Source organism: Comamonas sp. FG99 (assembly GCF_057808605.1).
The window spans coordinates 1-86,701 of sequence record NZ_JBMDII010000025.1; the positions used below are offsets into that span (position 1 = coordinate 1).

At 66.1% G+C, this 86,701-nt stretch carries 78 protein-coding genes; 48 read left to right on the top strand and 30 right to left on the bottom strand.

Annotated features, from left to right (window positions below):
• Positions 1-299 precede the first annotated feature (299 nt).
• Positions 300-2,036, bottom strand: coding sequence for a DEAD/DEAH box helicase (locus tag ACODRX_RS16850; RefSeq protein WP_488872687.1), 1,737 nt, complete (start codon positions 2,034-2,036; stop codon positions 300-302).
• Between the two features lie 254 nt (positions 2,037-2,290).
• Here ACODRX_RS16850 and ettA point away from each other — a divergent pair, with 254 nt between their 5' ends.
• The 5 genes from ettA (at position 2,291) to recD (ending at position 14,521) form a co-directional block, all read left to right on the top strand.
• Positions 2,291-3,952, top strand: a complete 1,662-nt coding sequence (gene ettA, locus ACODRX_RS16855; RefSeq protein ID WP_488872688.1) for an energy-dependent translational throttle protein EttA — start codon at positions 2,291-2,293, stop codon at positions 3,950-3,952.
• Between the two features lie 102 nt (positions 3,953-4,054).
• Positions 4,055-5,050, top strand: a complete 996-nt coding sequence (locus ACODRX_RS16860) for a tripartite tricarboxylate transporter substrate binding protein (protein WP_488872689.1) — start codon at positions 4,055-4,057, stop codon at positions 5,048-5,050.
• Between the two features lie 183 nt (positions 5,051-5,233).
• A complete protein-coding gene (recC, locus tag ACODRX_RS16865) occupies positions 5,234-8,698 on the top strand; it encodes an exodeoxyribonuclease V subunit gamma (RefSeq protein WP_488872690.1) in 3,465 nt (1,154 codons plus the stop codon).
• Position 8,699: 1 nt separating this feature from the next.
• Positions 8,700-12,464 (top strand): exodeoxyribonuclease V subunit beta, encoded by a 3,765-nt coding sequence (gene recB / locus ACODRX_RS16870; RefSeq protein WP_488872691.1) that lies wholly within the window; start codon positions 8,700-8,702, stop codon positions 12,462-12,464.
• A complete protein-coding gene (recD, locus tag ACODRX_RS16875) occupies positions 12,461-14,521 on the top strand; it encodes an exodeoxyribonuclease V subunit alpha (protein WP_488872692.1) in 2,061 nt (686 codons plus the stop codon). The genes recB and recD overlap by 4 nt, the downstream gene beginning before the upstream one ends.
• A 13-nt stretch (positions 14,522-14,534) precedes the next feature.
• Here the strand turns inward: recD and ACODRX_RS16880 are convergent, their stop codons facing one another.
• The 3 genes from ACODRX_RS16880 to ACODRX_RS16890 all read right to left on the bottom strand — a co-directional run bounded on the left by ACODRX_RS16880 (position 14,535) and on the right by ACODRX_RS16890 (position 20,827).
• Entirely contained in the window at positions 14,535-16,757 is a 2,223-nt protein-coding gene (locus ACODRX_RS16880; RefSeq protein ID WP_488872693.1) for an Ig-like domain-containing protein, read from the bottom strand.
• Positions 16,758-16,783: 26 nt separating this feature from the next.
• Positions 16,784-18,910, bottom strand: a complete 2,127-nt coding sequence (locus ACODRX_RS16885; protein WP_488872694.1) for an Ig-like domain-containing protein — start codon at positions 18,908-18,910, stop codon at positions 16,784-16,786.
• A 324-nt stretch (positions 18,911-19,234) separates the two neighbouring features.
• A complete protein-coding gene (locus tag ACODRX_RS16890) occupies positions 19,235-20,827 on the bottom strand; it encodes a multicopper oxidase family protein (protein WP_488872695.1) in 1,593 nt (530 codons plus the stop codon).
• Positions 20,828-20,998: 171 nt separating this feature from the next.
• Here ACODRX_RS16890 and ACODRX_RS16895 point away from each other — a divergent pair, with 171 nt between their 5' ends.
• The 3 genes from ACODRX_RS16895 (at position 20,999) to ACODRX_RS16905 (ending at position 23,444) form a co-directional block, all read left to right on the top strand.
• A complete protein-coding gene (locus tag ACODRX_RS16895) occupies positions 20,999-21,334 on the top strand; it encodes a hypothetical protein (RefSeq protein WP_488872696.1) in 336 nt (111 codons plus the stop codon).
• A gap of 29 nt (positions 21,335-21,363) precedes the next feature.
• Positions 21,364-22,884: a 23S rRNA (uracil(1939)-C(5))-methyltransferase RlmD gene (gene rlmD / locus ACODRX_RS16900; protein ID WP_488872697.1), complete on the top strand. Its 1,521-nt coding sequence runs from the start codon at positions 21,364-21,366 to the stop codon at positions 22,882-22,884.
• Between the two features lie 152 nt (positions 22,885-23,036).
• The gene (locus ACODRX_RS16905) at positions 23,037-23,444 is read left to right on the top strand and encodes a GlcG/HbpS family heme-binding protein (protein ID WP_488872698.1); all 408 of its coding nucleotides are present in this window, start codon (positions 23,037-23,039) and stop codon (positions 23,442-23,444) included.
• A gap of 119 nt (positions 23,445-23,563) precedes the next feature.
• On the opposite strand, the gene ACODRX_RS16910 is transcribed toward ACODRX_RS16905, so the two are convergent.
• The gene (locus tag ACODRX_RS16910; protein WP_488872762.1) at positions 23,564-24,013 is read right to left on the bottom strand and encodes a winged helix-turn-helix transcriptional regulator; all 450 of its coding nucleotides are present in this window, start codon (positions 24,011-24,013) and stop codon (positions 23,564-23,566) included.
• 83 nt (positions 24,014-24,096) lie between these two features.
• Between ACODRX_RS16910 and ACODRX_RS16915 the strand changes: the two genes are divergently transcribed.
• The 18 genes from ACODRX_RS16915 to ACODRX_RS17000 all read left to right on the top strand — a co-directional run bounded on the left by ACODRX_RS16915 (position 24,097) and on the right by ACODRX_RS17000 (position 41,482).
• Positions 24,097-25,644: a class I adenylate-forming enzyme family protein gene (locus tag ACODRX_RS16915; RefSeq protein WP_488872699.1), complete on the top strand. Its 1,548-nt coding sequence runs from the start codon at positions 24,097-24,099 to the stop codon at positions 25,642-25,644.
• Positions 25,645-25,719: 75 nt separating this feature from the next.
• Positions 25,720-26,448 carry an SDR family oxidoreductase gene (locus ACODRX_RS16920; protein ID WP_488872700.1) on the top strand — a complete coding sequence of 243 codons (729 nt, stop codon included), beginning with the start codon at positions 25,720-25,722 and terminating at the stop codon, positions 26,446-26,448.
• Positions 26,442-27,209, top strand: a complete 768-nt coding sequence (locus tag ACODRX_RS16925) for an enoyl-CoA hydratase-related protein (protein WP_488872701.1) — start codon at positions 26,442-26,444, stop codon at positions 27,207-27,209. The genes ACODRX_RS16920 and ACODRX_RS16925 overlap by 7 nt, the downstream gene beginning before the upstream one ends.
• A gap of 32 nt (positions 27,210-27,241) precedes the next feature.
• Positions 27,242-27,859, top strand: a complete 618-nt coding sequence (locus ACODRX_RS16930) for a 2-hydroxychromene-2-carboxylate isomerase (RefSeq protein WP_488872702.1) — start codon at positions 27,242-27,244, stop codon at positions 27,857-27,859.
• Between the two features lie 58 nt (positions 27,860-27,917).
• Positions 27,918-28,892 (top strand): NAD(P)H-dependent flavin oxidoreductase, encoded by a 975-nt coding sequence (locus ACODRX_RS16935; protein WP_488872703.1) that lies wholly within the window; start codon positions 27,918-27,920, stop codon positions 28,890-28,892.
• A gap of 95 nt (positions 28,893-28,987) precedes the next feature.
• A complete protein-coding gene (locus ACODRX_RS16940) occupies positions 28,988-29,965 on the top strand; it encodes a tripartite tricarboxylate transporter substrate binding protein (RefSeq protein ID WP_488872704.1) in 978 nt (325 codons plus the stop codon).
• Between the two features lie 52 nt (positions 29,966-30,017).
• Complete coding sequence (locus tag ACODRX_RS16945; protein WP_488872705.1) at positions 30,018-30,875, top strand: enoyl-CoA hydratase-related protein; 858 nt, start codon at positions 30,018-30,020, stop codon at positions 30,873-30,875.
• 179 nt (positions 30,876-31,054) lie between these two features.
• Positions 31,055-32,017: a YncE family protein gene (locus tag ACODRX_RS16950; protein WP_488872763.1), complete on the top strand. Its 963-nt coding sequence runs from the start codon at positions 31,055-31,057 to the stop codon at positions 32,015-32,017.
• A 12-nt stretch (positions 32,018-32,029) separates the two neighbouring features.
• Positions 32,030-32,833 (top strand): polysaccharide deacetylase family protein, encoded by an 804-nt coding sequence (locus tag ACODRX_RS16955; RefSeq protein WP_488872706.1) that lies wholly within the window; start codon positions 32,030-32,032, stop codon positions 32,831-32,833.
• Between the two features lie 7 nt (positions 32,834-32,840).
• On the top strand, positions 32,841-33,824 hold the full coding sequence (locus ACODRX_RS16960) for a sterol desaturase family protein (protein ID WP_488872707.1): 984 nt from the start codon (positions 32,841-32,843) through the stop codon (positions 33,822-33,824).
• 29 nt (positions 33,825-33,853) lie between these two features.
• Positions 33,854-34,717 carry an EI24 domain-containing protein gene (locus tag ACODRX_RS16965; protein ID WP_488872708.1) on the top strand — a complete coding sequence of 288 codons (864 nt, stop codon included), beginning with the start codon at positions 33,854-33,856 and terminating at the stop codon, positions 34,715-34,717.
• Complete coding sequence (locus ACODRX_RS16970) at positions 34,714-35,550, top strand: competence/damage-inducible protein A (RefSeq protein ID WP_488872709.1); 837 nt, start codon at positions 34,714-34,716, stop codon at positions 35,548-35,550. The genes ACODRX_RS16965 and ACODRX_RS16970 overlap by 4 nt, the downstream gene beginning before the upstream one ends.
• 144 nt (positions 35,551-35,694) lie before the next feature.
• Entirely contained in the window at positions 35,695-37,110 is a 1,416-nt protein-coding gene (gene glnA, locus ACODRX_RS16975; RefSeq protein ID WP_488872710.1) for a type I glutamate--ammonia ligase, read from the top strand.
• Positions 37,111-37,285: 175 nt separating this feature from the next.
• Positions 37,286-37,807: a hypothetical protein gene (locus ACODRX_RS16980; RefSeq protein ID WP_488872711.1), complete on the top strand. Its 522-nt coding sequence runs from the start codon at positions 37,286-37,288 to the stop codon at positions 37,805-37,807.
• A 53-nt stretch (positions 37,808-37,860) separates the two neighbouring features.
• Positions 37,861-38,895 (top strand): nitrogen regulation protein NR(II), encoded by a 1,035-nt coding sequence (gene glnL / locus ACODRX_RS16985; RefSeq protein WP_488872764.1) that lies wholly within the window; start codon positions 37,861-37,863, stop codon positions 38,893-38,895.
• A gap of 34 nt (positions 38,896-38,929) precedes the next feature.
• Positions 38,930-40,507: a nitrogen regulation protein NR(I) gene (ntrC, locus tag ACODRX_RS16990; protein WP_488872712.1), complete on the top strand. Its 1,578-nt coding sequence runs from the start codon at positions 38,930-38,932 to the stop codon at positions 40,505-40,507.
• A 182-nt stretch (positions 40,508-40,689) separates the two neighbouring features.
• Complete coding sequence (locus ACODRX_RS16995) at positions 40,690-41,160, top strand: guanylate cyclase (RefSeq protein WP_488872713.1); 471 nt, start codon at positions 40,690-40,692, stop codon at positions 41,158-41,160.
• A gap of 67 nt (positions 41,161-41,227) precedes the next feature.
• Positions 41,228-41,482 (top strand): helix-turn-helix domain-containing protein, encoded by a 255-nt coding sequence (locus ACODRX_RS17000; protein ID WP_488872714.1) that lies wholly within the window; start codon positions 41,228-41,230, stop codon positions 41,480-41,482.
• A gap of 54 nt (positions 41,483-41,536) precedes the next feature.
• On the opposite strand, the gene ACODRX_RS17005 is transcribed toward ACODRX_RS17000, so the two are convergent.
• Positions 41,537-42,469, bottom strand: coding sequence for a hypothetical protein (locus ACODRX_RS17005; protein WP_488872715.1), 933 nt, complete (start codon positions 42,467-42,469; stop codon positions 41,537-41,539).
• A gap of 19 nt (positions 42,470-42,488) precedes the next feature.
• Entirely contained in the window at positions 42,489-43,601 is a 1,113-nt protein-coding gene (locus ACODRX_RS17010) for a hypothetical protein (protein WP_488872716.1), read from the bottom strand.
• A 437-nt stretch (positions 43,602-44,038) separates the two neighbouring features.
• Here ACODRX_RS17010 and ACODRX_RS17015 point away from each other — a divergent pair, with 437 nt between their 5' ends.
• The 4 genes from ACODRX_RS17015 to ACODRX_RS17030 all read left to right on the top strand — a co-directional run bounded on the left by ACODRX_RS17015 (position 44,039) and on the right by ACODRX_RS17030 (position 47,107).
• A complete protein-coding gene (locus ACODRX_RS17015; protein ID WP_488872717.1) occupies positions 44,039-44,947 on the top strand; it encodes a LysR family transcriptional regulator in 909 nt (302 codons plus the stop codon).
• A 108-nt stretch (positions 44,948-45,055) separates the two neighbouring features.
• Positions 45,056-46,441 carry an 8-oxoguanine deaminase gene (locus ACODRX_RS17020; RefSeq protein ID WP_488872718.1) on the top strand — a complete coding sequence of 462 codons (1,386 nt, stop codon included), beginning with the start codon at positions 45,056-45,058 and terminating at the stop codon, positions 46,439-46,441.
• Between the two features lie 92 nt (positions 46,442-46,533).
• Positions 46,534-46,815, top strand: a complete 282-nt coding sequence (locus ACODRX_RS17025; protein ID WP_488872719.1) for a type II toxin-antitoxin system RelB/DinJ family antitoxin — start codon at positions 46,534-46,536, stop codon at positions 46,813-46,815.
• Positions 46,787-47,107 (top strand): type II toxin-antitoxin system YafQ family toxin, encoded by a 321-nt coding sequence (locus ACODRX_RS17030; protein WP_488872720.1) that lies wholly within the window; start codon positions 46,787-46,789, stop codon positions 47,105-47,107. The genes ACODRX_RS17025 and ACODRX_RS17030 overlap by 29 nt, the downstream gene beginning before the upstream one ends.
• A gap of 14 nt (positions 47,108-47,121) precedes the next feature.
• On the opposite strand, the gene ACODRX_RS17035 is transcribed toward ACODRX_RS17030, so the two are convergent.
• Positions 47,122-48,156: a LacI family DNA-binding transcriptional regulator gene (locus ACODRX_RS17035; RefSeq protein ID WP_488872721.1), complete on the bottom strand. Its 1,035-nt coding sequence runs from the start codon at positions 48,154-48,156 to the stop codon at positions 47,122-47,124.
• 151 nt (positions 48,157-48,307) lie between these two features.
• Here ACODRX_RS17035 and ACODRX_RS17040 point away from each other — a divergent pair, with 151 nt between their 5' ends.
• Genes ACODRX_RS17040 through ACODRX_RS17050 form a run of 3 tightly spaced genes read left to right on the top strand, consistent with a single transcriptional unit; the run spans position 48,308 to position 49,523 of the window.
• Complete coding sequence (locus tag ACODRX_RS17040) at positions 48,308-48,685, top strand: solute carrier family 23 protein (RefSeq protein ID WP_488872722.1); 378 nt, start codon at positions 48,308-48,310, stop codon at positions 48,683-48,685.
• Complete coding sequence (locus ACODRX_RS17045) at positions 48,682-48,810, top strand: hypothetical protein (protein ID WP_488872723.1); 129 nt, start codon at positions 48,682-48,684, stop codon at positions 48,808-48,810. Before ACODRX_RS17040 ends, ACODRX_RS17045 begins: the two co-directional genes overlap by 4 nt.
• Entirely contained in the window at positions 48,807-49,523 is a 717-nt protein-coding gene (locus ACODRX_RS17050; RefSeq protein WP_488872724.1) for a sulfite exporter TauE/SafE family protein, read from the top strand. Before ACODRX_RS17045 ends, ACODRX_RS17050 begins: the two co-directional genes overlap by 4 nt.
• Before the next feature lie 97 nt (positions 49,524-49,620).
• On the opposite strand, the gene xth is transcribed toward ACODRX_RS17050, so the two are convergent.
• Positions 49,621-50,397, bottom strand: a complete 777-nt coding sequence (gene xth / locus ACODRX_RS17055) for an exodeoxyribonuclease III (protein WP_488872725.1) — start codon at positions 50,395-50,397, stop codon at positions 49,621-49,623.
• A gap of 293 nt (positions 50,398-50,690) precedes the next feature.
• On the opposite strand from xth, the gene ACODRX_RS17060 reads away from it, so the two are divergent.
• Positions 50,691-50,996, top strand: coding sequence for an addiction module antidote protein (locus ACODRX_RS17060; RefSeq protein ID WP_488872726.1), 306 nt, complete (start codon positions 50,691-50,693; stop codon positions 50,994-50,996).
• A 33-nt stretch (positions 50,997-51,029) separates the two neighbouring features.
• On the opposite strand, the gene ACODRX_RS17065 is transcribed toward ACODRX_RS17060, so the two are convergent.
• The gene (locus tag ACODRX_RS17065) at positions 51,030-51,935 is read right to left on the bottom strand and encodes a LysR substrate-binding domain-containing protein (protein ID WP_488872727.1); all 906 of its coding nucleotides are present in this window, start codon (positions 51,933-51,935) and stop codon (positions 51,030-51,032) included.
• A 168-nt stretch (positions 51,936-52,103) separates the two neighbouring features.
• On the opposite strand from ACODRX_RS17065, the gene ACODRX_RS17070 reads away from it, so the two are divergent.
• From ACODRX_RS17070 to ACODRX_RS17090, 5 genes are read left to right on the top strand one after another with little or no spacing between them, the layout of a single operon-like run.
• The gene (locus ACODRX_RS17070; RefSeq protein ID WP_488872728.1) at positions 52,104-52,871 is read left to right on the top strand and encodes an ABC transporter permease; all 768 of its coding nucleotides are present in this window, start codon (positions 52,104-52,106) and stop codon (positions 52,869-52,871) included.
• On the top strand, positions 52,868-53,896 hold the full coding sequence (locus tag ACODRX_RS17075; protein ID WP_488872729.1) for an ABC transporter ATP-binding protein: 1,029 nt from the start codon (positions 52,868-52,870) through the stop codon (positions 53,894-53,896). The genes ACODRX_RS17070 and ACODRX_RS17075 overlap by 4 nt, the downstream gene beginning before the upstream one ends.
• Positions 53,897-53,945: 49 nt before the next feature.
• On the top strand, positions 53,946-55,028 hold the full coding sequence (locus ACODRX_RS17080; protein WP_488872730.1) for an extracellular solute-binding protein: 1,083 nt from the start codon (positions 53,946-53,948) through the stop codon (positions 55,026-55,028).
• Positions 55,025-55,855: an ABC transporter permease gene (locus tag ACODRX_RS17085; protein WP_488872731.1), complete on the top strand. Its 831-nt coding sequence runs from the start codon at positions 55,025-55,027 to the stop codon at positions 55,853-55,855. The genes ACODRX_RS17080 and ACODRX_RS17085 overlap by 4 nt, the downstream gene beginning before the upstream one ends.
• A complete protein-coding gene (locus ACODRX_RS17090) occupies positions 55,836-56,384 on the top strand; it encodes a TIGR00725 family protein (protein WP_488872732.1) in 549 nt (182 codons plus the stop codon). Before ACODRX_RS17085 ends, ACODRX_RS17090 begins: the two co-directional genes overlap by 20 nt.
• Before the next feature lie 10 nt (positions 56,385-56,394).
• Here ACODRX_RS17090 and ACODRX_RS17095 read toward each other — a convergent pair whose 3' ends face one another.
• Entirely contained in the window at positions 56,395-57,426 is a 1,032-nt protein-coding gene (locus ACODRX_RS17095) for a site-specific integrase (RefSeq protein WP_488872733.1), read from the bottom strand.
• Between the two features lie 155 nt (positions 57,427-57,581).
• Between ACODRX_RS17095 and ACODRX_RS17100 the strand changes: the two genes are divergently transcribed.
• The 3 genes from ACODRX_RS17100 to ACODRX_RS17110 all read left to right on the top strand — a co-directional run bounded on the left by ACODRX_RS17100 (position 57,582) and on the right by ACODRX_RS17110 (position 61,627).
• Positions 57,582-58,631 (top strand): DNA-binding protein, encoded by a 1,050-nt coding sequence (locus ACODRX_RS17100; RefSeq protein ID WP_488872734.1) that lies wholly within the window; start codon positions 57,582-57,584, stop codon positions 58,629-58,631.
• A 65-nt stretch (positions 58,632-58,696) separates the two neighbouring features.
• Entirely contained in the window at positions 58,697-59,908 is a 1,212-nt protein-coding gene (locus ACODRX_RS17105) for an ATP-binding cassette domain-containing protein (RefSeq protein ID WP_488872735.1), read from the top strand.
• 39 nt (positions 59,909-59,947) lie between these two features.
• Positions 59,948-61,627 (top strand): ABC transporter permease subunit, encoded by a 1,680-nt coding sequence (locus ACODRX_RS17110; RefSeq protein WP_488872736.1) that lies wholly within the window; start codon positions 59,948-59,950, stop codon positions 61,625-61,627.
• A 396-nt stretch (positions 61,628-62,023) separates the two neighbouring features.
• On the opposite strand, the gene ACODRX_RS17115 is transcribed toward ACODRX_RS17110, so the two are convergent.
• The 4 genes from ACODRX_RS17115 to ACODRX_RS17130 form a co-directional block, all read right to left on the bottom strand.
• Positions 62,024-62,269 (bottom strand): type II toxin-antitoxin system RelE/ParE family toxin, encoded by a 246-nt coding sequence (locus tag ACODRX_RS17115; RefSeq protein WP_488872737.1) that lies wholly within the window; start codon positions 62,267-62,269, stop codon positions 62,024-62,026.
• Positions 62,269-62,535: a CopG family ribbon-helix-helix protein gene (locus ACODRX_RS17120; RefSeq protein WP_488872738.1), complete on the bottom strand. Its 267-nt coding sequence runs from the start codon at positions 62,533-62,535 to the stop codon at positions 62,269-62,271. The genes ACODRX_RS17115 and ACODRX_RS17120 overlap by 1 nt, the downstream gene beginning before the upstream one ends.
• A 308-nt stretch (positions 62,536-62,843) precedes the next feature.
• Complete coding sequence (locus ACODRX_RS17125; protein ID WP_488872739.1) at positions 62,844-63,362, bottom strand: GNAT family N-acetyltransferase; 519 nt, start codon at positions 63,360-63,362, stop codon at positions 62,844-62,846.
• Entirely contained in the window at positions 63,363-63,641 is a 279-nt protein-coding gene (locus ACODRX_RS17130; RefSeq protein WP_488872740.1) for a type II toxin-antitoxin system TacA family antitoxin, read from the bottom strand.
• Between the two features lie 444 nt (positions 63,642-64,085).
• On the opposite strand from ACODRX_RS17130, the gene ACODRX_RS17135 reads away from it, so the two are divergent.
• Positions 64,086-65,243: an IPTL-CTERM sorting domain-containing protein gene (locus ACODRX_RS17135; protein ID WP_488872741.1), complete on the top strand. Its 1,158-nt coding sequence runs from the start codon at positions 64,086-64,088 to the stop codon at positions 65,241-65,243.
• 2 nt (positions 65,244-65,245) lie between these two features.
• On the opposite strand, the gene ACODRX_RS17140 is transcribed toward ACODRX_RS17135, so the two are convergent.
• Both ACODRX_RS17140 and tssJ read right to left on the bottom strand, forming a co-directional pair.
• Positions 65,246-65,908 carry a LuxR C-terminal-related transcriptional regulator gene (locus ACODRX_RS17140; protein WP_488872742.1) on the bottom strand — a complete coding sequence of 221 codons (663 nt, stop codon included), beginning with the start codon at positions 65,906-65,908 and terminating at the stop codon, positions 65,246-65,248.
• A 150-nt stretch (positions 65,909-66,058) separates the two neighbouring features.
• Complete coding sequence (tssJ, locus tag ACODRX_RS17145; RefSeq protein ID WP_488872743.1) at positions 66,059-66,574, bottom strand: type VI secretion system lipoprotein TssJ; 516 nt, start codon at positions 66,572-66,574, stop codon at positions 66,059-66,061.
• A 75-nt stretch (positions 66,575-66,649) separates the two neighbouring features.
• On the opposite strand from tssJ, the gene tssA reads away from it, so the two are divergent.
• The 5 genes from tssA (at position 66,650) to ACODRX_RS17170 (ending at position 71,381) form a co-directional block, all read left to right on the top strand.
• Positions 66,650-67,675, top strand: a complete 1,026-nt coding sequence (gene tssA, locus ACODRX_RS17150) for a type VI secretion system protein TssA (protein ID WP_488872744.1) — start codon at positions 66,650-66,652, stop codon at positions 67,673-67,675.
• A gap of 34 nt (positions 67,676-67,709) precedes the next feature.
• Positions 67,710-68,231, top strand: coding sequence for a type VI secretion system contractile sheath small subunit (tssB, locus tag ACODRX_RS17155; protein ID WP_488872745.1), 522 nt, complete (start codon positions 67,710-67,712; stop codon positions 68,229-68,231).
• 35 nt (positions 68,232-68,266) lie between these two features.
• The gene (gene tssC, locus ACODRX_RS17160; RefSeq protein WP_488872746.1) at positions 68,267-69,766 is read left to right on the top strand and encodes a type VI secretion system contractile sheath large subunit; all 1,500 of its coding nucleotides are present in this window, start codon (positions 68,267-68,269) and stop codon (positions 69,764-69,766) included.
• Positions 69,767-69,850: 84 nt separating this feature from the next.
• Positions 69,851-70,327, top strand: a complete 477-nt coding sequence (locus ACODRX_RS17165) for an Hcp family type VI secretion system effector (RefSeq protein ID WP_488872747.1) — start codon at positions 69,851-69,853, stop codon at positions 70,325-70,327.
• A 67-nt stretch (positions 70,328-70,394) separates the two neighbouring features.
• Positions 70,395-71,381 carry a hypothetical protein gene (locus ACODRX_RS17170; protein WP_488872748.1) on the top strand — a complete coding sequence of 329 codons (987 nt, stop codon included), beginning with the start codon at positions 70,395-70,397 and terminating at the stop codon, positions 71,379-71,381.
• An 18-nt stretch (positions 71,382-71,399) separates the two neighbouring features.
• Here the strand turns inward: ACODRX_RS17170 and ACODRX_RS17175 are convergent, their stop codons facing one another.
• From ACODRX_RS17175 to tssG, 13 genes are all read right to left on the bottom strand, one after another.
• Entirely contained in the window at positions 71,400-72,113 is a 714-nt protein-coding gene (locus ACODRX_RS17175) for a sensor histidine kinase (RefSeq protein ID WP_488872749.1), read from the bottom strand.
• Between the two features lie 244 nt (positions 72,114-72,357).
• Positions 72,358-73,146 carry a PP2C family protein-serine/threonine phosphatase gene (locus ACODRX_RS17180; RefSeq protein ID WP_488872750.1) on the bottom strand — a complete coding sequence of 263 codons (789 nt, stop codon included), beginning with the start codon at positions 73,144-73,146 and terminating at the stop codon, positions 72,358-72,360.
• A gap of 28 nt (positions 73,147-73,174) precedes the next feature.
• Complete coding sequence (tagH, locus tag ACODRX_RS17185) at positions 73,175-74,713, bottom strand: type VI secretion system-associated FHA domain protein TagH (protein WP_488872751.1); 1,539 nt, start codon at positions 74,711-74,713, stop codon at positions 73,175-73,177.
• Between the two features lie 25 nt (positions 74,714-74,738).
• Complete coding sequence (locus ACODRX_RS17190) at positions 74,739-74,921, bottom strand: hypothetical protein (RefSeq protein WP_488872752.1); 183 nt, start codon at positions 74,919-74,921, stop codon at positions 74,739-74,741.
• Between the two features lie 10 nt (positions 74,922-74,931).
• The gene (locus ACODRX_RS17195) at positions 74,932-76,242 is read right to left on the bottom strand and encodes a TIGR02270 family protein (protein ID WP_488872753.1); all 1,311 of its coding nucleotides are present in this window, start codon (positions 76,240-76,242) and stop codon (positions 74,932-74,934) included.
• Positions 76,232-77,116 carry a hypothetical protein gene (locus ACODRX_RS17200; protein WP_488872754.1) on the bottom strand — a complete coding sequence of 295 codons (885 nt, stop codon included), beginning with the start codon at positions 77,114-77,116 and terminating at the stop codon, positions 76,232-76,234. The genes ACODRX_RS17195 and ACODRX_RS17200 overlap by 11 nt, the downstream gene beginning before the upstream one ends.
• A gap of 20 nt (positions 77,117-77,136) precedes the next feature.
• Complete coding sequence (locus tag ACODRX_RS17205) at positions 77,137-78,252, bottom strand: PAAR-like domain-containing protein (RefSeq protein WP_488872755.1); 1,116 nt, start codon at positions 78,250-78,252, stop codon at positions 77,137-77,139.
• A gap of 18 nt (positions 78,253-78,270) precedes the next feature.
• The gene (locus ACODRX_RS17210) at positions 78,271-79,299 is read right to left on the bottom strand and encodes a hypothetical protein (RefSeq protein ID WP_488872756.1); all 1,029 of its coding nucleotides are present in this window, start codon (positions 79,297-79,299) and stop codon (positions 78,271-78,273) included.
• Positions 79,296-80,414, bottom strand: a complete 1,119-nt coding sequence (locus ACODRX_RS17215; RefSeq protein ID WP_488872757.1) for a DUF2169 family type VI secretion system accessory protein — start codon at positions 80,412-80,414, stop codon at positions 79,296-79,298. Before ACODRX_RS17215 ends, ACODRX_RS17210 begins: the two co-directional genes overlap by 4 nt.
• A 15-nt stretch (positions 80,415-80,429) precedes the next feature.
• Positions 80,430-80,927, bottom strand: a complete 498-nt coding sequence (locus ACODRX_RS17220) for a DUF6484 domain-containing protein (protein ID WP_488872758.1) — start codon at positions 80,925-80,927, stop codon at positions 80,430-80,432.
• Positions 80,928-80,944: 17 nt separating this feature from the next.
• Positions 80,945-83,323, bottom strand: a complete 2,379-nt coding sequence (locus ACODRX_RS17225; protein ID WP_488872759.1) for a type VI secretion system Vgr family protein — start codon at positions 83,321-83,323, stop codon at positions 80,945-80,947.
• Between the two features lie 19 nt (positions 83,324-83,342).
• Positions 83,343-86,042: a type VI secretion system ATPase TssH gene (gene tssH, locus ACODRX_RS17230; protein ID WP_488872760.1), complete on the bottom strand. Its 2,700-nt coding sequence runs from the start codon at positions 86,040-86,042 to the stop codon at positions 83,343-83,345.
• On the bottom strand, positions 86,035-86,701 hold a 667-nt coding region (gene tssG, locus ACODRX_RS17235; protein WP_488872761.1), incomplete at its 5' end, for a type VI secretion system baseplate subunit TssG. The genes tssH and tssG, both read right to left, overlap by 8 nt.

The following is an 86,701-nucleotide window of genomic DNA, read 5'->3' on the forward strand; positions in this document are numbered from 1 at the left end:
AGGCGCTGGGGTCACGGATAGCCGGGGCGCCTTTCTTTGGGTACTTTCTTGTGGCCGGCACTCCGGTGGCGGGACAAGAAAGTACCTCGCCCGCCGGGGCGAGACCCGGCCTCCGGCCTCAAAACAAGGCTCCACGCTTGCCCGCTACGCTGGGTCTCCCGAGGGATTCATGCAGTTCACCGGTCCAATTGAAAAGCATTACATCGAGAGGGGCGCTTTTTATCTTGGGGTGGCCCGCGATAAAAAACTGCCAGCGCCTGTTGGAAAGCGCTGGCAGCCTTGGCTTTTAGCTGGCGGCCTTAACGGCGGCCAAAACCGCCGCCGCCGCCACCGCTGCGGCCCCGGCCGCCGCCGAAGCCGCCGCGGCGGTTGCGGTCGGCCATGCTGTCGACGCTGGTGCGCATCGGGTCGGGCTGTCCGCCGCCGCTGCGGTTGCGGCTGCGGCCGTCCACCGTGCCGCCGAACTGTGTGCCCAGGTGGGCATCGGCGCGAGGCTGGTGGTGGTCGTCATAGCGCGGGCCGGCGCTGCGGCCGCCGCCATTGCTGCTGCCGCTGCCGCCGCGGCGGCTGCCGTGGCTGCCGGCCGGCGTGCCGCGGCCCAGGCCATTGCCCGGGCGTTGCGGGCGCGGCGTGCGTTCGCCGCGAGGCTGAGCCTCGCCTGCTGCGGCCTGGCCCTGGGCGCCATCGGCCTGGGCCGGGCGCGGCGCGGGCTTGCCGCCGCTCTTGGCGGGGGCGCTGCCGCCACGCGGTGCCTTGTTGGCGCGGATGCGCTCCATCATCTCGCTGCGGGCGGCCTTGGCTGCCGCCTGCATCACTTCGCGGCTCGGCGGCTTGCCGGCGCCGCCCCAGATGGTTTGGCGGCCCATGGCGATGGGCTCGGCCTTCTCGCCTTCGTCGGGGCCGAAGCCTTCGAGGCGCTGCACCGCAATCTCCTGCTTGGTGAAGCGCTCGATGTCCATCATGAAGCCTTCCTCGTCCATGCAGACCAGGCTCACCGCATGGCCCTCACGGCCGGCGCGGCCGGTGCGGCCGATGCGGTGCACGTAGTCTTCGGGCACGTTGGGGATTTCGTAGTTGACGACGTGCGGCAGGTCATCGATGTCGATGCCGCGCGCGGCGATGTCGGTGGCCACCAGGGCGCGGATGTCGCCGGTCTTGAAGCCCGACAGCGCCTGCGTGCGGGCGCTCTGGCTCTTGTTGCCGTGCAGCGCCATTGCCGAGACGCCATTCTTGGTCAGGAACTCGGCCACGTTGTTGGCGCCGAACTTGGTGCGGGTGAACACCAGCACCTGGCTCCAGTTGTGTTCGTTGACGATGTGCAGCAGCGCCTGCTTCTTCTTGCCGCGGCCGACCGGGCAGATGAGCTGGCTGATTCGCTGCACCGTGGTGTTGCGCGGCGTGACCTGGATGTGCTGCGGATCGCGCAGCAAGGTGCCCGCGAGGTCGCGGATCTCGTCGCTGAAGGTGGCCGAGAACAGCAGGCTCTGCTTGGCCTTGGGCAGCAGGGCCAGCACCTTCTTCACGTCGTGGATGAAGCCCATGTCGAGCATGCGGTCGGCTTCGTCCAGCACCAGGATCTCGACGCCGGACAGGTCCAGGAAGCCTTGCTGCTGCAGGTCGAGCAGGCGGCCGGGCGTGGCCACGAGTACGTCCACGCCCTTTCTGATGCGCTCGATCTGCGGGTTCATGCCCACGCCGCCGAAGATCACGGTCGACTGGATGGGCAGGTGCTTGGCATATTCGCGCACGTTCTCCTCGACCTGGGCCGCCAGCTCGCGGGTGGGGGCCAGCACCAGGGCGCGGATGCCCTTGCGGCCCTGGCCCTGCTGTGCGGTGGGCGACTGGCTCAGCAGCTGCAGCATCGGCAGCGTGAAGGCCGCCGTCTTGCCGGTGCCGGTCTGGGCGCCGGCCAGCAGGTCCTTGCCCTGCAGCACGGCGGGAATGGCCTGGGCCTGGATGGGGGTGGGGGCTTCGTAGCCTTGCTCGCGCACGGCCTGCACGATGGCAGGCGCCAGATTCAGTTCTTCAAATGTCATTGATAGATGTGCGTCCAGCCTGGACGCCGGGTATCGGCCTTGTCAAAGCAATTTTTGGTTTTATTGCCTGCCAGTCACAGACCGATGGGTTCAGAGAGTGGAGCCTGGAGCGAGTCCTTCGTCCGCAGCAAAAGCGCTGGTTTCAGGCAACTGGAACCTGAAATTCCCGGGTATTGTCGCATGCAACGATAATCCTAGGGTTCAGAAATCCATTTGGATATCCATTTTTTACTGTTTTTCGACACCAAGACTACATGGCTCAATACGTTTTCTCGATGAATCAGCTGACCAAGACCGTGCCGCCCAAGCGGCAGATCTTGAAGGGCATTTCGTTGTCGTTCTTTCCCGGCGCCAAGATTGGCGTGCTGGGCCTGAACGGCTCGGGCAAGTCCTCGCTGCTCAAGATCATGGCCGGCGTGGACAAGGAGTTCGAGGGCGAGGCCATCCCGATGCAGGGCCTGTCCATCGGCTACCTGCCGCAGGAGCCGCAGCTCAATCCCGAGCACACGGTGCGCCAGGAGATCGAGGAGGCGATGGCCGAGGTCAACAACGCCAAGAAGCGCCTTGACGAGATCTACGCCGCCTATGCCGAGCCCGATGCCGACTTCGACGCGCTGGCCGCCGAGCAGGGCGAGCTGGAGGCGGTGATCGCCGCCGCCGGCACCGACTCGGAGCACCAGATCGAGATCGCCGCCGACGCGCTGCGCCTGCCGCCCTGGGATGCGGTGGTCGGCAAGCTCTCGGGGGGCGAAAAGCGCCGCGTGGCGCTGTGCAAGCTGCTGTTGTCGAAACCCGACATGCTGTTGCTCGACGAACCCACCAACCACCTGGATGCCGAATCGGTGGAGTGGCTGGAGCAGTTCCTGCACCGCTTCACCGGCACCGTGGTGGCCATCACCCACGACCGCTACTTCCTCGACAACGCGGCCGAGTGGATCCTGGAGCTGGACCGCGGCCACGGCATTCCGTACAAGGGCAACTACTCCGAGTGGCTGATCCAGAAGCAAAGCCGCCTGGAGCAGGAGCAAAAGGGCGAGGAGGCCCGCGCCAAGGCCCTGAAGAAGGAGCTGGAGTGGGTGCGCCAGAACGCCAAGGGCCGCCAGGCCAAGAGCAAGGCGCGCATCGCCCGCTTCGAGGAGCTCTCCGACTACGAATACCAGCGCCGCAACGAGACGCAGGAAATCTTCATCCCCGTGGCCGAGCGCCTGGGCACGCAGGTGATCGAGTTCCACAACGTCACCAAGAGCTTTGGCGACCGCGTGCTGATCGACAACCTGAGCATGAATATTCCGGCTGGCGCCATCGTCGGCATCATCGGCCCGAACGGCGCCGGCAAGTCGACGCTGTTCAAGTTGATCGCCGGCAAGGAGCAGGCCGATTCGGGCAAGGTGATCGTCGGCCAGACCGTGAAAATGGCCTTTGTCGACCAGTCGCGCGATGCGCTGGCGAATGAGAAAACGGTGTGGGAAGACATCTCGGGCGGCCTGGACATCATCAACGTCGGCAAGTTCCAGATGGCTTCGCGCGCCTATGCGGGCCGCTTCAACTTCAACGGCCAGGATCAGCAGAAGAAGGTCGGCAACCTCTCGGGCGGCGAGCGTGGCCGCCTGCACCTGGCCAAGACCCTGATCCAGGGCGGCAACGTGCTGCTGCTGGACGAGCCCTCCAACGACCTCGACGTGGAAACCCTGCGCGCGCTGGAAGACGCGCTGCTCGAATACGCCGGCACCGTGCTGGTGATCAGCCACGACCGCTGGTTCCTCGACCGCATCGCCACCCACATCCTGGCGGCCGAAGGCGATTCGCAATGGGTGTTCTTCGACGGCAACTACCAGGAGTACGAGGCCGACAAGAAGAAGCGCCTCGGCGAGGAAGGCGCCAAGCCCAAGCGCATGCGCTTCAAGGCCCTGAAGTAAGCCTGCCAGTCTCCGCCGCCGCGCGCCCTTGGGGTCTGTGCGAATGGGCGCGCTCCGCACTTCCATGCTACGGTGCGCGGCCATTCATTGACGGAGATTTGCATGCAGAAAAACACCAGCATCCGGCGCACCACGATCCTGGGTCTTGCGCTTGCCGCCGCGGGCCTCTTGGCCGCGCCGGCCCAGGCCGCCGATGCCAGGAAATACCCCGACAAGCCGGTGCGCATCGTCGTCGGCTTTTCCGCCGGCGGCACCACCGACGTGGTGGCGCGCATCATGGCCAAGGAGCTCACGGCCGCGCTCGGCCAATCCTTCGTGGTCGACAACAAGCCCGGCGCCGGCAGCAACATCGCCACCGAGATGGTGGCCCGCGCCGAGCCCGACGGCTACACGCTGCTGTTCGTCGCGGTCACCAGCGCGATCAACCAGACGCTGTACCCGGGCGTCAAGTTCGACCTGGTCAAGGATTTCGCGCCGGTGGCGCTGGGCGCCAAGGTGCCCAACGTGCTGGTGGTCAACCCCAGCGTGCCGGTCAAGAACGTGCAGGAGCTGATTGCCTATGCCAAGGCCAACGAGGGCAAGGTGTCGTATGCCTCGTCGGGCAGCGGCACCTCGATCCACATGGCGGGCGAGCTGTTCAAGCTGCGCACCGGCCTCAAGACCCAGCACATTCCCTACAAGGGCAGCGCCCCGGCGCTCACCGACCTGATCGGCGGGCAGGTGCAGTTCATGTTCGACAACATGCCCTCGTCGTGGCCGCATGTGATGAGCGGCAAGCTCAGGGCGCTGGCGGTCACCACCGCCAAGCGTTCGCCCACAGCGCCCGATCTGCCGACCATGGAGGAAAGCGGCATCAAGCCCTTCGACGTGTCGTCGTGGTTCGGCCTGATCGCGCCGGCCGGCACGCCGCCCGAGATCGTGAACCAGCTCAACGCGGCGATGAACCACGCCTTCGACAAGCCCGAGGTCAAGGAAGCCTACGCCAAGCTCGGCGCGGTGTCCGAGAAGAACACGCCGCAGCAGTTCGGCGCCTTCATCAAGTCCGAGGTCGCCAGCTGGGCGCCAGTGGTCAAGTCCTCGGGCGCCAAAGTCGATTGATACCGATTCGCCTTCAAAGCGATAACTGCGTTGCCTCGCCTTGCCGTATGCCAATACTGTCTGCGGCTTCGCGCCTGGTTCTCGCTTCGAATGCAAACCGGTATGAGTTGGCATTCGATGCGCTAGACTACCCTGCAGTCTTTATCCCGGGCCGCCATCGCGGCCCTTTTCGTTTGACCATCCATGCATGAACTGTCGCCCGGCCTGATGGTGCTCCACGGCAACCAGCCCGAGAAGCTGCTCGATGTGCTGGTGGGCTGGATGCGGCGCCACCCGCTGCCGCCGCTGGCCAGCGAGACCGTGCTGGTGCAAAGCAACGGCATCGCGCAGTGGCTCAAGTTCTCGCTGGCGCGGCCCGAGGAGCAGGGCGGCTGCGGCGTGGCCGCGGCGCTGCAGTTGCAGCTGCCCTCGCAGTTCCTGTGGCAAGCCTACCGCGCCGTGCTGGGCGCGCATGAGGTGCCCGAGGTTTCGCCGCTCGACAAGGCGCCGCTCGCCTGGCGGCTGCTGCGCTTGCTGCCGCCGCTGCTGGCGCAGCCCGCGTTCGCCGGGCTGCGCCAGTTCCTCGCGGGCGACGACGAGCTGCGCAAGCACTACCAGCTGGCCGAGCGCGTGGCCGATTTGTTCGACCAGTACCAGGTCTACCGCGCCGACTGGCTGGGCGACTGGAGCCAGGGCCGCGACCAGCTGCGCAACGCCAGAGGCCAGGCCGCCCCGCTGCCGCCCGAGCAGCAATGGCAGCCGCTGCTGTGGCGGGCGCTGCTGGCCGATGCGGGCGCGGCTGCCATGCAGCTGGCGCGCTCGGGCGTGCACCAGCGCTTCATGCAGGCGCTGGCCGGCCTGGCCGAGCGGCCGGCGGCGCTGCCGCGGCGCATCGTGGTGTTCGGCATCTCCGCCATGCCGGCGCAGGCCCTGCAGGCGCTGGCGGCCATGGCGCGGCACAGCCAGGTGCTGCTGTGCGTGCACAATCCCTGCCGCCACCACTGGTCCGATATCGTGGCCGACCGCGACCTGCTGCGCCTGCCTTACCGGCGCCAGGCGCGCAAGCCCGGCCTGCCGCAGGAGCTGAGCGAAGAGCTGCTGCACCAGCATGCCCATCCGCTGCTGGCGGCCTGGGGCAAGCAGGGGCGCGACTACATACACCTGATAGACGAATACGACGATCCGCAAAACTACCGCGAGCGCTTCGGCCCGGTGTCGGGCGGGCGCATCGACCTGTTCGAGGGCGCGGGCACGGCCACGCTGCTGGCCCAGCTGCACGACGACATCCTTGAGCTGCGGCCGCTGCGCGAAACCCAGGCCGAGTGGCCGGCGGTGAACGCGCGCACCGACGCATCGATACGCTTTCACATCGCCCACAGCCCGCAGCGCGAGGTCGAGATCCTGCACGACCAGCTGCTGGCGCGGCTCGATGCCGACCCCACGCTGTCGCCGCGCGACATCATCGTCATGGTGCCCGATGTGGACAGCTACGCACCGCACATCGCGGCGGTGTTCGGCCGCATCGCGCCGGGCGATCCGCGCCACATCCCCTATACCGTGGCCGACCAGCAGCGCCGCGGCAACGAGCCATTGCTGCGTGCGCTGGAGCAGCTGCTGCAGCTGCCGCAAAGCCGCGCCACCGCCAGCGAGGTGCTCGACCTGCTCGAAGTGCCGGCGCTGCGCGCGCGCTTTGGCATCGCCGAGGCCGAGCTGCCGCTGCTGCAGCGCTGGCTCGAAGGCTCGGGCGTGCGCTGGGGGCTTGATGCGCGCCAGCGCGAAAGCCTGGGCCTGGCCGAGGCGGGCGCGGTCAACAGCTGGGAATTCGGCCTGTCGCGCATGCTGCTGGGCTATGCGGCGGGGCAGGGTCCGGCATTCGCCGGCATCCAGCCCTACGACGAAATCGGCGGCCTCGACGCCGCGGTGCTCGGCCCGCTGCATGCGCTGCTGGCGCGCCTGCGCGAGCATGGCGAAACCCTGGCCACGCCCGCCACGCCGCTGCAGTGGGGCCAGCGCTTTCAGCAGCTGCTGGCCGACTTTTTCGCGCCCGAGGCCGAAGGCGATGCGCTCTTGCAGGCGCAGCTCATGCAGCTGCTTGAGGGCTGGCTGCAGACCGTGCAGGATGCCGGCTTCGATGCGCCGCTGCCGCTGGCGGTGGCGCGCGAAGCCTGGCTTGCCGGCCTTGACCAGAGCCGGCTGCAGCAGCGCTTTCTGGCTGGCGCGGTGAGTTTTTGCACGCTGATGCCGATGCGCGCGATACCGTTTCGCATGGTCTGCCTGCTGGGCATGGACGACGGCGCCTTCCCGCGCCCGGCGCAGCGGCTTGATTTCGACCTGATGGCGCAGGACTGGCGCCCCGGCGACCGCTCGCGCCGCGACGACGACCGCTACCTGCTGCTCGAAGCCCTGCTGTCGGCGCGCGAGCAGCTCTATGTGAGCTGGGTGGGCCGCAGCGTGCGCGATGGCAGCGAGCGCGCGCCATCGGTGCTGATCGGCCAGCTGCGCGACCACCTGGCCGCCGGCTGGCGGCTGGAGGGCGGCGGCGAGCTGCTCGCCGCGCTGACCACCGAGCACCCGCTGCAGCCTTTCAGCAACCGGTATTTCTCGGGCCAGGGCGAGGCGCAGCTTTTCACCTACGCCCATGAATGGCGCGAAGTGCACGATGGCGTCCTGCCCGCCGAGGCCGGCGCGGCGCTGCCGCCCATGGCCCCGCAGGCGCCGCTGGCGCTGCGTGCGCTGGGCGATTTTCTGGCCCAGCCGGTCGACGCCTTCTTTCGCCAGCGGCTCAAGATCGTGCTGCGCGGCGACGCTACCGCCAGCCTCGATGCCGAGGCCTTCGCATTCGACGGGCTCGAGGCCTGGCAGCTGCAGGCCGCGCTCACCGGCCCGCTGCGCCCCTGGGCCGAGGCGCATGCGGCGCTGCCGGCCGACGCCTTCCAGCAGGCCCTGCACGAGCCCTGGCAGCAGGCGGTGCAGCAGCTGGCGCGCGAGGGCCGATTGCCGCTGCGCGCCTTTGCGCAATGCGCGGTGGACGACGTGCGCGCCAAGGTCTGGCGCGCGCTGGCGCACGATGCGCGGATTGCCGCCGCCTGGCCCCAGGCGCTGGCGCAGCCGGTGGAGTTCGATTGGCAAGATGCGGCCAGCGGCCTGCAGCTGCAAGACTGGATCAGCGGCCTGCGGCGCAATGCCGGCGGCACGCTCGCGCGCTGGGTGGCGGTTGACGGCGCCTTGCATGCCGGCGGCTCCAAGCGCTGGTCGGCGCTGCTGCGCGTATGGGTGGAGCACCTGGCGCTGCAGTACGCGCTCGGCCCCACGGCCACGCTGCTCAGCAGCGAAAGCGATCCGCTGCAGCTCGCGCCGCTCGCGCGCGGCGAGGCCGCCGGCCAGCTCGCCACGCTGGCCGCGCACTGGGCCCAAGGCATGCGCCGCCCGCTGCCCATCGCTAGCAAGACGGCCCTGCGCTGGCTGGAAACCCGCGACCTGGCCAAGGCCAGGGCCTGCTACGAGGGCAGCCAGCAACGCGATGGCGAGCTGCAGCGCAGTGCCGCGCTGCAGCGCACCTACCCGCAGTTCGACGCCTGGTGGGGGCCGGACAGCGAAGCGCTGGCCGAGGCCTTGTACGCCCCGCTGATGGCCGCGCTGCAGCCCCTGCAGGGCGAGGAGGGCGCATGACATGACCGAGCCCTTGCTCCCGCTGCAATTCCCGCTGCACGGCAGCCGGCTGATCGAGGCCAGCGCCGGCACCGGCAAGACCTATACCATCGCCATGCTCTACCTGCGCCTGGTGCTGCGCCACGGCGGCGAGCAGGCCTTCGAGCGCGCACTCATGCCGCCCGAGATCCTGGTGGTGACCTTCACCGATGCCGCCACGCAAGAGCTGCGCGACCGCATCCGCCAGCGCCTGAACCAGGCCGCGCAGGCCTTCGACGGGCTGCCGTGCAAAGACCCGCTGCTGCTCGCGCTGTGCGAGGAATACGCGCCCGAACGCTGGCCCGGCTGCGCCCGCCAGCTGCGCCTGGCCGCCGAATGGATGGACGAGGCCGCCGTCTCCACCATCCACAGCTGGTGCTACCGCATGCTGCGCGAACATGCCTTCGACAGCGGCAGCCTGTTCCAGCAGGAGCTGGTCACCGACGACAGCGAGCTCTTGACCGAGGCGGTGCAAGACTACTGGCGCCGCCATGCCTATCCGCTGCCGCTGGCGGCCGCGCGCGCCGTGCGGCGCTGCTTTCGCGGCCCGCAGGAGCTGCAGGCCGCGCTGCGCCCGCTGCTGGCGCGCGGCGATGCCCAACTGCGCTACGACGACGCAGCGCTGAGCGACGCGGATGTCTTCGACGCCCTGGCGCGCCATGCCGAAGATATGCAAAAAAGCGAGCAGCTAGCGCAGGCTGCACGGGTGTTGTGGCATGAAAACAATCTGGAAGTGGCTTGCATACTGCGTGAGCTGCTCCCTTATTTGAACGGCAACACCTACCGCAACAAAGACCGCGAAGGCGAGTTCGACAGCTGGATGCAGGCCATGCGCGCCTGGAGCGAAGGCGGCGATGCGCCTGACAACATCCGGCGCTACGGGCAGGACGGCATCAAGACCAAGGGCGGCCACCCGGTGCCGCAGCATCCGGCCTTCGCCGCGATCGACGCCTGGCTGGCCAGCGAGCCCGATGCCGACGTGCTGGCGCAGCTGCAGGCCCGGCTGCTGCGCCACGCGCTGGTCGAAGTGCGCGCCAGCGTGCAGCAAGAAAAGCGCCGCCGCGCCGAGCTCGGCTTCGACGACCTGCTGGCGCGGCTGGACGCGGCGCTGGCCGAAGAGGCCGCGCGCGGCGGCGATGTGCTGGCCACGCGCATCCGCCGGCAGTTCCCGGTGGCGATGATCGACGAGTTCCAGGACACCGATCCGCTGCAGTACCGCATCTTCGAGCGCATCTACCGCATTGAAGACAACCGCCAAGACTGCGCCCTGCTGCTGATCGGCGACCCCAAGCAGGCCATCTACGCGTTTCGCGGCGCCGACATCCACACCTACCTGCGCGCCCGCGCCGCCACCGCGCCGCGCCACTATGCGCTGGGTACCAACTACCGCTCCACCAGCGCCATGGTCGAGGCGGTCAACCACTGCTTTGCGCAGGCCGAGGGCTATGCGCAAGGCGCGTTCCGCTTTGCCGGCGCGCATGGCAACCCGGTGCCATTCGTGCCGGTTGCCGCGCGCGGGCGCGAGCTGCAATGGCGGCGCGCCGGCCAGGGCGCGGCCGCGCTCACGCTGTGGCGCATGGACCCCGCGGGCGAGCTGCCGGTGCGCCCGGCCGACTACCGCCAGCACATGGCCCAGGCCGCGGCCAGCGAAGTAGTGCGCTGGCTGGCCGAGGCGCGCCAGGGCCGCACCGGCTTTGCCGAGGCCGGCTCGGAGCAGCTCACGCCGCTCAGGCCCGGCGACATCGCGGTGCTGGTGCGCCAGAAAAGCGAGGCCGAGGCCATGCGCGCGGCGCTGGCCCAGCGCGGGCTGGCCAGCGTCTATCTGTCCGACCGCGACTCGGTCTTCGCCACGCCCGAGGCCGCCGATCTGCAGCACTGGCTGGCCGCCTGCGCCCAGCCCGGCGACGACACCGCGCTGCGCCGCGCACTGGCCAGCGCCTGCATGGGCTGGGACTTGGGCGCACTGGAGCGCCTGAACACCGACGAAGCCTTCTGGGAGGCGCAGACCCTGCGCATGCGCGAGCTGCACGCGCTGTGGCAGCGCCACGGCCCGCTGCCCATGCTGCGCCAGTGGCTCACCGCCTACGGCCTGCCCGCGCGCTGGCTGCAGCAGCCCGGCGGCGAGCGGCGCCTGACCAATATGCTGCACCTGGCCGAATGGCTGCAGCGCCAGGCCGCCCAGCTCGATGGCGAGCACGCGCTGCTGCGCGCCTATGCCGAGCAGCTGCAAGGCCAGGGGCGCGATGAAGACATCGTGCGGCTGGAAAGCGATGCCGAGCTGATCCAGATCGTCACCATCCACAAATCCAAGGGGCTGGAATACCCGCTGGTGCTGCTGCCCTTCATCTGCGGCTGGCGCGACTGGCGCAGCAATGCCGGCAGCTACCCGCAGTTCCACGACGGCGAGGCCGGCCAGCTGGTGGTGCAGCTCAACCGCGCCAATGCCGAGGCCGTGCAGCGCTACAACGACGAACGCCTGGCCGAAGACCTGCGCCTGCTCTACGTGGCGCTGACGCGCGCGCAATACGCCACCTGGCTGGGCATCGCGCCGCTGGCCCCCGGCCAGGCCAAGGCCAACCAGTTGGAGAAAAGCGCCTTCGGCTACCTGCTGGCCGGCGGCAGCCCGGTGGCCGATGCCGAATTGCCCGGCCGGCTGCAGCAGTTTTGCGCCGGCTGCGCCAGCATGGCGGTCGAGCCGGCGCCCGCCATCGGCACCGAGCGCTACCAGCCGCCCGTGCCGCCGCCGCTGGCCGCGGCGCGCAGCGCCCGGCATGCGCGCCGGCCGCACTGGTGGATCGCCAGCTTCTCGGCGCTGACCGAAAAACTCGCCCCCGCAGCGGCGCTGGCGCTGGAGCTGCCGCCAGACCTGCTCCCCGTGCCCGAGCCCGAAACCGCCGGCCAGGACCAGTACCTGGAGCTGGCCGGCGATGCAGCGCCCGGGCCGGGCGACGAAGCGGCTGGCCATGCCGACGAAGCCACCCCCACCATGGCCCTGCCTGCGCCCGGCAGCATCCACGCCTTTGCCAAGGGCGCCGATGCCGGCAACTTCCTGCATGGCCTGCTCGAATGGTGCGGCAGCCAGGGCTTTGCCTGCGTGTCGGCCACACCCGAGGGCCGGCAGGCCCTGCGCCAGCTGATCGAGCGCCGCTGCCTGGTGCGCGGCTGGCAGGAATGGAGCGCGCCGCTTGAGCAATGGGTGCTGCAGTGGCTGGCCGAGCCGCTGCGCCTGCCGAAGGCCCGGCAGCCGCTGCGCCTGGACCAGCTGGCCGGCTACCAGGTGGAGATGGAGTTCTGGTTCAGCATCGCCCAGGCCTCGGCGGGCGCGCTCGATGCGCTGGTGCGCCGCCATGTCGCGCCCGGCCAGAGCCGGCCGGCGCTGGCGCCGAACCAGTTGAATGGCATGCTCAAGGGCTTCATGGACCTGGTGCTGTGCCACGAGGGCCGCCACTATGTGGTGGACTACAAATCCAACTGGCTGGGCGAGAGCGACGCGGCCTATACCGCCGATGCCATGCGCGCCGCCGTGCTCGCCCACCGCTACGACGTGCAATACACGCTCTACCTGTTTGCGCTGCACCGCCTGCTGCGCCTGCGCATCGCCGACTACGACTACGAGCGCGACCTGGGCGGCGCGGCCTACTGGTTCCTGCGCGGCGCGGGCGCACCCAGCCAGGGCCTGTATCTGGAGCGGCCGCCGCGCGCGCTGATCGAGGCGCTGGACCAGCTGTTCGCGGGGGCCCAGCCATGATGCGCATGCCCGCCGCCGAACTGCTGCAGGTGCTGCGCCAATGGGTGGAGCAGGGCTGGCTGCGCCCGCTGGATCTGGCCTTTGCGCAGTTCCTGCACCAGCTGTCGCCCCAGGCCGGGACTGGCGGCGCGCCGGTGCTGCTGGCTGCGGCGCTGGCCAGCCACCAGCTCGGGCGCGGCCATGTCTGCATCGATCTGGCCGCGGCGCTGGCCGACAGCCGCTTCGTGCTCTCGCTGCCGCCCGACGGTGCGCAGCAGGCCGGCGTGCCGCTGCCGGCAGACCTGCTGCTCGGCTGCACGGCAAGCCAATGGCAGCAGGCGCTGGCGGCCTCCGAGCTGGTGGCGCCCGCAGCCCAGGCCGGCGCTACGGGCACGCCCCTGGTGCTGCAGGGCACGCGGCTGTACCTGCGCCGCTACTGGCAGTACGAGCAGGACGTGGGCCAGGCGATTGCCGCGCGGCTGGGGCAGGCTGAGCTGCGGCGAGAGGCCGGCGCCGAACTGCGCCGCAGCCTGGATGCATTGTTCCCGCCCGGCGCCGCAGGCAGCCAGCCCGACTGGCAGAAGATGGCCTGCGCGCTGGCCGCATCGAGCGGCTTTGCCATCATCACCGGCGGCCCCGGCACCGGCAAGACCACCACCGTGGTCAAGCTGCTGGCGCTGCTGCAGGCCAGCGCGCTGCAAGCCCAGGGCCGGCCGCTGCGCATCGCGCTGGCCGCGCCCACCGGCAAGGCCGCGGCGCGGCTCACCGAATCCATTACCGGTGCGCTGGGCCGGCTGGGGCAGGGACAACTGCCACCGGTGCCCGCAGGCGCTGCGCCGTTGCATACCCTGATCCCCAGCCAGGCCCAGACCCTGCACCGCCTGCTGGGCAGCCGCCCCGACAGCCGGCATTTCCGCCACCATGCCGGCCAGCCGCTGGCCTGGGATGTGGTGGTGGTCGACGAAGCCTCGATGGTCGATCTGGAAATGATGGCCGCGCTGCTCGCTGCCCTGGCGCCGCAGGCCCGCCTGGTACTGCTGGGCGACAAGGACCAGCTCGCCTCGGTGGAGGCCGGCGCGGTGCTGGGCGAGCTCTGCCGCCACGCCGACCAGGGCCTGTACTGGCCCGAGACCGTGCAGTGGCTGCAGGCCGCCACCGGCGAGCAGGTGCCCGCCGCGATGCAGGACTTGATGGGCCAGCCGCTGGACCAGTGCGTCGCCATGCTGCGCCACAGCCACCGTTTCGACGGCGAAAGCGGTATCGGCCAGCTGGCCGCGGCCGTCAATGCCGGCGATGTGCGCCGCATGCGCCAGGTGCTGCGCCATGGCCATGGCGACCTGGCCGTATACACGCTGGCCGATGCCACAGGCCCCTTGCTCGCCGAGCTGGTGGTGCAGGGCGGCGGCCGGCATTTTGCGCCCGCGGCCGTACAGGCCGATGGCGCCGGGCCGCAGGGCTATGCCCACTACCTGGGCTTGTTGGCCAGCATGCCGCAGGGCGAGGATCAAGCGGGCCAGGACGCGCGCGATAACTGGGCGCGGCAACTCCTGCAGGCGCATGGGCGCTTTCAGCTGCTGTGCGCGCTGCGCAGCGGCCCCTGGGGCGTCGAGGGGCTGAACGCCCGCATCGCGCAGATCCTGCACCGCCACCAGCTCATCGCGCAGACCAGCGGCTGGTATGCCGGGCGGCCGGTGCTGGTCACCCGCAACGACTACGGCCTGGGACTGATGAATGGCGACATCGGCATCACCGTGGCGCTGCCAGGCCAGCCGGCTGCGCTGCGCGTGGTCTTCGCCACCAGCGAAGGCATACGCTGGGTACTGCCCAGCCGGCTGCAGGCGGTGGAGACGGTCTACGCGATGACGGTGCACAAGTCGCAGGGCTCCGAATTCAGCCATGCCGCGCTGGTGCTGCCGCCCACGCTCAGCCCCATCCTCACCCGCGAGCTGGTCTACACCGGCCTGACCCGCGCCCGCCAATGGCTCACGCTGGCGACGGCCGGCCAGGGCCTGCGCACGCTGGAAGCCGCGGTGCAGCGCCGCGTGGAGCGCTCCAGCGGCCTGCGCGAAGGGCAATGAGCCCGGGCTGCGCTCAATGCGGCTTGCCTCGCCGCCTGCCGCGAGCAGGCAAGGCAGCCAGGGCGGCGAGCACCAGGGCCAAGGCCAGCACCGCGGCGGGCTGAAGGCCGGGAACCGGCACCACGGCGGCGCTCGGCGGCGGGGGAGGTGGCGGCGGAGGCGGCTGCTGGTTGACGGTGATGTTGACCGTGGCGGCCGCGGAATCCTCCTCGCCGTCATTGGCGATGAAACTGAAGGAGTCCGGCCCCACATAGCCGGCGGCGGGCTGGTAGGTCACCGCGCCGGTGGCTGGGTCAAGGCCGGTGAGGCTGCCGTGCTGCGGGGGCGAGGCAATCGCAAAGCTCAGCGCATCGCCATCGGTGTCGCTGCCGGCCAGCACGATGGCCAGCGGCTTGTCCTGCTCGGTCTGCAGGTCTTGCGCCGTGGCCTGCGGCGGCTGGTTGCCGAGCGCGAGCGGCGGGCCGGATATGGTGGAGCTATCCCGGGTGGACAGCCGGGTGGCGATCGCGGTGACCGTCGCCAGCTTGCCCGATGGCATGGCGGCATCCAGCTGCAGCAAGGCCTGGCCCGCTGCGTCGGTGGATACCGTCTGCACACCCAGCAGCGTCTTGGCCGCATAGGCCGCGGGCGAGCCGTCGCTCAGCCGGGGGGTCGAGAAATACTCGATGCGAAAGCTCTCGCTGGCGGGACCATTCAGTGTTCCGCTGACGCTGTTTTTCGTGATGCCGCTCAGGGCTGGCCGGACCTGGCCGCGGTTGGCCGTATTGCCGTTCTTGTCTTGCGACATGGCTATGCCGCCCCTGGCGTTGCTGTAGATGCTGTTGCCCAGTATGGAGGTGCCCTGGACGGTCACCGAATACAGCACGATGCCAAAGCCCGGGCTATTGGCGATGATATTGCCATCCGAGGCCGATTCACCGCCGATGAGGCTGTGTTTGAGCTCGCCGCTCGCGCTGCTCCACAGCCCAATGCCGCTGCTCTCGTTGGGCATGGTTTCGCCGCGCGAGTTGATGCCCACCAGGTTGGCCTGCACCCTGTTGCTGTTGCCCGGCCCCTTGAGGTCGATCCCGGTTCCCTGGTTGCCACCGACGATATTGCCGCGCACGATCGCGCCGTCCGTATGTTTGATGCCGATGCCGTTGCCCTTGTTCGGCAGGGGCTTGCTCTCGTCGGCGCTCAGGCCGACGATGTTGCCGACGACCTGCATGCCCGGGTTGCGGGTGTCGGCATCGCCATCGCTGCCGATCCCGTCCCTGTCATGCCCGGAGACGAGGTTGGCGCGGATTTCCTGGCCTCCGCCTTTGGAATAGTAGGCCTGGATCCCGAACTCCTGGGTTCCAAGTATCTCCATGCCCGACGCATTGGTGCCCACGCGGTTGTTGGTCACGATGGTGCGGCTCCCGCCCGTGGCGATGCCGCCAAAGCGGTTGGCGGATACCAGGTTGCGGTCGATGGTCACGTCATCATGCCCGCTTGAGAGCTTGATCCCGGTATTGTTGCCCAGCGCGGCATTGCCGCTGATGTCGGTGCCTATGTAGTTGCCCTGGATGACGGTGTTCTGGCTTTTCTTCAAGAAGGTGAAATTGATTCCGGGGCCGTTTGCTGCGGCGGAGATGATGTTGCGCCCGCCTTCATCCAGGCTGCCGATGCGGTTTCCAGCGCCTGTATTGATGACGATGTTGTAGCTGCTGCCCATGCCCTGGGTGCCCGATGCATCCACGCCGACATGGCAGCCGAGAATGGCGTTCGCATCGCCGTCGATGGTAATGCCGCCAAAGCCGAAATTGACGATCGCCAGCCCGCGCACGGTGGTGTGGCCGGAGATGGCTATGCCGCGGCTGCTTTTGTCGCCCTGCACGGTGATGAGCGGCCGGCGCGGCGTATGGCCCGCATAGCCCGGCTGGGTGCTGCCATCGAGCGTGAGCGAGCGGGCTGGCGCGGCCGGGGCGAGGAGGGCGGGCAGCAGCTCGGAGCCGAGCGCAATCGTGTGCTCGCCCCCACCTGCGATGTTGAATTCGATGCGGTTGTCCTCGCCGACTGCATGGTTGGCATTGGCGTAGGTGAACGCATCGCGCAGCGTACAGGCGCCGGCTCCGGTGGTGGCGCAACTGCCGGTGGTGTCGGCGGCATCGTTGACGATCACGGTCCATGCATGCGCATGGGCGGTGATGGCGAGCATGGCTGCAGCCGCAGCCATGCGGCCCCACGGGGGGCGGTTGGTATTCTTGGTCAGCACTTTTTTCCCTCTCGTTGTGAAACTCTTCATGCCCTGCGGCGCACGGCGGCGAGGCCGGCGAGCAGCAGGGTCAGCAGCAGCACGGTGCCTGGCTGCAGGCCCGGTACCGGTACCGCAGCCTTGGGTGGAACCACTGGCGGCTGCGCCTTGTTGACGGTGATGTTCACCGTTGCGGGCGTCGAATCGCCTTCGCCATCGTTGACGATGAAGGTAAAGGAGTCCGGGCCCACATAGCCGGCGGCGGGCTGGTAGGTCGCGGCGCCGGTGGCCGGGTCGAGGCCGCTGAGGCTGCCATGCTGGGGCTGCGAGGCAATGGCGAAGCTCAGCGTATCGCCATCGGGATCGGTGCCGGTCAGCACAATGGGCAGCGGCTTGTCTTGCTCGGTTTGCAGGTTTTGCTCCAAGGCTTGCGGCGCCTTGTTGGCCACGGCCATGGGCTTGGAGATACGCGAGCTGTCGTGGGTGGACATGCGGGTGGCAATGGCGCTGACCGAGGCTGCCTTGCGCGGCGGAACCGCAACATCCAGCTTGAGGTCGGCGTGGCCACTGGCATCGGTGGTCACCGTCTGTGCGCCCAGAAGCTTCTTGGCCGCATACTGATCCGTCGAACCATCGCTCAGATGCGCGCTGGCGAAATACTCGATGCGGAATTGCTCGTTGGCAGCGCCTTGCAGCTTGCCGCTGATGCCATCTTCGGTGACCTTGGTCAGCTCTGGCTCGGCGTGGCCGAGGTTGGCGTCAGCGCTCATGGCGATGCCTGCGCCATTGTTTTCGTAGATGCTATTGCCAACGATGGTAGCGCCTTGGACCTTATTGAACAGGGCAATGCCGTAGCGCTGGCTATGCGCGATGACGTTGCCCTCGACGGTATTGTTCTTTGCGTTTTGCCACATCGAGATGCCGACCAGATTGTGCATGGGCTTGTCGTCCGAGTTGAGGCCCAGGCGGTTGCCCTTGATCACGTTGTCGCGGCTGTCGCCTTGCAGCTGAATCGCGGACTGGGGGGTGCCGACCACGGTGTTGTCCTGGATGGTTGCGCCATCCGTGTTCTTGAGCAGAATGCCGATATAGTTTGGTAGGACGGTGTTGCCATCGGCGCTCAGGCCAATGCGGTTGTTGCTGACCAGCAGGCCAGGGTTGCGCCCGCCGGCATTGCCATTGGTGACCACGGCAGCTTCGCTGTGGCCGGCGATCTGGTTGTTGCTGACCTCGTGGCCGCTTTTGTTGGTGAAGTCAATCGAGACACCAAACTTTTGCTCGCCAAGAATGGCCGAGCCTGCTGCATTAGTGCCCATGCGGTTGTTGCTCGCCTTGACGCCACGAGTGCCCTGCGTCTGCACCGCGCCCCAGCGGTTGTCGGCGAACAGGTTGCCGTCGACCAGCACGTCTTCATGGTTCTGGTAGATGGAAACGCCGTAGTGCCTGTTGCCCAGGGCTATCTCGCCGGTGATGTCGGTGCCAATGTAGTTGCCCTGAACAATATTGTTCTTGCCTCCCCCCGCCGAGGAGAAGAAGATGGCGTCACCTTCCGTGGCCCCCGAGATGATGTTGCGCCCACCGGCTTCCAGGCTGCCAATGCGGTTGTTGTTGCCGGAGACGACGATGATGTTGTAGTTGTTGCCGGGGGCCTCGGTACCCAAGGCATTCACACCGATGTGATTGCCCACGATGGTGTTGCCATCACCAGTGATATAGATGCCGCTTTGCCCGAATTTGACAATGGACAGGCCGCGCACCGTGGTGTTTTTGGCGGCGCTGATGCCGCGCCCGCTTCCGCCCCCTTCGAGGGTAATCAGCGGGCGGCGTGGCGTGTTGTTCGCATAGCCTGGCTGGGTGGTGCCATCGATGGTGAGCGAGCGCATCTCTTGGAGAACGGGCAGGTTGGAGGCGGTGAGCTTGATGGTGTGCTCGCCTCCGCCGCCAATATTGAACTCGATGCGGCTGTCTCCGGCGGCGGCATTGTTGTTATTGGCGTAGATAAAGGCGTCGCGCAGCGTGCAGCTACCCGTGCCGGAGGTGGCGCAGGCGCCGGTGGTGTCGCCCGCGTCGTTGACGATCACGGTCCATGCGTGCGCATGGGCGGTTGCGGCCAGCAGTGCGGCAGCCGCAGCCTTGCGGCTCCAGCTGGCGTGGATGATGTTCTTGGTCAGCACTTTTTCCTCTCTAGTTCCAAAACCCTTCACGCATCTGCGCCGGGCGGCATCCGGAGCGCATACATGAATTAAATCTATTAAATTTTTGTTAACGATTCTATTTATTATTTTGTTGTTTGCAACTGATGAGGCCCGTGTGGTGCAGGGTTTCCTGTCGCCTAGAGGAAATGGCGAGGCAATTGCACAACAGCCGCGACGCAAATCGCACGCTGCGACGGGTGGACGCCGGGCGTGCCCAGGCCATCGCCAGCCGCAAATGGGCAAGGTGGCGTTGAGGGCGGGATATGAATTGGGGGACGAGGGCGGGCGCCGGCCCCGGGAGGCTCAGGGCCGGTAGACCTCGACGGTCTGCATCATGCCCATTTCCTCATGGTTCATCATGTGGCAGTGGAGCATGAAGACGCCGGTAAAGTCGAGAAAGCGCGAGCGGAACACGACTTCGCCGCCCTGGCGGTCGACGATCACCGAGTCGCGCCACTGCGGCACGGCCAGCGGCTTGCCGTTGACCGAGACCACCTCGAACGGGTTGGTGTGGATGTGGAAGACATGGTCGTCATGCTCGTGGGTGTTGACGATTCTCCACTCCTCGACTGCCCCGAGCCTGACCCGGTGGTCGATGCGCCGGGGATCGAATTTCTTGCCGTCGATGAAAAAGCCGAACTCCTGCCAGTGGCCGGCGGCATCCGCCTCGGGCGCGGTGGCCGAGAAGGTCAGCGTGCGGCGGTTGGTGATTTCGGCATCCCTGATGCTTTGCAGAGGCGGCCGCGGCAAGGCGCGCGGCAGCGGCATGTCCATGGGCTCGCCGGACACCACCACCCGCGCCAGTGCCCCGGTGGGTGAGGGATGCCCCTGGTCGTACGGCATGGCGTTGAGCCCATAGGTGCCGGCCGGACCCGCGCGCACCAGCAGGTCGGCTCGCTGGCCCGGTGCGATCAGCAGCTGCTTGAGTGTTTGCACCGCGCCGAGCTGGATGCCGTCGTAGGCCACCGCATGCAGCCCGTGCTGCTCCAGCTCAAGCAGCATGTCATCCTGGTAGGCGGCGTTGAGTATGCGCCAGCGCTGCACCTCGCCGGGGCGCATCGCGATCATGGGCCGCCGCTGCCCGTTGATCGCCAGAAAACGGGTCGCCGTCTCGGGAAACAGGGTCTCGAAGTTCTCGACCATGCCGTTGGCATCGAACACGACCTGGGTCAACACCAGCAGGCGCTCGCGGGCGGCGGTGATCTCCGGCACATCGGCGAAGTCGCCTTCGATGACGATGGCGCCCACCATGCCGCTGGACATCTGGATGTCGGCGCTGCCGTGGTGGTGGGGGTGGTACCAGTAAGTGCCGCGGGTGTGGTCCTTGGGCAGCTTGATTTCTATGTCGTAGGCATGGCCGGGGGCCATCGAGCGCATGACGTTGTCCGCGATGCCGCCGGGGCTGGCGTGCGCGCCGTGGAAGTGGAAGTTGGTGTTGTTGAACTGGTGCGGCCGGCTGATGTCGGCCGGCATGGCGTCGCGGTTGGGCGGCAGGTCGTTGATAAGCCTGATGCGCAGGGTTTCGCCGGGCTTCATGCGCAGGGTCGGCCCGGGGCTGCCACCCTCATAGCCTCTCATATAGAGTCTGACGCCGCCGATCTGCCGGTAGCCGTAGGCCACGCGCAGGCTGGTATCCAGCACGCCATTGACCGAGCGCCGCAGCTCGGGCTCCGCCAGCGGCTGGTCCATGGCTGGCAGCGGCTGGTCGGGCACCATGCCGAAGGTGGGGGACATGTCCATGCTGGCGCCGCCGGCGTGCATCCCGTGCATTGCGTCATGGGCCCGGGCCATCCCTGCGCCCAGCAGCAGCGCGCCGAGCCCTATGCCGCCATCGAGCAGCTGGCGCCGCGACAGTTTCCTGGTGCCGTCAGGCTTGTCTTCCCGGTGCTGCAGCATTTGAACCTCTCTTGATCCGGTGCCACGATGGCGCATGCAGTGAATTCTAGGGAGGGTTTAATATAAAAGTAAAAAATGATTCAAATTGCATCATCCGCTCGATAGCCGCCACCCATATACCGCAAGACAGGCCCACAGTACACTTGCTGCATACAAAAGAGGAGAGGGACCATGGCATTTCAAAGCCAAGGACGGGCGGGGCTATTGCGGCCACTGCTATCGGCGCTGATGTTGACGGCAGGCGCTGCGCAAGCGGCGTGCTACACCATCTACAACGCCAAGAACGAAGTCATCTACCGCGACACAGTGCCGCCGGTGGACATGTCGCGCGCGCCAAGCGAGAACCTGCCGGATATTGCGCCCAAGGGCAGCCGGCTGGTGTTCTCGCCCGACGCCAGCATCTGCACCGACCGCGTCGACCAGCTCAGCCCCGGCAGCCGCGATCTAGGCACTGCCGGCCGCGAGACCGAAGGCCTGCGGCTGCGCCCGGCGATTTCGCCGCCCTGAGAGCGGTCCGCGCCTGAGACAATAGCGGGATGAGCGACATATACAACGACAAGATTCCCACGGACAGCGAAGCCCCGGCTGCGGCCGCTGAACCCGCGCATCCCGCCGACTGGCTGCAGATCATCTCCATGGACATGGATGCCCAGGGCGTGGCCCGGCGTCCTGACGGCAAGGTGGTGTTCGTCGACGGAGCGCTGCCGGGCGAGCTGGTCAGCGCCAACACGCACCGCAAGAAAAACAACTGGGAGCAGGCCAGCCTGACGGCCGTGCACCGCGAATCCAGCCAGCGCGTGCGCCCGGGCTGCCCGCATTTCGGCCTGCACTCCGGCGCCTGCGGCGGCTGCAAGATGCAGCACCTGCATGTGGGCGCGCAAGTGGCGGTGAAGCAGCGGGTGCTCGAGGACAACCTCTGGCACCTGGGCAAGGTGCGGGCCGAAACCATACTGCGCCCCATTGAAGGCCCGGCCTGGGGCTACCGCTATCGCGCCCGCCTGTCGGTGCGCCATGTGGCCAAGAAGGGCAAGGTGCTGGTGGGCTTTCACGAGCGCAAGAGCCGCTACATCGCCGACATGGAGACCTGCAAGATCCTGCCGCCGCACGTGGATGCGATGCTGCTGCCGCTGCGCGCGCTGATCGCCAGCCTCGATGCGCGCGAGACCTGCCCGCAGATCGAGCTGGCCTGCGGCGACACGGTCACCGCGCTGGTGCTGCGGCACCTGGAGCCCCTGTCCGCCGGCGACCTGGACCGGCTGCGGGCCTTTGCCGCCGGGCATGCGGTGCAATGGTGGCTGCAGCCCAAGGGGCCGGACACGGTGCACCTGCTCGATGAAGGCGGCCCGCAGCTGAGCTACGGCCTGCCGGATTTTGGCATCACCATGCCGTTCAAGCCCACCGATTTCACCCAGGTCAATCCGCACATCAACCGCGTGCTGGTCACGCGCGCGCTGCGCCTGCTGGATGCGCGCAAGAGCGAGCGTGTGATCGACTGGTTCTGCGGCCTGGGCAATTTCACGCTGCCGATCGCCACGCTGGCACGCGAGGTACTGGGCATCGAAGGCAGCGAGGCGCTGGTGGCGCGCTCGCGCGAGAACTATGAGAAGAACCAGGCGTCGGCCCAGGCGGGCAGGGTGCTGGCCGCCACCAGTTTCGTGGCGCGCAACCTGTTCGAGATGACGCCCGAGCTGCTGGTGGCCGACGGCGCCGCCGACAAATGGCTGGTCGATCCGCCGCGCGAGGGGGCGTTTGCGCTGTCCAAGGCGCTGGCCGACATCCACAAGGCCCGCCACGGCGTGGAGGGGGCCGCGCCGCTGCCGCCTCAGGCGGCCGGCTGGACGCCGCCCCGGCGCATCGTCTACGTGAGCTGCAACCCCGCCACGCTGGCGCGCGACGCCGGCCTGCTGGTGCACCAGGCGGGCTACCGCTGCAGCGCGGCGGGTGTGGTCAACATGTTTCCGCACACCGCGCATGTGGAGAGCATGGCGGTGTTCGAGTGGGATGGACATGCGCCTTCGGTCAAGTCGGAAGAAGCCGTACTAGCAGCGGCCGCATAGATTGCGCGCCAGACCCTGCCATAATTTCGGCATTTGTGCTGGAATTACTGTTATTTGAGGCACAAATGCTTTGCCTTTGCGATAGGGCATACCCGCATGCGTGGCGGTTATGCTCTGCGCACTATTGCTGGAAACCAAGGATTGGATAGACCATGAAGACGAAACCCGAACTGGAACTGGCCGACGTGAAAGCCATGCTGGCAGCCGCCGAGGCCGAGGCGCAGAAGAACCACTGGCTGGTGAGCGTGACGGTGGTGGATGACGGCGGCCACCTGCTGGGCATGGTGCGCCAGGACGGCGCCGCGCCCGTGTCCGCGCACATCAGCGTCTCCAAGGCCCGCACTGCGGCGCTGGGCCGGCGCGAAAGCAAGGGCTACGAGGACATGATCAACGGCGGCCGCACTGCTTTCCTGAGCGCCCCGGCCATCGACGGCCTGCTCGAAGGCGGCGTGCCGGTGATGAAGGACGGCCAGTGCCTGGGTGCCATTGGCGTGAGCGGCGTCAAGGCCAACGAGGACGCCCAGATCGCCAAGGCTGGGGTGGCGGCGCTAGGCCTGTAGTTCGGCCGGCGTTCCTGCCAAGGCAGCGCGTTTGCGCTGCCTTTTTTGCATTTCAGGACTTGAGTATCGGGCTTCGCTGGAGCAAGTCGCAGCCAGATGGAGCCAGCAAGGCCGAGCCGCTAGGCTCCCGGCCCCTTTTCCACGATCACATCCTTGGCGCAGATCTGTGCCGCGCACTCAGAGCACACGACCACGGGATCAAACAAGTGCCCGCAGCCGGCGTGCCGATGCAGCACGGGCCTTCCAGCGGCGCCCGCCATGTGGATATCTCCCCAGTGCACGATCGCCATGATGATCGGATGAAGGTCCATGCCCTTGGAGGTCAGCCGGTACTCGTATCGCGCAGGCGACTCCTGATAAGCGACCTTTTTCAGCACCCCGACCTCCACGAGCTTGCCCAGTCGGTCCGCAAGCATGGGGCGTGAGATCTTGAGCCGCTGCTGAAACTCTTCGAAGCGGCGTACACCGAGAAAGCAATCGCGCAGCACGAGCAGCGTCCACCGATCTCCGATCACGGAGACCGTGCGTGCGACCGAGCAATGTTCCTGTTCAAGATCATTCCATTTCATTCCGCCAATTTTAGCGTTGACGAGTTCAATTTTCAAACTTATGATCGCATCAGTTTAAAAACAGAACTTAGTAGACCCTCAGGATGCAACTCTCTTCAGACGATCTGGATGCCTTGGCCACAGCGCTTCCGGCGCGCATGCATCAGGTGATTCAACCTTGGGCGCGGAGCACTCCGGATGCCATTGCCGTCGCTGAGGGCCCGCGCGCCCTGACGTACGCCGAACTGGCGCAGGCCATTCGGCAGGCCGGGCAGTGGCTCGAATCGCGAGGTGTTCGTGCTGGAGATCGGGTCATGCTGCTTGGCGAAAACTCGATCGCGCTGGCCGTGCTGGTCTTGGCGATCGGGAGCATCGATGCCTGGCCCCTCGTGGTCAATGCCCGTATCAGTGAGCGCGAAGTCTCGGCAATTCGTGCCCATAGCGGGGCGCGCCTGGTGATTGCAACGAGTTCCGCCTCTCCCGATGCAGCCCTTCACGGACAAAGGCTCGGCGCAGCCGTTCACGAGGTGCCGGGAGTCGGCCAGGTGGCGGTGACCGAAGCGGATCTTGCCGCGGTTGCCGAACCTGTCCACGCCGACGGCGCGGCTCAGGTCGGTGCATTGCTCTATACCTCGGGGACGACCGGGGCCCCGAAGGGCGTGATGCTCAGCCACCGCAGTGTGCTGTTCACGGCGTCGATCGGAGGCGTGATGCGTGGACTGGGACCAAGCGACGCCATCTATGGCGTGCTGCCGATGTCCCATATCGTGGGGTTCTCGTCCGTGCTTGTTGGCACGCTGATGTTTGGCGCCCGGCTGGAGCTCGTGCCCCGCTTTGATGCCAGGGCCGCACTCGACGCGCTGAGCGCCCAGGGCGTCACCCGGTTCCAAGGCGTTCCCACGATGTACCAGCGTCTTCTTGACACCTCTGGCGGGCTTGTCTCATGTCCCACGCTGCGCAGCATCGGCGTGGCTGGAGCTCCGCTGGACTTGACCCTCAAGACAGCCGTGGAGGCTGCCTTTGGGCTGCCGTTGCAAAACGGCTATGGCATCACCGAGTGCGCACCGACTATTTCCTTCACCCGCGCCGACGACCCCCGCGGGGACACCACGGTCGGCCCCGCCATCCCTGGGATCGAGATACGCCTAGTAGGCCGGGCAGGCGAGTTGGCGGCGTCCGGCGAGGTGGGCGAACTGCATGTGCGCGGGCCGAATGTGATGCTGGGCTACTACAAGGCACCGGAGGTGACCGCAAAGGTCGTCGATCCAGAAGGTTGGTTCAACACGGGAGATCTGGCGCGGCTGGATGGCTGCTATCTGCACATTGTCGGCCGTACCAAAGAGCTGATCATCCGCTCGGGCTTCAACGTTTATCCCCCGGAGGTGGAGGCCGTTGTGGCGGCGCATCCGGCCGTTGCCAGCTGTGCGGTGGTCGGCAGGCGCGTTCCGGGGAACGAGGAGGTGGTGGCCTTTGTCCAGCTCAAGCCTGGAGCCACCGCCACGCCAAAGGAAATCGGGTTGTTTGCGGCCGAACATCTGGCGCCCTACAAGCGGCCGGCCGAAGTGCTTATCAAAGCATCGCTGCCTACCACTTCCGCGGGAAAGATCCTCAAGCACGAACTTGCCAGGGAAGCAGGACAAGACGCCGCTTGAACGATGCCCGAAAACGCAGCAACGGCCATTCCGTTGCCCGAGGTACTGATGCCTTACATCCAAAAGGAGAAACCCATGGCAGAAAAGAAAGCGATCCTGGTCATTGGCGCGGGAGACGCTACCGGCAGCGCGATCGCCCGGCGGTTCGCACGCGAGGGCTATGTCGCCTGCGTCACCCGGCGCACGGCCGACAAGCTGCAGCCGCTCATCGATCAGATCCGAGCAGAAGGAGGCGAGGCGCATGGCTTTGGCTCCGATGCGCGCAAGGAAGACGAGGTGGTGGCCTTGGTGCAGAAGATCGAGGCCGAGATCGCGCCCATTGAAGTGGCGGTTTTCAATATAGGCGCGAACGTGCGCTTCGGCATTACCGAGACCACGGCGCGGGTGTATTACAAGGTCTGGGAGATGGCCTGCTTCGGCGGCTTCCTGATGGGCCGTGAAACGGCCAAGGCCATGCTGCCGCGCGGTCGTGGCACCATCATTTTCACCGGTGCCACCGCTAGCCTGCGTGGCCGCGACGGCTACGCGGCCTTCGCCGGCGCAAAACACGCGCTGCGCGCGCTGGCGCAGAGCATGGCACGGGAGCTTTGGCCCAAGGGCATCCATGTGGCACATCCGGTCGTGGACGGGGCGATCGATACGGAATTCATCCGCACCACATTTCCCGAGCGCTATGCATTCAAGGACCAGGGTGGGATCGTCAACCCCGAGCACATCGCCGATACCTACTGGCAACTGCACATGCAGCCACGCGACGCATGGACGCACGAAACAGAAATCAGGCCTTGGATGGAGCCATGGTGATGACACGCAATGACCTAGGTATCCGCCGTGCTCTCGACAACGGCATTCTGCAGCTGTCGTTCGAGCGGCCGGAGCGCAAGAATGCCATCACGCAAGCCATGTATACGGCGCTTGCCGACGCATTGCTCGAGGCCGACGATGCAGATGAGGTGCGTGTGGTTGTTCTGCATGGCAGCGAAACGGCTTTCACTGCCGGAAACGACATCGCTGATTTCGCCACAGCGCAAGCGGCCGAAGGCGAGCGCCCCTCGGCTCGTTTCATGCATGCCGTGGTCCAGTTGCGAAAGCCGCTGATCGCTGCGGTGAACGGCCCTGCGGTGGGCATCGGTGCAACGGTGCTGCTGCACTGCGACTTGGTTTATGCCGGCAGCAACGCAACGCTGCTCTTCCCCTTCGTCAAGCTGGGGCTGTGTCCGGAATTCGGCTCCAGCCTTTGGCTCGCGCGCCGCGTCGGCCTGCAGCAGGCCGCGCGCCTGCTTCTGCTGGCCGAACCCTGCAAGGCAGAGCAGGCGCTTGCGCTGGGCTTGGTGACCGAGGTGTTGGCGCCTGGCGAGTCGCTCGCGCATGCACTGGCCGCCGCAGCCCGGCTGGTAGCCGCCCCGCCTGACGCGGTGATGGCTACGCGCTGGCTGATACGCCAGTCCTTCGGGGATGAAACGCTGGCCCGCATCGGACTGGAGAACGAACACTTTGGCCGCTTGCGGCAAACCCCGCAGGCCCAGGCGGCGTTCGCCGCCTTCCTGAGCAAGGCCCGCCCCTGACACATAGCGCCGAAATCTTCTGAGGACACACCATGCATCCTGTAACCGTTCAATTCCTGTTCGACTTTGGCAGCCCGAATGCCTACCTGTGCCACAAGGTCCTGCCGCAGATCGAGGCCAGAACTGGCGCCAGCTTCGAGTATCTACCCATCCTGCTTGGCGGACTGTTCAAGATGGCCAACAACCGCTCGCCGGGGGAAGCCTATGCGCATATTCCCAACAAGCTTGCCTATGAACGCTTGGAAGTGCAGCGCTTTGTCGATCAACACGGCCTCGCCCGCTTTCAGCGCAATCCCCATTTCCCGGTCAACACGCTACAAATCATGCGCGGCGCGGTAGCGGCAAAGAAGCTTGGATGCTTTGAGCGCTATGTGGATGTGGTCTACGCAAGCATGTGGGAGCGTGGGCGCGATATGGCAGACCCGCAGATCATCGCCGCCGAGCTAGAAGCCGCCGGCCTCGATGCGCAGGCGCTTTTGGCGACTAGCCAGGATCCCGACGTCAAGGAACGCCTGCTACTGAATACCCAGGATGCGTACCATCGCGGCGCTTTCGGCAGCCCGACCTTCTTTGTCGGCGACGAGATTTTCTTCGGAAAAGACCGGCTGCGCGAAGTTGAGAACGAAATCATCCGCGCAAAAGCAGCCTGACCTTGATCCGCAGTGCGCCGCATTTGAGCGCGCGTTTCAACTCAATGAGGAGACCGTCATGGCACTTCCAAATATCCTTAGGAACAGGCTGCGAATTCCAGTGATCGCATCGCCCTTGTTCATTATCTCCAACCCAGATTTGGTGATTGCGCAATGCAAGGCTGGAGTCGTTGGCTCATTTCCGGCCCTTAACGCGCGCCCGGCTGAGCAGCTAGAGGTTTGGCTGGAGCGTATCACCACGGAATTGGCGGAATATGATCGCCAAAATCCCGATCGCCCATCAGCGCCATTTGCGGTTAACCAGATCGTGCATCGTTCCAATGATCGGCTGGAGCACGACATGCAGATTTGTGCCAAATTCAGGGTTCCGATTGTGATCACCTCTCTCGGGGCGCGCCCCGAGATCAATGCTGCCGTGCATGAGTGGGGCGGTATTGTTCTGCACGACGTCATTGACAATGCCTTTGCTAGAAAGGCCATTGAAAAAGGGGCAGATGGCCTGATTGCCGTGGCGGCGGGTGCGGGCGGGCATGCAGGGGGGCTTTCTCCCTTTGCATTGATCCAGGAAATCCGCGAGTGGTTTGATGGCCCTCTGGCTTTATCTGGAGCAATTGCCTCCGGACGTTCCGTTCTGTCAGCTCAAATCATGGGTGCTGACCTTGGTTATATGGGGTCGGCATTTATCGCCACCCAGGAAGCGAATGCCGCCCAGGGCTATAAAAAAATGATTGTGGATAGTGCCGCTGAGGATATTGTATACACAAATCTGATCACTGGGGTACACGGAAATTACCTTCGGCCGTCGATTGTCAACGCAGGCATGGACCCAGATAATCTGCCAACCAGCGATCCATCCAAGATGAATTTTGGATCTAATCGGGATAAACCAAAGGCATGGAAAGAAATATGGGGCTGTGGTCAGGGAATTGGCACAATTCGAGAAATCATGCCGGTCAAGCAATTTATTGATCAGCTGGTGAATGACTATTCGCAGGCCTGCACATCGGCTGCCAATATTGTCCGTGCAATTTAAGTGACTCTATGCGATCAGATATGGTAAGCTCAATTTATACGCTGGATTGATCATGGCTTTTTGAAATGCAATCAAATATTTTCGGAGACAATAGAATGAATTTTCAAAAGCGATCTATGGCTTGTCTACTATGGATGGCCATCGCAGGGGTGCCTGCCGCCAACGCACAGGATAAAACCGCTGCAGCCTGGCCTGTGCGCCCGATCAAGATCATCATTGGCTTTGCTCCTGGAGGCTCCACTGATACACCGATGCGTGTATTGGCCGAGTCGGCTTCGCGCATTCTTAAGCAAGCTGTTGTCATTGAGAACAAGCCGGGAGCAGGCGGCACTTTGCCTGCCATTGCAATGCAAACGGCTCCCAATGATGGTTATACGCTTGGCATTGCTTCACTCGGTGTGTATCGCTTGCCATATACAACGGAATTGAAATGGGATCCCGCTACGGATCTCACTTATATCATTGGCCTGACCGGTTATGCCTTCGGTGTGGTGGTCCCAGCGGCCTCGCCCATCAAAACTTGGAGCGACTATCTGGCTGCGGCCAAAGCCAGGCCTGGTCAACTGACCTACGGCACGCCCGGTGTCGCCACGACCAACCACTTGACGATGGAGCGCATTTCACGGTTGAGTGGCATCCAGTTGAATCATATTCCATATAAAGGAACCGCTGACTCCATTCAGGCCCTGCTTGGCCAGCAAATAGATTCAGCGGCAGAAACTTCCGCTTGGGCCCCCTATGTAAAAGATGGCAAGATGCGCCTGCTGGTCACTTGGGGGGGCAAGCGCATGGCCAGCTTCCCTGATGTACCCACTCTCAAGGAGGTCGGCATTCCCCTTGTGCAGACCTCGCATTGGGGGCTTGTCGCTCCCAAAGGGACTGACCCTGTCATTGTGGCCAAAATTCACGATGCGTTCAAATCGGCTATGGAGCAGCCGGAGTTCAGGCAGACGCTTGCGCGTTACGACATGGAGCCGGAATACCGCAGCCCCAAGGATTTCCATAAATTTGCAGTTGAAACCATGAGGCAAGAGAAGGAAATTCTGGATACTTTGCATTTAAGCAAGAAATGAGAATTCAAATTAAAACAAGAATGCCTATTCGGTGCTTTACTTGAGGAGTCTCATGAAAGACGTTTCAGACCGCACAGATGCTGGCCGGGCTTTGCCCACGGGCGCTGCAGTGATCGATACCGGCACAGCAGAGCTGCTTTGCGAGATTGTCGACCGGGTCGCTATTCTCACGATGAATCGTCCTGGGGCGCGCAATGCACTGTCTGGCAACATGTCCCCCGCCTTGCGGCGGATAATTGGCCAGTTGGGGCGCGATCCGTCCATTGGCGCACTGATTCTGACTGGCGCGGGAGCGGCATTTTGCGCCGGCGGGGACGTCAAGCGCATGGGTGATGCGGGCGAACCAGCTGTATCCATGTCGTTCGATGAACGGGTAATGCAATTGCAGCAGCGCCAGCAAACCCTCACGGGGGCACTGGCGAGCTTGCGCATTCCCACCATCGCATTGCTGGCTGGGCCAGCGGCTGGCGCCGGCCTTGCGCTGGCGCTGGCATGCGATCTTCGGATTGGGTCGACCTCGGCGTTTGTCACAACAGGATATGCGCGCATAGGCCTCAGCGGAGACTATGGCATCTCTTACCTTCTGACCCGCGCGGTCGGGTCGGCGCGGGCACGGGAACTTCTGTTTCTCTCCCGCCGTATTTCAGCAGAGCGCTGCGAGGCCATTGGCCTGTTCAATCAAGTGGTTGCGCCTGATGCGCTCTGGCGTACCGGCTTTGAGCTGGCACGAGAACTGGCCAACGGGCCAACATATGCCTTGCAGGCGATGAAAGACAATCTGGATGAGGCATGTCAGCTCGACCTTTCGACATCCCTGGACCATGAGGCCGAAAGAATGCTCCATTCCATGAGTCACCCCGACCACGCGAAGGCAGTGCGAGCCCATCTGAAAAGGAGAACGGCCCAGTGAATCACGCCGCTGCCCATCTGCACAAACGACTTGGCCATGGCCAATTCCCGCGGCGAGCGTTTTCACCCGCAGCATAGATGTTTACATAGCCATGCCCAAGCGCCACAAGCGCCTAAGGGCGCAGCGGCTACACTGCGTACTTTCCGCTATTGGATTGGTGTTTTGTGACATTTCCTTCGATGGCGCGCGCAGCCGCCGCCACTGCCGCCATGCTGTGCTGCTGGGCCGCACAGGCCGCCACACCGGTTTTCGTGCTCAATTCGCTGGACGCCAGCATCAGCGTGATCGATCCCACGCAGTGGAAAGAGATCAAGCGCATTCCCACCGGCAAGGAGCCGCACCATCTCTACCTCACGCCTGACGCCAAGTCCGTCGTGGTGGCCAATGCGCTGGCGGATTCGCTGACCTTCGTCGACCCCCGCACGGCCGAGGTGCAGCGCGTCATCCCTGGTATCTCCGACCCCTATCACCTGCGCTTTTCGCCAGACATGAAGTGGCTGGTCACGGCCGCCAACCGCCTGAACCATATCGACATCTACAGCTGGAACGGCACCGAGCCCAAGCTAGTCAAGCGGGTGGAGACGGGCAAGACGCCCAGCCACCTGTGGATAGACAGCAAGAGCACGACGATCTATTCGTCGATGCAGGACAGCGATGAGCTGGTGGCGATCGACATCCGCACCGGCGCGCTCAAGTGGCGCACCAAGACCGGCCCCATGCCAGCCGACATCTATGGCAGCCCGGACGGCAAGCTGCTGTTCGTGGGCCTGACCGGCAGCGATGGCGTGCAGGTGTTCGATGTGTCCGGCGCCGAGCCCAAGCTGGTGGTCCAGATCCCGACCGACAAGGGGGCGCACGCCTTCCGCGCCGCCGGCGACGGCCGGCATATCTATGTCAGCAACCGCGTGGCCAACACCATCAGCAAGATCGACATGCAGACGCTAAAGGCGGTGGACAAATACCCTGGCCCGAGCGGCCCGGACTGCATGGATGTGTCGGCCGACGGGCGCTACATCTATCTCAGCTCGCGCTGGGCCGGCAAGATGTCGGTGATCGATACGCAGACCCGCAAGGTGGTGAGCCAGGTCAAGGTTGGCAAATCGCCGCACGGGGTGTGGACCCTGGAGCACGCGGCACGCTGAGCGGAGGCAGGCATGCATGCAAGGCATTGGATTGCTGTGCTGGCAGCAGTTGTTTGCGCAGGCAGCGTGTGGGCCGAAGGGCAGCCCGCCGCCTGCACCAAGCCGGTGTACCTGACGCTGGACACCGGCCACATGGGCGTGGCCAACCAGATTGCCGAGGTGCTGCGGCGCGAGCAGGTCAAGGTCACCTTCTTCGCCGCCAACGAGCGCACGCAGCAGGGCGACGGCAGCCTGGGCGACTACTGGGCGCCGTGGTGGAAGGCGAGGGCGGCCGAAGGCCATGCTTTCGCATCGCACACCTGGTCGCATACCTATTGGCGCAGCGATGTGAAGACGGCCGCCGGGGCGCAGCCGCGCTTTCGCGTGCGGCCGTCGGCGGGCGAGCGGGCGGGGCAGGGCTTCGAGATGACGGCGGCGCAGTACTGCGCCGAGATCAAGCATTCGCAAGACCGGCTGCAGCAGATCACCGGAGCCAGGCCGCTGCCGCTGTTCCGGGCCCCGGGCGGCAAGACCTCGCCGGCGCTGCTGAAGGCGGCGCAGGCCTGCGGCTATGCGCATGTGGGCTGGTCGCCGGCCGGCTTCCTGGGCGACGAGCTGCCCAGCGACCGCTATCCGAACGCCCAGCTGCTTGCCAAGGCGCTGCGCGATATCCGGCCCGGCGACATCCTGCTGGCGCACCTGGGCATCTGGGACCGCAAGGACCCGTGGGCGCCCGCGGTGCTCGAGCCGCTGATCCAGGGATTGAAGCAAAAGGGTTATTGCTTTGCCACCTTGCGCGATCACCCGCAATATCGCGACTGGTTAGCTCACCACTGAAACGACCATGGACTGGTTCTCGACCCTTTTCGACAGCACCCAGCAATGGCTGTTCGAGCAGGTGCTGCAGCCGCTGATGTTCGCCGCCGGCCTGGCCAGCTACCTGGAGGACGGCTACACCGCCACGGGCTGGTTCCTGGTGGGCTGCCTGCAGCTGGCGGTGATGCTGGCGGTGATTGCGCCGCTGCAGCGCTGGCGGCCGGTGGAGCCGGTGACGGACCGCTGCGCCATCCGGGTGGACGTGATCTACACCCTGGTGCACCGGCTGGGCCTGTTTCGCGTGGCGCTGTTCTTCCTGGTCGATCCGCTGTGGGACCGCCTGGTGGGCGCGTTGCGCATGCAGGGCTTCCAGACCTGGCAACTCGACGGGCTGTGGCCGGGCGTGACGGATGTTGCCTGGGTCAGCCTGCTGCTCTACCTGGTGGCGTTCGACTTCGTGGAGTACTGGATTCACCGCGGCCAGCACCATTTCCGCTGGTGGTGGCAGCTGCATGCGCTGCATCACTCGCAGCGCCAGATGACCATGTGGAGCGACAACCGCAACCATCTGCTCGACGATCTGATCCATGACAGCATCATCGTGCTGGTGGCCCAGCTGATCGGCGTGCAGCCCGGCCAGTTCGTGGCGATCGTCGCGCTCACGCAGCTGAGCGAAAGCCTGCAGCATGCGAACCTGCGCCTGTGGTTCGGCCGCATCGGCGAGCGGCTGTGGATCAGCCCGCGCTTTCACCGTCGCCACCATGCGATCGGCATCGGGCACGAATCGGCGCAGCCGGGCACGGCCGCGCCGCGGCTCGGCGGCTGCAACTTCGGCGTGCTGCTGCCCTGGTGGGACATGCTGCTGGGCACCGCCAATTTCGATCTGCGCTACGACCCCACCGGCGTGCGCGACCAGGTGCAACCCAACCGCCAGGGCCGGCTGCGCGACTATGGCGGGGGCTTCTGGAGCCAGCAATGGCGCGGCATGCTGCGCCTGATCAACCGCGCTTGAGGAAATCCATGGCCAAAGGCTCGAATCTGATGTTGGACGCCTTCTGGCGCGCCGCCGCGTATTGCTTTCGCCCACCAGTGATCCTGCTGTCGCTGGCACCGCTGCTGGTGATGCTGGTGGTGGTGGGCGGCTGGAGCTATTTCTTCTGGTCGGCCAGCGTGGCCGCGGTGCAGCAGGTGATCGAGGGCAGCAGCTGGCTGGGCACGGTGCTGGGCTGGTTCGGCAGCGGCAGCTCGGCCGGCTTTGCCGCGGCGGTGGCGCCGTTCGCGGTGCTGGTGCTGATGACGCCGGCCGCGGCCATCCTGGCGGTGCTGGTGATCGCCTTCCTGATGTCGCCGGCGCTGGTGCGCATGGTGACCGAGCGGCGCTTTGCGCAGCTGGAAAAAAAGCGCGGCACCGGGCTGGTGGCCAGCGTGCTGTGGGCGCTCTATGCCACGCTGCTGGCCGGCATGGCCTTTGTGGTCACGATTCCGCTGTGGCTGATACCGCCGCTGGTGCTGATCGTGCCGCCCGTGATCTGGGGCTGGCTGACCTACCGCGTGATGAGCATGGACGCGCTGGCCGAGCATGCGAGCAAGGCCGAGCGCGATGCCATCTTGCGGCGCTACCGCTGGCCGCTGCTGCTGATGGGCGTGATCACCGGCTACATCGGCATCGCGCCCAGCATCGTCTGGGCCTCGGGCATCGTGTTCACCGTCGGTTTCGTGGTGCTGGTGCCGCTGGCGATCTGGATTTACGCGCTGACGTTTGCATTTTCTGCGCTCTGGTTCATCCACTTCTGCCTGGGCGCGCTGCAGCAGATGCGCGCCGATGCCGAACCACCGGCGCGAGAGCTTCCCGCCGCGCCTGTAGCGCCTGTAGCACCTGCATCCCGACTGCCTCCATCCCCATGAGCTACCGTTTTTCCGTTCTCATCATCGGCGATGAAATCCTGTCTGGCAAACGCCAGGACGGGCACTTGGCCAAGGCCATAGAAATCCTGGCCGAGCGCGGTCTGCAGCTGACGGGCGCCGAGTATGCCGGCGACGACCTCCAAGGCATTGCCGCGCGGCTAGCGCGCCTGTTCGCCAGCGGCGAGCAGGTGTTCAGCTTTGGCGGCATAGGCGCCACGCCCGACGACCACACCCGCCAGGCGGCGGCGCTGGCGCTGGGCCAGCCGCTGGCCTTGCACCCGCGTGCGGCCGAGCGCATCCGCGAACGCATACAGGACATGGCGCGCGAGAAGGGCGAGGCGTTCGAGCCCGAGCGCGCCGACAACCGCCAGCGCCTGCAGATGGGCGTGTTTCCCGAGCGGGCGCAGATCATCGAGAACCCCTACAACAAGATCCCGGGCTTCAGCTGCGCCGGCGCAACGGTGGGCGGCGTGGGCGGCTGGATCCATTTCCTGCCGGGCTTTCCGGTCATGGCCTGGCCGATGATGGCCGCGGTGCTCGATGCGCGCTATGCCGATGCCTTCCACCGCCAGGCGCTGACCGAGCGCTCGGTCAAGCTCTATGGCGCGATGGAGTCGGCGCTGGCGCCCTGCATGGTGGCGCTGGAGGCGCAGTTTCCGGCGGTCAAGGTGTTCAGCCTACCTTCCGTCGGCCATGCGGGCGAAGAGCCGCATATCGAGCTGGGCGTCAAGGGAGAGCCGCAGGCGGTCGCACAGGCCTGGCCGGTGCTGCGAGCACAATTGAACCAAAGTGGTGCAAGAATCGGCGCCGAAATGGTGCGAGAACTCAAATGATCAAAAAAACCATCAATCCGCACCATGTTGGTGCATATGATGGGTGGCAACCGCCTTGATGCCGAGTCATCGAGCTGGCACGCAAACTGCTTAAGATACCGCATACCAATTTTCAACCGAGCATATTCTTTTTTGGAGAATTCGATGGCCAAGACCGTTGCAGATGTGATGAGCATGGTGCAAGAGAACGAAGTCAAGTTCGTGGACTTCCGCTTCACCGATACCCGCGGCAAGCAGCAGCACGTGAGCGTGCCTGTGTCGCACTTTGACGAAGACAAGTTCACGTCTGGCCATGCATTCGACGGTTCGTCCATCGCCGGCTGGAAAGGCATCGAAGCCTCCGACATGCAGCTCATGCCCGATCCCAGCACCGCGGTGATCGACCCCTTCTTCGAAGAGCCCACGCTGGTGCTGACCTGCGACGTGATCGAGCCGGGCGACGGCAAGGCCTATGACCGCGATCCGCGTTCCATCGCCAAGCGCGCCGAGGCCTACCTGAAGGCCTCCGGCCTGGGTGACACCGCCTTCTTCGGCCCCGAGCCCGAGTTCTTCCTGTTCGACGGCGTGCGCTGGAGCACCGATCCGAACAACACCTTCTACGAAGTCGAAGAGTACGAAGCCCCCTGGAACACCGGCACCAAGCTCGAAGGCGGCAACCGCGGCCACCGTCCCACCGTCAAGGGCGGCTACTTCCCGGTGCCGCCGGTCGACAGCACGCACGACATGCGCGCCGAAATGGCCCTGGTGCTCGAATCCGTGGGCATCCCGGTCGAAGTGTTCCACCACGAAGTGGCCGGCGCCGGCCAGAACGAGATCGGCACCCGCTTCTCCACGCTGGTGGAGCGCGCCGACTGGACTATGCTGCAGAAGTACGTGATCCACAACGTGGCCAATGCCTACGGTAAGACCGCCACCTTCATGCCCAAGCCCTACCATGGCGATAACGGCTCGGGCATGCACGTGCACCAGTCCGTCTGGAAGGACGGCAAGAACTTGTTCGCCGGCGACGGCTATGCCGGCCTGTCGGACTACGCGCTGTACTACATTGGCGGCATCATCAAGCACGCCCGTGCGCTCAACGCCATCACCAACCCCGGCACCAACAGCTACAAGCGCCTGGTTCCGCACTTCGAAGCCCCGGTCAAGCTGGCCTACTCGGCCAAGAACCGCTCGGCCTCGATCCGCATTCCCTACGTGGCCAACCCCAAGGCGCGCCGCGTGGAGGCGCGCTTCCCCGATCCGCTGATGAACCCCTACCTGGGCTTTGCCGCACTGCTGATGGCTGGCCTGGATGGCGTGGAAAACAAGATCCATCCCGGCGAAGCCGCCACCAAGGATCTGTACCACCTGCCGCCCGAGGAAGACAAGCTGGTGCCCACCGTGTGCCACAGCCTCGACCAGGCGCTGGAAGAGCTGGACAAGGACCGTGCCTTCCTGACCAAGGGCGGCGTGTTCAGCGACAGCATGCTCGACGCCTACATCGAGCTGAAGATGAGCGAAGTCACGCGCATGCGCATGTCGGTGCACCCGGCCGAGTACGACATGTACTTCTCGCTGTAAACGCGGCGCAGATCCTCGAAGAAGCGGCCTTGTGCCGCTTTTTTCGTTGTGGCATCCGCCGCGCGGAACTGTCTTCGGCCCCGCGCCTCTTTACCCATACACTGTGCTTATTTGCAGTTGGGCCACCAGGCTTGATGGATACTTGCGGCCTGAAGTAGCGAGGGCATATGCCGTTATGTACAAGAAATTGCTGTTATTGGCCGCGATGACGGGCTGCGCGCATGCCGTGCTGGCCCAGGACAGGATCTACCGCTGCGGCAATGAGTACACCAACGACACCTCGCAAACCCGCAACCGCAACTGCAAGCCCATCGAAGGCGGCAATGTCACCGTGGTACAGGGCACGCGGCCAGCGGCGCATTCCGCTGCGGCCAAGCGGCCCGCGGGCGCCGCGCCGCGCCCGGCATCCGCAGGCGCACCGGCCAGCCCACCCAAGGCCAGCGCCGCCGAGCAGCGGGCGCGCGAATCCGATGCCCGGCTGATCCTCGACTCGGAGCTGCGCAAGGCCGAGACCCGCAAGGCCGAGCTGCAGCGCGACTACAACAATGGCGAGCCCCCGAAGAATGCCCTCGAAATGCGCAACCCCGCGCTCTACAGCCAGCGCCTTGCCGAGCTGAAGGCTGAGATAGCGCGGGTGGACAGCGATATCGCCGGCATCCAGCGCGAGCTCTCGCGCCTGCCGGCACCTTCGAACTGAATATGCCCCTACTCATACCACCGGCCGACCCTCTCTGGCTCGGCCTCGAGCAGATGGCGACGCTCGCCGCCGTGATCGGCCTGGACGGCACGGCGCTGCGCGTCAATGCCGCGCTGGAAGATGTGCTTGGCGTCTCGCGCCGGCAGATACTGGGCCACGACCTGGGCCTGTTCTTCCAGGACGACGAGCTGCTGTACCGCGCGCTGGTCGATGCGCGGGGGCAGCGTTTTTCGTCGCTGCGCTTCGAAGGGCAGCTCAGGCGCAGCCTGAATGAGGGCACGCCGGTGCACGTCAACCTGTCGTGGTGGCGCGAGGGCACGGAAATCCTGGTGGAGATGTGGCCCTTCGAGCAGCAGGTGCGCCAGGACCGCGAGGAGCGTGTGCGCGAACAGGCCATGGCCAACAAGGAGCTGATCCGCAACCTGGCGCACGAGATCAAGAACCCGCTGGGCGGCATCCGCGGCGCGGCCCAGCTGCTCGACATGGATCTGCCCGACCCGGCGCTCAAGGAGTACACCGAGGTCATCATCCACGAGGCCGACCGCCTGCAAAGCCTGGTCGACCGGCTGCTGGAGCCGCACCGCCACCCCCACACCGTGGACGACATCAACATCCACGAGGTCTGCGAGCGCGTCTGCCAGCTGGTGATGCTGGAGTACCCGCGCCTGCAGCTGGAGCGCGACTACGACGCCTCGCTGCCCGAAATCCGCGGCGACCGCGAGCAGCTGATCCAGGCGATGCTCAACATCGTGCGCAATGCCGCGCAGGCGCTGGAGCCGCAGATGCAGGACGACAGCGGCCCGGGCGCGGCCCGGATCACGCTGCGCACCCGCATTGCGCGCCAGCTCACGCTGGGGCGCAAACGCCATAAGTTGGCATTGGAATTGCATGTGATCGACAACGGGCCCGGCATTCCAGCGGAGATCAAGGAGCGCATCTTCTATCCCCTGGTGACGGGCCGCGAGGGAGGCACGGGGCTGGGCCTGCCGCTGGCACAGACCTTTGTGCAGCGGCACGAAGGCCTGATCGAATGCGAGAGCGAGCCGGGACATACGGACTTTCGCATCCTGCTGCCATTGACTGGATAGCCGTAGTTAGTAACAGGGAAGGGCAAGCCAAGCGATGAAACCGATCTGGATAGTGGATGACGACCCCTCGATCCGCTTCGTACTGGAGAAGGCCCTGGCGCGCGAGCACATGCCCACGCGCAGCTTCGTGCATCCGCAGGAGGTGCTGGCGGCCCTGGAAAGCGCCAGCGACTCCGATCCGCAGTCAGGCCGGCCCTCGGTGCTGGTGAGCGATATCCGCATGCCTGGCGGCAACGGGCTGCAACTGCTGGAGCAGGTGCATGCCCAGCATCCGCACCTGCCGGTCATCATCATGACCGCGTTCTCCGACCTGGACAGCGCCGTCTCGGCCTTCCAGCGCGGCGCATTCGAATACCTGCCCAAGCCTTTCGACGTGCCCAAGGCGGTCGAGCTGATCCAGCGCGCGGTGCAGGAAAGCCAGACCCAGGTACAGGCCGCGCCGCGCCTGGGCAATGGCGCCGAGATGCTGGGCCAGGCGCCCGCGATGCAGGACGTGTTCCGCGCCATCGGCCGCCTGAGCCAGAGCGCCGTCACCGTGCTGGTCACCGGCGAATCGGGCACCGGCAAGGAGCTGGTGGCGCGCGCACTGCACAAGCATTCGCCGGTGTCGGGCGGACCCTTCGTGGCCATCAACACCGCGGCGATCCCGAAGGACCTGCTCGAATCCGAGCTGTTCGGCCATGAGCGCGGCGCGTTCACCGGCGCGCAGACGCAGCGGCGCGGCCGCTTCGAGCAGGCCGAGGGCGGCACGCTGTTCCTCGACGAGATTGGCGACATGCCCTTCGATCTGCAGACGCGCCTGCTGCGCGTATTGTCGGACGGGCACTTCTACCGCGTGGGTGGCCACGTGCCGGTCAAGTCGCATGTGCGCGTGATCGCCGCCACCCACCAGCACCTGGAAGAGCGCGTGAAGAACGGCGCATTCCGCGAAGACCTGTTCCACCGCCTGAACGTGATCCGGCTGCGGCTGCCGCCGCTGCGCGAGCGCCGCGACGACATTCCCATGCTGGCCCACCACTTTCTGCAGGCCAGCGCGCAGCAGCTGGGCGTGGAGCCCAAGCTGCTGTCCGATGCCGCGGTGCAGCGGCTGTCGCAGTTCGGCTTTCCGGGCAATGTGCGCCAGCTCGAAAACATCTGCCACTGGCTGACGGTGATGGCGCCGGCGCAGCGCGTATCCGCCCAGGACCTGCCGCCCGAAGTACTGCAGTCGCCGGCCGTGGCGGTGGACGGCGGCCTCGAGAGGAATGCGGCCCTGGCGCCCGACGCTCCGGCATCGGACATGCCCAAAAGCGTGCCCATCCACGCCCTGCCGCCCGAGCCCGGGCCTGAGCCGGCGGCAGCGGCAGCAGCAGCAGCAGCGCAGTCAGGTGAAGGGGCTGGCAACGGCGCCTGGGAGCCGCTGCTGGCCCGCGAGGCGCAGGCCTTGCTGCGTGCCGGGCGCAACGATGTCTGGGATGTGCTGTCGCGCAGTTTCGAGTCGCAGCTGATCCGCACCGCGCTGGCGGCCACCCATGGCCGCCGCACCGAGGCGGCGCAGCGCCTGGGCATAGGCCGCAACACCATCACGCGCAAGATCCAGGAACTGGGACTGGACGCGGGCGACGACGAATGAATCCGTACCAAGCGGCCGGCGAGCGGATGCAAGGTACAGGGGTGGGGGAGGCGGCTTGCCGGGCGTCTGCAAGATGCCACCGACTTGCATTGCCATTGCTTGATAAATCCCCATCCGCGCCATAAGATGCCAGGAGGTTGCCTCGCGCTCGTCCAACGGGGGCAACGCCACTAATGAGGTTTATGGTGAGTCCCTCCAATACATCGTCTGAAGTTCTGCGCTCCTTGGAAAAGATACTTGAACAGGATGGAGTCCAGGCCGGAATCGAATTTCTGAACGCCAGGGTTGCGCACCGCTACACCTGTGTCTTCGAGCTCAAGGGCGATATGCTCAAAAGCCGCTATGTCTACGACAAGCTGCAGCGGATAACCCCGGAGTCATTGAAGCAAGTCAAGCTCAAGGATAGCTTTTGCCAATTCGTGCTGCGCGATGGGATTTTCGCAACCTTCAGCTCCAGCCACGATGAAAGAGTCGAAGACGTCAAGGCCACTGAAAAATTCGATGCCTATGTCGGCGTGCCGCTGATGGATGGATCGGGCGAGCTTTTTGGCACGCTTTGCCATATCGATGCGTCTGCGCTTGATTTGCCCGCGGAAGAATTCCTGATTCTTGAGAATGCTGCGTTGATCTTGCCCAGGTTCATGCCGCAATAAGAGGGTGTAGACGAAATCAACTGGCCTGAACATTGCGAGTCAATTGCTATCTGAGCAGGAGATGGCAATGACGAAGAACAGTCTTGGCGACGGCGGGTTGGACACTGTCAAGCGAGGAGGCAGGCCTGCGGCGTTGGCGCCGAAGCACATCCTCTTGCTGTGCCAGATCGTCTCTCGGATGCCTCGTGCAACGCTTGACGAACTGGCTGCCGAACTCGATCACCTCGGTGGGGTGCGGGTCTGCACTGCAACCATCCGCAGGACACTGTGTGCGCAAGGCATCATGCGGTCGATGCCAGTGCGGCAAGCTGAGGTGCCCTAAGGCCAACGAGGCTTTTGGCAGTCCGTCCACCCACACCAGCCTTGAGATGCATGACTATTGCCGCGAGTGAAGTACATCCATGGCTTGGTTGAAGAACATGTGTTCTTGAGCGCCATCATTTTCACTCAATTTCCTGAGTTGTTGCAGCCTGCCCCCAACTCTGGCCTGCGCGTCATTCATTGCAGCCCTGCTTAAGTTATTCCTCTTGAATTCATCTGTAAGAACGTAGACCACAGCATATTTAGGATCGGTTTTTTCATTCATTACATATTCAAGCATGGCATCACTGGGATTTTGATTTTTAATGCGCGAATTAATGTACCCGTAAGACCGAAGCCAACCCTGCATGGCATGGTAGTCAATTATATTGATGCCACTATTTTTCACTATCAGCGCAGGTTGATTTTCCTGGATGTAATCATGGTATTTTTTTAAAACCGGAGCGGATAGCATTTCTATGATGAATGGCTCTTGGTTTTGGGTTAAAAAAATATGATTGCCATAACTGTTTTTGGAAATGGATAATGCGTCTATTATTCTAATTTTTTCTTTATCACTGATTGATTCATTGAAAAAAGTGGCGAGGATTCCATAGTATTTATCATCATCAATAAGTCCATTGGATTTTGCGTATTCGAGCATTTCCATTGTATCGGCGGCGCCATTTTTTGCATTCATGGCCTGCAATGCTGCCGATCTACGCAAATCCATGGAATGCCTTTTGTCTTTAGCAATGGCCGACAACGCCTTGTATGCCATTTCTTTTATTTTTTTATCGTCTGACATTTGCGATGTTCCAAGTGTGTCAACTATCTCGTATTTATTCAGGGTGCTTATTTCGGTTTGTATTCTTGATTCGTAATTCTTGATTGATTTTTCCGAGAGCTTTGCCTCAGGCCGCACAAATACCGTCTGTGCATAGCTTGCGACAGCTGAAAGCAGCGCCAAACCTGAAATATATGAGATTGATTTTAATGAGGTGCGCATGATGAAATCTCCGTTTTATTCAATAAGATGGTGAATTTTTGAGATCGTTGTAGAGACTGGCAGGAGTTGAGAACATTCCCCTTGATGTAATTGTTTCAAAACTCCTGTGCCATTGTGGATGAGGGCTTCTTTCGATGCCATATGCAGGCTTATCCGTGTGATGCCATATATAGTTATTGGGCGCATTTTTTCGTGGAACGGTCCAAGCCAAAGCATCCACCACAAATGAATCACATCGGTAAATTCCCACGATAGCCTTTTTAAGAACGAATGCTTGATTTAGCCGACTTCTTACCTCGGGCTGCATTGGCGTATAAAGGGGGCTGAGTGTGTATACAATCTTGGGCGAAGCCCAGATCTGGTATGCCCTCCATGGTGCAGCTTCTCGCCTGATTACTCGATGTGAGTTTGCTGGTACTGCATAATCTCCAGCACCTTGAACTCCTCCTATGGCTGGCGTTGTGTAACATTTTTGAGGATCGAAGCAGGTATAGACTGTTCCTGAGTATGGGATTTTGTTTAATAAGGCGTTCCAAACTCTGGTTTTTAAAGTAAAACTCTCCCAGCTGTTATAAAAAGCAACTCTTCCTTCATTCAATACTTCCCATACATGGCCAAAGTTATATAATCCAATATGACCAGCAGGCCCTCCATAATAGGATTCGAGATCTCTAGCAACAATACTTGTTTGATCTATTGGCATTACCAAAGATGGGTTTTTGAAAAAGAATTTTCTGTTGGACCAAGTTTCAATATTTTCACTCACTGAATTAGGATATAATACTCTAGCTTCTACATTGTAGGCCCCATTGTCCAAAGCCGAATTGACTAGTGCAATGGAAGCGCTGAAGCCATGGTTTGAATGAGAGCTGCCACAGGCTGCACCTACGGCGTTTTCCCTGGGGTTGGATGCAATGACAGTACCTAAAATTTGCCTGGCATTGGGATTGTCCGCAGGTGCTTTGTAGATTTGAATCTGGGCAAAGCTATCGGGCTGTAAAGAGCTGCAGCCCCAGCCATGGATCGAGAGCGTTGATCCACTCAGCGATATTCCATCAATCCACCCGGCTGAATATGACGAAAAATGCAATGAGCCCAATAAAAATGCGAATACTAAACCTTTTACCTTCATTGCCACTCCCTCCCTATTTTTGATGTTTAAAATACTAGAGTAAATTTCTCAAGATAGTTGTTTTGTTTTGTATCTGGCGTGGTGATTGGTCGAGTGTCTACCAGTGAGAGTATCGAGAGTCATTGATGAGCCAGGTGATAAATTGGGGAGAGCTTGTGAATATTGGACGTATTGTTCCTTTCGTGCCTTCCGCCAGCCTTTGTTCCTATCCCGTTCCTATTTGGGCTATGGGGTGTACGCTTCGTTTGCCGAGTATCCGATTGGCGAACCCAGCTATGTATAAGAAATACAGTTTTCAGTTCTGTTGGGGTTGCAGCAACCCGATGCTTTACCAGGCACCTCCTCTTGAACAATCCCCACAGTAGCTGGCAATATCTGTTGCACGTATGCCGTACCGCACGGTTGGCATGTGCAGAAACGGCGAGGAGGCTGAGCCCATGCATGCCAGAGTCCTGAAATACTTCGACGAGGTGGTGCGGCGCGGCTCGATCCGCAAGGCCGCCGAGCACCTGCACGTGGCTCCCACCGCGGTGAACCGCCAGATCCTCGAACTCGAGGCCGAGCTGGGCGCGCCCTTGTTCGACCGCATCAACCGGCGCCTGCGCCTCACGCCCACCGGCGAGATGGTGCTGGCCCACGTGCGCAGCACCTTGCGCGAGTACCAAGCCCTGGGCGAGCGCATCGAGGAGTTCAAGGCGGCGCGCCGGGGGCGGATCGCGATCGCGGCCACCGCCGGGCTGGCGGGCTCGCTGCTGCCGTCGCTGGTGCACGATTTCCGCCAGCGCTATCCGGGCATCGCGGTCAGCGTCGTCGACCTGCCGATCACGGATATCGTTGCCGCACTGGTGCGCGGCGACTGCGACCTCGGCCTGGGCTATGACCTGGCTGCCAGCGCGTCACTGCGCCGGCTGGCGGTGAGCGAATGGCCGATTGGCGCGGTGGTGCCGCCGCAGCATCCGCTGGCTGGCCAGCCCTCGGTGCTGCTCAGTGAGTGCGTGGGCCATCCCTGGATACTGCCGGCGCCGGTGCTGAGCATACGCACCATCCTCGATGCGGCTTTCGCGCGCCATGCCATCGAGGTCACGCCAGTGGCCGAGTCCACCTCGATGGCCTTCATCCAGAGCCTGGTCATGCAGGGCGGCGGCATGGCGCTGCTCAATCCGCTGGACATCATGGAGGAGCGCCAGCGCGGCACCCTGGTCTATGTGCCGCTGCGCGGCCACGACCTGCCACGCCAGACCCTGGTGCTGGCCGCGCGGGCCCAGGCCAGTCTCGGCACCGCAGCCGAGTTGATGGCGGCCAGCATCGCCGATACGTTGGCGCGGTTGTTCCACACCAGCCTATAGGACTCAGGTGTTCACTTTTTGTGGACATGCACGGCAAAATTCTGCGCTATCGCGAATACGCGATTTCTCCTAGAGTGGCGAGCATCGAAACTTTGGAAGACGCACAGCATGACGCTGATAGCCTTGAACGCCGATGTGCTGGTGACCATGGACGCGCAGCGCCGCGAGATCCGCGATGGCGCCCTGGTGGCCGACGGCCCCGCCGTGCAATGGGTGGGGCCCACGGCCGATTTGCCCGAGCCGTATCGCCGCATGGCCGATGAGGGCGGCGCCCGGGTGCTGGACCTGCGTGGCCGCGTGGTGCTTCCCGGCCTGGTCAACACCCACCACCACATGTACCAGAGCCTCACGCGCGCCGTGCCTGCCGCACAGGATGCCGAGCTGTTCTCGTGGCTCAGTAACCTGTACATGCTGTGGTCGCACCTGACGCCCGAGATGATCCATGTCTCCACGCAGACCGCCATGGCCGAGCTGATGCTGTCGGGTTGCACCACCACCAGCGACCACCTGTACCTGTACCCCAACGGCGCGCGCCTGGATGACTCGATCGCCGCCGCGCAGCAGATGGGCATGCGCTTTCACGTTGCGCGCGGCTCCATGAGCCTGGGCCGCAGCAAGGGTGGCCTGCCGCCCGATGCCGTGGTGGAGGAGGAAGAGGCCATCCTGTGCGACAGCCTGCGCCTGATCCAGCAGTACCACGACAGTGCGCGCCACTCCATGCTGCGCGTGGTGCTGGCACCGTGCTCGCCGTTCTCGGTCACGCGCGAGCTGATGCGCGAATCCGCCGTGCTGGCACGCGCGCATGGCGTGTCGCTGCACACCCACCTGGCCGAGAACGACAACGACGTGGCCTTCTCACGCGAGAAATTCGGCCTCACGCCGGCGCAGTACGCCGAAGACCTGGGCTGGGTGGGCCGCGACGTATGGCATGCGCACTGTGTCAAGCTCGATCCCGAGGGCATTGCACTGTTCGCGCGCACCGGCACTGGCGTGGCGCATTGCCCCTGCTCCAACATGCGCCTGGCCTCGGGCATTGCACCAATCCGCGGCATGCGCGATGCGGGCGTGCCGGTGGGCCTGGGCGTGGATGGCAGCGCATCGAACGATGGCGCCCACATGCTGGGCGAGGCGCGCCAGGCCCTGCTGCTGCAGCGCGTGGGCCATGGCCCGGCGGCGATGGGCGCGCGCGAGGCGCTGGAGATCGCCACGCTGGGCGGCGCGCGCGTGCTGGGCCGCGACGACATCGGCGCGCTCGCGCCCGGCATGTCGGCGGACTTCGTCGCCTTCGACATGTCCCAGGTCGGCTACGCCGGCGCCGGCCACGACCCGGTGGCCGCGCTGGTGTTCTGCACGCCCACGCAGGTGGACACCAGCGTCATCAACGGCCGCGTGGTGGTGCAGGGCGGCAGCCTGCTCACCGCCGACCTGGCGCTGGTGCTGGGCCGCCACCGGGAGCTGGCGCGCACGCTGTTCGAGCGCGCTGGCCAGCGGTGACGACCGCCCCGACGCGGGGTCAGGGCAGCGAGCTGGTTTTGCTAGAATCTCAAATGAGATACAGAAATCAACCCCGCCCAGGAGCATTGACCATGCCGGTACGCACTTCCATGCTGCATGTCCGCGTCGACGACAGCATCAAGGCCCAAGCCACCCAGGCGCTTGACGCGATGGGGTTGTCGATGTCTGACGCAGTGCGCCTGTTCCTGCACCGTGTGGTGGCCGAGCAGGCATTTCCGCTGGAACTCAAGGTGCCCAACGCCGAAACCCGCGCCGCGATAGAAGAATCACGCGCAATGATGGCTGCGCGCAAGCGGCGCTTTGCTTCGGCCGAGGCTCTGTTCGATGCCCTTGAAAAAGACCGCCCGCAGTAAGCGTGCCGGTCTGCCCCGTGCCGCAGACTACTGCAAGAGCTTCCGCAAGGATTGGGAGCGCCTGTCGCACTCTGGCCGGTATGACATGACGCGGCTCAAGGAGGCGATGCTATTGCTCATTGCCGCAGATGCCCCGCTTGGGCCGGAGTGGCTTGACCATGCCCTCAAGGGTGAATGGGCAGACCACCGGGAATGCCATATCGGCGGCGATTTCCTGCTGATCTACCAGGTTGAAGGCAATGCCATCAATTTTGTGCGCACCGGCTCGCATGCCGACCTGTTTGACGAGTAGGGCTTTACCCACCGTCAGCGCGCCAGCTCGGCGCGGTTCGACGACTCGCGCACCACCAGTTCGGCCAGCGGGCCGGGCACGGCCACCTGGGCGGTCTCGCCGCGCAGGTGGTCGAAGAGCAGGGCGATGGCCTGGTGGGCGACCTCGTCCAGGTGCAGGTTCACGGCCGTCAGCGGCGGCTCGCAGCTGCGCGCACGGATGCCGTCGTAGCGGGTGGCGACCATCACGTCCTGCGGTATGCGCCGGCCCAGCGCATGCAAGGCCTTCACCGCGCCGACCGCGAACGCATCGATGGGTACGCACAGCGCGTCGATATCCGGATGAGCGGCCAGCAGCGCATGGGCCGCTTGCTCGCCGCCGGCCTCGCCCTGGGCCTCGTCGGCCACCGCGAGCAGGCGGGGCAGGCCATGCTGGCTCACGAAGCGCTCGTAGCAGGCGCTTGCCTCCGCGTAGGAGTTGCGCTGTTCGGTGCCCAGGATCATCGCGATCCGGCGCGCGCCCTGGGCATGCAGGTGGTCGAGAAGCAACTGCGTGGTGTGGGTGGAGTGGATATCCACGTAGGGCACGGCCTCGGGCTGGCTGCCAGGCCGGCCGATCGTCACCACCGGCAGGCCGCGGCGCTGCAGGTAGGCGAGGTTGGCATCGTCGGCCAATGGCTCGATCACCAGGGCGCCATCCACCTCCAGCAGCTCCAGCGCCACGGTGCCGTTTTCCATCGGCGGCGCCAGCACCAGGGCCAGGCCGCGGTCCAGCGCGGCGGCGGCGGCGACGGCGGCCACTTCCATCATGAAGCCCAGGCGCGACGGCCCGCCCGCCACCGCGAACGGCATCGACGACAGCAGCACGATCATGTGCGCCTCGCCGGTGCGCAGCCGCTGGGCGTGGCGGTTGGGCCGGTAGCCGAGCCTGAGCGCGGCCTGCTGCACGCGGGCGCGGGTCTGGGCATCCACCTGGCCGCGTGCATTGAGCGCGTGCGACACGGTGGTGGGCGAGACGCCGGCTTCACGGGCCACGTCCTTGATGGTGACGCGCTGGGGAAAATCAGGCATTGATCTTTCCAAGGTTTGATGCTTCAATTGTGCCCGTCACCCAAATCGTTTTGGGAAACCTGGATGTTGAAAAATATACACCCCGCCTGCCGGCGGTTTTTTTGAACCCTTTCCCAAATCGTTTTGGGCACGAATTTTGGAGGAAGCAACCATGTCCCGAGAGCAAGCGCCTGTGGATGCCGTGCTGCCCTGGTCGCAGATGCTGCTGTTCGGCCTGCAGCATGTGCTGGTGATGGCGGCGGTGCCGATCACCTCGGTGTTTCTGGTGGCCAAGGCGCTGGATCTGCCAGCGGCGCTGACGGTGAACTTGATCAGCGCCGCCTTCCTGCTGTGCGGGCTGGGTTCGCTGCTGCAGTCGCTGGGGCCGTGGAAGCTGGGCGCGAAGCTGCCCTTCATGATGGTGCCGGCCAATGGCGTGGCGATGGGCTCGCTCACCGCCATCGTGCTCAATATCGTGTTCCATCACCTGCCTTCGCGCCACAATCACCACCAGGCCGCCGCCGCAGGGCAGGCGCCCACCGCACTATGAAACCATCCACTGAATCCTCCTGCGCAGACCCGGCCCGGGCGCTGCTGGCGCCCATCCAGCGCCTGCACCTCCCGGCGGCCGAGCACCGCCGCCTGCACCGCGTGCCGGCAGGGGAGGCCGCGTGACCGCGAGCCATCTGCTGCTGCTCTCGCTGGTGGTGCTGGGCGCCGCCTTTGTGCAAGGCGCCACCGGCATGGGCTTTGCGCTCATCACCGCGCCGGTGATCGGGCTGGTGCTGCCGGAGCTGCTGCCGGTGTGCGTGCTGGTGCTGATGCTGCCGCTGAACCTGTACGTGCTGTGGCGCGAGCGCAGCGCCATCGACTGGCCCGGGGCCAACTGGATCACCGCTGGCCGGGTGCTGGGTACCGGCGGCGGGCTGTGGGTGCTGGCTGCGCTGAGCGCGGGCCACCTGGCCTGGTTTGTGGGCCTGTCCACGATTGCCGCCTCGCTGGCGACGCTGGTGATGCCGGCCTTCTCGCCGGGCCGCAGCGCCTTCGCGACGGCTGGCCTCATCACCGGCGTGACGGAGACCGCCACCGGCATCGGCGGGCCGCCGCTGGCCCTGGTCTACCAGCATCAGCCGCCGGCCACCATGCGCGCCACGCTGGCCTTTTGCTTCCTGGTGGGCGAGTTGATGTCGCTGGCCACGCTGCTGGCCACCGGCCATATCCAGGGCCCGCAACTCATGGCCACGCTGTACCTGCTGCCCGCGCTGGTGCTGGGCGCGCTGGCCAGCCGCCTGGTGCACTACCGCATCAACGCGCGCTTTCTGCGCATCTTCGTGCAGGTCTTCGCGATCGCCTCGGGCCTGGTGCTGATCGTGCGGCAGATCTGGTAGCCATAAAAATATAGCTGCTAGCGCTTTCCATTGCTTGTTTTCAATATGAAAAGTATTTGAAAACCATACAGGTAAAGCGCTAGCAGCTCACTTTTTATCAGCCCAGCTCCACTACCACCGGTGCGTGGTCGCTGGGCTGCTTGTTCTTGCGCGGCACGCGGTCGATGCTGCAGGCCGACACCATGCCGCGCAGCGCATCGCTGACCAGCACATGGTCGATGCGCAGGCCGCGATTCTTCTGAAAGCCCAGCATGCGGTAGTCCCACCAGCTGAAGCTTTTCTCCGGCTGCTCGAACATGCGGTAGGCATCGTGCAGACCCAGCGCCAGCAGCGCCTTGAAGTGGTTGCGCTCCTCGGTCGTGTGGTGGATGGTCTCGCGCAGGCCCTCGGGGTCGTAGGAGTCGCGGTCTTCCGGCGCGACGTTGAAATCGCCCACCAGCACCAGTCGCGGGTTGCCGGCCAGCTCCTGCCGCAGCCAGGCGGCCAGCGCATCCAGCCAGCGCATCTTGTAGGCGAACTTTTCCGAGCCGGGCTCTTGCCCGTTGACGAAATAGCCATTGATGACCCGCAGCGGCCCGGCCGCGCTGGGCACGGTGGCGGCGATCACCCGGGCCTGCTCGTCGTCGAAGCCGGGAATATTGCGTACCACCTCGGCCGCGGGCTCGCGCGACAGCAGGGCCACGCCGTTGTAGGTCTTCTGCCCATGGGCCACCGCGTGGTAGCCGGCCTGGGCGAAGGCGTCGTGCGGAAACTTGTCGTCGGTGAGCTTGAGCTCCTGCAGCGCCAGCACATCGACCGGATTGGCCGCCAGCCAGTCCAGCACCTGGGGCAGGCGGACCGACAATGAATTGATGTTCCAGGTGGCAATTTTCATGGATGGCATATCTTGTTGATTTTATGGATATCGTTTCTGAGCCTTGAATGCATGGGACAGATGCCACGCGCGTGGAAGCGGGCTGGGCATCAGGGCACGGAGTGCGCAATGATTCTAGTCGGCGCTGGCGGCATCGATTGGCCTGCGCTTACAAAGCATGTGAACGATCGATTACAATCAGTGCATGCTCACGGTCAAGCGCACCCCGCAATTCGATGCTTGGTTTGACAGCCTGCGCGACACCATGACACGCATTCGTCTGGCCAAACTGCATCCCTGGAGGATTGATAGCGATGACCAAGAAGATCAAAGTTGCAGATCTGCCAAGCTTTGATATGGCAGAGCACCTGAAGACAGAAGAAGATGTTGCGGCCTACCTTACGTTGGTGCTGGAGGAAGAAGATCTGGCAGAGCTGGCGCATGCCCTCGGCGTGATTGCCCGGGCCCGTGGCATGAGCGACATTGCGCATGCCAGTGGCTTGACGCGGGAAGCGCTCTACAAGGCGCTGCGCCCAGGCAGCCAGCCGCGCTTCGACACCATTCGGCGGGTATGCGGCGCACTGGGCGTGCGGCTGGTGGCGCAGCCGGTTCATGCGTAGTGCAGGGGGCTCGTGCAGGCGTGTCTGCAGCCCTCAATCGCTCTGGCCCGGTCCCCCGCCCTCGCGCAGCAGCCACTCGCGCAGCTGCACGAAGGCCGGAAAATGCATGCGGTCGGGGCGGTAGCACAGGTAGTGCCCGTGCTCTACGGAGGTCGCCCCGCCAAATGGGGTGATCAGGGTTCCGTCGGCGAGCTCGTCTTCCACCAGCAGCAGGGGAACGAAGGCAATCCCCAGGCCGCAGCGCACGGCCTGGATCAGGGCCGAGTACTGGGCAAACCGCGGGCCGGTGATCAGCGGCTGGCCGCCGATGCCATGGGCCACGGCCCACTGCGACCAGGCGAGCTGGGCTTCTTCGTGGTGCAGCAGCGTGTGCGCCAGCACGCCGGCTGGCTCCCGTATCCTGTGGCCGCCCTGCATCAGCGCGGCCGAGGCGATCACCACGAACTCGCGGCCAGCGATGTACTCGTTGACCACGCCGGGGTATTCCGCCGGGTTGTAGCGGATGGCGGCATCGACATGCGCCGGCAGGTTCTCCAGCGGCGCCAGGTGGCGGCTGAAGCTCAGCGTAACGCGGGGATGCGCCTGGCGGAACTGCGGCAGGCGGGGGATGAGCCAGCGGGTGAAGAAGGTCGGCACGCAGCTGAGCATGAGCGTCGCATTGCCATCCGCGCCGGCACGCACTTCGTAGGTGGCGGTTTCGAGCGCGCGCAGGCTGGCGGTGGTCTTGAGCCAGTAGGTGCGTCCTACCGGCGTCAGCTGCACCCCGCGGCCCGCTTTCTGCAGCAGGGCCACGCCCAGAAAGCCCTCCAGCGAAGCAATCTGCTTGCTGACCGCGCTGGTCGTCACGCACAGCGCGGCGGCGGCCTGGGTCAGGCTGGAGTGGCGGGCCACCGCGTCGAGCGCCAGCAGTTCCTGGATGGTGGGGCAGTCGCGTTTCATGCTTCTCGGCTTGGTTCGGCGCTTGGGTCTGTTGATGAAAAGTATGCCAAACACTTTCCATTAATTCAACGAATAGGGCGTTTTGTCATCGTATGGCCATATTCATTTTGCCTGCGATTGCTACACTAAGCCTGTCTTAAAAGGAAAGTATCAGTCTCAGGAGACAAGATGGTTCGAGGCATTGCCATCGTCTACGGTCTGTACCTGCTGCTGCCCATGGCATTGCTTGCCCTGGGCAGTTTCGGGCAGAACTGGACCAACACGCTGCTGCCCTCGGGGCTCACCGGGCAGTGGTACGCGGATTTATGGAGTGATCCGTCGTTTCGCAGGGGTTTCGCCTCCAGCCTGGTGGTGGCGCTGTCGGCCTGCGCGATCAATGCGCTGCTGGCCCTGCCGCTGGCCTATTCGCTGCACCAGAGCGCGCTGCGGGGCCGGGCCTTCGCGGCCCGCATCGTGAGCGCCATGCCGGTGGCTGTGCCGGCGATCACGCTGGCTTTCGGCTACATGGTCGTCTTCAACACCGACGCGCTGCCCTGGCTGGGCAGCACGCCGCTGCTGATTGCCGCGCATGTGATCGCCACGCTGCCTTATCTCACCAATGCCTTGCTCACCGACCTGCGCCACCTCGGCATCGAGCGGCTGGAGCAGGCGGCCGCCACGCTGGGCGCCGGCGAATGGCAGCGCTTTTACGGCATCGTGCTGCCCAGCCTGCGCCAGAGCATGCTGTCGGGGCTGGTGATGGTGGCGGCGTTGTCCATCGGCGAGTTCAACCTCTCCAACCTGCTGGTCGGTTTCCAGAACCGCACCTATCCGGTGGTACTGCTGCAGGCCTTCTATGGCGCCACCGGCTTTGCCTGCGCCGCCACGGTGATCCTGCTGGTGCTGGCCAGCCTGGCGGCGCTGCTGTCTTCCTCTCTTTTGCGCAAATCCCCATGAGCCTGACTTTCGAGCACGTCAGTTACCGCTACCCCGGCAGCCAGCAAGGGCTGCACGAGGTGTCCTTCGATATCGGCCAGGGCGAGCTGGTGGCGGTGATCGGCCCCAGCGGCTCGGGCAAGTCCACGCTGCTCAAGCTGGTAGCCGGCCTGGAGACCGGCTACCAGGGCCGTATCGCGCTGGCCGGCCAGGACCTGGCGGGCACGCCGGTGCACCAGCGCGGCATCGGCATGGTGTTCCAGAGCTATGCGCTGTTTCCGCACCTGTCGGTGCGCGACAACGTGGCCTACGGGCTGGCGCTGCGCAAGATGCCGGCGGCGCAGCGGCATGCGCGGGCCGCGCAGCTGCTGGAGGTGGTGGGCCTGTCGGACTTCGCGCAGCGCGGCATCCATCAGCTTTCGGGCGGGCAGCAGCAGCGGGTGGCCCTGGCGCGCGCGCTGGCCATCGATCCGCGGGCGCTGCTGCTGGACGAGCCGCTGTCGGCGCTGGATGCCAGCGTGCGCGGCCATCTGCGCGACCAGATCCGTGCTTTGCAGCGGCAGTTCGGCGCCACCACGCTGCTGGTCACCCACGACCAGGAAGAGGCGCTGGCCATGGCCGACCGGGTGGCGGTGCTGAAAGACGGCCGGCTGCTGCAGATCGCCACGCCGCAGGACATCTACGAAAGCCCGAACTGCCGCGCGGTGGCGGAGTTCGTGGGCCTGTCCACGCTGCTGCAAGGGCGGGTGGCCGCCAGCGACCGGGTGGATTTCGGCTTTGCCGAGCTGTCGGTGCCCACGGGGGCGTACCGCCGCGGGCAGGCCGTGCATGCGCTGATCCGGCCCGAGCACATCGAGCCCGACCCGCAGCCTGGGCGGCCCAATACGCTGCCAGGCCGCAGTGGCGCCTGCCGCTACCTGGGATCGCTCACGCGCTACGACTTCGAGGTGGCGGGCGCTCCGCGTGCCTTCCTGGGCGAAGGCCGGCAGCCTGCGCGCCAGGCCATTGCAATTGCACCCGAACATATCCGCCTGCTGGACGCGTGAGCGCAGCACACCTATTCGACACCACACTTTTCAGCGAAGGGAAACCGATATGCAACGCCGACATCTCATCCAGACCGCAGGCGCCTTGCCGCTGGCCGTGCTCGCCCAGCGCAGTGCCTGGGCGCAAGAGGGCGCGGAACTCTATGCAGGGGAAAAAGCCCTCTATGAAAAAGCCAGGAAAGAGGGTTTTTGCGTGTCTTTCGACACCGGCCCGGAATGGGCCAACTGGAAGGCGCTGTTCGCCGAGTTCAAGAAGCGCTACCCCGACGTCGAGCTGAGCTACAACGACCTGGGCTCGGCCGCCACGGTGGTGGCGCTGGAGAAGATGCGCCGCCGGCCCCAGGCCGACACCGCCTACTACTTCGCGGCCTCGGCAGTGGATGCCGCGAAAAAGGATGTGGTGGCGCCATTCAAGCCCATCCATTTCAATGAACTGCCCGAGGTGTTCCGCGAGGCCGAGGGGCGCTGGTTCACCATCCACACGCTGAACATCGCCTTCCTCGTGAACAAGAAGCTGGTGAAGAATGTGCCTTCGAGCTGGGCCGATCTGCTCAAGCCCGAGTACAAGAACAGCGTGACCTACCTGGACCCCCGCAGCTCCGGCGTGGGCCAGGTGCTGACGCTGGCCGCAGCCTACGGCAACGGCGGCAGCGTGGACAACGTCAAGCCCGGCACCGACTACCTGGGCAGGCTGCATGCCGCCGGCAATGTGCAGCGCGTGGAGGGCACCACGCCGTACGCCAAGTTCATCAAGGGTGAAATCCCGATCTGGATCGGCTACGAGAACGACGGCCTCAAGGCCAAGTACCTGGACGGCATGGGCGACGCCTGCGAGGTCGTCATCCCCAAGGAGGCCAGCGTGGCCGCGCCGTACGCCATCAGCCTGGTGAAAAACGGCCCCAACCCGAACGCGGGCAAGCTGTGGCTGAACTTCATCATGAGCGAGATCGGCCAGCAGCTCTTTGCCAAGGGCTTCGTGCGCCCCGCGGTGCCGGGCGTCAAGCTGCCGGCGGACGTGGCCGGCAAGCTGCCCGCCGCGGCGCAGATCAAGCCGCTGGATGTCATCAAGGCTTCAGCCAAGAAGGCCGAGATCGACCAGCTCTGGGCGCAGGCCACGCTGGGCCGCCCATGAGCGGCTGGATCCGCCGCTTTGGCGCCTGGCCCGCCTGGTGCTTCATGGCGCTGTTTTTCGCGCTGCCGCTGGCAGCGCTGGTGCCCGAGGCCATGGTGGACGGCGGCAGCGCCTTTGCCCGCCTGTGGGCCAATCCGCTGCTGGGCCAGGCCTTTGCGAATACCCTGGTGCTCGGGCTGACCGCTGGCGCGCTCTCGGCGCTGGTGGGCACGGTGGTCGCGATCGAGCTGGCGCGCCAGCCGCAGCAGCGCCGCCGCTGGATGATGACGCTGCTCGGGCTGCCGCTGGCGTTCTCGGGCCTGGTGATCGCCTATGGCTTCATCCTGGCCTTCGGGCGCTCGGGATTCGTCACCCAGATCCTGGTCGCGCTGGGCTTCGATGGCGCCACCGTCGGCAGCTGGATCTATGGCGCGGTCGGCCTGGGCTGCGCCTATGCCTACTACCTGGTGCCACGGGTGGCGCTGTCGCTGTACCCGGTGTTCGCCAACCTCGACCTGCGGCCCATGCTGGCGGCGCGCACGTTGGGGGCCACGCGCTGGCGCGCGTTTTGCGACACGGTGGTGGCCGAGGTCGCGCCCTCGGTGCTGTCCAACGCCTGCCTGGTGGCGGCCATCGCCATGGGCACCTACGGTACCGCGCTGGCCCTGGTGGGCACGCAGCTGAACATTCTTCCGCTGATGCTGTTCGCGCAGGTCAGCGACGGCGGATCGGACCTGAGCGTCGCATCCGCCCTGTCATTGCTTCTGATGGCGCTGTGCGTCATCGTCATGGGATTAGGAGATGCGATTGCACGCCAACGCGAACGCCATGCCGCAGGATCACATTGAGGCGCTTGGCCTGTCGCCGGAGTTGACCGCGGCGCTGCAGCAACTGGCCTGGCGCCAGCGCAGCCCGGCGCGCCACCGCCGGCCGGTGGGCGTGATCGGGCCTGGCGATGCCGATGGGCAGGTCTATGCCGACGCGCGCCTGATCGGCCGGGCGCTGGCGGCCGCTGGCATGGCCATCGTCTGCGGCGGGCGCGGCGGCGTCATGGCCGCGGCCTCGCAGGGCGCGGCCGAGGCCGGCGGGCTGGCCATCGGCATCCTGCCGGAGGAGGACGAGCGCAATGCCAATCCCTACCTGGGCGTCGTGTTGCCCACCGGCATGGGCGAGATGCGCAACGCGCTGATCGCCCGCAGCGCCGTGTGCCTGGTGGCGGTGGGCTACAACCTGGGAACGCTTTCCGAGATGGCGCTGGGCCTGAAATGGGAGCGCCCGCTGTTCGTACTGCACGGCCAGCTTTCGCTGCCCGGCGCGGTCGAGGTCGGTAGCGCGCAGCAGATGCTGGAGCGCGTCGTCGAGCACCTGCTGGGCTAGAGCGGGCCCGCTATTCGCCCTCCAGCAGCCGGGCCGCGGGGTTTTGCAGCGGCGCTTCGGCGCGGAAATAGCCCAGCACCGACTGCACGCTTCGGTGGCCGGTCAAGGCCATGGTATCGGCCAGCGGCATGCTCTGGCGCCCGGCTTCGGTCACAAAGCCCGAGCGCAGCGAATGCGCTGAAAAATCCCCCTCCACCTCCGCCAGCGCGCAGCGCTGCTTGACGATGGCCGACACCGACATGTCGCTCAGCGCCTCGCTCCCCACACGCCCGCCCTTGTAGACCCTGCGAAAGATCGCGCCGCTGGCGATGCCCGCCGCCGCCAGCCAGGCCTGCAGCGCCTGGCCGGCCACGCCGACGATGGGCTTGCGGTTTTCCGGCAGGTCGCGGCCGCTCTGGTTGGTCTTGGAATGGCTCAACTCATACAGGTACTGGCCGGGAGCGATCGGATGCAGCTGCTCCACGCGGGCCTGCGCCACCTCGGAGCGGCGCCGGCCGCCGCTCGCCCAGGCAAATAGCAGCAGCGCGCGGTCGCGCCGGCCGATCAGGCTGTCGTCGCAGGTGGCCAGCAGCAACTCCAGCGGCGCGCGGGTGAGGGCGGCCTTCTTCTGCGCCCGCTCGCCGCGGCGCGCATAGGCCTTGCGCGCCATCGTCAGCGCATGGCGTACCTGCTCGTCCTGGCAGGGGTTGGGCAGCTGCCGCACCTGGTGCAGCTTGGACAGCACCGCCAGCCGGTGGATCACCGTATTGAGCGCCAGCGGCCCCGGCTTGCCCTTGGCGCCGCAGGCCACCAGCGCCGCATCGATCTCGGGCGGCAAGGCCTGCTGCAGGCCCGACTCCGCCCGGTGCTGCACATGGTCCACCACAAACTGCAGCACCACCGCCACCGGCAAGGGCAGGGCCAGCGCCTGCCGGTAGCGCAGCCGCACCCAGGCATGCCAATAGCGCAGCGCCGCATGGTAGCTGCTGACGGTATGGGGCGATTCGCCTTCGGCCAGCAGCGCGGCCAGGGCCTGCGCCCCGCCAGCGTCGAGTTCGGCCACGCCAGCTGGCGCAGAGGCGCCCAAATGCGGCAAATCACTGGATACGAAATTTAATTGTTGAATTTCATACATATGACGTATAAAATATTACGCAATACACAAATTTAACTTCGATAAATATCACTTATCGAAGCTAATTGCCTGAAGGATAGCAAATGAACGGCATTTTGCGTAGCACGCGCGGTGTTCAGCGCGACGAGGTGTGGCAGGCGGCCGATGCGCTGCTGCAAGAGGGCAAGCGCCCGACCATCGAGCGGGTGCGCCTGAAGCTGGGCCGGGGCTCGCCCAATACCGTCAGCCCGATGCTGGAGGAATGGTTCGCCACGCTCGGGCCGCGGCTGCGCACGGCGGCCGGGGTAGAGCGCGGCGTGGCGGCCGCGCCACGGGCGCCGGCAGGGGAGGGCGCGGCAGTGGATGCATCGCTGCCCGAGCCCTTGCGCCAGGCCATGCAAACGCTGTGGCAAGGCGCGCTGGAGCAGGCCGGCGAGGCGGCGCAGCTGGCACTGCAGGCGCAGCTGGCTGCATTGCAGGCGCGCGAAAGCCAGCTCGCCCAGGAGCAGGCCGCGCTGCAGGCCGAGCGCGAAGCCTTCGAGCAGCAGCGGCCGGCGCTGGAGCAGGCCCTGGCATCGGCCCATGCCCAGGCCCGGCTGCAGGGGGTGCGCATTACAGAGCTGGAAGCCGCCGCCGCGCACAAGGATGCAACCCTCAGCCGGCAGGCCGAGCGCGCCCAGCAACTGGAGCGCGAGGTGCTGATCACCCGCCGCGCCTGGGACGAGGCGCGCGAAAAACACGCGGCCGAACTGCGGGCCCAACAGCAACAGATGGATGTACAGAACCGCCACCACCTGCAGGAGCTGGACCGCGCGCGCCAGGAGGTCAAGCAGCTGCTGCAGGCGCAGCGGCAAGAGCAGGAGCAGCACCTGCAGCAGCAGGCGCTGTGGCAGCGCGAACGGGTGGAGTTGCAGGCGCAGGGCGAGCGCTTGCAGGCGCTGGCGGACACCCAGGCGCGGCAGCTGCATGACGCACAGGCGCTGCATGCGGCACAGGGCGAGGCCGATGCGGCGCGCATCGAATTGCTGCAGCAGCAAGTGGGGCGCTTGCAGCAGCAGGCCGATGCCGATGCCGAAGCGAGGCAGGTGAGGCGGTCCGGCATCGGCTCTGCCGCTGTGCAGCGCCCCAGGCGCAAGTCACTGCGCAGGCACTGAATCGTCACATCGCCGTCACTCCGCATTCAGATACTTGCGCCCGATTGTTGACGCAAGGATTTCGAATGTTGAACCGCAAGACCCGGGCCGCTTTGCTCGCGCAACGGGTACAGCGCGAGCCGACTGCCGGGGTGGATACGCGTACCGGCGCCCCAGAGGCGGGTGGGGCGCCTTACCTGCGCCTGCACCAGCTGCGCAAGCAGTTTGGCGCCATTACCGCACTCCAGAGCATTGACCTCGACATCCGGCGCGGCGAGTTCGTCTGCCTTCTCGGGCCCTCGGGCTGCGGCAAGACCACTTTGCTGCGCGTGATTGCGGGGCTGGAGGCGCAAAGCAATGGCGAGATCTGGCAAGACGGCCGCGAGATCTCGCGCCTGCCTGCGGCGCAGCGCGACCATGGCATCGTGCTCCAGCCCTGTGCGCTGTTTCCCAGCCTCAGCGTGGCCGACAACGTGGCCTACGGCCTGATCAGCCAGCGCCAGCCGCGTGCCCGGGTCGAGGCCAAGGTGCAAAGCCTGCTCGACACCATGGGCCTGGGCGGCAGTGGCGACAAGTATCCGGCGCAGCTGCCCCGCGGGCAGCAGCAGCGCGTGGCATTGGCCCGCGCGCTGGCCATGTCGCCTGGCCTGCTGCTGCTGGACGAGCCTTTGTCCGCGCCCGATGCCTCGGTGCGCGTGCAGTTGCGCCACGAGATCCGCGCGCTGCAGCAGCGCCTGTATGTGACCACCATCATGGCCACGCACAACCAGGAGGAAGCGCTGTCCATGGCCGACCGTGTGGTGGTGATGAACCATGGCACCATCGAGCAGGTGGGCACGCCGATGGAGGTCTACCTGCGGCCCGCCACGCCCTTCGTGGCCGAGTTCATCGGCAAGGCCAACCGCCTGCCCGCCATTGCCGGCGGCGACGGCACCGTATTGCTGGCGGGCCAGCGCTTGTTTTGCCCGCAGGCCGGCCAGCTGCGCGCGGGCCAGGAGGTGGCGGCCTATTTGCGCCCCGAGGATTGCCGCATCCTCAACTGCACGGCCATGCCGGTGGCGGGCATGCCGCCGGGCGAAGAGGGCGCCCACGCTTGGAGCGGGGTGGTGGAGCAAATGGAGTTCCTGGGCTCGCACTGTGTGGCCCATGCGGAGGCCCCGCGCCTGCCCGGGCGCCGGCTGCAGCTGCAGCTCTCGACAGCCACCTGGCTGCAGCTCGACATCCAGCCCGGCCGCTGGCTGCAGTTTTGCATCCAAAGCCAGCAGCTCAAGATATTTGCAACATCTTCCAGGCCGTAGCCAAGGCCAGACCGCGGCGCAGGCATCCAGGTAGCTTTCGTGAGCACTTCATTCGAACAAGCGCAGGCCGGGGTACGGCAGCCGGCGCACAGGATGGCGCAGCTGCGGCCTCCGCCCGCTGACCGCCTGCTCCAGGCGGCGCTGCTGCTGGCGGCCGCATTGCTGGCCGCGGGCCTGTTGGCGCCGCTGCTGACGTTGCTGACCCGTACATTCGCGCTACTCCATGGGCAAGGCTTCGCCTACCTGCGCGCCCCCTCGCTGCTGGCCAGCCTGTGGCATAGCACCTGGGTGTCGCTGCTGGTCACAGCCATCGTGATTCCGCTGGCCTTCGGCTTCGCTTGTGCGCTCACCCGCACCCGCATGGCGAGCAGGGGGCTGCTGCGCGCGATCGGCCTGCTGCCGCTGCTGGCGCCGTCGCTGCTGCCGGCCATTTCGATGATCTACTGGTTTGGCAACCCGGGCTTGCTCCAGGCATCGTGGCAATCGCTGGGTTTTGCCAGCATCTACGGCGCGCCGGGCGTGGTGCTGGCCCTGTGCTTTGCCACTTTTCCGCCTGCACTGATGATCCTGGCCACCGCGCTGGCCGTGGGCGATCAGCGCCTGTACGAGGCCGCCGGCGCGCTTGGCGCCGGCCCGGTGCGCCAGTTCTGGACGGTGACATTGCCCGCGGCACGCTTCGGCCTGGTCTCGGCGGCGCTGGCGGTGTTCACGCTGGCCATCACCGATTTCGGCATTCCCACGGTAATTGCCGGCAACTTCAGCATGCTGTCCACCGAGGTGTACAAGCTGGTGATCGGCCCGCAGGACTTGCCGCGCGGCAGCGCCGCCGCACTGCTGCTGCTGGCACCGGCCATGCTCACTTTCGTGATCGGCAGGCGGGCGCAACAGCGCCAATCCGAGGCCCTGGCGGCCAAGCCGGCTGCGCTGCAGCCGCGCCCGCATGCGCTGCGCGACCGTATCGCGCTGCTGGGATGCGGGCTGCTCTCGGCGCTGGTGCTGGCCATGTTCGGCACGGTGGTGTTCGCATCGCTGGAAAGTTTCTGGCCATATCTCTGGCCATACGAGCCAGCCGCCATCGTCAATAGCCTCAAGCTGGCCGCCAGTGCGGCCATCGCCGGGCCGGTGCTCGTCTTTGCCGGCGCCTACCTGCTTGAAAGGACCCAGGGCCAGGCCTGGCTGCGCCCAGCGCTACGCCTTTTGGCCGGGCTGCCCATGGCAGTGCCCGGGCTGGTGCTCGGCCTGGGCTATATCTATCTTTTCAACGCGCCAGGCAATCCGCTCGACGGGCGGCACAAGAGCATGGCCCTGATGGTGCTGTGCACCGTGGTGCATTACTACGCCAGCGGCTACATGGCAATGGCGAGCGCGCTCAAGTCCAACGATGGCGCCTTCGATGCGGTGAGCACCTCGCTCGGGGTGCCTTTGCATGTGACGCTGCGCCGCGTGACCCTGCCCATGTGCTTGCCCGCGCTGCTCGAGGTCTCGCGCGGCTATTTCGTCGCAGCAATGACCACGATCTCGGCCGTAGTCTTGCTGCAGTCGCCCGAAACGCGCCTGGGTGCGGTCGCCATCCTCAAGCTCAACGAAGCCGGCGATACGGCCGCAGCGGCGGCGATGGCGCTGTCGATCACGCTCATCTGCTGCGCGGCGACGCTGTTGTACCATCTGCTTGGCTGCTGGCTGGCAAGGCACAGCCAGCGCTGGCGCCAGCCCGCGTGAGGGCGGTGAGTCTTGGTGGGGCAGCGACTTCAGTTTATGGTGCATTTTTAACTTAACATAATATACATTGTATCTAATGCATATTGCGAAAAAAATGAGGCCAAGCTCTACTTCAGCGCGCTTGATCCATTCGTCCACAGCCTGCCGGCCAGCGGCCACCCGCCAAGCGATTGGGAGTTGTTGCTGGCCGAGGCTCGTGCGCAGGAAGCGCGACTGCACGGTCTCGCGGGCGACGCGCTCAGCTAAGCTTTCAAGTATTGGCTACGCGCAGCAGCTTGCAGAACACCCGGTATGCGTCATCATCGCTTTCGTAGCCAGGAATTCCAAGAACTTCCCGAGGACAGGATCGTCCTCTTCGCAAGCCACTTCAACGATCCTCCCGGGTATGCCACCGTCTCAACACATAGACAACGGAACCCTGGATTTCGTAGCGAACCTCGTACTGTCAACCAGAATTCGCCGCACCTCACGTGGTTCGAACTGGAACAGTTGCTCACCGATCCGCGGGTTGGTCAGCAGCATCGTAGGTGCCTTGGTCAGTGCCTGCACCGCCCGTGCGGCCGCGGGCTTGTTCACTGGAGCCAGAAATTCATACAAGCGCGCCAAATCCGAGAGCGCCTTGCTGGTCCACTTCAGTTCCATCAACGCGGAACCGGTAGTGGCTGGTCAGTACCCAGGCTCTCCGCCCACGCCTGCACTGCCTGATGATCGACGACGTCACCGGCATCTACACCAGCAAGCGCTTCATGAGTTAGACGGTCGCGCTCTTCTTCCTGGGAGATCCAGGCGGAAAGAGCCTGCTTCATGATCCAGCCACGCGAACGCTCTAGCCGTGAGGCCATCTGATCAACTTTGTCAGCCAGCGAAAGCGGCACGTGAGCGGTGAGTACTTTGGTTGCTGCTGTCATGTCGAACCCTTGATCTTGCTGGAGTCGGCACAGTTGTGGCGGCCGTGCCCCGCGTGTGCTTCTCAACGCATGTGCAGACTGAGCCACTTGGGCCTTCCGTCGCAGGAACGCAAAAAATGCTCATCGACACTGAGCATTGATTGCATTTCAATCATAGTGATTAATTTTTAATCCATCAATCAGCCACGCAAACCTGCGGCGCCAAGGCTGCAGCCAGTCGCAGCGCATCCTGCCAGCGACAGGCGGTCGCACAGCGTGGCGGCGTGGCGCCTGACCTCCTCGTTGCCACGTTCCATAGAGATCAGCATTTATACAAACAGCTTTGCAATCTGCGTCACGGGCAAGAACAACCGAAGCGAGGTTTGCTGAAACGGCTGAAAATCAAAATGCCGGTAAAAGCTTTCGGCCCACTCGTTTTTTGCGTCCACGATCACCGCCATGGCCGCGATCTGCTGTGCTGCCTCGAGGCTACGGCGCAGGGCATCGATCAGCAGGAATTCCCCGACACCCTGACCTCCGGCGGAGCGATCCACCGCCAGCCGCCCTAGCAGCGTGACGGGCAACTGGCCGTAGCGCGGCAACCGCTTCATCAACTCGGGCGGCAGTTCATCGACGGGAATGATGGAAGATGAAAGGGTATAAAAACCGAGCACCTTGGGATCACCCGGCTGCGTGAGCACGAAAGGCGCAGCCACGCGTTTTTCTGCGTCCTGCCGCGCCTGCCCCCGCAGATAGCGATTTAGGTCTTCCTGGCCGCAGTCGAATGACTTGCGCTCATGGGCCTTGGTCAGCGGGCTGATGTGCTCCAGCGTAAGAATGAGTGCCAATCACAACCCCACCTTCTGACGGTAGCTTTGGACAGCCTTTTGCAGGCGCGGCCCCGGTTCAGAAGGCGTGAGCAGCGCGCTCACGAACGCCACCTGCTCCTCGCGGCTCAGGCGGATGATTTCGTGCTCCTGCACGATCTTCGCGGCGGCTTCTTGCGTGCTGTCGATGACCAGCTCGCTCAGGGTGCGCCCGGTCAGGTTGGCTGCACGCTGGAAAAAATCCTTCTGGTCGCTGGACACGCGTGCCTCCAGACGCGACCTCTCAGCGGCCGCCTGCACAGCCTTTTCTCGCCGGTTCTGGTAGAAGGCTATGGCACTGGCAAACCGGAAATCCTGTCTAGTTCCTCCACTTTGTTGCGGCCCTTACGGGTGCCAGCCGGCCGCAGGCGACCAAGCAGGACCGCCGTCGGCGCACCGCGGTCGAGCGAAGCCGCCCCAGGCCGGCAGGCCGCCGACCACCCACGTGGCCACCGGAGCCCGCCAAGTCTGGTGCTGGGACATGACCTACCTGCCGACCACCGTCGTCGGCCAATGGTTCCACCTCTAACACCGTCTCTTTCGTGGTTCTGTCGTTCCGGCTCTTTGGTATTCATTGCTATCTGCCCTGCGGAGCGATGAAATTAAATTCAATTAAATTTACCATACACTATCAATTATTTACTTTTAATCAATGGAATTTATGAGATGAAGTGCTTGCCAATCAAACTTTTCAGCATTGCATCCATGAGCCTGCTTGACGCGGTGGCGGCGGCTCAGACTGTGGTCACGGTAGCTGGGCATGACTATGAGCTGGTCACCTGGCCCGAAGCGGCAACCCATACGCCCAGCCTCACCAGCGACTCGTGGTCTGCCGCATCTGGCGCCGGGGCCATCAGCATCAACACTTTTGGTGCCGTTTCTTCACAACCGAATGCCATCGGCACCTACTATGCGGACCCGGTGTATTCCAGCGTGGGGTATGCACTGCCCGCCACCCCTTTGTTCAGGGTCGACAATGGGCAGATATATCCTGGCGGCGCCGATACGGTCGCGGAATATGCGATTTCGGCTGCGCGCCTGCCGACCGAGCTGATCTACTATGTAGGCGGCACTGATGGCGGCAATAGCAATACCGGCATGAAATATGCGCGCTGGAACTGGTCTTCGACCCAGGCCAATACCGTTTTCGAAGTCATCAACGCCAGCGCATCCGTTGTGCTCAGCAACAACAACAGTTCCACACTCTCGTGGAAGACTTTCGGCTCTCTCAACAATGCTGCGATGGCCCTGGTCAGGATCAGCAATCCCGATGGCATTTCGGACTTCGCCATCCGGGCGAACCGGCTCGATGCGGCGGGCGATGACATGGTTTATACCAATGCCAACCAGGCGGCGGACTATAGCGGCGCGGCGATCCTGGTGCCGCTCATCCCCAATACCGCGCCTACGGCCATTCCATCGCTGAGCGGGACTTTGACCGAGGGTTCGGCCGTCTCCGGCGCCTACCAATACGCCGACGCGGACTCGGATGCCGAGGATGCTGGCGCCACCGGAAGCAGCTACAAGTTCGTTGTCAGCGCCAACCCCGCCATTGCCAACTCCAGCGATGGCAATACTGTCTCGCAAGGGGCAACGGGGGGCGCAACTGCCACGCTCTCATACACGCTGACGGCCAATGATGTCGGCATGTATGTCTATTTCTGCGTGACCCCGGTGGCGGCCGCCGGCGAGACACAGGGGGTCGAAGTCTGTACCAGCGCCGCGGGCCCGGTGGTTGCCAAGCCGCTTCCGCCCTCGCCTGCATTGGCGGCAGCCCCCGTGCCGGCGCTTGGCGCATGGGGCCTGCTCGGCCTGTCTTCGATCCTCGCGATATTCGGCTTGGCCCGCCGGCGCCGGAGCTGACATCACTCGCTGGTAAGCGCCTGGGCCGCGACCACCGCCTCGGTGCGGTTCTTGACATTGAGGGCGCGGAAGATCGCCGCCAGGTGGATCTTCACCGTGCCTTCGCTGATGCCGAGGCTGCGGCCGATCAGCTTGTTGGGCTTGCCCTGCGAGAGCAGCTGCAGCACCTCGACCTGACGGCCGGTGAGCACCTGGCGCAGGCTTTCCATCGTGGGCGGTGCGCAGCGGCCGGGCTCGGGCGGCGCCACGCGGAACAAGGACGGCTCCGGGGCAAGCTCGGCCGAGAGCACGGGCAGCATCATCGGCGGCACGTAGATGCCGCCGGCCAGCACCAGGCGCACCGCGGAAATCATCACATTCGAGGAATAGGCCTTGGGGATGAAGCCCAGGACGCCGCGCTGCAGTACCGCGCGCATCACGGCCGGGTCTTCGGAGCCCGAGAACACGATCATCGGCAGGTCCGGGCAGCGCTGCCGCAGCGCATCGATGTGCGAGTAGCCCAGGGCTCCGGGGATGCCGAGATCGAGCAATGCCACGTCCACGCCCGACAGGTCTGCCTCCTGCAACTGCTGCGCGGTCATGACAAGCACGAATTCCACCTTCTCGCTGAGTTCGGCCAACTTGGTCTGAACCGCTTCGAGAATGAGCCAGTGATCGTCAGCCACGAGGATTTTCATGAGAAATGCGCAGTTGACAGCCGGGTTGATGGGTGCATCCAACCTTATCTTTGTTTCGCAGCGCTAGCAAGGCATGGCATTCCGACGAACGGCATACCCCGGATGCCATAGGTCGGCGCGGCGCCCTGCCCCACGGCCCTAGCGCGCCAGCTGCATCTGGCGCGCGGCGAGGCGCAGCGTCAGCGCCTGTTGCTTATGGGGCTGGATGGCGGCGACGTCGCGCCAGCGCGCATGCTCGATGTCGCGGTAGGCGGCAAAGAAGGCCACGGCGGCGGCCTCGTCGGGCAGCGTCAGCTCCAGCGCCCGGCTTTCGCCCGGGCGCAGCAGCAGCTCCTCGCGGCGCACCAGGTCGGCGCCCAGCGTCTGCTGGTCTTTGTCATAGAGCGCGAAGAAGTCCGCGGCCTCGAAGGCGCTGGATGCCTTGAGCGCATAGACGCGCACCAGCAGCGGCGAAGCGCGGCCGCGCATGTCCGGGTTGACATCCGCGGCCGCCGCCAGCGTGAGCTTCAGCTGGGTCGGCGGCGGCGGAGGTGGCGGGACGGAGCCGCAGCCCGCGATGCCTGCCGAGGCGCCCAGTACTGTGCCCAGCGCGCCGGCCCACAGCAGCACGCAGCGGCGGCCATAGGTTGAATGGGGGGTGTCGGGAGTGTTCAAGGCTATCTCCTTTGTTGCATTGACCCGCCATCGATCATCTTCGAATATCTACAGCACATTTGCATGAATCGCCCTATGCCCGCAACCGATCTCAACGATGCACTGCTGGCGCCCGTCAGCGCGGAATCGCCCTGCGGTGACGATCTGGAGTATGACGCGGCCTTCATCGCATTGGAATCGGCCGCACAGCGTAAGCCGGAGCAGCAGTTCGGCGATACGCTGATCCCGGCCGTGGAGCCCGATTGGGCAGCGGTGCAGGAACAGGCCGCCGCGCTGCTGCTGCGCAGCAAGGATGTGCGCCCCGCCGTGCTGCTGCTGCGCGCGCTGACGCGCCTGCAGGGCGTGCGCGGCTTCTGCCAGGGCATGCAGCTGCTGGCCGCGCTGCTGGAGCGCTACTGGGATGGGATCTACCCCGCGCTCGATGCCGACGACGGCAATGATGCGACCATGCGGCTGAACGCACTGGCGCCGCTGTGGGACGATGCCCTCGTGGTGCGCGACCTGTATGAGGCCGCGATCGGCGAGGCGCGCGGCATCGGCGCCATCCGCGTGCGCGATGTGGCGATCGCCCGCAATGCGCTGGACTCGGCGCAGAGCAGCCATTCGCTGGCGCAGATCCAGGGCGGCCTGCAGGAGATTATGCGCACCGACGGCGCGGCCGCGCAGGCGATGCTTGCGGTGGCCGGGCAAGTGCAGCGCCTGCAGCAGGCCATGGCGCAGCACACGGGCCGGGGCGACGCGGTGGATTTCGCCCGCTTGCGCGCCATCGGCAAGCTGCTGGCCCAGGCCGTGGGCGATACGCTGGGCCCGCTCGATGCGGCCGCGGGCTCGGTTGCGGCGGACAGCGCCGCCAATGCCGCGCCCGGCACCGCGGCCCCGGCGCCGGCGGGCGCGATCTCTAGCCGCCAGCAGGCGCTGCTGCTGCTGGACCAGGTGATCCAGTTCCTGCAGCAGACGGAGCCGGGCAACCCCGCGCCGCTGCTGATACAGCGCGCCAAGAAGCTCATCGGCGTGAGCTTTCTGGAAATCATCCACGACCTCGCGCCCGACGCCATGGGCACGATTGAACAGGTCACCGGCGCGCGCAGCGCGGCCGATTGACCGGCCCGACACCCATTTGCCATCGGAGTCCACCATGCCCCAAAGTAGCCAGAAGTTCATTGCCCGCAACCGCGCGCCGCGGGTGCAGATCGAATACGACGTCGAGCTCTATGGCGCCGAGAAGAAGATCCAGCTGCCCTTCGTGATGGGCGTGCTGGCCGACCTGTCGGGCAAGCCCGAGAAGCCGCTGGAGCCGGTGGCCGAGCGCAAGTTCCTGGAAGTCGATGTCGACAATTTCGACGCGCGCATGAAGGCCATCCGCCCGCGCGCCGCCTTCCAGGTGGACAACATGCTCACCGGCGACGGCAAGCTGAGCGTGGAGCTCACTTTCGAGAGCATGGACGACTTCTCGCCCGCCGCGGTGGCGCGCAAGGTCGATGCGCTGAACAAGCTGCTGGCGGCCCGCAGCCAGCTGGCCAACCTGATCACCTACATGGACGGCAAGACCGGCGCCGAGGAACTGCTGGCCAAGGTGCTGGAAGACCCCGCCCTGCTGCAGACGCTTGCCGCCAGCAAGGCCCCCGCCGCCCCGGCCGGCGACGAAAACCCCGCCTGAGCGCGGCCAGAGAACCCCGTCAGGAGCACCGCACCATGGACACCTCTTCCCAGACCCAGGCCACCCCGCTCAAGGACGTGGAGTACGCCGGCAGCGACTTCGCATCGCTGCTGCAAAAGGAGTTCAAGCCGCGCAGCGACGAGGCCAAGAGCGCGGTCGAGCAAGCGGTGCAGACCCTGGCGCAGCAGGCGCTGGGGCAGACCCGGCTCATCGGCAAGGACGTGACGCAGTCCATCCAGGCGATGGTCGCCGCGATCGACGCCAAGCTGACCGAGCAGGTCAACCAGATCATCCACCACCCCGACTACCAGAAGCTGGAGAGCGCCTGGCGCGGCCTGCACTACATGGTGAACAACACCGAGACCGACGAGCACCTGAAGATCCGGGTCATGGACATATCCAAGCAGGACCTGGCCAAGACGCTGAAGAAATTCAAGGGCGCCGCCTGGGACCAGAGCCCGGTGTTCAAGAAGATCTATGAGCAGGAGTACGGCCAGTTCGGCGGCGAGCCCTTCGGCGCGCTGGTGGGCGACTACCACTTCGACCAGAGTCCGCCCGATGTGGAGCTGCTCGGCGAGATGGCCAAGATCGCGGCCTCGGCGCATGCGCCCTTCATCACCGGCGCGAGCCCCAACCTCATGCAGATGGAATCGTGGCAGGAGCTGGCCAACCCGCGCGACCTGACCAAGATCTTCCTCACGCCCGAGTATGCCGCCTGGCGCTCGCTGCGCGAATCGGACGATTCCAAGTACCTGGGCCTGTGCATGCCGCGCTTCCTGGCCCGCACGCCCTACGGGGCCAGGACCAATCCGGTGGAGGAGTTCGACTTCGAGGAGGAAGTCTCCGGCGCCGACCACGGCAAGTACGCCTGGGCCAATGCGGCCTACGCCATGGCCACCAACATCAACCGCTCGTACAAGCTGTATGGCTGGGGCTCGCGCATCCGCGGCATCGAATCGGGCGGCGCGGTGGAGAACCTGCCGCTGCACACCTTTCCGAGCGACGACGGCGGCGTGGACCAGAAATGCCCCACCGAGATCGCGATCAGCGACCGGCGCGAGGCCGAGCTGTCCAAGGCGGGCCTGCTGTCGCTGATCCACCGCAAGAACTCGGACTTCGCCGCCTTCATCGGCGCCCAGTCGCTGCACAAGCCCGCCGAGTACGACGACCCCGATGCCACGGCCAACGCCAACCTGGCCGCGCGCCTGCCCTACCTGTTCGCCTGCAACCGCTTTGCGCACTACCTCAAGTGCATCGTGCGCGACAAGATCGGCAGCTTCAAGGAGCGCGAGGAGATGCAGCGCTGGCTCAACAAATGGATCATGAACTACGTGGACGGCGATCCGGTCAACTCCTCGGAAATCACCAAGGCCCAGAAGCCGCTGGCCGCCGCCGAGGTGGTGGTCGAGGAAGTCGAGGGCAATCCGGGCTACTACACCTCCAAGTTCTTCCTGCGCCCGCACTACCAGCTCGAAGGCCTCACCGTGTCGCTGCGGCTGGTATCGAAGCTGCCGTCGGCCAAGGGCGGCAAGTGACGGCATGAACGCCCGCGCCGCCGCATTTTTCGTTGTGGATCATCAACCGGCCGCCGCTTGCACCGGCCACCAAGGAGAACCGACATGAGCATCGACTGCCATTTGAAACTGGACGGCGTCAAGGGCGAATCCGCCCACAAGGACCACAAGGACGAGATCCCCCTGTTCAACTGGAGCTGGGGCGTGCACAACGCCTCGTGCACCGTGGGCAGCGGCTCGGCCGTCGGCAAGGGCACGCCGGGCATGCTCAGCTGCTCCAAGAAGTACGACAGCGCCTCGCCCACGCTGGCCAAGTTCTGCGCCAACGGCAAGCATTTCGACAGCGCCACGCTCACCATGGCCAAGTCGGGCGAAGGCCAGCAGACCTTCCTGACGGTGAAGCTCAAGGAGGTCTACATCTCCGACGTGAACATCAACGCCGCGCAGGGCGGCGAAGTGCACGAGAACCTGTCGATCTCGTACGGCGATATCGAGTTCGCCTACAAGCCGCAGAAGCCCGACGGCAGCATGGGCGGCGACATCAAGTTCGGCTGGGACACCCGCAGCACCGAGACCCGCTGAGCCGCTGAGCCGCGGCTCAGCGCGCAGGCACCAACAACGCTGACCGGCACACCCCGCGGGAGCAAGCATGAGCACCATCGTCGACCTCTCTCCTTCCGACTACATCAACCGCTTGATGGACCTGCGCGTGCCGGGCTACCAGGGCTATCCCGGCGGCCAGGTATCGCTGAGCGCCTACCTGTGCGCCAACGGCAGCTATGGCGGCAACAAGAACGCCGGCCAGCTGTACGCCATCATGAAGAAGATCGCCAAGGGCAAGGACGAGGCCGCGCTGATGCAGGACCCGGAGTTCCCGCGCGTCTTCACCGGCCAGGGCTCGATCCGCAACTTCATCGCCGCCATGACGGTCATCAACCGGCTCAAGGGCGAATTCCAGAAGGAGCCGCAACTCGCCAAGTACTTCCAGAAGCAGGATTTCCTGCAGGCCATGGTGGACGACAAGTGCTTCGGCCAGGACTGCATCGGCTTCGTGGGCACCTACCTGGCCGAATCCGGCGTGCTGCCCACCTACCCCGGCCTGTTTCCCATCGACTACACCCGCCATTTCACGCCGATCCAGTCGTTTTCCGAGCTCCACGACTGGGAGCCGGCGGTGGTGATGAAGGCCGACGGGCAGCACATCCAGATCATCGATTGGGTGGCCGAACGCCAAGGCAGCGCCATCAAGGTCTGGCTCTGCCAGAGCGCCGGCGGCAAGCCGCCCTGCATCAACGGGCCGCAGGCGAACTACCCGGTGACCATCCGCAGCGGCGGCGGCGACTACCTCGACATCGCGAAATTCCGCGCCGCCAAGAGCCAGAACGCCCATGCCGACGAATGGCAGGCAGACAACGACGAGCGCGCCAGGCGCGGCGAGAAGGCGCGCGGCTACGAGAGCTTCCTGCGCGCGAAATTCACCACCAAGAACACCCGCTTCGGCTACCTGGGCGGCGCCCTCTACAACATCCAGGCCGACGGCAAGGACCATCCCAACCCGGTGGCGGGCTCGGTCTACATCGGCGTGCTCAAGGGCGCTTCGGGGATACAGATCCGCGAGCGCATCGGCTGGATCTGAGGCCAAGCAAGAGCACGGTCAGGCAGCGAAATGCAGCGATACCGTCATGCCGCTGTCCTGCCCCGTGCGCAGGGCGATGCGCGCGCCCAGCAGGCTGGCCAGGTGGCACAGGGTGGCCTGGCCCAGGCCCATCTCCGCCCCCTGCCCCGCCGCCTCGGCTACCGCGCCGCTGTTGCAGATATCGATGCGCACGCCCTCGCCTTCGCGGCGCGCGCCCACCAGCACCCCACCTTGCCGGGTATTGAACAGCGCGTTGCTCACCAGGTGGTTGAGCACCCGCGCCAGCAGCGGCGCATCGCTTTGCGCGCACAGCGAGGTGGGCCGCACCACCAGGCGCAGGCCGCGCCTGCGGGCCACCGGGTGGAAGGTGCGCTGCACATTGTCGAGCAGCGGCGCCAGGTCCAGGCGGCAGCGCTGCGGCTCCAACGCTCCCGGCTCGATCCGGGCCAGATCCAGCAGCTCGGTGCTCAGCCGCTCCATCGCGTCCACGCAATTGCGGATCCGCGCCCTCGCATCCTGCTGCGAGGCGGACGGCTCCTCCAGCATCAAGACCTCGGTGAACAGCATGATGGCCTGCAGCGGCTGGCGCAGATCGTGCACTGCCGCCGCGAACAGCCGGGACTGCGATTGCGACTGCGCGCGCAGCTCGACCAGCTCGCGGCGCAGCCGCTCCAGCTCGCCCACCGGCCTTTGGCCCCCGGTGGCCGGCAAGGGCCAGGGAACCCAGCGCATGCCGCGGCCCCGGAATATTTGCTGAATCGCGCCCATGGTCCTGCTCTCCCATATTTGGACTCTGTTTGGACTTATTCTGCATTGGTTTTTTTACATTGGGGATAATTTTCTGTACCTTGGGTGAAAACCCCGATGAATAAGCAAAAACAAGAGCATCAAGCGCTTGATACAAAACGATTTCCAATATAAAACCATCGTAAATACCGATGTATTAAGCGCAAGCAGCTCCTGTTTTTGGGGGGGCTTATCGCCCGCTGTGCACCAGTATGGTGCGTTCTGCGTCGGCATCGCCTGGCGCGGCCGTCAACCAGACCGCCAGCGCGGTGAAGTTGTCGTGGCCCGGCTTGGCCAGCGCCAGGATCTCGCCATCCAAAAGCTGCAGCCATTGGCTGGCCGAGCCGGCCGCCTGCAAGGTCTTGAGCAAGCCCTCGTCGCCGACCACCTCCCACACGCCATCCGAGCACAGCAGCAGCGCGTCTCCCGCCTGCAGGCGCATGCGCGGCGATACATCGATGCTGGGCGGATCGGCCAGCGAGCCCAGTGCGGACAGCAGCACATGGCGCTGCGGATGCAGGCGTGCGCCCTCCTCATCGAGCATGCCGCTGGAAACCAGCTGCTGCACCATGCTGTGGTCGCTGCTGCGCGCCGCCAGGCCGCCGCCGCGAAACAGGTAGGCGCGGCTGTCGCCGCAGTGCGCCCACAGCAGGCCCTGCGCCTGCCGGTCGATCACCGCCAGCACCGCGGTGGAGCGCATGTGGGCCTGCGAGCCGCCCGCCGCCTGCTGCGCGACGATGTCGGCATTCGCCTGCTCCAGCAGCTGGCGCAGCAGCGCCGCCTGCAGCGCCGGCCGCGCCGCAAAGCCGTCGAGCACGCTGGCGCGCACGATGCCGGCGGCAATATCGCCGCCGCCGTGGCCGCCCGCCCCGTCGGCCACCAGGCAGGCGAGCAGCCGTCCGTCGTCCCAGTGGCCGAACACATCCTCGTTGTAGCCGCGCCCGCCGGGGCTGGACAGCGTGGCGATTTGCGCTTTCACTCGTGGGCTCCTTGTGGCTTGCTGCGTGCTAACTGCCGTTGGCGCCGCCCGAGCGCTTCAGCCGCTCGATCTGCTCGTCATAGGCCTGGGCGAAGGCCTTGCCGAACAGGGTTTGGAAATCCTCCTCGGCCTCCTGGGCAATCGTGGCGTAGAGCGCGATGAACTGCTCCCACAGCCGGGCCTTGCGCGACGCGGAAAACACATGCTCCAGCGCCGACCTGGCGGCGATCTTGCGCTCCAGCTGCTGCGGGCTGAAGCGCTCGATCAACTGCGCCAGCGCGGCGCGCATGCCCACCATCACGCCGAACTGGTGGGCGCGCAGGTCGTCGTAGGCATCGTGCATCGCCGCCCCGGGCGGCATGAAGCCGCGGATCGCCGGGCCCAGCAGATGCGCCAGCGCCACGTCGGCGGTGGGCGAGAACTTCAGCGGGTTGTTGGCCTGCGCGGCGATCATCGTCACCTCGGCCCGCACCTCGCGCTTGAGCTCCTGCCGCGCCAGCAGCAGCTGCAGCGTGCCGTCGGTGGCCGCGCGCAGCAGCATGCCGATGCGCTCCATCAGCTCCGGCGTCAACGCGCCCGGCTGCTGGTGCAGCGGGCCGACACCACGCAGGAAGGCGGCCAGCAAGGCATCGGCATCAACCGCATGGGCCACGGCGGCGGGTGCCGGGTCTGGCGGCGCAGCGGGAATCGGCGGGACAGTCGGCGCGATCATCGGCGCGATCATTGGCGCCCTTGCCACCACCGGCGGTACAAAGCCGAAGCGGCCCACCGGAACGTGGTCCGGCTGCGGGTCTTGCGTGGCGGGCGGCGCCTGGCCCAGCGCGGCCAGCGGATCGTCCCACGAGGCGCTGGTATTGGGCTGGGGCGCCCCATCGAGCGCCGCCAGCGCCAGCGGATCGCCGCCCGGCGCCTGGGGTGCAGCCGCGCCAAACCATGCGTCGATGCGCAGCGCGGATGCGGCCACCGCGCCCGCCGGCGGCAGGCCCAGGTCGGAAAAGTCATCCTGGGGCGGGCTCCGCGCTGGCGGGCCGCCGGCGGGCCGGCCGGCTGGTTCGCTGGCAAAAGGGTCCGGCGCCGTGCCGGGCAGCAAATCCGCAAAGGGATCGGCGCCGTCGTCAGGCTTCGTGGCGCTGCCGGCCGCCAGCGGTCTGGCTGGCTCGACCGGCACGCCCGGCAGCCCGGCAAGCAGGTCGGCAAATGGATCGTCTTCGGTTCCGGCGGGCAAGGCCCCCGGCCCGCTGGGATCGTGCTCGGCCATGCCCTGGCCTTCGGCAGCGATATTGACCTGCAGTTCGAAGCCGCCTATCACCAGCCGGTCGCCATCGCTCAATGCCGCCTCGTTGCCCGCGCCCAGCGGGCGGCCGTTGTGCTGCATGGGATTGCTGCCCTGGTCAAGCACGTAGAAGCGCCCCTGGCGGCATTGCACCTGGGCATGCACGCGCGAGACCGTGCGATCCGGATCGTCGAGCACCAGGGTATTGCCGGCCTGGCGGCCGATGCTGCCGCCAGCGGCGCCGAATGTGGCCGCCGCCCCCCGCCCTGGCGCGGCGCCGCGGATAGCTGTCACCACCAGTTCCATCATCTTGTGCCCCTCAGTTGGATTGGCCCGCCGCGCCGGCCCACCACAGCCAGCCCGACACGATGGCGAAGACCGCCGCCACCAGCAGCCAGCCGCGGCTGGCGGCCGAGAGCCTGAATCCATCGCGCGCCAGGCGCCGCAGCGCGGCGGCGAGAAATACCGCGGCGACGATGGGAAGCATGTAGCGGGCGGGCATGGCGGGCGCCTCATGCAGGCAAGGCCGCGAGCCGGCGCTGCTGGCGCCAGGCCGGGGCGGCGGTGTCGAACGGCGCGGAGCCGGGATCGAGCAGGCTGCGCCATTCCGCGGCCGCGATACGCTGGCGCTGGCAGCCCGCCCGGAGAACCGCCAGGCAATGCGCGGGCGAAGGCGGCGCGCCCATGAAGCAGCGCTCGGCCTGGGCAAAGCGGGCGCTGCCCGCCTGCCACCAGGCGGCGATCTTCCCGGGATCGGGCCAGGGCAGGCCATGGTCCTCGTCCCGCGCCAGGTCGGCGCTGGCCGGATCGTCAGCCGGGCTGTCCTGCGGCGCCTCGGGCGGGCTGCGCTCCAAGTCCTGCCGCGCCAGGTCAAGCCCGGTCATGAGGCTGAAGGCCTCGCCGGCCAGGCGGGCGAGCGCAGGCTGCTGCATCTGCTCGATCAGCCAGGGCACATAGCGCGGCATGCCCGCCACGCCAATGCTCCGGATCAGCAGGCGCGCATCGGCCGGCGCTTGCGCCCAGCCCTGCAGCAGCGCATGCACCTCGCCCGGCGCCAGCAGCTTGAGCCACAGGCCCAGCGCGCCGGCCCGCCAGTGCCCCGGCGCCGAGGCGATGCGCCCCAGGGCCGCCGGGCCCGCGCGCCGCTCGCCAAGCAGCACCGCGGCCCGCGCCGCCTCGAAGGCGCAGCGGGCGCCCTCGATATCGGCATCGGCATCATCGCCGGCCAGGGCGGCCGGGCGCTTGCCTTCCAGTTCGGCCAGCACCTCGCCCAGCAGGTCGCGCCTGCCCGCCTGGGCGATGGCGCGCAAGGCCCGGGCGCGCAGCGCGGCATCGCCATCCGCCAATGCGCCGGCCACGGCCGCGCCGGCATCGACCCCATGCATGGAACAGGCCGCCAGCCCGACCCGGCGCCGAAATGGCTGGGGCGAATCCAGCAGCGCCTGGGTGATCCCGCGCAGGCTGGCGGTGGATACCCAGCCAAAGGCCGAAAGCAGGCCCGGACGGCTGTCCGGCAGCGCCTGGGCCAGGGCCAGCAGCCTGTCGAGCGCGGCGGGGTCGCGCTCTTCGAGCGCGCATACCGTCGCGGTGAACAGCTCCCCCGGGCCGGCGCTCTCCAGCGCGGCCCGTGCGAGCCTGGAGCCGTATTCGCCGGCGACGGCCAGCCCATCGAGGTGCGCGGCCAGGCGGTCGTCGAGGCGGCGCAGCTGGTTGAGGCGCACATGCGGCGCATCCAGCAAGCTGGTGCGAAGCCCAAACAGGTGCGCAGCCTCTTGCGCATAGCGCGGCGCCACCGCCAAGACCATGGGCCGTTCAAACAACACGCGACCACCTGCTGCCGTCGAAGCAGAACACATCGCGCTCACCCTGGCTGTAGACCAGGCCGCTCCCGGGCAGCAGGTTCAGGCAGGTGGCCGGGCGGCCGTCGCTCCCGAAGCGGGTTTCGGGCAGCAGCATTGCGCTGTTCCACAGGAAGATCTCGAAATCGGAGCATACGAATACCTGGCCCTGGAAGTGGCATACACCCTGCAGGTTGAAGGCCGGGTTGGTGCCGTGGGCCTGCCATTGCCCCGGCCGGCCCTCCACCAGTGCGCCGCGGTCGCCCACCACGATCACTTGGCCGCTCTCGTCGACGCACAGCGCATTGAAATTGGCATTGCTGCCGCTGTCCTCCAGATGCCAGCCAGCCTGGTCGCGCACCCAGATCTCGCCGCGCCAGCCCGCCGCCACCGCCCGGCCGTCGGGAAGCGCCCCCAGCGCGGTGAACCCGAGCACGCCTTCATCCGGCCGCCCGGGCGGCGCGCTGAGATCGCGCCAGCGGCCGGCGCCATCGCGCGCCCAGACGATGCGCCCCATGCCGCAGAGCCAGATTTCGTCGTGCACCCGGGCCACGCGCGTCACGCCCGACAGCTCGGCGGGTATGCGGCCGCTGCGTTGCTGCGGGCCGCCGGGGCTCATCTCCCAGAAATCGCCCTCGGCGCCAAGCGCCACCACCACCAGATCCTGCTGGCCGGCATAGTGGTGCGCGGCCATGCCGATGGCGGCCCAATCCACCTCGCTCGAATAGCGCACCCAGTCGGTGCCCGGCCGGGCATAGAACCGCGAGCCCGGCCGGTCGGCCGGCGCCAGTGCGAAGACGCCCACGTCGCGGCTGCCCTTGCGGGCCACGGTGCCCGATAGAAATGCTCCAAAGTCCATCTCGCTCTCCTTTTCCGGCTTCACCAGGCGCGGTCGGTCTGCGCGGTCTTCAGATCGCCCATCGCGCCCGAGTCCAGCTTGCCGTAGCTCTCGCCGCCCGTGGTCGAAGCGTTGTGGGTTGCCGGCTTGTCCAGGTGGTTCTTGTACTGGGATTGCAGCTGCTGCTCTATGCACTCGATGGAGCAGTCGGTCTGCGCCTCGGTGACCTGCGCCGCGGCCTTGATGTGATCCTTCATCTTGCCCGTATAGACCTGATGGCCCTTGCCATTGCGCGCGCCCTTGAACGCGCCCCCGGCACCCGACTGCTGCTTCAGCACATAGTTGATGCCGTGGTGGTGCTTGCCATGCGAGCCGATGGAATGGTTGGTTCCCTCCAGGCACAGGCACAGGGCATCGTTGTGCTCCACCGGCATGCCCGGCACGGTGGCGGTGGTGCTCCAGGGGGGAATATGGTGCCCGGTCTGCCCCTCGCAGCATGAATTCCTGCCATTGGTCTTGTAGGGGCGCAGAAAGCACTTCACCGCGCGCGCGCAGGCGTCGGCTTGCGCGGCGTTGCTGGCGCTATCGGCATATGCGGCGCTGCGCCCCTTCTTGCCCGACAGCGGGCCCGGGCAGGGCTCGCCCGCATCCTCTCCCTTGCAGTGCTTTTCAACCGCCTCTTTTTCGTCCTTGCACTTGCCAAACTGGGCCAGCCCGGCAGCCGCCTCGTCCACATAGGCCATCGGCGGGGTGTTGCCGGGGCAGGAGCCGTGGTTGTGGGTGGTCATGTCCAGGTTGCGCACCACGTTCTCACCCTCGACCATCACGTCCATCGACCAGGCGATGAAGTACACCTTGCCGGTGTTCTTGCTGGTGAGCACGCCCTTCTTGGGCGCGCAGCCGGCTTCGTCGCCGGTGCTCTTCTTGAAGTAGCTCTTGTTCTTGAGCATGACTTCCTGCCCCGAGATACTCACGCTGCTCGAGCCGTCGGTGCAGTCCGAAGCCATGCCGGTGTTGGGGTAGGGAACCGGCACTCCCGGGGGGGTGGCCGGCGTCTGCGGCGGCGTCATGCACACATCTGGAAAGGCGCAGATCGACTTGCCGGCCGCCGCCTTGCACGAGATCTCCATGTGGTTGGCGTAGACTTGGTTGGCCATTGCGCGCCCCCGGGCCCCTCAGTCCGCGGCCCGCTGCTGCAGGCACAGGGCGGCGCGCTGCCCCGCGTCGTTGGCCAGGTGCAGCAGCACCCTTGGGCCGCAGGCATATTGCTTGTGCGCAGCTGCCCAGGCGGCGGCGACGATGGCGGTCCCCGCCGCGGCCCCCATCTCTCCGGTGCATTCGGCCGGGTGCCACAAGTCGAACTCCTCCTTCACCTGGTGCAGGGTGCGCGCCAGCGCCAGCGCCGCCTCCTTGAAGTAATACTGCTCGCCCGACACATCGGCGATGCGCAACGACATCTCGTGCATCTGCAGCCCGGCATCGGCCAGCGCGGCCTTGATCGCGCTGCTCAGGCCGTCGGCGCGCAAGGGCGCTTCCGAATCGATGTGCGCCGCCTCCCTGCCGAAGCCTATGCCGCCGAGCAGCAGCGCCGTGTCGCCGCCGGCCGGGCCGAGCAGCAGCGCGCCCGCGCCCTCGCCCGGCATGAAGCCGTTGGAGTTGGTCTCGGTCAGCAGGCGCGAGCACCGTTCGTAGTGGCTGAGCGTGGGCCAGCTCAGCAGGCTGTCGGCCGCGGCCACCAGCACCTGGCCCGATTGCCGCCGCGCCAGCAGCTGCCGCGCCTGCGCCATGGCCACCGCCACGCCCACGCGCCCCTGCGGCACCAGCGCCGACTCGGCATGGAAGCGCACGCCAAGCTCGGCCTCGACCAGGGCGAACAGCTGCTCGTCCAGCCCGGCCAGCCGCCCCGGGCGCTCGCGCTCGGCCACGCACAGCAGCAGCGGGATGCGCGGCCATTCGGGTCGCGGCACGTCGGCCAGCGCCTCGTCGATGGCCATCGCGGCCATGCGCGCCAGCTTGGTCAGGCCGCGCCAGGGCTGGGCCAAGGCGACCTGGTGGGCCATGATCCACTGCCCGCCCGAATCGATGAAGCGGGTCTCGCTGGGGTTGCTGAGCTTGGCGCGCATCGCGGCGCAGGCGGCGGGCGCGCTCAGGCCCACCGAGGTCACCAGCCCGGTGCCCTTGATGGCGATGGGCTGGGAACTCATGTGCCGGCCTCCGCGCGCTGCGCCGGCACCATCACCACCGGAATCGGAAAGGCGAGCTGCTCGCGCGCCTGCCACCATTGCCGGCCCTTCTTGCCCACCAGCACTTGCGCGATCTCGAACAGGTTCTTCTTCAGCGGGCGCGACATCCGCCAGCTCAGGCTGAAGCGCTGCGCATCGGGCTCGATCACCACGGTGTCGAGGCTGGCGGTGTGGTCCTCGCGCTCGCCGCGCCGGGGAAAGACGTGCACCGGCGCCACCAGGTGCGGGATGGTCAGCCGGGTCAGGCCCTGCGGCGTCAGGTTGGCCAGCAGCACCTCGACCGGGCCGTGGCCGAAGTGCTCCAGCGGCAGCTGCTGGTCAGCCGGCGCCGCCTGGTAGTAGCGCTCGTCGAAATCCGGCGGCAAGAACGGAAAGTGGTTGGCCAGCCAGTCGTCGTCGTAGGTGCCCGCATGGCAGGCGCGCGTGGACCAGCCCCGGCCCAGCGGGCCGAACGCCATGGGCCGGTAGCTGCCCTGCGGATCGCGCACCGCCTGGCCGATCTCCTCGGTGGCGGGCAGCGGCGCGCCCTCCACCCAGTCGGCCTTCAGGTGCCGGTGAAAGCCGCGCCCGACCGGATTGGCCATGAACGCGGCATGCCGGGCCGCGTCCTCATGCCGCAGGTCGCTGCCGCCAAAGGCCACGTCGTAGGAGATGGGCTGGCGCACGAACACGCCGGGCGGCGAGGCATCCACCCGGCCCGGACGCCATTCCCAATGGCGCGGGCCGACGACCGCGCAGCGCTTTTGCCAGGCGCCGGCCCGCAGGCCCACCTCGACGCGGCTGGCGGGGCGGCCGCCGGGCGCGTGGGCGCTGCCGAGCAGCAGCAGGTCGCAATAGCGCTTGCGCGGCGCGAAATCCACCTCGTAGACCGGCGCCGACCGGCCGGGCTCGCCGCTGAAGGTGTCGGCCATCACCAGCGGCAGCTGCTGCGGGGCCAGTGCGAAGTGGCCCGGGGGCTCGCCGGGCTGCGGAAAGCGGAAGGTGCCCTTGATCACCACCACCAGCAGCTCGCGCCCGCTGGGCTCCAGGCCCAGGGTGTAGCCGGCAGGCATGCGGGTGGCGTTGATCAGCTCCATGGCGCCCTCGCCGCTTCAATTGAGCTGCACCGAGCCGCCCTTGATCCGGTTGACACCGGTCGAGCGGCTGGAGACGTAGCTGCCCTGGATCAGCACCTTGCCCGCCCGGGTGAGCGTGATGCTGGCCTTGCCGCAGCGCAGCACGAGCTGCTCGCGCGCGCTGACGGTCAGCCGCTCGCCGCCCGCATCGACCTCCACCTGGGCCGGTGGATCGGCCAGCGGCCAGCCCGCGGCCTGGCGCAGCACACCCATGACGACCGGGCGGCCCGGGTCTCCGGCCTCGAAGGCCAGCGCCAGCTGCTGGCCGATATGCGCGCCGTGCAGCTCGACCAGGCTGCGCGCGCGCAGCGCGGCGCTGCCGGGCTGGCCCGGATAGGCCACCAGCGGCGTGCGGCCCTCTTCGGCGAGGGCCAGCAGCTCGCCGATCACCACCGCGGGCCAGGCGGGCGCCTGCAGGGCCTGGGCCCGGGGATCGGCGGCCAGCAGCTCGGCAATCGCTTCTCTCTTGCTCATGGTGGCCTCCTGCGGCGCTAGTTCTGAAGAATCTTCGAGCCCTTCATGGTGATGTCGCCGCCGGCCTTGATGTTGATCTTGCCGGAGCCCTCCACGGTGATGTCCTTGCCCTTGATCATGATGGTGCCGTCCTTCTTCATGGTGATGCTGGCGCTGCCGGTCACGATGGAGACCGAATCGCCGGCCTGGATCTTCAGGTTCTTGCCGACCGAGACGGTGTCGTCCTTGCCCACCGTGGTGCTGCGGCCATCGGCCACCGCGCGCGATTCGGCCGCGCCCACGTTCACCGCCAGCGCGGCGCCCACGTCGAGCGAGCAGCCGGCGCCCACGCTGGTTGACTGGCTCGCGCCCACGCTCACCGTCTGGCCGCCGCCGACCGTGAGCGCCTGCGCGGCGCCGATGGTGACTTCCTGGGCCGCGCCCACGGTGATGGTCTCGTTGACGCCCACCGTATGCGTGCGCTGCAGGGCCACGGTCGCGGTTTCGCTGGCGCCGACGCTGATCGTGCGGTTGCCGCCGATGCCGATGGTTTCGTTGCCGCCGACCGTCTCGCCGCGGTTGGCCCCGATCGCGATGCTCTCGTTGGCGCCCACGGTCTCGGTGCGGTCCACGCCGATGGCGATGGTCTCGTTGTGGCCCACGCTCTCGCTGCGGTCGTGCTTGACCTGCGTGCTCTCGTCGTGGTCGATGGTCTTGGCACGGTCATGGCCGACCCAGTGCGTCTCGTCGTTCTCGACCTCGATGTCCTGGTTCTTCTCGGCATGCAGGTAGACCTGCTCGCCGCCCTTCTTGTCCTCGAAGCGGAATTCGTTGCAGTTGGCGGCGCTGCCGCCGGGCGTGGAGCGGGTGCGGAAGCCGCTTTGGGTGTGCGCGCCGAAGGGTATGGGCTGCTCGTCGTTGTAGACCCGCCCCATGACGATGGGCCGGTCCGGGTCGCCGTTGAGAAAATCGACGATCACCTCCTGCCCGATGCGCGGAATGAAGTAGCCGCCCCAGCCCTGCCCGGCCCAGGGCTGGGACACGCGCACCCAGCAGCTGGACTTGTCGTTGCTCTCGTCGTAGCGGTCCCAGTGGAAATGCAGCTTCACCCGGCCGAACTTGTCGGCATGGATCTCCTGGCCCTCGGGGCCGACCACGATGGCGCTTTGCGGGCCCGGCATGCGCCGGCGCGGCGTGGTGCGCGGCGGGCGAAACGGCTGCTTCAGCGGCAGGGTGGTGATCAGGAACTCGCGCGTGCCGCGCTGCGGCCGGGAGAATGCGTGCAGCTCGGCCAGCAGCGCAAGCAGCTCCTCCTGGTGGTCCAGGTTGAGCCGGTCCTCGCCGGCCAGGCTGCGCAGCGCACGCTCCAGGTCGGGCGCGGTCTCGGTGTCGCTGCCCTCGTAGCCGGGGTGCGTGGCCACCAGCAGGCAGCTGGCGATCAGCTGCTCGCCATCGATGGCCGGCTGCTCCTGGCCCGAGTGCAGCTGCGTGCGCCGGCCCACGGCCACGTCGGGCCAGGGCGTGACGGCCCACGACAGCCGCCGCCGCGCCGCCAGCGCCTCCATGCGCAGGCGCGAGCGTTGGTCGGCATCCGCCTTGCGCAGGTGGCCGCCGGGAAACTCGAACACCTCCAGATCGGCCAGCTCGTGCTCCGCCACGTCGGCGCTGCTGCCCGCCAGCTTCTTGCGGATGGCCTTGAAATCGCTGTCGCGCGAGGCATGGCGGCCCGGCCCCAGCCGCGTGCCGCCCGCCCAGCGGCGAAACTCGTTGAAGCGCGCATGCACGTCGCGGGCCTCGGCCTGGCGCAACTCGGGCGCCGCGGGCAGCGGCTGGTGCGCGACGTCGCTGGCGTTGGACAGGTGCATGGTGCCCGGCGCATCGTGGGCGTCGAACCAGTAGTAGATGCCTTCATCCTCCAGCAGGCGCGAGAGAAAGCGGTAGTCGCTCTCCTGGAACTGCACGCAGTAGGGGCGCTTGCCGGGCTCGCCCAGCACGCCGTCGCGGTCGATCTTCTTGAGGCCGCGGATCGGGCCGTCCTCGATGGTGGCGTCCACCACCTGCAGCACGTTCCGGCCCTGGAAGATGCGGGAGTTGAAACGCTTGTCCAGCAGCCAGAACCAGGAGCGCAGCTCGATCGCGTATTCGGCATAGCGCCCATTGGCGCCGCGGCGCGAAAAGCGCACCGCATGGCCCTGGCAATGGCGCTCGTGCGCGCCGCCGCCACTGTCCTCGAACAGCAGCACCACGTCGAAGGCATGGCCCAGGATGTCCCCGGGCGCGATGGCCGGGTTCTTCGACAGCACCCGCAGCTCGTAGCGCGAGGGCTGGCTCAGCGCCTCCAGCCCGGCCAGGGCCCAGAACATCAGCTCCTTGCCCGCCGGCGAGTCGGTGTCGATGCGGTATTCGTCCTGGGCCATGGGCGTCTCCGGTGCCGCGTCAGTCGAAGGCGTAGCTGAACTCGCCGCCCTGCGCGTCCAGCGCCACGCGGCGGATCGCGCCGCCGGCGGCCAGGCGCTGCAGGTACTCCACCGAGATGGTGGGCAGCACGGTGTTGGTGAGGATGGCGTCGATCACCCGCCCCCCCGACTCCGGGTCCTGGCAGCGCGCCAGCACCAGCTCGACCACCGCGTCGCTGTACTCGAAGGGCACGCCGTGGTTGGCCTCGACGCGCTTCTTGATGCGGCCCAGCTGCAGGCGCACGATCTGCTTCATCATCGGCGGCGACAGCGGGTAGTACGGGATGGTGACGATGCGCCCCAGCAGCGCCGGCGGAAACACCTGCGTCAGCGGCGCCTTCAGCGCCTCGGCCAGCGCCTGCGGCTCGGGTAGCCGCAGCGGGTCGCGGCACATGCCCATCACCAGCTCGCTGCCGGCGTTGGTGGTCAGCAAGATGATGGTGTTCTTGAAGTCGATCAGGCGGCCCTCGCCGTCCTCCATCCAGCCCTTGTCGAAGACCTGGAAGAAGATCTCGTGCACGTCCGGGTGGGCTTTTTCCACCTCGTCGAGCAGCACCACGCTGTAGGGCCGGCGGCGCACCGCCTCGGTGAGGATGCCGCCCTCACCGTAGCCCACGTAGCCGGGCGGCGCGCCCTTGAGCGTGGAGACGGTGTGCGCCTCCTGGAACTCGCTCATGTTGATGGTGATGACGTTCTGCTCGCCGCCGTACAGTGCCTCGGCCAGCGCCAGCGCGGTCTCGGTCTTGCCCACGCCCGAGGTGCCGCACAGCATGAACACGCCGATGGGCTTGCCCGGGTTGTCCAGCCGCGCCCGGCTGGTCTGGATGCGCCGGGCGATCATCTCCAGCCCATGCTGCTGGCCGATGACGCGCCGGCCCAGGGTGTCGGCCAGCTGCAGCACCGCCTCGATCTCGTTCTTGACCATGCGGCCGACGGGAATGCCGGTCCAGTCGGCCACCACCGAGGCCACGGCCTGCGCGTCCACCGAGGGCAGGATCAGCGGCGACTCGCCCTGCACCGCATGGATGCTGGCCTGCAGCGCATGCAGCTCGGCCAGCAGCGCGGCACGCTCTGCGTGTTCTTCGCCCCCCTGCGCGGCGGGCGCGGGCGCAGCGGCATCCACCGGCGCGCTGCCCGCGCGCAGCTGGCCGCGCAGCCCGAGCAGCCGGTCGACCAGGCCTTTTTCCTCTTGCCAGCGCGCGTTCAAGCGCTCCAGCTCGCCCTGTGCCTCGCCCAGCAGCGCGCCTACCCGGGCCGCGCGCTGGCCCACCTCGATGCCGATCGCCTGTTCGCGGCCGATGATCTCCTGCTCCACCTGCAGCGCCTCGATGCGGCGCATGCAGTCTTCCACCGCCGGCGGCGTCGCATGCTGGCTCACCGCGACGCGGGCGCAGGCGGTGTCCAGCAGGCTGACCGCCTTGTCGGGCAACTGGCGCGCCGGGATGTAGCGGTGGCTCAGCTGCACCGCCGCCTCGATGGCCTCGTCCAGCAGCTGCACGCGGTGGTGCCTTTCCAGCACGTTCGCCACGCCGCGCAGCATCAGGATGGCCTTGGCCTCGTCCGGCTCGGGCACCTGCACCACCTGGAAGCGGCGGGTGAGCGCCGGGTCCTTCTCGATGTATTTCTTGTATTCGGCCCAGGTGGTCGCGCCCACGGTGCGCAGGTTGCCGCGCGCCAGCGCCGGCTTGAGCAGGTTGGCCGCGTCGCCGGTGCCGGCGGCGCCGCCCGCGCCCACCAGGGTGTGGATCTCGTCGATGAAGAGAATGATGGGCCGGGGCGAGGACTGCACTTCCTCGATCACCTGGCGCAGGCGCTGCTCGAATTCGCCCTTCATGCTCGCGCCGGCCTGCAGCAGCCCGATGTCGAGCAGCAGCAGTTGCACATCCTTGAGCTGCGGCGGCACGTCGCCGCGCGCCAGGCGCTGGGCGAAGCCCTCGACCACCGCCGTCTTGCCCACGCCGGCCTCGCCGGTGAGCAGTGGATTGTTCTGGCGCCGGCGCATCAATATGTCGACGATCTGGCGGATCTCCTCGTCGCGCCCGGTCACCGGGTCCATCTCGCCCTTGGCGGCCTTTTCGGTCAGGTTCAGCGCGAATTTCTTCAGCGCCTCGCCCTTGCCCATGGCGGCCGGCGCCATCGCGCCGGTGTCGGCGCCGACATCGCCGCTGCCGAGGCCGCTGCCGTCCTGCGCGCCCATGCGCGCCTCGGCCGAGGCGTCGCAGATCTGCGCGAAGTGGTCGGCCAGGTCTTCGGCCTTGATCTTCTCGAACTGCCTGGAGACCTGCAGCAGCGGATTGCGCAGGCCGGGCGTCTTGAGCATGCCGACGACGAGATAGCCGGTACGCACCTGGGCCTCGCCGAACTGCAGCGTGGCATAGGTCCAGGCGCGCTCGATGGCGTTCTCGATGTGCGGCGAGAAATCGCTGATCGCGGTGGCGCCGCGCGGCAGGCGGTCGAGCGCGGCCGTCATGTCCCTGGCCAGCACCGAAATGTCCAGCCCGTAGTGCTGCACGATGCGGTGCAGGTCGCTGTGCTCGTTCTGCAGCAGCTGGGCGATCCAGTGCTCCAGCTCCACATAGGGGTTGCCGCGCATCTTGCAGAACACGGTCGCGCCCTCGATGGCCTTGTAGGCCAGGGGGTTGAGCTTGCCAAACAAGGCGGTGCGGCTGATCTCACTCATGGTCTGCTCCCGTGGGGTCCGGCTGCAGGCGCGCGCCCCGCGCATCGCCGCCGATCGCATGGCTGGCCAGCCACGAAGTCCAGCCCAGGCGCGGGGCGTGGCTGGCGCCCAGGCGCGTGGCCGGCACCTCGCGCCGCAGGATCAACGGCTGCGCATCCCAGGCGTATTCGTCGCCCAGCAGCTGCAGCATCCAGCAGGCGAGCGGGCGGCGGGCAGCGCCGCCGGGCAGCAGCTGGCGGTACTGGGCCAGCGTGAGCGGGCCCAGGTGCAGGCGCACGCGGTGCTGGCGGTCCCAGAGCTTGCTGCCCAGCACCGCGCCGCCGAGCCGGCGGGCGGCGGGCCGGGCCTGCCCCAGGCGGCACAGCTCGGCGCGCGGCAGCGCCATCCAGTGCCCGACCCAGAGCTCCAGCCGCGCCGGCATGTCCAGATAGGCACCGATGACCGATTCCAGCGCTTCCGCGCTGTGTACCCGCCGGGCCAGCCAGCCCGAGAAATGCAGCCGCGCGTCGTCGTGGATGGCATCGCGCTGCTGGCGCGCGGCGCCCCCCATGCCCACGAATGCGCCCACCTGGTGGCGCAAGGCGTCCTCGCCCGGCCGGTCCATGCCGGTGGCGGGCCGGGGGGGGGGGGGGGGGGGGGGGGGGGGGGGGGGGGGGGGG

What these genes read in the sequence shown, in the direction of transcription:
- ACODRX_RS16850 (WP_488872687.1), bottom strand. Translation starts at nt 2,036, where the DNA reads ATGACATTTGAAGAACTGAATCTGGCGCCTGCCATCGTGCAGGCCGTG.
- ettA (WP_488872688.1), top strand. Translation starts at nt 2,291, where the DNA reads ATGGCTCAATACGTTTTCTCGATGAATCAGCTGACCAAGACCGTGCCG.
- ACODRX_RS16860 (WP_488872689.1), top strand. Translation starts at nt 4,055, where the DNA reads ATGCAGAAAAACACCAGCATCCGGCGCACCACGATCCTGGGTCTTGCG.
- recC (WP_488872690.1), top strand. Translation starts at nt 5,234, where the DNA reads ATGCATGAACTGTCGCCCGGCCTGATGGTGCTCCACGGCAACCAGCCC.
- recB (WP_488872691.1), top strand. Translation starts at nt 8,700, where the DNA reads ATGACCGAGCCCTTGCTCCCGCTGCAATTCCCGCTGCACGGCAGCCGG.
- recD (WP_488872692.1), top strand. Translation starts at nt 12,461, where the DNA reads ATGATGCGCATGCCCGCCGCCGAACTGCTGCAGGTGCTGCGCCAATGG.
- ACODRX_RS16890 (WP_488872695.1), bottom strand. Translation starts at nt 20,827, where the DNA reads ATGCTGCAGCACCGGGAAGACAAGCCTGACGGCACCAGGAAACTGTCG.
- ACODRX_RS16895 (WP_488872696.1), top strand. Translation starts at nt 20,999, where the DNA reads ATGGCATTTCAAAGCCAAGGACGGGCGGGGCTATTGCGGCCACTGCTA.
- rlmD (WP_488872697.1), top strand. Translation starts at nt 21,364, where the DNA reads ATGAGCGACATATACAACGACAAGATTCCCACGGACAGCGAAGCCCCG.
- ACODRX_RS16905 (WP_488872698.1), top strand. Translation starts at nt 23,037, where the DNA reads ATGAAGACGAAACCCGAACTGGAACTGGCCGACGTGAAAGCCATGCTG.
- ACODRX_RS16910 (WP_488872762.1), bottom strand. Translation starts at nt 24,013, where the DNA reads ATGAAATGGAATGATCTTGAACAGGAACATTGCTCGGTCGCACGCACG.
- ACODRX_RS16915 (WP_488872699.1), top strand. Translation starts at nt 24,097, where the DNA reads ATGCAACTCTCTTCAGACGATCTGGATGCCTTGGCCACAGCGCTTCCG.
- ACODRX_RS16920 (WP_488872700.1), top strand. Translation starts at nt 25,720, where the DNA reads ATGGCAGAAAAGAAAGCGATCCTGGTCATTGGCGCGGGAGACGCTACC.
- ACODRX_RS16925 (WP_488872701.1), top strand. Translation starts at nt 26,442, where the DNA reads ATGGTGATGACACGCAATGACCTAGGTATCCGCCGTGCTCTCGACAAC.
- ACODRX_RS16930 (WP_488872702.1), top strand. Translation starts at nt 27,242, where the DNA reads ATGCATCCTGTAACCGTTCAATTCCTGTTCGACTTTGGCAGCCCGAAT.
- ACODRX_RS16935 (WP_488872703.1), top strand. Translation starts at nt 27,918, where the DNA reads ATGGCACTTCCAAATATCCTTAGGAACAGGCTGCGAATTCCAGTGATC.
- ACODRX_RS16940 (WP_488872704.1), top strand. Translation starts at nt 28,988, where the DNA reads ATGAATTTTCAAAAGCGATCTATGGCTTGTCTACTATGGATGGCCATC.
- ACODRX_RS16945 (WP_488872705.1), top strand. Translation starts at nt 30,018, where the DNA reads ATGAAAGACGTTTCAGACCGCACAGATGCTGGCCGGGCTTTGCCCACG.
- ACODRX_RS16950 (WP_488872763.1), top strand. Translation starts at nt 31,055, where the DNA reads ATGGCGCGCGCAGCCGCCGCCACTGCCGCCATGCTGTGCTGCTGGGCC.
- ACODRX_RS16955 (WP_488872706.1), top strand. Translation starts at nt 32,030, where the DNA reads ATGCATGCAAGGCATTGGATTGCTGTGCTGGCAGCAGTTGTTTGCGCA.
- ACODRX_RS16960 (WP_488872707.1), top strand. Translation starts at nt 32,841, where the DNA reads ATGGACTGGTTCTCGACCCTTTTCGACAGCACCCAGCAATGGCTGTTC.
- ACODRX_RS16965 (WP_488872708.1), top strand. Translation starts at nt 33,854, where the DNA reads ATGTTGGACGCCTTCTGGCGCGCCGCCGCGTATTGCTTTCGCCCACCA.
- ACODRX_RS16970 (WP_488872709.1), top strand. Translation starts at nt 34,714, where the DNA reads ATGAGCTACCGTTTTTCCGTTCTCATCATCGGCGATGAAATCCTGTCT.
- glnA (WP_488872710.1), top strand. Translation starts at nt 35,695, where the DNA reads ATGGCCAAGACCGTTGCAGATGTGATGAGCATGGTGCAAGAGAACGAA.
- ACODRX_RS16980 (WP_488872711.1), top strand. Translation starts at nt 37,286, where the DNA reads ATGTACAAGAAATTGCTGTTATTGGCCGCGATGACGGGCTGCGCGCAT.
- glnL (WP_488872764.1), top strand. Translation starts at nt 37,861, where the DNA reads ATGGCGACGCTCGCCGCCGTGATCGGCCTGGACGGCACGGCGCTGCGC.
- ntrC (WP_488872712.1), top strand. Translation starts at nt 38,930, where the DNA reads ATGAAACCGATCTGGATAGTGGATGACGACCCCTCGATCCGCTTCGTA.
- ACODRX_RS16995 (WP_488872713.1), top strand. Translation starts at nt 40,690, where the DNA reads ATGGTGAGTCCCTCCAATACATCGTCTGAAGTTCTGCGCTCCTTGGAA.
- ACODRX_RS17000 (WP_488872714.1), top strand. Translation starts at nt 41,228, where the DNA reads ATGACGAAGAACAGTCTTGGCGACGGCGGGTTGGACACTGTCAAGCGA.
- ACODRX_RS17005 (WP_488872715.1), bottom strand. Translation starts at nt 42,469, where the DNA reads ATGCGCACCTCATTAAAATCAATCTCATATATTTCAGGTTTGGCGCTG.
- ACODRX_RS17010 (WP_488872716.1), bottom strand. Translation starts at nt 43,601, where the DNA reads ATGAAGGTAAAAGGTTTAGTATTCGCATTTTTATTGGGCTCATTGCAT.
- ACODRX_RS17015 (WP_488872717.1), top strand. Translation starts at nt 44,039, where the DNA reads ATGCATGCCAGAGTCCTGAAATACTTCGACGAGGTGGTGCGGCGCGGC.
- ACODRX_RS17020 (WP_488872718.1), top strand. Translation starts at nt 45,056, where the DNA reads ATGACGCTGATAGCCTTGAACGCCGATGTGCTGGTGACCATGGACGCG.
- ACODRX_RS17025 (WP_488872719.1), top strand. Translation starts at nt 46,534, where the DNA reads ATGCCGGTACGCACTTCCATGCTGCATGTCCGCGTCGACGACAGCATC.
- ACODRX_RS17030 (WP_488872720.1), top strand. Translation starts at nt 46,787, where the DNA reads ATGCCCTTGAAAAAGACCGCCCGCAGTAAGCGTGCCGGTCTGCCCCGT.
- ACODRX_RS17035 (WP_488872721.1), bottom strand. Translation starts at nt 48,156, where the DNA reads ATGCCTGATTTTCCCCAGCGCGTCACCATCAAGGACGTGGCCCGTGAA.
- ACODRX_RS17040 (WP_488872722.1), top strand. Translation starts at nt 48,308, where the DNA reads ATGTCCCGAGAGCAAGCGCCTGTGGATGCCGTGCTGCCCTGGTCGCAG.
- ACODRX_RS17045 (WP_488872723.1), top strand. Translation starts at nt 48,682, where the DNA reads ATGAAACCATCCACTGAATCCTCCTGCGCAGACCCGGCCCGGGCGCTG.
- xth (WP_488872725.1), bottom strand. Translation starts at nt 50,397, where the DNA reads ATGAAAATTGCCACCTGGAACATCAATTCATTGTCGGTCCGCCTGCCC.
- ACODRX_RS17060 (WP_488872726.1), top strand. Translation starts at nt 50,691, where the DNA reads ATGACCAAGAAGATCAAAGTTGCAGATCTGCCAAGCTTTGATATGGCA.
- ACODRX_RS17065 (WP_488872727.1), bottom strand. Translation starts at nt 51,935, where the DNA reads ATGAAACGCGACTGCCCCACCATCCAGGAACTGCTGGCGCTCGACGCG.
- ACODRX_RS17070 (WP_488872728.1), top strand. Translation starts at nt 52,104, where the DNA reads ATGGTTCGAGGCATTGCCATCGTCTACGGTCTGTACCTGCTGCTGCCC.
- ACODRX_RS17075 (WP_488872729.1), top strand. Translation starts at nt 52,868, where the DNA reads ATGAGCCTGACTTTCGAGCACGTCAGTTACCGCTACCCCGGCAGCCAG.
- ACODRX_RS17080 (WP_488872730.1), top strand. Translation starts at nt 53,946, where the DNA reads ATGCAACGCCGACATCTCATCCAGACCGCAGGCGCCTTGCCGCTGGCC.
- ACODRX_RS17085 (WP_488872731.1), top strand. Translation starts at nt 55,025, where the DNA reads ATGAGCGGCTGGATCCGCCGCTTTGGCGCCTGGCCCGCCTGGTGCTTC.
- ACODRX_RS17090 (WP_488872732.1), top strand. Translation starts at nt 55,836, where the DNA reads ATGCCGCAGGATCACATTGAGGCGCTTGGCCTGTCGCCGGAGTTGACC.
- ACODRX_RS17100 (WP_488872734.1), top strand. Translation starts at nt 57,582, where the DNA reads ATGAACGGCATTTTGCGTAGCACGCGCGGTGTTCAGCGCGACGAGGTG.
- ACODRX_RS17105 (WP_488872735.1), top strand. Translation starts at nt 58,697, where the DNA reads ATGTTGAACCGCAAGACCCGGGCCGCTTTGCTCGCGCAACGGGTACAG.
- ACODRX_RS17115 (WP_488872737.1), bottom strand. Translation starts at nt 62,269, where the DNA reads ATGGAACTGAAGTGGACCAGCAAGGCGCTCTCGGATTTGGCGCGCTTG.
- ACODRX_RS17120 (WP_488872738.1), bottom strand. Translation starts at nt 62,535, where the DNA reads ATGACAGCAGCAACCAAAGTACTCACCGCTCACGTGCCGCTTTCGCTG.
- ACODRX_RS17135 (WP_488872741.1), top strand. Translation starts at nt 64,086, where the DNA reads ATGAGCCTGCTTGACGCGGTGGCGGCGGCTCAGACTGTGGTCACGGTA.
- tssA (WP_488872744.1), top strand. Translation starts at nt 66,650, where the DNA reads ATGCCCGCAACCGATCTCAACGATGCACTGCTGGCGCCCGTCAGCGCG.
- tssB (WP_488872745.1), top strand. Translation starts at nt 67,710, where the DNA reads ATGCCCCAAAGTAGCCAGAAGTTCATTGCCCGCAACCGCGCGCCGCGG.
- tssC (WP_488872746.1), top strand. Translation starts at nt 68,267, where the DNA reads ATGGACACCTCTTCCCAGACCCAGGCCACCCCGCTCAAGGACGTGGAG.
- ACODRX_RS17165 (WP_488872747.1), top strand. Translation starts at nt 69,851, where the DNA reads ATGAGCATCGACTGCCATTTGAAACTGGACGGCGTCAAGGGCGAATCC.
- ACODRX_RS17170 (WP_488872748.1), top strand. Translation starts at nt 70,395, where the DNA reads ATGAGCACCATCGTCGACCTCTCTCCTTCCGACTACATCAACCGCTTG.
- ACODRX_RS17175 (WP_488872749.1), bottom strand. Translation starts at nt 72,113, where the DNA reads ATGCGCTGGGTTCCCTGGCCCTTGCCGGCCACCGGGGGCCAAAGGCCG.
- ACODRX_RS17190 (WP_488872752.1), bottom strand. Translation starts at nt 74,921, where the DNA reads ATGCCCGCCCGCTACATGCTTCCCATCGTCGCCGCGGTATTTCTCGCC.
- ACODRX_RS17200 (WP_488872754.1), bottom strand. Translation starts at nt 77,116, where the DNA reads ATGGACTTTGGAGCATTTCTATCGGGCACCGTGGCCCGCAAGGGCAGC.
- ACODRX_RS17205 (WP_488872755.1), bottom strand. Translation starts at nt 78,252, where the DNA reads ATGGCCAACCAAGTCTACGCCAACCACATGGAGATCTCGTGCAAGGCG.
- ACODRX_RS17210 (WP_488872756.1), bottom strand. Translation starts at nt 79,299, where the DNA reads ATGAGTTCCCAGCCCATCGCCATCAAGGGCACCGGGCTGGTGACCTCG.
- ACODRX_RS17215 (WP_488872757.1), bottom strand. Translation starts at nt 80,414, where the DNA reads ATGGAGCTGATCAACGCCACCCGCATGCCTGCCGGCTACACCCTGGGC.
- ACODRX_RS17220 (WP_488872758.1), bottom strand. Translation starts at nt 80,927, where the DNA reads ATGAGCAAGAGAGAAGCGATTGCCGAGCTGCTGGCCGCCGATCCCCGG.
- ACODRX_RS17225 (WP_488872759.1), bottom strand. Translation starts at nt 83,323, where the DNA reads ATGGCCCAGGACGAATACCGCATCGACACCGACTCGCCGGCGGGCAAG.
- tssH (WP_488872760.1), bottom strand. Translation starts at nt 86,042, where the DNA reads ATGAGTGAGATCAGCCGCACCGCCTTGTTTGGCAAGCTCAACCCCCTG.